Origin of the sequence: Adlercreutzia equolifaciens DSM 19450 (genome assembly GCF_000478885.1) — a bacterium.
In the GTDB taxonomy this organism is placed as follows: domain Bacteria; phylum Actinomycetota; class Coriobacteriia; order Coriobacteriales; family Eggerthellaceae; genus Adlercreutzia; species Adlercreutzia equolifaciens.
Map to the genome: position 1 here is coordinate 461,371 of NC_022567.1, position 115,343 is coordinate 576,713.

A 115,343-nucleotide genomic window follows, 5' to 3' on the forward strand; every position below is an offset into this window, starting at 1 on the left:
GCGCCACACGGTGACCCAGGCCATGCGCCGGGCCCTGGACGAGCGCGGTTTCCTGGAGATCGAGACCCCGATTCTGGCGAACTCCACGCCCGAGGGCGCCCGCGACTACATCGTGCCGTCGCGGCCGAACCCGGGCAAGTTCTACGCCCTGCCCCAGAGCCCCCAGCAGTTCAAGCAGATGCTCATGTGCGCCGGCGTAGAGCGCTACTACCAGATCGCCCGGTGCTTCCGCGACGAGGACCTGCGCGCCGATCGCCAGCCCGAGTTCACCCAGGTAGATATCGAGATGTCCTTCGTCGAGGGCGACGATGTGTGCGACATGATGGAAGGCGTCATGGCCGAGACCTTGAAGGCCGTGGGCGTGACCGACGTGACCTTCCCGCTGCAGAAGATGCAGTATGCCGACGCCATGCGCGACTACGGCTGCGACCGCCCCGACGTGCGCTTCGGCATGCTTCTGCACGACATCACCGACATCGTGAAGGACACTGGCTTCAAGGTGTTCGCCTCCGTCGCCCAATCCGGCGGCGTGGTGAAGGCCATCAACGTCAAGGGTGCCGGCGACTGGTCCCGCGGCGAGGTGGAGAAGCTCGCCAGCATCGCCGAGGCCAACGGCGCCAAGGGCATGGCCTGGGTGGCGTTCACCACCGATGGCCAGGAGAAGAGCCCCATCAAGAAGTTCTTCACCGACGAGGAGTGGGCGGCCCTGAAGGCCGAGATGGAAGTGGAGCCCGGCGACCTTCTGCTGTTCGCGGCCGATAAGCCCGAGATCGCCAACGCGGTGCTCTCCGCCCTGCGCCTGCACATGGCCGACGCCATGAACATCCCCCGCGAGGGCCACGCGCTGCTGTGGGTCGTGAACTTCCCCATGTTCCGCTACGACGAGGACGAGAAGAAGTACGCTGCCGAGCACCATCCCTTCACCCATGTGTTGAAGGAGGATCTGGACAAGATCGAGAGCGATCCGCTGGCCTGCGGCAGCTACTCCTACGACTTGGTCATGGACGGCTTCGAGGTGGGCGGCGGCACCATCCGCATCCACAACGCCGAGGAGCAGCGCCGCATCCTGCGCGTCGTGGGGCTGACCGATGATGAGATCGACGAGAAGTTCGGCCACCTCATCCGCGCGCTGGAGCTGGGCGCCCCGCCGCACGGCGGCATCGCGCTGGGCTTGGATCGCCTCGTGATGCTTCTGGCCCGCAAGGACTCCATCCGCGACGTCATCGCCTTCCCGAAGACGAGCAGCGCGAGCGACCCCATGACGGGCGCTCCGAGTGCCGTCACCGGCCGCCAGCTGAAGGACGTGAGCCTGCGCATCCTGTAAGTGCGCAGCGAGCTCGCGCAGATGCGACAACCTGTTTTGCACGGCGCCTGCCCTTCGGGGGGTGGGCGCCTTTTTGTGCGCGGTCGATTCTTCTCTGGCGGCGAGCGAAGGCCTATCGGGTGATGTTGGAGAGCTGTTTGTTGAAGGTCTCCACCGGATAGCCCGTCAGCACGTTTCTGGCGGCAATGAGGCAGGCGGTGAACGAGAGGCGGTTGCCGGCGTAAAGGCGCGCGGCCAATCTGACGGTCGCGCCGTCTTGGAAGGAGACGTCGTCGGCGAGAAGCTCCATCACGGTGCCGATGAGCGATCGGGGAACGCGGTAGTCCTCCTCGAGAAGCTGGACGGTAAGCGCCGCCGTTTCCGGATAAGCTTGGGCGCATCCGGAGGCGATCAGGCGCCGCGCTTTCGCCGATGGCCGCGGCTCGTCGTCGAGCAGGTAGTGCAAGAGGACGGTTTCATCCACGATGGTCGTGGCGGCATCGGCGACGGTTGTCGTGCGAAAGCGCGCGTCGCCCGTGTTCTCCCCCTGCTTTTTGAGCCATGCGGCGCGCTCGTCTCCCGTAAGGTGGGGGTTGGCGTAATGGCGCAGCTTGCCGAAAGCCGACATGCCACCCTCGCTTTTGCTGAGGTGCGGTGTGAAGGGGAGCCGCCGCTCGATAACCGATTGGGCCACGAAGAGGCGCACGGCCTCGGAGGGGGAGAGGCCAAGGGCCTCGAAGAGGCGGTCGGCTTGTTCTTTGAGATCCTCATCGATGCGAATTTGCATGGTTGCGTGCTTGGCCATGGGAGCCTCCTGGGTAGCGCCGTTGTAGCCTCTTCGGTAGTGAGAAGAGGCTTATTTCGAGGGTTCTGTGCCCAATCCACGAAGAAACCCCTGGAAAACGGAATATAGTGTAGTACAAACACATTACAAATAGAAGAAGGCCCGTCAGAGTTGCCTCCCATCTCCAATTTGAAAAAAGCCAAAATTCACTCTTGCGAAACGCTTTCGAGGGGCGTATAACGGCCGTGACATCTTCGAGGGGCACCAGCTGTCCGACTTTAACCTTTTTCCTTTGCTACGGCTTTACCGCAGGGGACACCTGCGTCCATTTTGAGGGGTGCGCAAAGGGCACTCCCGGCGATTCCGGAGCGCCGGGAAGCCGTTGCGCTGCGTCAGGTGGCGCGCGTCTTTGTTGGGTGAAGCGAGCCGCCGCTCCGTGCTTGGGCCGATCCGACGATAGGGGAGGCAACGGCAGGACGCGGAATCATGCCAGCGACGGCCTTGCGGCTGTCGCGCGAGAAGAGCGTAGGAGGATCTACATGGGTTCCAAATTCGTCATTGCCGACCCGGGCCTGTGCATCGGTTGCCAGACCTGCATGGCAGGCTGCCTTCTGAAGCACAGTGTGCCGGGTGACGTTCCCAAGCCGCGATTGAATCTCATCACTACCCTTACCATTTCGGCGCCCATCGTGTGCCACCATTGTGCCGACGCGCCCTGTGTGGCATCGTGCCCCGAAGGCGCGCTATACTTCGATGGCGCCCGCGTGGCCGTCAAGCAGGAGCGCTGCATCGGTTGCCGTAGCTGCGTGCTCGCCTGTCCCTATGGAGCCGTGGAGGTCGTCTCCCAGGAGGGCGCGGCCAAGCTCGGTGGCCTTACGGTGGAAAGCGCCCCCAAGGCGTCCCTCGTCAAGTGCGATTTGTGCTACGACCGCGAGGGCGGCCCGGCCTGCGTGGAGGCCTGTCCTACTGGGGGCCTTATGGTCGTCGACGAGGAGGAGCTGGCCGACCGCCAGCGTCAGCGCCGCATGAGGGCCGCCGTGGCCTCGGGCGCCTTCTCGAGCGTGCCCTTGAACACCGATCTCAACTAGCCCCAAGGAGGAATTGCACTATGGAAAAGCACATGGCCGTCTGCCCGTACTGCGGTGCCGGTTGCAAGCTCAATCTCATCGTGGACGACGGCATGGTCATCGGCGCCGAGGGCCTCGATGGCGTGACCAACGAGGGCGAGCTGTGCCTGAAGGGCCTGTCGGGCTTCGATTTCATCAACGACACCAAGATTCTCACGCCGCGCATCCTGCATCCGATGATCCGCCGCGAGAAGGGCGGCGAGCTGGAGCGCGTCACCTGGGACGAGGCGCTGGACTTCACGGCCAAAAAGCTCATGGCCATCAAGGAGAAGTACGGCCCCGACGCCATTATGCTCACGGGCTCCTCGCGCGGGCCGGGCAACGAGGCCAACTACGTCATGCAGAAGTTCACCCGCGCCTGCGTGGGCACCAACAACATCGACAACTGCGCCCGCACCTGTCACGGCCCCTCGGTCATCGGCCTTATGGATACCGTGGGCTCCGGCGCCATGTCCGTCTCCATTCCCAACATGGAGAACGCCGACCTCATCATGCTGTTCGGCTACAACCCCTCGGCCTCGCACCCGATCGTCGCCCGCCGCATCGTGAAGGCCAAGGAGAAGGGCGCCAAGATCATCGTCGTCGACCCGCGCTCCATTGAGACGGCGCGCATCGCCGATCTGTACATCCAGATCAAGAACGGCTGCAACCTCGCCTTCATGAATGCGTTCGCCAACGTCATCGTGAGCGAGAACCTGCACGACCGCGCCTTCATCGACGCCCACACCAACGGCTTCGACGAGTGGTGGGAGACCATCAAGAACTACACGCCGGAGTCGGTCGCCGACATCTGCGGCTGCAGCCCCGACGATATTCGCAAGGCCGCCCGCATGTACGCCACGGCCCCCAACTCCATTATCGGCTGGGGCATGGGCGTCACCCAGCAGCGCCAGGGCGTGAAGACGGTGCACACCATCGCCGCCATTGCCTGCGTCACGAACCAGATCGGCCGCGATAACGCCGGCCTGGCTCCGGTGCGCGGTCAGAACAACGTCCAGGGCTCCTGCGACATGGGCATGTGGCCGAGCCTGCTTCCCGGCTATCAGAAGGTGGAGAATCCCGAGGCTCGCGCCAAGTTCGAGAAGGCATGGGGCCTGCCGGAGGGGAAGCTTCCCGCCGAGCCCGGCTTCAAGCTGACCGATCTGCCCCACGGCGTGAAAGAGGGCAAGATCAAGGCCTTCTACAACTTCGGCGAGGATCCGCTGCAGACCGAGCCCGACTCCGCCGATATGAAGGAGACGCTGGAGAACCTCGAGCTGCTCATCAGCCAGGACATCTTCATGACCCAGACGACGGCTTTGGCCGACGTGGTGTTCCCGGGCACGTCCTGGGGCGAGCATGACGGCGTGTTCTCCGCTTCCGACCGCACCTTCCAGCGCTTTACGGCCGCCGTGCCGCCCAAGGGCGAGTGCAAGCACGACTGGCAGATCTTCAGCGAGCTGTCGACTCGCATGGGCTATCCCATGCACTACGAGGACACCCAGGAGATTTGGGACGAGATGCGCTCGCTGTGCCCGAACTTCTACGGCGCCACCTACGAGAAGATGGCCGGCGTGGGCCATGCCCAGTGGCCGATTCCGACGCTGGAATGCCCGGGTACCCCGACGCTTTACAAGAACGGCCAGTTCAACACCGCCGACAAGAAGGCCATTCTCATGGCTCACGATTTCGTGGAGCCCACCGAGATGCCCGATGATGCCTATCCGCTCGTGCTGTGCACGGTGCGCGAGGTGGGGCACTACTCCTGCCGTTCCATGACCGGCAACTGCAAGGTGCTCTCGATGCTGGCCGACGAGCCGGGCTACGTGCACATCAACCCCGCCGATGCCGCCGCCCGCACCGTCAAGGACGAGGATCTGGTCTGGGTGAGCTCGCGCCGCGGCAAGGTGATCACGCGCGCGAAGCTGGACGAGCGCATCAACAAGGGCGCCGTCTACATGACCTACCAATGGTGGATCGGCAAGTGCAACGACCTGACCATGCACGTGACCGACCCGTTGTCCGGCACGCCCGAGGACAAGTACTCCGCCTGCGAGGTGCACTGCATCGACGACCAGGTGTGGGCTGAGCGCCATATGCAGTCGCTCTACAGCGCGATGAAGGATCGCCTGGCCGCAGAAGCGGCGCCTCAGAACGTCGCGCCCGCCGCTCAGTAGGGCGCCTCGCTACCGCACTCATTCCGAAAGGACTCTGATGAACACTTTCATCGCCATAGAGCCGGATAGGTGCATTGGATGCGGCACGTGCCTTGCCGCCTGCAGCCACGGCCACCGGGTGGCCGGGCTGCAGGCGGAGCCCCGTCTCGCACTGACGTTTACCCCGCAGGTGACGGCGGCCGTCACCTGCCATCAGTGCGAGGGGGCGCCGTGCTTGGCGGTTTGCCCCGTGGATGCGATCAAGCGCACCGAAGAGGCCATCGTCGTGAACGAGCAGACCTGCATAGGCTGCAAGCTGTGCGCGGTGGTGTGCCCCTTCGGCGCCATCCATCCCTCGGGCACGTCCACGGCGGGCGTTGCCGGCATCTCCTATCCCACTCCCACTCAGCCACGGGGCACATCGCCTCTGCTGGCTTGGAGCATCGGCGTCTACACCTGCGCCGTCAAGTGCGACCTGTGCTCCACCTTGGGCCCCGACGAGGAGCCCCATTGCGTCGAAGCGTGTCCGACCAAGGCACTCTACGTGCGCGATGCCATGACGCTCGCGGGCGTTCGCAAGGACAAGATGCGCGCTGCCGTGGCGGCCAACCAGATCATGATGGGTCGAACGACGAACTTGAAGGAGGCCTAAATGTTGGAACTGATACTGCTTTCCCTCGGGCTCTCCTGCGCCACAGGCGTACTGTCGCTGGTGACGTCGAAGGCCCGCGCTGCTTCCAAGACCATCGCTTGCGTCGGCGGCATGGGCGCGGCGGCCTTGAGTTTCATCGGCGGTGTGGGTGCGCTGTTCCAGACGGCCACCTACGCCAGCTGGATCGGACCTATGCCCTTCACGAACTTCACGCTCTTGCTGAACCCGCTGGCCGGCCTTCTCATCGCGGTCATCGCCGCGCTGGCCTTCGTGGCGTGGCTCTACGGGCTTTCCTACTTCGATGAGTACTACGAGGCGGGCATTGGCGTCATCGGGTTCTTCATGAACCTGTTCATCGCCTCCATGAACCTCGTCATCCTTGCCGACAACGCCTTTTGGTTCCTCGTGTTCTTCGAGCTGATGTCGCTCACGTCCTACGTGCTCGTCATCATCGACCGGACGGAAGCGTCGCTCAAGGGCGGTTTTCTGTACCTCATCATGGCCCATATCGGCTTTCTGATGATCGCGTGCTCGTTCTTCGCTATGGCCTCGGCCACCGGCTCGCTCGAGTTCGAGGCGTTCCGTACTCATGCGTTCGCTCCCGGCATCGCCACGCTGGCCTTCGCGCTGGCCTTCTTCGGCTTCGGGGCGAAGGCGGGCATGGTGCCCTTCCATTCGTGGCTGCCCCAGGCCCATCCGGCGGCGCCCTCCAACGTGAGTGCGCTCATGTCCGGCGGCATGATCAAGATCGGCATCTTCGGTATTTGCAAGGTGTGCTTCGATCTGCTCGGCGCTGCGGGCGGTGAAGTCGGTTGGGGCGTGCTCGTCATCGTCATCGGCGCCGTCTCCTCGGTGCTCGGCGTGGTCTATGCCCTGGGAGAGCACGACCTCAAGAGCCTTCTGGCCTACCACTCCGTCGAGAACATCGGCATCATCCTGCTTGGTGTCGGCGTGGGCATCTACGGCTGGGCCGCAGGTCTGCCCTGGCTTGCCGCCATCGGGCTTCTGGCCGGTCTTTACCACTTGGTGAACCATGCCATGTTCAAGGGCCTGCTCTTCCTCGGTGCCGGTAGCGTGCTGCACGCCACGGGCACTCGCAACATGGAGGTGCTCGGCGGTCTGGCGAAGGCGATGCCCGTCACGGCGGTGTGCTTCCTCATCGGCTCCCTCGCTATTTCGGCCATCCCGCCGCTCAACGGCTTCGTGTCCGAGTGGTTCACCTACCAGGGACTCATTGGGGCGGCCATGGACGGTGGCATCTTCATGCGTATCGTCTTCGCCTTTGCCGTGGTGGCCCTCGCCGTCACCGGCGCTCTGGCGGTCACCTGCTTCGTGAAGGCCTTCGGCGTGACGTTCCTCGCCCGTCCCCGTTCGGAGGCGGCCGAGCATGCCCACGAGGTGCCGGCTCCCATGACCATCGCCATGGTCATCCTCACGGTGGCCTGCATTTCCCTGGGACTCGGCGCGGCCTGGGTGGCGCCTGTTGTCAGCTCCATCGCGAGCTCGATGCTCGCGGCACCGTCTCTGCCGGTGGTCGAGGGCGCGACACTGGTGTCCTTGGACACGGTCTCGGTGGTCTCGCCGCTCATCATGGCCGCTCTTATGGCCGTCGTCATCGCCCTGTGCGCCTTGTTGCGCAATGCCGCCAATCGGAAGGCTGGCATGAAGAGCGACCCGAGCACCTGGGCATGCGGCTATGAGGCGGATCTGTCCATGGAGACGCTCGCCTCTACGGTGGGCGCGAACGTCAAGACCTTCATGGGCCCGCTTTACGCTCTTCGCTACGGCGTGAACCGCGCCGGCCAGGCGGTTGCCCGCTTGATCGCCCGCGCGCTTGAGTCCGATGCCGAAGAGGCTCCCGCCACCCCCGTGGCGACCGGTGGTGCGGCCTCGCGCTACGATCGCGACCGGACGGTCGGCATTGCTCCGGCTGAGCGGCATGCTCCGGCGCTTTCCAATTCGGTGCTCTCCGTCGTGAGCGATGTGGGCGCTTGGTTCGGCCGCATGGAGAGCGGGGATTTCCGCACCTACATCGTTTACATCGTCGGCGCGCTGGTGTTCTTCCTCGCGCTCATCATCCTGGTACGTTAGGGGGATGCCATGACTATCATTATCGCGATACTTCAGGCCATCCTTCTGGTCGCCATCGCCCCGCTTCTTTCCGGCATCACCCGCAAGATTCGCGCGAAGATGCACTCCCGTACGGGCACGAGCGTGCTGCAGGACTATTACGACCTGGCGAAGCTGTGGCGTCGCTGCGAGGTGAAGGAGGGCGGAAGCAGCATTGTCTCCCGCCTTACGCCACCGATATTCTTGGGCTCGTTTATCCTGCTCGCCGCGGGTCTTCCGCTTATGACCCAGGCGTGCCCGGTGCCTATTCTCGGCGACATCATCACCATTCTGTATCTTATGGCCCTTCCGCGCTTCATGTTCGCCCTGGCCTCCATCGACTCGGCCGGTTCCTACACGGCCATCGGCGGTGTGCGCGAGCTGCTCGTGGGCGTGCTGGTTGAGCCCTCGCTCATCCTGGTGCTCTTCGTCATGGCCGTGGCCGCGGGCTCGACCAACGTGGGGCTTATGGCCTCATCGGTAGCCAATCTGACGGCATGCCCCTTGGTGGCCGTCGTCGTGGCCGGCGTGGCCTGCGCCATGGCCTGCTACATCGAGATGGGGAAGCTCCCGTTCGATCTGGCCGAGGCGGAGCAGGAGATTCAGGAAGGACCTCTGGCCGCCTACTCGGGCCCGTCGCTGGCCATGATGAAGCTGGGCGTTTCGCTCAAACAGCTCGTGGTGGCGAGCTTGTTCGTGGCGATCTTTCTGCCCTTCGGCGCGGCGGCCACGGCGTCCCCTCTCGATCTGCTCGGCGGCCTGGTTGCCTACGCATGCAAGGTGCTCGTGGTGTTCCTTATCGCCTCGGTGATCGAGAACGCGGTCATGCGCGTGCGCTACAAGTATCTCGGCCGTTACACCTGGTTCGTCGTGGGGATCGCCTCGCTGTCCCTCGTGTTCCTCGTCATTGGAATTTAGGTGGTGAATATGTTCGGTTACCCATTGGTCAATGTGCTTGGCGCCTGCCTCATCATCACCTCGATGATGGTGGTGCTCGCCCGCACCGGACGGGCGGCGGCCTTCTTGTACTCGCTGCAGTCCTTGGTGCTCGTTGGCGTGCTCGCTTCGCTCGGCGCCGTCACAGGCTCGGCAGAGCTGTTCACCTGGTCGGCCACGGCCTTTGCCACGAAGGTGGTGCTTGTGCCCGCCATCCTGCTGTTCACGCTGAAGAAGATCGGCGATGATGCCGAGGCGGATCTGCCGCCGAAGCTGAACCCCATGAAGTCGGTGGCGCTGGTGGCCGTAGAGGTGTTCGTCTGCTTCGTGGCCGTCTCCGGCATCGATTTGCCCACGGCGGCGGCAGTCAAGCCCACGCTGGCCGTGTCGCTCGCGCACTTCTTCATCGGGCTCACCTGCATCGTTATCCAGCGCTCCATCTTCAAGCAGATCTTCGGGTACTGTCTGATGGAGAACGGCTCCCATGTGACGCTCGCGCTTCTGGCGCCTCAGGCTCCGGAGCTGGTGGAGATCGGTGTCGCCACCGACGCCATCTTCGCGGTGATTATCTTGGCGGTGCTCGTATGGCGCATGGCGCGCTATGCGCACACCCTTGACGCCGACGACCTCTGCGAGCTGAAGGGATAAGCCATGGATTACTCAATGTTACTTCTGGTGCTTTTGGGCTGTCCTTTGGCGGCGGCGCTGCTCATTGCCGCGCTGCCGGCGAAATCGACTCTCCGCGGCGCCTACGAGGCTCTTCACGTACTCTCCCTGGCGGGCGTCGCGGTAGCGGGCCTAACGCTTGTGGTGGCCGCCTTTGCGGGCAGCGACATCTTCGCTTTGGGGGAGTGGTTCCATCTCGACGGTCTCAGCGCCCTGTTCTTGGGGCTCATCGCCGTCATCGCGCCCTGCACGGGCGTGTACTCGCTGCCCTATGTGGCCCACGATGTGGCCGAGGGTAAGCTCGGGCCCTCCCAGGTGAAGCAGTACTACGCCTTCTTCAGCCTGTTCGTATTCTCGATGATTCTCGCCGTCACCTCCAACAACATCATCATGATGTGGGTTTCGGTGGAGGCCACGACGCTCTCCACGGTGTTCCTCGTCGGTGTTTATCGCACGAAGCTCGCCCTGGAGGCGGCCTGGAAGTACGTCATCGTCTGCACGGCCGGCGTGGCCTTTGGCTTGTTCGGGACGCTGCTCGTCTATGCGAACGCCGCCGACATCATGGCCGATCCGCATCAGGCGGTGTTCTGGACGTCCATCCTGCCCAACGCGCCGCTTATGGATCATTCGCTCATGATGATCGCCTTTGTGTTCGCGGCCATCGGGTTCGGTACCAAGGCGGGCCTGTTCCCCATGCACACGTGGCTGCCCGACGCCCACTCCGAGGCGCCGAGCCCCGTGTCGGCCCTGCTCTCCGGCGTGCTTTTGAAGTGCGCCATCCTCATCGTGCTGCGCTTCTACATTCTGACGGCGGCCAATGTGGGCGCGACGTTCCCCCAGACGGTCATGATGATCCTGGGCGTGCTGTCGGTGTGCTATGCGGCCTTCGAGGTGTACAAGCAGAACGACCTCAAGCGCAAGATGGCCTACAGCTCGTGCGAGAACGTGGGGCTCATCGCCGTGTGCTTCGGCATCGGCGGTCCCCTCGGCATCATCGCCGGGCTCGTGCACTGCATTGCCCACGGCCTCACCAAGGCCCTCATGTTCTGCCTGTCCGGCAATGTGATGATGAAGTACCACACGCGCGACCTTGCGAAGATCTCGGGCATCATCTCGGTGGCGCCGGTGACCGGCGTGCTGTTCGCGGCTGGCTGTCTGGCCTTGGCGGGCTTCCCTCCCTTTGCCATGTTCGTCAGCGAGATGTTCATGGTTCTCGCCGGCGTGGCTGCGGAAGTTTGGTGGGCCGTGGCGCTGGTGCTCGTGGCGCTTGTGGTGGTGATTATGGCGCTCGTGCGCATGATCACCGGATCGGCGCTGGGTCGCGCGCCCGAAGGCGTGAAGCGCTGTGACGTGCCCGCTTTGGCGCTTGTGCCCGAGGTGGTGCTCCTCGCTTTGGTGGTGCTGCTCGGCGTGGCGCTGCCGGGGCCCTTGGCCGGCTCCATTGAAGAGGCCAGCGCCATTGTTATGTCCTACGAGGAAGAGGGCCTCTCTTCCGGCAGCTTGTTCGAAGATGCCCTGGCGGCCTTGGCCTTCGATGATACCCCCGAGGAGGTGTTCGAGTAATGACGACGAAGAAGCAGTCGCCTTTGCGCGTGGGCGAGACCCATGTTCAGGCCGTGAGGGACACCTTTCCCGGCGCGGTGCTCGATGCGACGTGGCAGGCCGCCGATCAGGTGACCATTACGGTGCCCACCGATATGCTGCCCGATGTGGTGGAGTTTCTGTACTACGGCCGCGGCGGCTGGCTGCCCAACATGGTGGCCAACGACGAGCGCCCGCTGCACGGTTGCTACGCCCTGTACTACCTGCTCTCCATGGAAGAGAGCGATCCGGGGTTCGTGGTGGTGCGTGCCGAGGTGGATCCGCATTCCATGGAATACCCGTCGGTGACCCCGCGGGTTCCCGCTTGCGTGTGGAGCGAGCGCGAGGCCTTCGACATGTTCGGCCTGCGCGCAGTGGGGCTCCCCGACGAGCGCCGGCTCGTGCTGCCGGACGATTGGCCCTGTGATCTGTACCCGCTGCGCAAGGACTCCATGGACTACCGCAAGCGCCCGGCTCCCGTGACCGATGTGGAGAACTACTCGTTTCTCTACGAGGGCCATGCCGAGGAGACGACCGAGGTGCCCATGGGCCCTCTGCACATCACCTCCGACGAGCCGGGGCACTTCCGCCTGTTCGTGGAAGGGGAGGACATCATTGATGCGGACTACCGCCTGTTCTACGTGCACCGCGGCATGGAGAAAGTGGCTGAGAGCCGCCTGAACTACGACGCTGTGACGTTTCTGGCGGATCGCATCTGCGGCATCTGCGGCAACGCCCACTCGGTGGCCTACGCCGAGGCGGTGGAACATGCCCAGGGCATCGAGGTGCCCGTGCGCGCCCAGTACATCCGCTCCATCTTGCTGGAGGTCGAGCGTTTGCACTCTCATTTGCTGAACTTGGGGCTGGTGTGCCATTACTGCGGGTTCGATACGGGATTTCAGCACTTCTTCCGGGTTCGCGAGAAGACCATGGACTTGGCCGTGCTGCTCACCGGCGCTCGCAAGACCTACGGCCTGAACCTCATCGGAGGCGTGCGGCGCGACATCTTGGACGAGCAGAAGCTCGCCACGATCAAGTACGTGCGGGAGCTGCGGCACGAGGTGGAGGCGCTGGTGGACATGCTCGTGTCCACGGCCAACTTCGAATCGCGCACGGCCGGCATCGGAAGGCTCGACCCGGCGGTGGCCCGCGACTTTAGCCCCGTGGGCCCCTGCGTTCGCGGCAGCGGCATCGCCCGCGACGTCCGCTTCGACCATCCCTTCGACGGCTACAAGTTCCTCGTGGGCATGTCGGCGCGCAGCCACGACGGCTGCGACGTGCAGAGCCGTACCCTGGTGCGCGTCGAGGAGTTTATGGACTCCCTCGATATGATCGAGCAGCTGCTCGACGGTGCGCCGGAAGGCCCCATCCAGGCGGAGAACTGGCAGTACACGCCGCACAAGTTCGCCTTGGGCTACACCGAGGCGCCCCGAGGCGAAGATATGCACTGGGCCCAGGTGGGGGACAACCAGAAGTGCTATCGCTGGCGCGCCAAGGCGGCCACGTACTCGAACTGGCCGATCCTGCGCTACATGTTCCGCGGCAACACCGTGGCCGACGCCGCTATAATCGTGGGCTCCATGGATCCGTGCTATTCCTGCACTGATCGCGTGACGGTGGTCGATGTCAAGAAGAAGACGTCCACCGTGCTCACCAAAGATCAGCTCGAGGGCTACTGCCGCCGCCGCACGCACTCGCCTCTTTCCGGGAAGGGGTGGTAGGCTATGTTGAAGCTGTTCAAAGAGATTCGCAAAACCGGCGACGCCACGGTGGGCTATCCTTTCGCTCCTCTGGAGATGCCCGCAGGGTTTCGCGGCAAGCCGGAGCACAACGAGAAGCTCTGCATCGCCTGTGCGGCCTGCGCCATCGCCTGTCCCGCCAACGCCATTACCATGGAGCTCGATGCTGAGCAGAACTATCTCACGTGGGATATCAGCTACGGTCGCTGCATCTTCTGCGGGCGATGCCAGGAGGTCTGCCCCCTGTTCGCCATCGAGCTGACGACCGACTTCGAGCTGGCCGTGACGAACAAGGAGGATCTGCGCGAGTCCTGCTCCTACGGCGTGGCCCGCTGCGCTCGCTGCGGCAAGCCCTATGCCCCGGCCAAGGAGGTCGATTATGCTCGCCGCGTGCTCGCGGGCGTGGGCGGCTCTGCCGCGGCTGATATCGAAAAGGTCGACCTGTGCCTGGATTGCCGCCGTATCGACGATGCCGAGGCCTTTGCGCACCAGGCGCCCGAGAGGGGGGAGGAGTAAATGCTGGAGAACGATTTTCCGCTCGATCTCCAATGGCGGCCCGATCCGGTCGTGCTGGACGCGAAGGTGGCCGAGGCGAAGCAGAAGCTCCTTGAGTCCATCAAGCGCTCTGTGTACGTCTATCGCGTCGATTGCGGCGGTTGCAATGGCTGCGAGATCGAGATTTTCGCCACCATCACCGCGGTCTTCGACGCGGAGCGCTTCGGCATAAAGGTCGTGCCCTCGCCGCGCCATGCGGATATGCTCATCTATACCGGGGCCATGACGCGCTCCATGCGGGAGCCGGCGCTTCGGGCCTACCATGCGGCCCCCGATCCGAAGATCGTGATGTCGTACGGGGCTTGCGGGTGCACGGGCGGCATCTTCCACGACAACTACTGCGTGTGGGGCGGCACCGATCCGATTCTGCCGGTCGACGTGTACGTGCCGGGATGCCCGCCCTCGCCGCCGGCCACGATCTTCGGGTTCGCCACGGCTTTGGGCCTTTTGGACCAGAAGTTGCACGCGAGCCACCATGTGGCCCCGGCCGGCGAGCAGGCGCCCGTGGCCTTCCCGGCCATTCCCTACAAGGTGCGCACGGCGTTCGAGCGCGAGGCGCGCCGCATGAGCGGGTACTACTACGGAAAGCAGATCGTGGACGAGTTCATGCTGGCGTTGTCCAAGGACACGGTGGATGCCCTGGGAGCGGCCGATGCGCTCATCGCCGCCGAGACCGATACGCGCAAGCGCGCCGTGTTCATGGATCTGAAGGCGCTGCTTTTGAGCAAGGTCGTCGACGAATGAGCGTGACCGTGCGACAGCGATGCGGGCGCGAGGCCGCCGGTTTCGAGGAGCCGGCGGCCTCGGGGGACGTCCTTTCGCCCACAAGGCCGCTCGCGGCCCATACCACCGATGGGCGCACGGCTCGCGAGGTGGTGTTCTACCGGCTGGGCGAGAAGTTCGTCGACCACGAGCGCTCTATCCCTGAGGATGTGCGGTCGGTGCTGTACTACACGCTGGCCATTGGGCACCATACCGGGGTCATCGACTGCCTCGCCCCGCGCTTGACGACTTCGCGCGAGGTGTTCGCCGACGTGCTGGCGCTTCTCGGCCCGGGTAAGGCCCACGACAAGCTGGCGGGTATTGAGAAGTTCGGCGAGATCGAGGTGAAAAAGGAGCACGTGCCCGTGCTGAAGCCCGCGGTTCTCGCGGCGCTCGATCGCGTGGGCGCTGCCCTGGAAGTGAGCGACGAGCCGCCCTTGCGCGCCGTGTCGGAGGCGGTTGTCGCCATCGACGCCCCGGCGTGGCTGGAGGAGTTCCTCCGTCTCTTGGAGGAGATACAGTGCGAGCCGTGCGTGTACGCCATGGGGAGGAGGGTCACATGCTGAATGCCGAGGAGATTCTCCTGGCCAGCGAGGCGTCCAAGCGCGGTGGCAACATCGTCTTCTGCGTGGGCAGCGTCCTGCGCGGCGACGATGCGGCCGGGCCTCTGCTGGCCAAGAAGCTGGAGGATTTTCCCGTGGAGGGTTGGATGGCCGTGGACGGCGGCCAGACCCCCGAGAACGATCTGGGCTATCTGCGGCGCCTTGCGCCGAGGCGGCTTCTGCTGGTGGATGCGGCGGCCATGGGCCTTGAGCCCGGCGCTATCCGCCGCCTTCAGGCCGCGGACGTGGCCACGCAGTCGCTCATAACGACCCACACGCTGCCCATCACGTACCTGCTCGGCGAGCTGGAGGCCGTGTGCGAGGAGGTCGTGTTCCTGGGCGTGCAGCCCGCGGGAACCGAGTTCTTCGATCCGGTGAGCCCCCGGGTGCTCGCGGCCGTGGAACACGTGTACCAGTGCCTCGCCGACGGCGCCGATTTTACGCAGTACCCCTTTGTGAATTGAGATGACGCACGTAGGTGCGCCTTTGATAACTTGGAAAGGATTGAAACGACTATGTCTATTGTGAAAGAAGATCTGGCCGCTGTGAGCCCCGATGCGCTCGCGCCGGCGGCCACCGAGGCCAAGGCCGAGAGCATCGGCGTGACGAAGGCGGCCATGCCCGGCGCCAAGTGCTTCGTCTCCGCCATGCTCGCCGGCGCCTTCATCGGCTTCGGCGGCATGTACTTCTGCACCTTCCTCGGCGACACCACCATGGCCTTCGGCGTGCAGCGCCTCGTCGGCGGCTTGTGCTTCTGCCTGGGCCTGTGCCTGGTGCTGTGCTGCGGCGCGGAGCTGTTCACGGGCAACGTGCTCATGGTGTGCGCGAAGGCGTCGAAGAAGATCACCTTCGGCGGCCTGTTCCGCAACTGGGGCATCGTATGGGTCGGCAACCTCGCCGGATCGCTTCTGGCCATGTTCATCATCTTCATGTCGAATTTGCAGGGCATGAACGGGGGCGCCGTGGGCGAGGCGTTCGTCTCGGTGGCCGCCGGCAAGGTGTCGCTCGCGCCCGAGGTGCTCTTCTTCAAGGCAATTCTCTGCAACATCCTCGTGTGCCTGGCCGTATGGATCGGCTTCTCCTCGAAGACGACGGCCGATAAGGTTCTGGGCATCCTGCTTCCCATTTCGGCCTTCGTGGCCTGCGGGTTCGAGCACTGCGTGGCGAACATGTTCTTCCTTCCCATGGGCCTGGTGCTCAACGGCCTCGGCTTCGGCGCGGCCGGCGCGGTGACGCTGGGGGGCGTTGCCTACAACCTCGTGCTCGCCACGCTCGGCAACATTGTCGGCGGTCTTTTGGTGGGTCTGGCCTACTGGTTCATCTACCACAAGAAGCAGGAGAAGTAGATCATGAACGTGATCGATCGGTATCGGGAGGGCGAGCCGGTGGAGCTCTGCGAGGGCGAGCTGCTGACGCCGGCGGGACTTGCCGGCGACGCCGCGAGAGGGGTGCTCGTCGAGCATGCCATGGAGGTGACCGTCAACACGGTGCCCACCATGCGCGTCGTCTGCACTCCCGATCACCTGGTCGATTTGGTGGTGGGCCGTCTCTACACCGAGGGCATCGTGGGAGGGCTCGACGATATCGAGGACATCTACGTATGCGACCAGGGGACACGGGCTTCGGTGCTGCTCTCCCGCCACCATGCCGATTTCTCGCGGAAGGGTGTCGAGACGATTCCCTCGTGCTGCACGGGCAACCGCGTCTATAACCGCTACTTCACCAGCGACGAGCGTCCGGCCAAGGTGAAGCCCATGCCGTGGGAGGCGGCATGGGTCTTCGCCGCGGCGCGAGCGTTTGCGGAGGATTCGCCTCTGCACAAGGCGACGACGGGCACTCACAGCTGCTATCTCGTGCTCGGGGGCACGGTGGTCGTCTGCCGCGAGGATCTAGGTCGCCACAACGCCTTCGACAAGGTGGTGGGGGCCGCTTTGCGCGAGGGCATCGATTTGCGGGACGCGCTGATCTTCTCGAGCGGTCGTTTGCCGGTGGACATGGTCATGAAGGCCATTCATGCTGGCGTTCCGATTTTGGCCACCAAGGCGGTTCCCACCGACGAGACTATTCGCCTCGCCCGCGAATTCGATCTGACGCTTATCTGCCAGGCGCGTCCCGATTCGGCCGTGGTCTATAACGACCCTTTGGGGGAGACGCGCTAGGGGGTTGAGAAGGGGAGGCCGATGAGCGCCGCGAAGCGACAATCTGCGAGGGCGGGCGTGATTTTCGCGCTCGCCTTGGTGGTGCTCGGGGCGCTGGTCGGCCTGCTCACCGTTGCGCTCAGCGTTGCCGTAGGCGGGGGCGCCTCCCTGTTTGCGGAGCGACCGCAGCTCGTTTGGCTGCTGCCGGTGACGGGGCTTTGCTCCTATGGGGCGTATCGGGCGGTCGGCCTTGATTTTTCCTGGAGCACCGCTCGGGTTATGGAGGCGGTTCGCGATGGGCGCTCGGTGCCTCCGCTGCTTGCGCCGGCGATCATCGTGGGCACGGCGCTCACGGTGCTGTGCGGAGGGTCGGTGGGCAAGGAGGCGGCGGCGCTCCAGATGGGCGCGGCGGCAAGCGGCCTTTTGCGCGGCCGTGTTTCCGCGCGTTTCCGCACGGTGCTGGCGCCGGCGGCCATGGGCGCCGCTCTCGGCGCCATGCTGGATGCTCCGTTGGCGGGCGTCGTGTTCTCCTTCGAGGCACTTCGCCGAAGACCCGACTCGTTTGCTTCGCTGGCTGCGCCGGCGGTGACGTCTTTAGTGTCCTGGGGCGTGGTGCGGGCGATGGGCGTGCGCTTTCTTCCGGGTTCCGTTGCGGCGCCGGCCGTATTGGACGTCGTCTTCGCGGGCGATTCCTTCATGGGGGATCGGGTTGCCGGGGCTCTGCTTTTGCTCGCTGCGGTGGGTGCGGCGGCGGGACTGCTGACCCTTGCTTTCTGCGGAGCGCTTGAGAAGCTTCGGGGCGGTCTCGCCCGGCTCGGGGCGCCCGTCTTCGCGCTGGCGGTCGGGGGAGTGGCCACGGCGCTCGTCGTCGGCTATGCGGATCTTTTCCACTACGAGGACGTGCGCTCGTACTGCGGTACGGGCCTTTCGCAGATTGAGGCGGCTCTGGCGGGCGAGGCTCTGCCTTGGTGGGCCTTCATCGTAAAGGCGGCGCTTACGCTGCTCACTCTTGCCGGCGGTTTCAAGGGCGGCGAGATCATGCCCGTTCTCGCCACTGGCGCCTGCCTCGGCGCGGCAGTCTTCTCCGCTGCGTCGCCGCTTCTCCCCGCATCTATCTTGGGCGCTGTGGGAGCGAGTAGGTCTCTCGGAGCCCTCGTCGGCATGGTCGCCTTTTTCGCCGCCTGCACCAACTGCCCTCTGACGGCTCTCGCGTTTGCGGGGGAGCTTTTCGGCTTCGCTTCCTTGCCCGCCACGATTGTTGCAATAGCTCCCGCCTGTCTGATCGCCCGCCGGGTCAGTCTTTATCCAACCTCCTTGCAGCGCGCGCGAGGCAAATGCCAGTTCGACCCCGCTTTGGCGTCTCGCGATGCCAGTTGAGGGGCGCTTTGGCAGGAAATGCCAGTTCAACCCCGCTTTGGCACGCGCCGGATTACCAAAGCGGGGTCGAACTGGCATTTGCGCGGGCAAAAGCGAAAATGCGCGCCTGGAGCTTTGGGCTGCCGGCTTCCAGGGCGCGGGCGTTTCCGATAGCGCGTCCTAGGCCACCAGGGCGCGGAGGCTCTCGATCGCCTCGTTGATGAGATGCAGGCCCTCGCGCAGGTAGGTGGCGAAGCTGCCGTAGAGGCGGTCGATCTCGTCGAAGTAGGCGCGCAGGTAGGCCGGGCGCGCTTCCAGAAACGACATCAGGATGGCGCGCTCGTGGTCGGTCATGCCGCCGTCGAGGTGCGCGGCCTCCTCCGCGATGAGGTCGGCGTGGTCGGTGTTCACGCGCAAGTAGTCCTCCATGATGGCGTCCTCGTCGGCGCCGGTGGCGCGAAGCAAGGTGGCGCATAGCACTCCGGTGCGGTCCTTGCCGTTTACGCAGTGGATGAGCGCGGGGCGCCTCTCGGCGGCCATGGAGCGCAGAGCCTGGCCTACCAGCGGATACTCGCGCACGTAGCGGCGGTAGTTCGCGCACATGCGCTCCTCGGGCTCACCGTAGCGCTCGATAACGCCGGCAATCAGGCGCTTGTCGGAATCCTTGCGGCGGTGCTCGGTGGAAGGTTCCAGGGCCACGGTGCGCATGCCCACGATATAGGGCTCCGGGCGCGCCGCCACTTCGGCGGCCGTACGTAGGTCGTAAATGGTGGCGATGCCGAGGGCTCCCGAGAGGAAGGCCGCCTCCTCACCCGTGAGGTTCGCGAGCTCCCGCGAGCGGAAGATGCGCGCGTCCTTGAACGAGCCGCCCACGGCCCGGATGCGCGCATCCCCGTAAGTGCCCCCGGCGGGCAGCGCCTCGAAGGCGAAGCCGGCTACCAGGGTGGAGGGCTCGCCGTCCTCGGTCACGGGCCGCACCTTCAAGAGGTAGCGCCCGGGTGTCTCCGGCGTATAGACGAACCGCCAGTTCACGCCGCGGCTCTTGTCCACGGCGGCAGTGGGGTAGGCCGTCCAGGAGGCGCCGTCGTCCAGCGAGAACTCCATGGCGCAGATGGTGCGGTCGAAGTCGTCCACATAGCCGGCGAACTCGATGGGCTGCCCGGCATAGTAGGGCGGCCGCGTGCGTGGGGCGAGAGGATTATCGGGAGCGTCGGCCACGGGCCCTCCTACACCAAGTCGCCGCGGATTTCCAGCAGGGTGCGGGCGAGGTGGGCGAAGGCCTGCTCGCCGGCGGCCGAGTCGGGCGCATTGGTCATGATGGTTATGAGGTAGTCGCGACCGTTGATAGTGACGATGCCCGAATCGCACACGGCGTCGTCGTCCTGGCCGTCGATCCAGCCGGCCTTGTTGCGCACGGTGATGTTCGTGCCGATGGACGCGACGGTCTTGTCTTCTTCAATGAGCGTCTGGCCGCCCTCCGCGTCTTCGGCGAGCTCGGAGCCGTCGCCTTCGGGGTCGTCGGCGGGTGTGCTCGCCTCGGAGCCCTCATCGTCGGCCCCGTCGTCTTCCACGCCTTCCTCGCCGCCGGAGCCCTCTTCCGGCAGATAGTCGGTGTGCCCTGCGCTTGTGGTGCCCAAGGCGCCGTTGCGCAGGAATGAGACTTCGGTTTTGCCGAAGGTGTCGGAGAGCCACTGGGCGGCAGAGGTGTCGGCGGTCGTCAGGTACTCGTAGATCTTCAGCCACATGAGGGCCGACTGGCGTGCCGTGTAGGTGGGGAAGTACGTGTCGTTCACCAGTGCTGTATCGACGCCGGCCTCGGCCAGCCATGCTTCCATGCCGTCGTTTCCGTAGGTGCGTCGCAGCTTGCCGTAGGAGGAATTGTCCGACCAGACAATGGTGTTCTCCACCTGAGTGAGGCGCGAAGATGAGGCGCGGTCGATGTCGTTGGGGAATTCCTTGTTCACCACATAGGCGCAATAGGGGCCCTTGAACGAGCTGGCGCCGTAGATGGGCACGTCCACGTTGCCGGCAATGCCGCGTCCCGTGCCCAGATCCATGATGAGGTAGCTGGCCTCATAGCCATTGTTGTCGTAGTAGGAGAGCGCGTTGTTCAAGCTCACGAGGGAGCGGTCGGAGAGCACGGGCGCGGCGGCCTGTTCGCCGGCGTCGTTGGTCGCGTTGCCGAGGGCGAAGGCGAAGGGGGCCTTCTGCCCGGCGAGGTTGGTAAGGTCGTCGCGGGTCGGCGTGTAGGCGGGCAGCTGGGCCAGCTCCGGCTCGACGGGGCGGGCGAGGCTCACCTGGGTAGCGACGTTCTGCGCGAAGTAGGAGGCGTTGCCGCCCACGGCGTTGGCGCTGGCGACGCCGACATGCTTGCTGCCGTCTTTGGCGGCGGCCGATGCGAAAGGACCGATGTGGAAAAGCGCCATGGCGAAGATGATGGCCAACGCGATGACGATAAGCGCCATGGCCGTCCGTGCGAGGCTGAAGCCGCCGGCCGGGGCGAGGGTGTGCATCTGGGGGGCGAATGCGGCGCCTGCGCGAGGGGCGTGGCTACCGCGGCCAGAGGGAGCGCCGTTGCGCGAGCGTCCTTGGGCGCCGCGATTGCCGGCGGGCGCTTGTTTGCCGCGGGACTGCTCGCCGCGCGGGGAGCGCTCGCCGCCTGAGTGCCGGCGTCCCGGCTCGGGCTCGCGACGGCGGTCGCGGCTCGAGGGATACTCGTCGCGCAGGGGGTTGTGTCGGGTGCCGCGTGGGCGGTTGCCGGAGGAGGACGAACGGGTGGGACCCGTGGAGCGGCCATCGAAGCGGCCCGTGGAAAGAGAGAGGCCGCCTTGGGAGCGTCTGGGTTCGTCGTCGTAGCGGCTGTAATCGGATCGGGCCATGACATCCTCGGGACTGATGTGTTTGAGTTACGTTTAAGGGTCGAAAGAATAGTAGCAATTCCCCCGGTTTTTGCGAAGACCTTACGAAGATCTTAACAAGGATCGCGTAGTGAAAATGCCCGCAGACGGTCTTTAGCGGGCGCCCTATGGACTTTTAGTTGCCGGAGGGGAGCGCCGTCGCCAGTCGTGCGCGCTTCCCCTATACTTAGGCCTTACGAGTTCGAGTGCCTCGAATGGGTATGGGCGGCGACATGTTCCGAACCTGGTCAGGTCCGGGAGGAAGCAGCCATAAGGGACCGCTGACGAGCGCCCATACCTATTCGGGGCACTTTTGCGCGAAGGGCGCACCGCGGTGCCAACGTAAAATTACCGTGGCGCTTTTGCGCAGGGTCTCGTTGCCGTGACCTCTGAAAATACAATGGGGCCGGCGGCGCGCCGCCTTCTACGTTATTCTGCAGATTGGAGACTCGGTGGGCATCATCGACTTTTTCATCAACCTTTTGAAAGACCCGCGCGGCTTCATCGCCGGCTGGATCATCGCTTTGGGCCCGGTGTGGGTGTACACGCCGCTGTTCCTCATCGTGTTCGTGGAGACGGGGCTCGTGTTCTTCCCGTTTCTGCCGGGCGACTCGCTCCTGTTCGCAGCGGGCGTGTTCTCCGCCGACGGCGGCGGCCTGAACGTGTGGGCCACGCTCATCGTGTTCTGGGCGGCAGCCATTTTGGGCAACACCTCGAACTACTGGATCGCGCGCCTGTTCGGCAGCCGCATCATCGATTCGGGGAAGGTGAAGGCGCTCACGCCCGAGCGCATGGCCAAGCTCGACCACTTCTTCGAGCGCTATGGCGGGCTCACGATCATCATCACGCGGTTCATGCCGTTTTTCCGCACCTTCGCGCCGTTCATCGCCGGTACCGGACATATGAACTTCGGGAAGTTCACGTTCTTCAACGCCGTCGGCGGCATCTCTTGGGTGAGCCTGTTCGTGCTGGTGGGATACTTCTTCGGCGGCATTCCGTTTGTGCAGGAGCACTTCGAGGTGATCGTGCTGGGCATTGTGGCCGTGTCGGTGGCGCCGGCGTTCATCGGTGTCATCAAGGCCGCGCTGAACAGTCGTCGCGCCAAGGAGGGCGATCCGGTTGCCCAGGCGGCCGAGCGCGTGAACGAGGCCGAGTACGAGCGCGAGCTGACCGAGGAGCGCGTGATGCGCGCCGAGGCCGAGGCGAAGGCGGAGGCGCGACGCCGGGTGGCGGCCGAGGACGCGCAGGCGGCTTCCGAGACTGAGGAGAAAGGCGGGGAGTAGGCCATGGCCGAGGCACTCTATCGCAAGTACCGACCGCAGATCTTCGAGGACGTGGTCGGTCAGGAGCACATCGAGCGCACCATCAAAAACGCCATCGCCCAGGACAAGGTGAGCCACGCCTACCTGTTCACGGGCCCGCGCGGCACCGGCAAGACCACCACGGCGCGCCTTCTGGCCAAGGCGCTTCTGTGCGAGAAGGGCCCTACGGCCGAGCCCGACGGCACCTGCGACGATTGCGAGATGATCGCTGCCGGCGAGCACCCCGATGTGTACGAGCTGGACGCCGCGAGCCGCACCGGCGTGGAGAACGTTCGCGAGGAGATCATCGGCCGCGTGCAGTTCGCGCCGACGCGCGGGCGCTACAAGGTATACATCATCGACGAGGTGCACATGCTCTCGACGGCCGCCTTCAACGCGTTGTTGAAGACGCTGGAGGAGCCGCCGAGTCACGTGGTGTTCATCCTGGCCACCACCGATCCCCAGAAGGTGCCCGAGACCATTCACTCGCGGTGCCAGCGCTTCGATTTCCGCCGCATCTCCACCGAGGCCATGGTGTCTCGCTTGGGGGCCATCTGCACCGCCGAGAACGTGGAGTTCGAAGGGGAGGCCCTGGAGCTCATCGCGCATCGGGCCGAGGGCGGCATGCGCAACGCGCTCACTTCGCTGGAGCAGCTCATCGCCTTCGGCGACGGTGCGGTGACCATGGAAGTGGCCGAGCGGATGCTGGGAGCCGTGGACTCCACGGATTTGGCCGACATCGTGCGGACGATAGGCGCCCGCGACGCGGCGGCGTGCTTCCGCTGGGTGGCCGAGTACGTGGAAACCGGCGCCGACATGGCCCAGTTCGTCGCGAATTTGGCCGAGCATATGCGCAACATGTACGTTATGGCTGTGGCGGGGCCCGAGGTGGTGCTCGACGTGTCCGAGACGACGCGCCGCGAGCTGATCCAGGAGCTGCCGCTGTTCGGCGTCGACCGCCTGGCGCGGCTTCTGGGTGTTTTGGGGGATGTAGCCGGCGAGCTGAAGACGTCCACGAACCCGCGGCTTACCTTCGAGATCGCGCTGACGCGCATGGTGCGCCCCGACGCCGATGTGACGTTGGAAGCTCTGGCCGAGCGCGTGGAAACCCTGGAGCGCCAGCTGGCCGGCGCCTCTGTCGTGGCTGCCGCGCCCGTTGCCCCTGCTGGAGCGAGCCCCGTAGGGGGCGACCTTGGTCGGCCCTCGGCTCCAGCTGGGTCAGCGCCGTGCGACAGCCCGTCCGCCTCGCTCGCGGAGGGCAGACCAAGGTCTGCCCCTACGGAAGAGGTTGTCCCGGCGGCAGCCCCTGCCGCGGCGACCTCTGCTGCCGTTGCCCCCGCGCCGTCTACGGCATCCGCCCCCGTTTCCGCACCGCCCGCTTCGGCCGCTGCGGGCGCCTTATCGCCGGAAATCACCGCCGCCCTCTCGAATATGGCCTCGCTTCAGCGTCTCTGGGCCGGTGTTCTCGCCTCGCTGAAGAAGTCCAAGGCGGCCTACGGCGTGCTGTTCATGAACACCAAGGCGGTCTTCGATGCGGCGGCGGGCGCGCTTCTCATCGAGTTCCCTGCCGAGAACGACTTCGCCTTCCGCGCCGTGCAGAAACCCGACGTGCAGGCCGAGCTCGCCCAGGCTCTGCGCCGTGAAGCCCACGGGGACATTCCCTTCGAGCTGCGCAAGGGCGGCGCCTCGGCTCCGATGGCCTCTGCTCCCGCCGCGGCTTCCGCATTTAACGTACCCGCACCGGCCTCTCAATCGGTACCTGCCCCGTCCGCTGCCTCTTCCGCTGCTTCGGCGAGCCCGATGTCCGGCGCGCCTTCTAGCGTGAGCGCGCCCGCGGTTCCCGCTTCCGCCGCTGCGCCGGCCCTCTCGCCGGCCCCCGCGCCCGATGACGATAGGCCGCCCTACGACGACTACGTCCCCTACGACGATGCGGATATCCCTTTCGAGGACCCCTTCGCCTCCCGGGGCGCCTCGCCCCAGGGCGCAGCGACCTCCCCGGCGCCGAGCGTCTCCGCAAATGCCTCTCCCGCAGCCTCTTCCGAAGTGCCCCCGTGGGAGGAGGCGCCCCAGGTGCCGGCGCCGTCTGGTGCGACACCTCAAGCGCCTGCGTCCGCTCCTGCCCCCTCGCCGGCCCCTTCGATGGCAGCACCGTCCGCCTCCGCGCTTCCCCCCGAGCCCGATGCCGTGTCCGGGCCTTCCCCGAATCCCGTAGAGGAGCCCGACCTCGCCGCCTCGCTTGCCTTCGGCTTCGGCGACGGCGTCAACTTCGAGGAAGTCGTCTAGGCGAGATTGGGCGAGATGCCCTAGAATACGTTAGCAGTCGGGCGCGACCCGCGAACCAGCAAAGGAGACCCTTTCATGGACATGAAGAAAATGATGAAGCAGGCTCAGAAGATGCAGCGCGATGCTGCCGCGGCCCAGCAGGAGATCGCCGCCATGACCTTCGAGGCCTCGGCCGGCGGCGGCATGGTGAAGGCCACGGCCACCGGCGAGATGGCCATCACCGACATCACCATCGACCCCGCTGCCGTGGATCCCGAGGACGTGGAGATGCTGCAGGACATGGTCGTCGCCGCCGTGAACGAGGCACTGCGCGCCGCCAGCGAGGCGGCCAACGCCCGCATGAACGCCGTCATGGGCGGCATGAAGATCCCCGGCCTGATGTAGCCGGGCCGTCTCCATCTCAAGGCGACATTCGTGCAAGCGGCACCTTCCATTCAAAAGCTCCTCGACGAGCTGGAGCGTCTGCCCGGCGTGGGGCCGAAGTCGGCCCAGCGCATGGCCTATTGGATCCTGAACACCGACGCCGCCGAGGCGCTGCGTCTGGCCGATGCTATCCGCGAGGTGAAGGCGGGCGTGCACTTCTGCGCTCGCTGCTTCAACTACGCCGAGGGCGATTTGTGCGAGATCTGCGCCAGCTCCAAGCGCGACGGCGCGGTCATCTGTGTGGTGAGCGAGCCTCGCGACATTCCGCCCATCGAGCGCACGGCCGTGTTCAACGGCGTCTACCATGTGCTTGGCGGCGTGCTGGCACCCATGGAGGGCGTCGGCCCCGGCGACTTGCGCATCGCCGAGCTGATGGCGCGCCTCGGTCGCGAGGACGTGACCGAGGTGGTGCTCGCCATGAACCCCAACATTGAAGGGGAGACCACGGCCGCCTACCTCGCGCGGCTCATCAAGCCCTTGGGCGTGAAGGTGACGCGCCCCGCCAGCGGGCTTCCTGTCGGCGGCGACTTGGAATTCGCCGACGAGGTCACCTTGGGCCGCGCCCTGGAAGGGCGATTGCCGCTGTAGGCTTTCAGGCTGCGAAAAAAGAAGGGCCGTTGCGAAAAGCATCTCGCAACGGCCCTTCTTTATGGGTTGAAAAAGCCAGGTTACTTGCAGCAGGCGGGAACCTCGTGTTTGACGCGGTCGTGCTCCTCGGCGCGCTTGGCGTCGTTGAAGCGGTCGAGCGTGCCCACCAGGTAGCCGGTGATGCGGCGGATGCGGTCGAACTTCACCGGCGCGAGGCCGTAGTGGATGCCGACGTCCTCGCCATCGACGTCAAGCGTCAGCGACTCCAGCTGACCATGGGGGTACTTGTCGTAGGCGCGCTTGATGTAGGCCTTGATCTCGTCGTCGGATACGGGGGCGTCGCTGGCCTGGGCGTAGTTCACGGCCACCTTCACGCCGTCGATCATCTTGTTCTCCATGATGGGCTCCTTGTCGTTTGCGGTTCGGTTAATGCCTCGCTGGTTCACTATATCTAGTTAGCAAAGCGGAATTCTAACACAATATGTAGCCCTTCAAGGTCATGTTCTCAAGATGTAGCAAAAACCTCGCGAAAGGGGGAGGAGCCACGAGGAGAGGGGTTCCCGCAGTTTAGCGCTCCCAGAAGTCGGCAGCCAGCTCGGCGCGGTTGGCGTGGCCGGTCTTCTTCAGGATGTTGTGCATGTGCACCTTCACGGTGCCGGCGGAAAGCGTCAGCGCGCTTGCGATGTTCTGGTTGTCCTTCCCCATGAGCGCGTGGCGCAATACCTCCTCCTCGCGTTTGGAGAGGTCGTAGGTGCGGCTATACAAAGGCAGCAGACGATCGATGGACTCCGCGAGCAAAGGATCGTCGCCTTCGGGCAGCTCGCGGGCTCGCAGCTGCAGGGACACCGACGCGCCCCGCAGAACCGCCAGGCCGTAGCAGATGAACAGGAGGTTCTCCATGGGGCTGCGCTCGGCGAGGACCCACATGCCGCGGGGAATGCTGCCGGGGTCGAAGATCAGCTGGACGTACACGTTCTCCAGAATGATGCCGCAGGTAAGGCCGATGGCCCAGAAGAACGCGGTGCGGTGGCTCTTCATGATGGAGCGCCGCTCGGGGTCGGGGGAGTGCGTGTACCACCAGGCGAGCAGGGCATAGCAGAGCAGCTGGAGCACAGCGCGCAGGTTGTAGTAGACGAACTCCCTCCATTGCGGGTTCTCGATGAGCTGATAGGCGGCCAGCGACAGCGCGGCCCACAGTGCCACGGGCGCAAAGCGAACGACGGGGCGTTCTTCCCGGCAGTAGCGGCAGGCGGCCAGCCACAGAAAGAGGAACGCGCCGCCGCCGGTGATGATGGAAGTGTAAGGGTGTCCCACATCGTAGAACGAGGCGGCTTCGAACACGGCATCGGGGGTGATGAAATTGTCTTTAAAGACGAGGGAGACATCGAAGAAGTAGAACGTGAACCCGAGCGTGGCGTACAAGAACGTGCGACGATGCGACACGTAGAAGGCCGACAGGCTCGTGGCCGCCACGATGGTGTAGAAGAACATGATGAGAAGCGTGTAGTAGAACAGCAGGGTCATTGGTGCTCCTCGAAAGCAGATGCGGCGGCAGGACTCGCCCGGCGTGGTTTGCCAGCTTGGCGGTAGTGTAGCGAATCGCGGCGGGGGCCGTCGAGCCGCTATGGCGCTTTGTTGACGGATCGGCAACGTCGATGTTCCCACCTGCGGTTTAGTCCGTGTATAGATGGAGGTCTTCGCAATATCTCCAAGTTATACCCGCTGCGCTCGAAGAACATCCCCGGCTTATGCCTTGGCTGCGCGCAGCCCGCGCGCCTACACTCGGATCATCGCATCCTCCCATGGCTCGCGGTCGAAAGCAGTGGCTCCGATGGCGATTCCGATGGCGGCCCATGGGAAGGCGTCACGGCGTTTCGCCCCGATTCAGACAGGAGATCATCATGGCCGAGACAACCATGGAAGCCGTTCCCATCCCGACCGAAGAGCCCAAGAGGGAGAAAAAGAAGCGCAAGTTCTCTTTTCCCTCGGCGTTCACGATTCTGTTTATCGTGACCATCGTTGCCGTCATTTGCACGTGGTTCGTGCCGGCCGGCCAGTACTCGAAGCTGCTCTACGATTCCGAGAGCGGCAAATTGGAGATGACGACGCCGACCGGCGAGGTGTCCGAGCTTGATGCGACCCAGCAAACGCTCGATGAGCTGGGCGTGAAAATCGACATCGATCAATTCACGAGCGGCGCCATCACCAAGGCGGTGTCTATTCCCGGCACCTATGAAGGGCTCGATCCGCATCCGGTGTCGCTTGCCGACATTCCCTACTCCATGGTCTGGGGCGTGATCGACGGCATCGACGTCATGGTGTTCATCCTGTGCCTGGGCGGTCTTATCGGCGTCGTGAAAGTGACGGGCGCCTTCGAAAGCGGCCTTTCCGCCCTCACGAAGAAGACCAAGGGCCGCGAGTTTCTGCTCGTGTTCGGCGTGTCGGTGTTCATGATCTTCGGCGGCACCATGTGCGGCCTGGAGGAGGAGGCCGTGGCCTTCTACCCGATTCTCGCGCCGATCTTCATCGCGCTCGGCTACGACTCCATTGTGGTCGTGGGCGCGATCTTCATGGCCGGATCCATCGGCACCACGTTCTCTACGGTGAACCCCTTCTCGGCCGTTATTGCCTCAAATGCTGCCGGCACGGTGTTCACCGAGGGCATCGCCGTGCGCGCCTTCGCTCTCGTCGTGGGCGCCATTGTGTTTCTGCTGTACCTGCATTGGTATGCCAAGAAGGTGAAGGCCGACCCGAAATTCAGCTACTCCTACGAGGATCGCGAGAAGTTCAATGCCCAGTGGGAGCTGGATGAAAGCGGTGCAGCGGCCCGGGAATTCGGACTGCGCAAGAAGATCGTGCTCGTCATCTTCGTGGCCGCCTTCATCATCATGATTGTGGGCGTCATGAACCTCGGTTGGTGGTTCCCGCAGATGGCCGCCGAATTCGTGACGCTGTCCATCCTGGTGATGTTCATCGGCGGCACGGGCAAAGACGGCGTGGGGGAGGCGAAGATGGTGGACGCTTTCGGTGCCGGCGCCTCCAGCCTGGTGCCCGTGGCCCTCATCATCGGCCTGGCCCGCGGCGTGAACCATGTGCTCACCGAGGGCATGATCAGCGACACCATGCTGAATGCGGCCTCCAACCTGGTGGCCGGCATGAGCGGCCCTCTGTTCGTGGTGTGCCTGCTGCTCATCTTCTTCGTGCTGGGCTTCGTGGTGCCCTCCTCCAGCGGCTTGGCGGTGCTGGCCATGCCCATCTTCGCGCCCTTGGCCGACACCGTGGGCATTCCCCGCTGGATCATTGTGGCGGCCTACCAGTTCGGCCAGTACGCCATGCTCTACATCGCGCCGACCGGCCTGGTGATGGCAACGCTGCAGATGCTTGACATGAAGATGTCCCACTGGTTCAAGTTCGTGTGGCCCATGATGGTGTTCACCCTCGTATTCGGCGCCATCCTTTTGAGCATCTGCTCCGTGGTGTTCGCGGTGTAGCGACTTTTCCGTCGGACCGGGCGGCCTTGCCGGCGCCGCCTCGGCCCAAGCAAGGGCAATCCTCGAAAAAGGGTCGCCCTTGCTCGCGTGAGGCAGCCGCGATAACTTGGAAGAATCGCATGAAAACCGGAAGGAAACTCGGAGGAGTCGGGAAAGAAAATGCATGAGACGCCCAACGACCATTCCGTCGGCGTGGTTCGTTGCGTCATGATGGGGGCGCGCTGAGAGGGTAGAAGCATTTCGCTAAAAGCTCTTTCGCCATTTGCTTTGTTACGCATGGAGCAACGCCGAGGGTGTTCTTCGATAAATTAGCATCATTCATTGAAAGCACGTGCTGCAGCCATTGCTTGTGATATCGCTTGCTTTTATTGTAGCAGCTGATTCTCATTCCCGAAGTGCGAACATTATCCCAGTTCATGTGTGATTTATCGCAGTGATCATAGTAGGCATATGAGACGAACCATGTCGCCCCCATATTCTTCAAGATATCGCCACCCTCAAATGGAAAGTCATGATTAGCCATGGCGATCCTTTCTCTATCATTCAATGCGAATAGACTCAATGTAGCTAGGATATCAGGCAGCCAGCAGTAAGTGAAGCATGGCTAAAAGCTGGATGCGGTTGCATGTGAAGGGCGATGCCCCCACAGAAAAACCGCGTAGCGGGGTTGGAGCGGCCTGGAGTGGCATCTAAAGTGGTACGGAGAGCGCGGTGCGACTCTGCGGGACGAGCAGTGCGAATCGCTTGAATGCGTGGCCAATGGTGAGCCCAAGGAAACTTGCGGAACTTTGGAGTGGATTGGTTACGCGCTCCCCTTCGACTCTATGGGGGTATCTATGGGTTGGTAGCGTTGCGAAGTGTTGCATGGCCTCGGCGAAGTATAATGCTTGTAAACGTATTGCAAACCAAGCTGATACTGAGAGGTGTGCGATGGGCTATGCCGAATTGGTTGAAAGCGATGCCTGCGCTACCGACATTCGAAAGTATCTGGTCGAAGGAGAGCAGGCGGCTATAATCGTGCGTATGCCCATCATCTATAACGAGAACCTGGCATTTACCGGCATTCCAGAAGTCGCCAACGATTACAAGGTGGACGGACGCAATCCGCTCGAATGGATGACAGACCATTACCAGCTGAGGACGGATAAGGCATCGGCCATCGTGAACGATCCCAACGACTGCAGTGACGACTCGACGTACATCAGCGCCCTCATACCGCGTTTGGTCGCGGTATCCATGGGTAACTTTGGACATCGTGAACGAGCTTCCTCTTCTGAACGAGAAACCACAACTAGCAAATTGGCCGTTTGCCTGGAAGGTTGGTGAGTAATGCTCGGGAAGTTTGCGAAAAAACTGATTAGCGCTATCGCCGAGCGCCCCAATGTTATAAAGGCGTTAATAGCCGGAGTCAGTGCATCGGCTGGAGCGCTCGCCACCTTCTTTTTAACGCGCAAAGCTGATTCCAAGAAGTATCAAAAAGAGATTGCCAAGCTGCAGCAGGTAATCGCAAACAACAATGCCGAAATCGAAGAGTTGGAGAAAAACAGCCGAGTAGCCAAACGACTTGCGAAGCAGAACGAAAAGCTTGTGATGCGCATCGCCGAACTGGAGAAAAGGATGCAGGATGTCTAGGGCGATTAACGAAGACGCTCAGTCAACAGTTGATGTTCTTGCTGCGCATAAAGCACGGTTAGAGGCTATCCGTGAAGATAGCATGCAACTGCAAAGCGCTATGGAAGAGATGGACGAATTCCTTGCCCTGCGGGGCATCTTGATTGATGAAGATGCGAGTAGCGAGGAGGAAACGTCGGAGATAAGTACTCAGCGCATTAAGAGCTGGAGTGAGATAGTCGCAGAATGCTCTGGCCTCCCGACAGCTGGAAGCGAATTAGGCGATTTGCTCACGGCCGCTGAATTGGAGCAATGTGATGAACGTATACATGAGCTAAACGCGAAGTACAAAGCCGTTCACAGGCTTGATAAAACCGACGTCGCCATAAGCGCCTTCGCTTCTGTCGTATCGGCCTCGGTTGATATTCTGCTTGTCGGTGTTCCCGAGAAGACAAAGGACGGGATTCGGGAGGCACCGCTCGGAAACTATATAAGGGATCAGTTCGAGAGGGCCTTTCCGCCAGATGAGGTGGAGCGGCTGGCGTCACAGGCCAGGTCGAAGGTTCCTTATGACGCGCAGGACAATAGAAGCACCACTCAATACGTTGATGGACTGAGCGCGTATTACCACAGGCTTTTATCGCTCGGGCACGATCCTCTCCTGGGGCTTTTCGTGGGGGTGCACGATATCCTTACTGGGAAGATGACGACAATCGACAAGGCGGGCAACTTTGTCTCCCAAGTGATGGAGGGATACGCCGATCGAACGGCGAAAGACGTATTCAGCGCCGTTTGCAAGCAGGTTCTCCATTTTATGAGCGATGTAAACACTTCGATGGGGTTGCCAGCTCCTTTGATGGGCCTGTTCAACGTCTTGCAGTTTGGCAAGTTCGGAACGGATGAACAGACTGTTGCGGAGATTGTGCAGGGAATGTACTTCGAAGGCTACGATTTTGTCCATTTCGTGAGCCAGACGATACCAGTAATGCTCACCGAGGTAATCGTAAGAACGTGCTGGGTGCTGAAGCGAATGCATGAAGGGTATGGCATCAAAGAGAGCATACCGGTATCAACGCGGCATGCGAAGCATCCGAAGCTCGGAACGATGTTGTTCGTCGCGCACGCTGCGACGACGGCTATCAATGCGGGAAATGTCTACTTCGCAAAGAACCCGCTCGCTATCAACTACCCACAGTGGATAGCCTTTTCCATATACCTATTCAAGCAAGCGAAGTGGATCCTGGTAGATAAACCCAACCAGCAGGACGACTACGTATTGGCTTCGTTGGGGGAAGAAACGGCACGTCTGCTTGCAGCCGGCCAGCAAAGAATAGGCAGCGCGCAAGGGCATTGCGCGATCATTTTGTAGCAAGGGCACTTATGAGCAAGGAGAGGGATAATGGCCGAGCCGCTTTTTACCCGCGTCGATAGGTCTGTTGGAAGCCTCGTGGGTGATGTGATCGAAGGGCGCGTGGGGCTGCCGGATCTACAGCGTCCGTTCGTCTGGAAGGACAGCGACGTCCGCGATTTGCTTGACTCCATGCTTAGAGGCTATCCTATAGGCTACTGCATCCTGTGGGAATCGCCGGACGACCAGGAGGAAAAGAAGACCTCCATCGGATTGAACCAAAAGAGCTACGAGCAGCCGAAGGAGCTGGTGATCGACGGTCAGCAGAGGCTGACCGCGCTGGTGTCGGCCATATACGGTGTTGAGGTCAAGGATCAGTCGTTCGGCAGCCGCAACATCCGTATCGCCTACGATCCCATAGAGCGCGAGTTCCACACCTGGGACGCCGCCGTTGCGAAAGACGCGCGGTACATTCCCGATGTGAGCGAGGTTTTCAAGGCCAAGCGCGAGAATAGGACGAGCGTCTTCAGGCGCGATTACATCAAGAGGCTCAGCGAGTCGAACGAGAAGCGCGGCAAAGCCCAGCTGACGGGTAGCGAAGAGGCTGCGATTGAGGACGGCATCAATGAGCTTTTGAACCTGGAGACGACCTACATCATCCCCATCCTGACGATCTCCAACAGGGCAGACGAAGAGCAGATGTCTCAGATATTCATCCGCGTGAACTCGGGTGGTACGAAGCTGACTGAGGACGATTTCATCATGACCCTGCTGTCGGTGTACGAGCCGGAGACGAGGCAGCGCATAGAGGACTGGTGCGAGGCGAGCCACACGCCGGGCATCGGAACCTCGTATAACGCTCTTCTGATCGTGAAACCGAGCCACATTATTAGGGCAACCGTGGGCTTTGGCTTCGGGCGCGGACGTCTCCGCTACGCGCGCTTGATCCTGAACGGGCGCAATCTGGAGACCAAGGAGACCAGCGTCGCGCAGCGCGAGAAGAACTTTGCCGCGTTCAACGACGCGCTGGACAAGGTCCTGAACCTGAACGACTGGCATGCGTTCATCAACGCCCTGGGGGAGGCGGGATACGTGAACCCGGGGATGGTGAGCTCCGAGAACGCGATCCCGCTCACCTACGCCATTATGCTGATCGCCAAGCACCGCTTCGGGATCACTGGGGAGGAGCTGCAGGGGGTGGCGAGGAGATGGTTCTTCATGGCCATCCTGACGCAGCTTTACACGGGCAACTTTGAGTCGGTCTTCGAGCAGGAGCTGAATGCCGTTAAGGGGCTGCCTGACGCCGATGCATTCCGATTGTGGCTCGACGCTGAGATCGGGGCGCGGCTGACTGACGACTTCTTCAATGTGACGCTGCCCAACGAGTACTCCAAGAACCGCGCAAGCGGCCCATCTTGGAACGGCTTCTTGGCGGCGCAGGTTGTACTGGGATCGCGGGTGATGTTCGGTACTGGCACCGTCGCGCAGCTGCTGGCCCCAGCAAGCAGCGGGGACAAGAAGTCCTATGACAAACACCATGTATTCCCAGACAACTACCTTAAGGGCGGTATCTACAGCAGCATCAGGGACTGCCGTGCGAACTTCGTTGCGCTTAAGTATCAGAAGAACATCGAGATAAGCGACGATCCGCCAATCACCTATGTGGCCAAGCTGCGCGAAGAGCATGGTGAAGAGGCGTATAGGGCGGCGTGCGTCGAGAATGCGTTGCCCGAAGGCTTTGAGAGCATGGAATACCCTGACTTCCTGAAAGTGCGGCAACGTCTGATGGCACAGTTGGTGAAGCGCGCATTTGGGAGACTGTGAGGGCGCCTGCTCATCAGCCAGGAAGACATCTATGGCGTCAGGTGGAGTGTAGCGCAGGGTTAGCGCAACTTCTAATGAGCAAGCCGACGTCCTTTTGCGCGAAGTCAGGGTCGTCGTAGCAGCTACTCGTCCGAGTCGTCTCTCGGTTTCTCTTCGTGCAGGTAATGTACTTCGACCTTGATTTCTACGGAGTCGTATCCGTTTTCTGCGAGTGATTTTGCGATGGTGTTGCAGTCGGCGATGGCCTGAAGGGCCTCGCCGCGATCGATGTCCGGCATCTGGGAATAGCGTGCTGCAACCGCATGCATGCTGATATTGATGGCGGCATCGATAACCTGGGGCTCGACACTCAACCAACCGGAATCGATGGCTTTCGACAGAAGCTCGTCGACGCTATGCGTCTTGCTGGGAACGATGCCATTCTGGATGAATACGTTCTTCACCATCTTTTCTGCTGCTTGCTGCGAATGGAAGGCGATGGCCTCGGTGTAGGGATCGATCTCTTTCGCCAGGTTTTCGACAACGAGCACATCGCGGTGGGCGGCGTACATGAAACCGGTGTATTCCGTATCAGCCATAGATCTTCACCCCTTCGCGGGCAACGATGTACTCAGGTGTCGAGAGGTCGTGCGAGCGTTGTGCGAACGCGTCGGAGCTTGAGCAGAGCACGTCCTTGGGTCTTTTCATCCAAAGGAGCGCTTTGCGAACTAGGGCGCCGTAGGCTAGTGGGCGTTTGGCGGCGTCTTTCGTGACGACGTAGAGGTCGATGTCGCTATCGGGCGTTTGCTCGCCCCGGGCGTAGGAGCCGAACACGTAAATGGCATCGGTGGGCACCGTGTTTACGATGCTGCCCACGATGTCGTCGAGATGATCGATGGGAAGTTGTTTCGCATTGGGTTTCACGGTGCCTCCTTCCGATGGCTAGGTATGCGCCGCCGCCCGATGGGCGTAGTTTGTTTGGCTCCGTCTGATTATACCTTCAACGAAAAGTCCCCAGACATGACAAAGGGCCCTGTCCCCTCCAAAAACAGAGCCCTCATCGTTCGAAGCTTGTGGGCTTCGGCGTAAATCGGTGATTATTATAGCAACCCTCACAGAAAATGCAAAACGTCACCGAAAACTGTTACTTTTGCTCGCGCTTCTTGGCCTTCATGTACTTGGCGCCGAAGGCGCAGATGTCGGTGGCGCCGAAGCCGATGAGCAGCATCGAGAAGCCGGCCTTCAGCACTTGGGCCGAGGTGGCGCCGGCGCTTGCGAAGCCAGCGGAGCCGTTCATCTGGTAGGTGTCGAACAGGGAGCCGACGTCGTCGGGCGTGTAGTAGGCGAGCATGCACAGGCCGAAGACGATAATGACGGCGCCGACGATCATGCCGCAAATGCGGAAGGCCTGCTCGGGATCGATGGTCTTGTGCGTCTTCTGGACGGCGGCCGCGGTGGCGGCTGCCGCTGCGTGAGGCGAGGCGGTGGGGGCGGTGCCGGGTGCCGCGGCCGCAGTGGGAGCCTGGGGTGCCGCTGCTACCTGCTGGGGCGCGCCGTAGGTCGCTTGGTAGGCGGCTTGATGGGTCGCGACCGGATTCTGCGGCATAACGGGAGGCTCGTTGGTGACGGCGGGTTCGTCGGGGTTCAGCTCCTGGGATTGCAGTACCTCGCCGAGCATCTCGCTCGCATCGCCCGCAGCGGCGGTCTCAGCGTCGCCAGGCGTGCGAGCGGGTTCGCCATAGGCAAGGGATTCCCGCTCGAGCTCGCGGCCTTCGGGGCCGTAGCCGGCGGTGGTGCCAGGGGTTTGGTTGGTGTTCTCGGTCATGGGAAAGCTCCTCTCAGAGAAAGGGTTCTTGATTGAACGCAAACCAGCATAGAAGCGGCCCGCCCCGAAATCGGAGCGGGCCGCTAAGCGTATGGCGACCGTAAAGTTGCCGCCACCGTTTCGGAAACGGTGCCCGGTGAGCTATCCCTCTACCAGCTGAGCAGTTCGTAGCCGTCCTCGGTGATGACGAGCTGGACTTCCCATTGGGCCGTGAGCGAGCGATCGGCGGTGCGAACCGTCCAGCCGTTGGGATCGGTCATGTCGATCTCCTGGGCGCCGGCGTTGATCATGGGCTCGATGGTGAAGCAGAGCCCCGGCACGAGAATGGGCCCGGTGCCCGCCTCCGTGACGAAGCTCACGAAGGGATCCTCGTGGAACTCCAGGCCGATGCCGTGGCCGCCGAACTCGCGCACGACCGTGTAGCCGTGCTCCCGGACGTAAGCGTTCACGGCGGCGCCGATATCTCCCAGATGCCCCCACGGCTTGATGGCGTCCAGCCCCACCTGCACGGCCTCTTTTGTGACGCGCACGAGATCGGCCGCCTCCGGCGACACCTCGCCGATGCAGAACATACGAGAGGAGTCCGAGAAGAAATCGTCCTTGATGGTGGAGCAGTCGATGTTGACGATATCGCCCTCGGCGAGCACCTCGTCCGAAGAGGGGATGCCGTGGCAGACCACCTCGTTGACCGAGGTGCACACTGACTTCGGGAAGCCCTCGTAATCGAGCGGCGCGGGAATGGCGCCGTGCTCCACGGTGTAGTCGTGCACCCACTGGTTGATTTGCTCAGTGGTAATGCCCGGCGCGATGCGCTCGGCCACGTAATCCAGCACGCCGATGTTCACCTCGGCGCTGCGCTTGATGCCCTCGATCTCGGCCGGGGTCTTCAGCAAATCGCGCGGCGGCACTTCCTCGCCGGCCTCGGCGAGCTCTTCTAGGCGCTCGTCGAAATCGAGGTGGCATTTCTTGTACTTCTTGCCACTGCCGCACCAGCACTCGTCGTTGCGTCCAGGACTTTGAAGGCCGTCATACATGGGGGCTCGCTCCTTTATCGTGTGCGCCCGCGGGCGCCTTGACGTTCGCGTTCCCATGGTACTACAAGTTCGCCGAAGCGAACCTGCTGGTTTGCTTCGGCGGGTTCATTGCGAGACGGGATGAAGGGCTTGTGCCACTCTACCGATCGGTTGCGGGTATCTCCAGGGCGCGGTAGAGGCGGTCGGGCACGAGGCTGACCAAATCGTCGGTCCAGCGCGCAAGGTCGGTGGGCTCGTCGGAGCGGAACCAGTCGTTCATGACCTCGCATTCCAGCTTCGAGAATATCTCTACGATGAAGCGCAGGTTGTCGTTCACTTCGACGTGGCGGTAGTTCTCTAAGGTGTCGAACAAGACGCTCTTGCGGTTCTCGGGCATGATGGTCTGCCCGAAGGGCGTGTTGATCGAGTACTGGATGGACTCGCGGAAGAAATCGCGCTCTTGGGCGATGAGGCGCAGATGGTGGTAGTACCCCGTCTTCCAGTCGATGGTGCGGCCGATTTCGTTTAAGTAGAACTGGCGGCAGAAGATGGAGTACCACCAGGGAATGTCGTACTTGCTCTCGAAGTGCCGGTAGAAGGTTTGCCGCGATATGCCGGCATTGCGGCAGATCTCGCCTACGGTAATCTGATCGAGAGATTTGCTCACTGCATGGAGAATTCTCATCTTGGTGCTCAAATTGGGAGAAGTGAAAATGCTCTCGCCCGCCATCAGATCAGTAATCATGGCTTTCGCCCCTTTGTTCTAGCCCTTGAAAAACGCCCCCGAAAGCTTGTATTGACCCCTATTATAACACCTGATGAAAGCCGCATTATTGACGCTGCGTCCATAAGAGGGAGCCCCTGTGGGCGACAGTGTCTCGCCTTTGCTCGGATTATGGTACATTCTCTCGCTTTTGTCTCCTATTTCAAACAAAATATCCCTGACATTCTGTTGCGAGGAACAGGGTGGGGTAAACGACCTTTGCGGTCATCGTTGTGCGTCCGCATAATCTTAGTCACGGGAGATAGCGCTCACTCCAGCACTTCAATGCTTTGGGAACGAAGAAAGAGGACTCCTATGAACGAACGAGCAAAATACAAGCTCATCGGATTCATCATGATGTTCGCCTCCTCCTCGCTGATGGGCGGCATCGGGGCATTCACGCGCTTTATCGACGCTCCGGGCGACTTTGTGTCGTTTTGGCGTAATTTCGCAGGGCTTATCGCACTATCGATCATCTTTCTGTTTATCGGGGGATTCAAGAAGGTGAAAACCACGCGCTTCTCGGGCACGATGCTTCTCTCCGGCATCTTCCTCGGGTTGCTGTCGGGCCTGTACTGCCTGTCTACCCAGTACACGACGCTGGCCAACGCGTCGTTCCTCATCTACACCGGTCCCATCTATTCCACGGTTCTCGCGGCGATCTTCCTCAAAGAGAAGATCGACTGGAAAGGCATCTTGTGCATCGTGGCTGTGGTGGTGGGCATGCTGTTCATCGTGGGCATCGTGACCCCGGAGGGCCTGACCCTCGATCTTGACCCCGCCTACACCTTCGGCAACGCCATCGCCCTGGCCTCCGGCGTGGCCTACGGCCTGTACCTGTTCTTCTCCCGCTATCGGGAGGATTGCGACTCCAACGTGCGCTCCTGGTGGAACTTCCTGTTCGCATCGCTGGCCATTCTCGTGCTCCTGCTGTGGCACAACTTCTTCCTGCAGCCGCTTTCCTACACCGAGAAGGTGGGCGGCGTCACTCAGTTCGATGCGGCCGGCCAGATCATCACGCACCCCTGGAGCCTGTTCACCATGCCGCTCGATTCGTGGCTCTGGCTCATCGCGGCGGCGCTCATCACCGGTTTCGGCGCGTTCTATCTGCTCACCCATGCCACTAAGCGCCTGAAGGCCGGCGAGCTGGCCGCCATCTCCTACCAGGAGACCATCATGGCGTCGCTTCTGGGCCTGTGCCTGTTCGGGGAGACCATGACCGCCTTTCAGCTTATCGGCGGCGCGCTCATCGTCATCGGCGGCGTGAGCCAGATCGTCTTCACCACCAAGGCCGCCAACGAGGTAGAGGGGGACGCGGCCGTGAACGGCGAAGTGTCCCTGGCCGCCCAGGTGGGCGCTGGCGGAGCCGGCCTCATCGACGCCACGCCCGACGGCATGGATCCGCGCATGGCGACCAAGGCCGACGGTGCCGACGCGGCGGCGCACCGGTACGACTGCGAGCACGCGAAGCTGGCGTGCGACTAGCGCGACGGCAGGTCGCGCGGCGCTGGCGACTCTTTTGATCCGGCGCCTACAGCATCCCATCCCATCCAGTGGTTTTTGCGGGCCCCGTCCCCGGGGCGGGGCCCCTTACGGTTTCGCTTAGGAGGATCTCATGAAGAACACGGTGTACATGGAAGAAATGGATGCGTTCACCTATCGGGACAAGCTCGCCCAGGAAGCGGTTATGTTCATCCCCGTCGGCGCCCTGGAGCAGCATGGCAGCCACATGGCCATGTGCGTGGACGCCGCGCTCACCAAGGCCATGGCCGGCGCCACGGCCGAGGCGCTGGTGGCCGACACCGAGGGGGCGGTGGAAGGCGTGGTGTGCGCCCCGATCAACTTCGGCTATCGCTCCCAGCAGCGCAGCGGCGGCGGCTTCCACCTGTCGGGCACCACATCGCTGGCCGGCTCGACGCTCATCTCGCTGGCGCGGGATATCTGCTACAACCTCATCGAGGACGGCGCCCGCAAGATCGTGTTCATGAACGGCCACTACGAGAACTACCAGTTCATCTTCGAAGGGGCCCAGCTGGCTTTGGAGAAAGCCCGCACCGATGGCATCTCCGATGTGAAGATACAGCTTCTGTCCTACTGGGATTTCGTGGACGATGCCACCATCGACGCGCTGTACCCCGATGGGTTCACCGGCTGGGATTTGGAGCATGCCGGCGTGATGGAGACCTCGCTCATGCTGCTGTTCCACCCCGATCTCGTGGACATGGATCGCATCGATGCGGGGGTCTACTGCGACCTGCCCGCCGTCCTGCCGAACTACGATGTGCTGCCGGTGGTGCCCGGCTACACGCCTCCTTCCGGCTGCCTGTCGCATCCCGGGGAGTCCACCCGCGAGAAGGGGGTCATCCTGCGCGATGTGGCCGTGCGCAACATGGTCACTGCCATCGAGAACGAGTTCTACCGTCCGGGTGATTTCCATGAGAACTAGCGACATCGCCCCTTCGGGCTCTGCGGCCGCCCCGGCGCTGGATGCCGATGTTCCGATCGCCCCTGCGGCCGGCGCCGCCTCGAAGGGTGCCCTGGGACGCGTGGCTCTCTCCTCGTTCCTCGGCAATTTTATCGAGTGGTTCGATTACGCCACCTACACCTACTTCGCCATCACTATCGGCGCCGTGTTCTTCCCGGAATCGGGGGTGAATTCGACGCTCATGGCGTTCGCCGTCTTCGCGCTGTCCTTCATCTTCCGGCCTTTGGGCGCGGTGTTCTGGGGGAACATGGGCGACAAGAAGGGCCGCAAGTGGTCGCTTTCCATTTCCATCTTCCTCATGTCCGGTGCGGCATTCCTCATCGGGTGCCTGCCCTCCTTCGCCGCCATCGGCATCGCTTCGCCCGTTCTGCTGCTCGTGCTTCGTAGCGTGCAGGGGTTCTCGGCAGCGGGGGAGTACTCGGGCGCGGCGGTGTTTCTCGCCGAGTACGCGCCGGCCGATAAGCGGGGCCGTTACTGCTCGCTCGTGCCGGCCTCCACGGCTACAGGCCTGTTCGTCGGTTCGACGGTGGCCCTCGTGCTGAAGAGCGTCCTGCCCGAGGCTGCGCTCATCGAATGGGGCTGGCGCATTCCGTTCCTCATGGCCGGTCCTTTGGGGTACATCGCCCATTTCATCCGCACGCGTTTGGAGGACTCGCCGGCGTTCCATGAGATGGAGCACGAGAAAAAGGAGGTCGATCGTCCCAGTCGCCTCGTGTTCAAGAAGTACCGGCGGCGCCTTCTGTCTTCCATCGCCGCCACCATGGTCAACTCTGTCGGCTTCTACCTGGTGCTCACCTACCTGCCCACGTATCTGACGAGCTATACGACCATGGGTGCCTCCGAGGCCCAGCTGGCCACCGACATCGCGCTGGTTACGTACATCTTCATCATCTTCGGCGCCGGGCGCCTGTCGGATAGGGTGGGGCGGCGACGCATGCTGCTGGGCGCCTGCGCGACGTTTATCGTGCTTTCCATTCCCTGTTTCCTCATGTTGGGGACGGCGTCGCTGCCCATCGTTATTGTCGCCGAGCTGATCATGTGCGTGACGCTGTCACTCAACGATGCGAACATCGCCTGCTATCAGGCGGAGATGTTCCCCACGGAAGTGCGCTACACCGGTGCGGCTTTGGGTTCGAACATTGCCTACGTGGTGTTCGGCGGCACGGCGTCGTTTGTGGCCACGGCGCTCATCGACGCCACAGGCAACGGGCTCATGCCAGCTTTTTACATGATGGCCATCAGCGCGGTGGCCGGCGCTATCCTGTTCTTCACAGCTCACGATTATAATGGCATACCCCTGGACGAGATCAGGTAGCTGGTTGGTTGACGCTGGCTCGTGCCCCTTCTTTCGGGCCAGCTCCCTCTGAGGTGCCAGCTACCGCCTCGTTCCGGCGGATCGGCCGCTTGCCCGGCGGCCGCCTTTCGAAGGCCCCGCAGCCTGCCCTGGCTGCGGGGTCTTCCGTCATCTGCGGCGACGTGCTACCCTACAGGGCGGCAGCCGTTAAGCCGGGTGCGACCCGGCATCATGAGCAGGAGCGGAGGTGGAAGCGTGGCGAAGGTGAGCCCGGGAGTCTACAAAAAAGTGCTGCGCGTGCGCGAAGCCTACCCCTTCGATATCGCCTGTTTGCTCATGCGCTTCTTCGGCAGCATGCTGAACATCGGCGTAGTCACGATGATCACGCTGTCGGGCTACTCCTTTCTCACGGCAGGGCTGTCCTCGTCGCTCATCGCGCTGTCCATCTTCGTGGTGACGCCCCGGGTGTCGAAGCGCATCGACGAGCGCGGCCAGTCGGCCGTGGTGCCCAAGGCCGCGGCCGTATCGCTTTTGGGCCTCGTTGTCCTTATTGCGAACGTGGCGCTGCACGGGCCGGTATGGCCCCTGTTCGTAGGAGCGCTGCTGGTGGGGTTTTTCCCGAGTCCCCAGGCCATGGCCCGCGCCCGGTGGACCTACCTCATCCGCTCCGGTCGTTTGGGGGAGGCGGCTCCCGACTTGCGCACCATGTTCTCCTACGAGAGCGTGCTCGACGACATGGCGTTCATCTTCAGCCCGTCCATCTCCATCGCGCTCGCCGCTGCCATCGCCCCGGTGGCGGGTATGGTGTGCGGCGGCGTCGCCTTTGCCGTCGGGGCCGTGCTTCTGTGCGCGGCCAAGAGCACCGAGCCGCATCCCGGTTGGTCGCAGGCTGGGGCTGCGGGGAACGATGCCGATATCGTCGATGTCGCTGATGCCGCCGATGCCGTCGCCGATGTGGCGGGAGACGGTGCGGCCGCTTCGAAGGGCGCGCTCGCCGAGGGGGCGGCTGCCGTCGCTTCGGCAGCGTCCGTGCCTTCGAAGAGCCTGCTTGCCACCTCCGCAGCGGTGCGCGTGCTGTTCGTGATCTACGCCTTCGCCGGGTCGTTCCTCGGCCTGTTCGATACTGCCACAGTGTCGCTTTCCGAGGACTTGAACAGCCCCGATTTCGCCGGCGCGGTTCTTATGGCCTCGGGCGCGGTGTCCATGACGGCGGGCTTTCTGTTCGGCATGGTGCGTCTGCGGGCGCCCCTGCCCAAGCAGCTCGTGGTGGCCGCCTGTGCCGTCGGCCTGTCCTTCGGCACCATGTTCCTCATCGACTCGGCGCCCACGCTGATGGCGGTGGCGCTTTTGGGGGCGTGCACCTACGCGCCGCTGCTCATTGTGGCCAACGGCGTCTGCGAGCGCGCCGTGCCCGACGCGCGCCTCACCGAGGCCATCACGTGGCTCAATGCCGGCTATACCTGTGGGGCCGCCTTCGGGCCCACCGTGGCCGGCGCTCTCATCGACACCTTCGGTACCATGGCCTCCTTCAAGGTGGGCACGCTTCTGTGCCTGGGCATGCCGCTTACGGCCATACTCTGCTATCGCGTGGTGAAAGCGAGCATCCTTCCCGCCTACACGGTGGTGGAAGAGCGCGAGGTGTAGGCGGTCGCTCTCTTGGGGCCCTTCAAGCTTACTTAACCCTTGCGGAATTAGATGACAATTTTCCCACTGATCCGGTGTCAAAAGGGGAATGATGGCACAATAGCCCCAACGTCATTCGAGTCGGAGCGCCTCTGGTTTGCGCGGCGTCTCGCGTACCGCAAGGTGCAGGCATTTCGACTCCGGAAAGAGGAGGTTCCCATGGATCCGATGAACTACACGCCCCCGGTGCAACCTGCGCCCGCGCCTTCGCCCGCCTACACCACCAGCTGCCTGAAGGCCGCCTGGGAAGACGTGAAGGCGACGCCGAACTACATAAGCCGGCTGTTGGTGCTCGGCCTCATCATGTGCGTGCCGATTCTGAACTTCGTCGTGGCCGGCTACCTTCTGTTCTGGTCCCGCGAGGTGCCCTTCGGCGGCCGCAGCCTCTTGCCCCAGAAAATCGTGACGGGCAAGAACTTCGAGTATGGCTTTTACGCTTTCGTGCTGACGCTGGTGGTGGGCCTGGTTGGCGGCATCATCGGCGGTATCTTCGGCTGGATTCCCTTCATCGGCTGGGTCGTCTCCATCGCCGTTTCCCTGGCCACCTATGTGGCCGGCATCATCATGCAGATGCGCATGATCATGGGGCAGAGCCTGGGCGATGGCTTCAATGTGAAGGACATCTGGGAGAAGGCGCGCCGCAACTGGGGCCAGCTGTTCGCGGTGACGCTCATCCCCATGGCCATCGTCATCGGCATCTCGCTCGTGCTGAGCATCGTGGTGTTCTCGATCATGTTCCTCTGCATCATGGGCGCGGCTCCGACCATCGCCGCCATAGGCGGTGCGGCCGACCCCTCCTTCGCCCAGATCATGTCGCTCATCGTCGCCCTGGCTGGCCCGATGATTTTCTGCACGCTCATCCTGTACGTGGTGCTGTCGGTGGCGGAAACCTTCGCCGAGGCCGTGGCCATCCGCGGCGTGGCCCACTGGGTCGCCCGCTACGCCCCCGAATGGACGACGCTTTCCGCTCCGCGCTACTAATAAACTACAGGCAGAACAAAAACGGCTGGCAGAGGGCCGGGCCGCACATGAGGCAGCAGCACAGCGAGCTCGGATCCGCGCAGCCGCCGAAGCCGCGGCTCTCGCTCTCCTGCTGGTAGGTGCGGGCGCGGGCGCCGATGACGGCCTCGGCCTGGCGGTAGTCGCCGTTGGTGGGGTCGGCCTTGCGGGCGGTGCGGATCTGGTCCACGGCGGCCACGGTGTTGCCGGCGCCGTAGTTGGCCAGCGCCGCTAAATAGTGCCAGCGGGCCGTGCGCTCCTTGATGGGCAGGGCCGCGAGCACGGTGAGGGCCGCCTTGTAGTTGCCGCCGTCGATGAACAGCACCGCCTGGCGCAGCTCGGCCGAATCGGTGGCCGACACCTCCGGCCGCGGCACCGAGGAGGCCTGGTTCCAGGTGTTGAACAAGTCCTCCCAGTTGATTTCCACCCACTGGTACTGGTACCCGCCGCCCGGCGCACCGCCGCCGTAAGGGCTGCCGGGGCCCGCGCCGCCGAAGGGGTTGCCGCCCGGCGTGCCGTAGCCGGTGTAGGTGGGGTTGTAGGGCGACCGATAGCGTCGGGCGTCCTCGCGGGCGTACTTCTCCGGGTTCGTGATGCGGTCGTAGGCCTCGTTGATCTTCTTCAGGCGCTCTTCGGCCTCGGGGTCGTCCGGGTTCAAATCCGGGTGGTTCTCCCGCGCCTTCCTGCGATAGGCCTTCTTTATCTCGTCGGACGTGGCCGTGCGGGGAACGCCGAGGATGTCGTACGGGTCTTCAGTCACGAAAATCTCCTAGGATGAGCGATGGGCGGCATCGGGGTGGATGCTCATCGATTCGAAGCGGTTTTCCATCCACTGGTTGTCGAACTGCTCGGCGCAGAACTGCTCGAGCGCGTTGTCGGGCGCCGCACCTGCCAAGCGCGAGTACCAGCAGTCGAGGGCCACGAGCGTCATGGCGCCGTCGAAGATCATGAGCGCCGCGCACAGTGCCGTAATCGAGTAGCGCCAGCGCCACGGGATGAGGTTCACCGTGTGCAAAAGTGCCGGGAGGGCCAGCTTCACCCACACCACGCCAAGGGCCCCCCACATGCACATGAACATGAAGTTGGTGCGACCGTTGATGTTGAGGAAGGTGCCGGTATAGTCCCAGGCGATGGCGCCGAAGGCGTATTCCATGAACCAGCTGACGAAGTACTCGAAGGCGCCTCCGATGACGGCGCTGACGAGGAACACCACGGGGATGGGCGCGTTGTGGAAGCGGTTGAGCGCCAGCGTCATGAGCACGGCGCCGAAGCCGTAAATGGGGGAGAAGGGCCCCCACAGAAGGCCGGCGCGATCCTCGTAGTGGCCGAAGTCGACCACGAGCACGTGGTAGATGGACTCGATGACCACCCCGGCCACCGAGGCGATGACGAAGATCCAGAACAGGTTGAAGAAGTCCAGTTCGATATAGCCGCGGCCGGTCTTGTCCAGGCCGAGGGTGCCGTCCTCGGCCTCCTCGCGCGTTTGCATGAGTCGCAGCCGCCGCTGCAGCTCGCGCTCGTCGGACAGCGACGGATCCACCCAGACGTGGGCCGCGATGAGGATGAGGGCGCAGGCGCCGAGGAACCACAGGCCCGGGTTCACGCCGAACAGCAGCAGATCGGCGGAGAAGGCGACGACGAGCCCTATAGCCACGGCCTCGGCGATGAGGCGGGCGCGCCGGCGGTTGCCGCGCAGGAGGCGGAAGCCGAGAACACCGGAGGCCAGGGCGCAGAAGCAGGCGGACAGCGCGAGCGTGACGTACAGGATGATGGTGAGCAGCGAGTCGTCGGTGTAGGTCTTCTCGACGAAGACGGTTCCCATTTGGGCGAGCGTGTGGATCACTTCGGGCACGACGGCCACGCCCCCGGCCATGAGCAGGGCGCCGAACACGCGAAGCGCCAGGGGAGTGCGCTCGCTTTTGCTGCCGTCTCCGATGCCGGGCGAGGGCTGCAAGGGGGTTTGTTGAAGAACCGTCGGATCCATGGGCCTATGGTATCATGACCCCCATCTTCAGGCGGCAAGCCCACAACAAGCCCGCAAGCTTGAGGGGCGTCCGTCACATTGCCCGCAGGGCAGCAGGCTGAAAGGAGCGCTGGTGGCAGTCGAACAGACAAGCACCATTTCATGGTATCTGCGCATGTTCTCGTACCTGCTGATGATTTGCGGCCTGTTCGGACTCGCCGTGGGCGGCGTGGTGATCTACGGGGCTCTCGCCGACGGGGCGGCCGCCGCGACGGGGCTTCCGCTTTCTGCCCTTGTGCTCGGCGTTGCCGCGGCGGTGGCCAACGGCATTACCATTGCGGCGGGGGTTCTCGGGCGCGCGGCCTCGCGCAACCCGGGGCGCGCGGCGGCCCTGCGCAGCCTCGCTTTGGCCGGCGTGGTCGCCTCGGTGTTCGGGTTGGGGCTGTGCTATGCCACGGGCGGCCAGCTTCCCACGTCGCTCATCTTCAACCTGTTGCTCATGGCGATTTGCGTCGTCATCGCCGACAACCTGGGGAAATCGGCCCAATAGTTCGCCCGCTGCCCTAGCCGACAGAGGGTCAAATACAGTATACTGCGACCCTAGGGCCGCACGGTGTTGGCCCTGCTGTCTCAGGAGGAATTATGACTGAACTCGATCCGCGCAACAGCGCTTCTCCGGCCGATTCCGCCCCCGACGAGGGTCTTTCCCCCCGCGCGGCCGCCGAGGCCAAGAAGGCTGCCGCCGCGAAAGCCGCCGCTGCGGCGTTCATCCAGAGTGCCGGGGACGATTACGGCAACGTCGAGGCCGCTCAGCCCCGCGACGTGAAGAAGGGCCAGCGCACGGCCGTCATCGTTGGTCTTATCATCTGCGTGCTCGTAGCCGCCGGCGTGCTCACCTATCTGTTCACCTCCGGCTTCTTCAACGAGCAGCCGGTCGCCGAGGAGACCCAGCGGGTGCCGCTGTCCGACGCCCGCGTCATCGCCGCCTTCGACGAGGTGGCCATGGACGCGCCGGACATCTCGCAGTACGCCTACGTCTCCCAAGACGCGCTCATCGGCCCGAAGTTCAGCGACATCGTGCTGAACGAGCCCACGAACTTGGGCGCGCCGGCCAACCAGATCGTCACCTGCGAGGCCACTGCCACGGCCACCTTCAAGAACAAGGGCGTCGAGATCAACGTGCCCGTGACCCTGCCCTTCGAGTACTCCGATGCCGGCGAGACGTGGGTTCCCGGCGATTTGGTGGTGGGAGAGGCGACGGCGGTGCCCTTGGCCAGTGCCAGCGCCAACGACATCCTGGCCAACCTGAACGACATCCTCGCGACCAACGACCCCACCTACGGGGAGGCCATGGCCGACGCCTCCATCGTGAAGACCGCCTCCGACCTCACCATCGACGGCGGCCCTATCACCGTCGATCTTTCGAAGACCGTGGAAAGCGAGGCCGACGGCGTGAAGACGAGCGAGCTGCGCACGTCGACGGTGACGCTGAACGTGGCCTGGTCCAACACCGAGGGCTGGCTTGTCACGGTGGCCGACGCGGGGCAGATCGACACGCAGACGAACCAGATTCCCGTCGCTCCGGCCGAGGGCACGGATTCTCCGGCATCGGTCGATCCCGCCAACACCGAGCCCGAGAACATCGGCAACGTCAAGTTCGGAGACTCGGTGTCGCTGTCGGGCACGCTTCAGGCGGTGGAAGACGCCGCAGGTCTTTCCTCCGGCAACAACTACACCAATAAGGGCACGACGGATAACGCCAATGGCAGCGTGCAGCTGGTGCTGAAGCTCACCCGCCCGCTGGACATGAATCTGAACGGCACCCAGTATCGGCTGACCACCATCGCCGTGGCCACCTCGGGCCTCGACGACAACGGCAAGAGCCTCATTGGCCGCAAGGCCGATGTGAAGGGCCCCCTGGAGGAGTCGTTCGCCACGTCCTGGTCGCCGGCGGGCGTGAAGGCCCTCGAGATCCACGTGGAATAGCGGACAGCATTTCGAAATGTGCAGACAGCGCCCCTTGGACGAAGGTTCAAGGGGCGCTGTGCTATGATTGCCGGTACTGCTTATTCGCGCCGGGCCGCTCGGCCGGCGCCTCGATACCTGAGGAGGTTGCCCGTGCCCCAAACGACAGATTGGGCCGATGTTCAGGTGGTGGGCATTCCCCGCGCGCTTCTGTTCTATCGCTTCGGCGTGCTGTGGACCACGTTCTTCGAATCCATCGGGCGCACCGTGGTGGTGAGCGACCCGACGGACAAGGCCATCGCCGATGGGGGCGATCGTCTTTCCGTGGACGAGTGCTGCCTGGCCTCGAAGGTGTTCATCGGGCACGTGGAAAGCCTTGCGGGCCGCTGCGACGCCGTCTTCGTGCCCTGCTATCCGACGAGCGACCACCGCAGCGGGTTCTGCACGAAGTTCCAGTCGGCCACCGATATGGTGCGCAACACCTTCCGCGACGACAAGCTGCGCGTCATCTCCTGCGAGGTGCAAAATGCCCGGAAGGCGAAGGACGTGCGCCGCGCCTTCTGCGACATGGCCGCCCGCATGGGCGTCGCGCCCAAGGACGCCCGCGCTGCCTTCAAGGCCGCCTGGGACGCCCAGCGCGCCCACGACGAGGCGCTGGCCACCGCCCAGGAGCGCACGCTGCGCCGCCTGGTCGACGAGCGCCGGGCCGCCGATGCCGCCGCCGCGGCCGGCGACGATTCGGTCACGCGCCCGCTTGGCATCCTGGTGGTGGCCCATCCCTACATTTCCCACGATCCGTACCTCTCCGGCGCGGTCATCGATTCGCTCGAGGATATGGGCGCCACGGTCGTCTACGCCGACGCCATGGATCACGAGCGCGCCTACAAGAAGAGCTTCGAGTTCTCCGGCACCATGCCGTGGCTCATCAACCGCGAGCTCATCGGCTCTATCCTCCTGGCTCAGGATGACATCGACGGCATCGTGCTCATCAGCGCCTTCCCCTGCGGCCCCGACTCCATGACCGACGACGCCATCATGCGCTGCATCCAGGGCACGCCGATTCTGAACCTGATGATCGATGCGCAGTCCGGCACCGCCGGCGTGGAGACCCGTGTGGAAAGCTTCGTCGACATCCTGCGCTTCCAGCAGAAGGGAGGCTATGTCCATGAGTAAGCCCCAGGCCCTCATCGAGCAGGTGCGCTCCTCGGTGGCCGTGGAGCTGGAGCGGCGCCACGCCCCGACGCTTCTGGCCGACCGCAAGGCCGCCAAAGCCGCCAAGCACAAGGCGAAGCACCACAAGTACACCAAGGCGGCGTTCTTCCGCTACTGCTACTACGATCCGGCGTTCAAGTTCTTCTGCGAGCAGGTGCTCGACGTGGACTACCTGCCCCTGCCCGAGGCCACCCGCGCTGCCAGCGAGGTGGGCGTCCAGAACTCGAGCGATTACGTGTGCACGCCCTTCAAGCACATCTTGGGAGACTTTGCCGAGGCGCTCGATTTGGGCGCCGACATCCTCATCCAGTTCGGCGGCCCGTGCCGGCTGGGCTATTACGGCGAGCTGCAGGAGTCCATCTTGCGGGACATGGGCTACGAGTTCATCATGATGAACTTTGCCCGGGGCATCGAACTGGGGTACATCGGCTGGGCCAAGGAAGTGCTGAAGACGGTGAACCCGAACATCGACGTTCCCCACGGCGTGGTGAAGCTGAAGGCCGTGGCGAAGATGATCGAGCATTTGGATTCCCTGCGCGACTTCTACCTGGCCAACGCCGGCTTCGAGGTAGAGCGCGGGGCCTTCGACGCCGCCTGGGTCTCGGCGATGGACGCCATGCGCACCTGCCTGGACGAGCGCGACATCAATGAGGCGTACCGCGAGGCCATGGCCGCCTTCCGCGCCATTCCGCTGGACAAGCCCGCCGATCCCATCCGCATCGGCATCGTCGGCGAGATGTTCACGGCCATCGACGAGCGCAGCAATTTGGGGCTCGACCACAAGCTCGTCGCCATGGGCGTGGAAGTGCACCGCATGTTGAACTTCACGAACCGCTACCTTCGCTACAACGAGCCGAACCTGCGCGTGGGGGCGAAAGACTACCTGACCTATGACATGGGGCCCACCTCCACGCTCACCGTGGCGGCGGCGAAGAAGTACGCTGCGGGGGGTTTCGACGGCCTCATCCACGCGAAGAGCGCCGGGTGCACGCCGGAGATCGACTGCATCCCCGTGCTGCAGAAGGTGAGTGAGGACTACTCGGTGCCCGTGCTGTACCTTACCTACGACTCCCAGACCTCCGACACGGGCCTGGACACGCGCCTCGAGGCGTTCTACGACATGCTTTCCATGAAGAAGGAGAAGAGCAAATGACAAAGGGTTATCTCGGCATCGACATCGGCTCCATTTCCACGAAGGGCGTGATCATCGACGAGAACCGCGCCATCATCGCGCGTTCGTATTTGTGGACCGAGGGCAACCCGACCGAGGCGTCGAAGAACGTCGTGCGCGAGCTGGAGCGCCAGGTGGAAGGCGCGGGGGTGGATATCGTCGGCGCTGGCACGACGGGCAGCGCGCGGCGTCTCGTGGGGGCCATGCTGGGGGCTTCCGTGATCAAGAACGAGATCACCGCCCATGCCGTGGGCACCACCCATCTGCACCCGGACGTGCGCACCATTCTGGAGATCGGCGGCCAGGATTCCAAGATCATCTGCGTGTCCGACGGCATCGCGGTGGACTACGCCATGAACACCTTGTGCGCCGCGGGCACCGGCTCGTTTCTGTCGTCGCAGGCGCACCGCTTGGGCGTGGAGGTAGAGGAGTTCGGCGACATCGCGCTCACTTCCACCAAGCCGGCCAACATCGCCGCCCGCTGCACCGTGTTCGCCGAGAGCGATCTCGTGCACAAGATCCAGGTGGGCTACGCGCGCGAGGACATCATCGCGGGGCTCTGCAACGCTGTGGCCAGCAACTACCTGAACAACGTGGGCAAGGGCAAGAAGATCGCCGCGCCCGTGGTGTTCCAGGGCGGCGTTTCCAAGAACGCTGGGGTGGTGCACGCCTTCGAGGAGCAGCTGGGGATGCCCGTGGCGGTGGATCCGGACGGGCACCTCATGGGCGCTTTCGGCGTGGCGCTTTTGGCTGCCGACGCGGGGCCGATTCGGGGCGCCGAGTCCGGCCCGTTCGCGGGAGGCACCTTCGACTTCGAGGCGATGCTCGACTTCGACTTCAAGACCCGCGAGATCGAATGCCAGAAGTGCGCCAACCACTGCGAGGTCATCTGCGTCTACCGCGACAAGGACATCATCGACTCCTGGGGCAACCGCTGCGACAAGGGCGCGGTGAAGACCACAGCGTAGGGACTCTTTCGCCGTGGTACAGGAGATTTTGTTGATGGCATGGGGCTGCTTTGGCGGCCCCTTTTTCGTACGGCAACATTGCCCGTCGACGCTTAGCGATAAAAGCGAGGTTCGATCACGACAAGCGACAGCTCGTCCTGCGCTCCCTTCAGCGTGGCTTTGGTGAGAAGGGCGAGCCCTTTATAGAAAGGATGCTCGGCGCAGACTTCCAGAAGGCCCAGATAATGGGGGGCCCAAGGGAGAAGATGCTCAGACAAGTACTCTTCTACCAGCTCGGGGCGTTCTTCAGTCAAAGTGGCGAGCAGCGAGAGCATAAGGCCGATATGGTCGTCAGGCATGCGGTCGTCTGCGAGGCGAGCGATGCCGTGTTGGCGCATCCAGCTCCGCAGACGCAGTGTGCTTTCCCCGAAGATGACTTGCTCCCGGTCGGTATAGACGGAGCCCCAAGGCGGCGCCGGTTTTTGCGCAGGGCCGATGAACAGTCTTCGGTACTCGTCCACAAGCTTGTCTTCGGCGCAGAAAGCCCCGTCAGCTTCGGTGGCGCGGCTCGCTTTCAGCCCCGCAACGATAAGATCGAGGCCTTCTTGCGCCTCGGTTTTGTCGGCCAAAGGCCATTCTGCCGTAGCCTCGTCGGCGTTAAGCAAGCTCAATGCTTCGAAAAGCGCTCCTGCGCTACCAGTGCGTGGATCCTGCAGAAACAGGGGAGATAGTGTGGCGCCTGCAAATGACAGGCTGTTCAGGACATCTACGGATGGGGTCAAGGAAAGCCTCCTGAGCAAGTCAGTGATTTCGGCGGGCTAGAATCCGACGGTCATATGCAGATTGTAGAACACAATGCGTGTTGCAAAGACGGCGGCGAAGGCGAGGATGGCGGCGGCGATACGCAGGATGAGGCGCGCACACTCGGTTGCTCGGGGTCGCAGGGCCCAGCCGTCGAGGAGGAGCGCGCCAGCCCCGACGAGGGCGAAGATGCCGATGACAAGAGGGTAGCCCGGCGCAAGCGAGGCTGCGGATATCTCATTGTTGGCGATTGAGGCCAGATAGGCGTTCTGGGCGAGCATGGAGACGACGCCGGCAGCAAGGCTCGCCGCCCCCAGGCCCACAAGGAGAAAGCTCCATCGTGATAGGGGTACTTTCGCAGCGGCAAGAAACAGCTGGCTTAGCACGGTCCCCTCGAATAAGCCCGTGAGCAAAAGGTTCGCCGGTGAATAAGGTGTGTTCCAGGTGGGCACGGTGCGCACGGCGTAGGCTTGGGAGGTGCACGCTAGCAGGGCGATTCCTGCAAGGCAAGCGACGAGCAGCCATGGCTTCGCAGCAGCATCGGGAAAGTTCACCTTGAAGGCGACCATCCAATAGGATCCAGCCAGGAACAAGAACATCACGGCGGCCAGCACCTCGTTGGAAAGCGGAGAGGTTCCCACGCCTGAGAACACGTGAAGCGCGTTGGCCGGCGTACCCAGATGCGTTGCCGAGGCGATGAAGCCAACGAGCGCAACGGCGAAAGGCAGCGCGATCATGCGGTCGATGCGAACCGCGCGCTCGTGGTCGATAGCAAATAGGCGCGCCAGAGCCATGATGATGAAAGCTACGACGCCTGCAGGGGCCAAGGCGGTGAACAGCGCAAGGGAAAGATTGTCGAGGCCGCTTGTCATAAGCCGATTTCCTTGCGGTTGACCAGCGCGCCCTTGCGACCTTGGGCAGCAGCGGGGCAGGGCCGGATGAATAAATTGGGCCCGGTCTCCGTTTCCGAAGGCAAAGGAAGGATGTCGCCGCGCACCTCGTCCCACCATTCGGCATGGCGCTCGAAGATGTCGCCCTTCTCCCCGAAATCCAAAGCGCGCAAGGGGCAGGCCTCCACGCAGATAGGGGCCTGCCCCGCGGCCAGACGCTCGCGGCAGCCATCGCACTTGCTCGAGCGCTTGAGCTCTTTATCGATGACGGGCGCATGGTAGGGGCAGGCCATGGTACAGTAGCCGCAACCGATGCATTTGGTGATGTCGGGCCAGATAAGCCCCGTCTCATCGCGATGCATGGCCCCTGTGGGGCATACCTGGGTGCAGGCGGGGCTGGCGCAATGGTTGCAGGCCAGAGAAATGTGATAGGCGAAGGCGTCTTGGGAAACGGTTCCGTCCTCTGCTACGTTCCAGTCGCCGCCCTCGTAGTCGAGCACGCGGCGAAATCCTTCGTCGGGCCCATGGTCGTGGTAGTCCTTGCAGGCCATGACGCAGGTCCTGCATCCAGTGCAGCGCGCGTTATCGAAGAAAAATCCCTTCGGCATGGTCTCCAAGTCCCTTCAAACGGCGTAGCTCGGGCGAATCCGTGCTACGCCTCAATCATATCGGAAGCGGGCCGCCGCCTATGAGGGAGGGGTCGCGGCGGCCCTGAATGCTCCTTAGGCGTTTTCCACTTCCTTCGGATTCGCGATGGCGCCGGTGGTGTCACCGCAGTCTTTGGCGGCCGGGCAGGCCAGAATGGCCACAGAGGGCTTCGTCGCATCCGGAGGAGCCATGGGGGCAATGCCGTCCACGGTGCCGGGGTGCGCCGCTCGCAGCTTTTCGATGTCCCCGAACTCGAGGGCCCGAAGCGGACAGGCGTCCACGCAGATCGGCATCTTGCCCTCGGCCACGCGGGAGGCGCAGCCGTCGCATTTCGCGGATTTCATGGTCTCGGTGTCCACTACGGGCACCTCGTAGGGACAGCTTTTCACGCAAGTGCCGCAGCCAATGCACTTCTCCTCGTCGCGGGACACGAGCCCGGTATCGGCATCCTTTTCCAAGGCGCCTTGGGGGCAATTGGCCACGCAGGCCGGCATTGCACAGTGGTTGCAGGCCATGGACACGTGGTAGGCCCAGCTCGTCGGCTCAAAGGTACCGTCACCGTTGTCTTTCCAATCGCCACCCTCGTAGTCGAACACGCGGCGGAAAGCGTAGTTGGCGGGCAGGTCGTTGTAGTCTTTGCAGGCCATCTCGCAGGTGCGGCAGCCGGTGCAGCGGGTGCTGTCGAAATAGAATCCGTACTGAGTCATCTTCGTACCTCCCTTAGGCCTTCGCAATCTGGACGATCATGGAGTGAGTGCCGTTGCCCTTGGCCATCGGCGTTGGTTTGTACTGCGTGAGCGTGTTCACGCAGCCGCCCTCGTCCACCTTGTCGCCATTCATGTTGGCCTTGTGCCAGGCGCCCTGCGGAATCATTACAGTTCCGGGGATGACGCGGGGCGTCACCTTCGCCTCGATGCGAATCTCGCCAACCGGACTTGTCACGGCAATCAGGTCGCCGTCTTCAATTGAGCGGCTCTCGGCATCAGCGGGGTTTACCCACAGCTGCTGACGGGCCACGGCTTCAAGCTCGGGGATGAAGCCGAACGATGAATGGGTGCGGCTCTTGTGATGGAAACCGCAGCAGTAGAGGGGGAATTCCTCGGTGACGGAACCGTATCCGTGAAATCCTGCTTGGAAGACGGGGATGGGGTAAATTACCTCGCCCTCTTCAAGATCCCAGGTACGTGACATCTCGTCCAGCGCTTCGGAGAAGATCTCGATTTTTCCGGAGGGGGTGCCCAGTGGGTTGGCGGAGGGATCGTTGCGGAACGCCTCGAAGGCGATGTAGGGTTCAACGGGTCGCTTATATACGCCCTGCTCGAGCATTTCCTCCCAGGTCGGCATGGAGCCATCTTCTTCGGCCCCCTGCTCATAGAGGAACTTTACCCATTCGTCATGAGTGCGGCCTTCGGTGAACGCATCACGCACGCCGAACTTATCGGCAATGTCGGCCATGACGTCATAGCTCGAGCGACACTCGCCGGGTGCTTCTTGAGCGGGAGTACCCAGAACTACGCCCGAGTACCATTCGGTGTATCCCTGGGTCTGCAGGTTCATTTGTTCTGAGCGCATGGCATCGGGCAGCAGAATGTCAGCGTATTTCGCCGAGTCGGTCATGACCGTGTCCCAGACGAGGATGAACTCGCATTTCGATTCGTCGACGAGAATCTCATGGGTCATGTTGATATCGCCATGCTGGTTGGTCAGACAGTTGCCGGCGTAGTTCCAGATGAACTTGATATCGGTACCAAGTTCATCGCCTCCGACAAGACCGGAATTTGTGGCGGTCATGGTATGGCCGTGATCCACGGCGTTAACCCACTGATAAGCGGGAATGGAAAGCGTGATGGGGTTTTCGCCTGCTGGCAAGCCGGGAACGAGACTTGTGAGCGCCATGGATTCACGCTCCCCGTTGTTGGTGCCCGGAAGTCCCCACTTGCCTAGGAGGAGCGGCAGCATGTAAATAGAGCGGCAGGCGTCCTCGCCATTTGTGTGGCGCTGGGGGCCCCATCCCTGGGTGATGAAGGGTGCCTTAGCAGCAGCGATGGTGTTGGCTAGTTCGCGGATGCTGGAGGCAGGAATCTGAGTGATGGGGGCGGCCCACTCGGGCGTCTTCTCCACCATGTCCCAGCCAGTGCCCATAATGTAATCCTTGTAGGATTTGTTCTGACCTTTGGCGGATTCGGGCATGGTGTCCTCGTCGTAGCCGAGGCAGTAAGTATCGAGGGATTCCTTGTCCACTTTGCCTTCGACGATCCATTCATGAGCGATGGCCGCGCAGAGGGCCGCGTCGGTACCAGGGCGAATGGGAAGCCATTCGTCAGGGTGGCCGGAGACCGTCTCGTTCATGCGCGGGTCGATAGAGATAATTTTGCCGCCGCGGTTCTGAATGGCTTCGCGAAGGCGGGCGAAATCCCATGAGGCATTGGCACCGCCCATGCGAGTTTCGGCGGGGCTGTTGCCGAACATGACGATGAGATCAGAATGCTCGGTTGCCTCAGTCAGAGAAGAGCCGTCGAGCGACGTACCGTACATGTAGGGCGCGACGGCCTCGATCATGTGGGCCGAATAGTCATAGGAACGGTTTAGGTAGCCGCCGAGCAGGTTGAGCAATCGGGCGGTGGGGTTGCCTGTTTTCGAGTACATGCCTGTGGCATAGTTGACGTAGATGGCCTCATTGCCATAGGTGTCGATGACGCGTTTCAGCTCGCTGGCGATGGTGTCGATAGCCTCGTCCCAGGTAATCTGCTCGAACTTTCCTTCGCCGCGTTTGCCCGCACGCTTCATGGGGTACAGCAGACGGTCGGGGCTGTTGAGCCAGCGTCGCATGGAGCGGCCGCGTAGACAGGCGCGGGCCTGCAAGTCGGTATCTCCTGTGTTATCGGTCTCCATGTAGAGCACTTTGCCATCGCGGGAGTGCCACTGGAAGACGCAGTTGCCGCCGCAGTTGACGTTGCACTGACTCCAGTGGATCTCGTCGGGCGCAGTCTCCTCTCCGGTGGCGGCCATGGGCTCCTCCCCGGCTCCGGTGCCAGATTGGGGTGCGCATCCGAAGAGTGCGGTACCCGCGGCTCCCGTGGCAGCCAGGCCCGCGAGCGAGCCTTTGACGAAGGTGCGGCGCGACAGGGTGGATTGGGTTTCAGTCATAGTCCCTCCTCTAGTTGAATTGCCTTCTCGCCGCTTTCAAAAGTACCGGAAAAGGGGAAGTGCCGAATCACACGACAAGTGTGATTTAAGGACAAAACCCCAGTTCGCGCGTTTTCGGGTGATACCGAAGTGCGGTCATTTGCCTAACAGGCGCATCCTCCTATGCTACCATGCGTGCCACCGAGATAAGAGAGGAGGTCAAGCTATGGCGACCGAGAGTGCCAGCGCAATCGGCCATGCGTCAAGTTGGGGCTATGCTTGTTTCCTCACGGTGAATGCCACCTCGGTATGGGGCGGCATCTTCCCGTTTCTTCCCCTTGAGTTTCAGACGGTGGAAGTGACTCTCACGTTCTTTTTGACTCAGGCTGTGGCTTTTGGCGGCGCCTTCCTGGCGAGTATGCTGGGATCGTATTTCTTTCCCTACGGTGCTCGGCGCATGCTCGTCTCGCTTTCCGCTGTCCTGCTATTCCTTGGGTCGGCCTGTCTGATTACAGCCATGTACGTGGCATCGGCTGCCATTGCATTTGTGGGAGCTGGCGGGGTGCTTCTCGGAATCGGGTGCGCCGGCATGTTCATGCTCTGGCAGCGGTATTTTGCTTCCCTCGATGCGAGAACCGGCAATTTCCGCCTTATTGTGGGCACGGCTATCGCTCCCTTCATCTACCTTGCCCTGTATTTAGTGCCCATTGCGCTAACGGCTTTTCTCGTCCCCCTGATCTTCGTGCCTCTGTGCGGTCTGTGCGTGGCACTTTCGGTGCGCGAGATGAACTTCGAGCAGCCCATGTTCGAGGACGTCCCGCGTCAGCACCCGCGCGTCTACCGTCAAGTGGTGGCCGACTATTGGCGCAGTGCTTTATGCGTGGGATCGCTTGCTCTGGTAGCCGGCGTCATTCGCGGAATCGCTCTGCTACATGAGGAAATTAGCTCGCTTGTCAACAGCGCGTCCATGCTTGGTTCGTTTATTGCGGCTGCGGTGCTTTTAGTCCTGTGGCACCGCATGAGCTTTCGCTTCGGCCTCATCTCTGTGTTCCGCGTGGTATATCCGCTGCTCACGCTGGGATTTCTTCTCATGCCGTTTTGTGGCTTGGTGTATCTGAACGCCTTCGCGGCGGTCGCCTACATGGTCTTTTCCCTTGTGCAGATGCTCATGATGATGCAGTGCGCCCAGGTCTCCCGCGATCGTGGTATCAATCCTGTGTTCATCTACGGGTTCTTTGGGGCTATCGTCTATATTTTGCAAAGCGTCGGCTTCCTTTTTGGCTGGGCGAGCGAATTGACGGTGCCCGCGGGCTCCCAGTGGTTGTATTTCGTGGCGCTTATCTCTAGCTGCGGACTGGGGATCACGCTCCTGGTCTCTACGGGAACCCTTTTCAGGCCGATGGTGTCGAAAGGCACCGTAACCGCCGACCCCATCGAGTTCTATTCTCTTGCCGCCGTGCCCGCCGTGTCAGTGGGGAGAGGAAGCGGCTCGGTCTTTGGCGAGGATACTCGAAAGGCGAACTGCGGCTTAGGAGCGGAACTGGGCAGAGCGTCAGCGGAGTCTTTGGAGGATGGCGATTCCCGCGTAAGATCTACCGCCGACGATAAACCGGCCACGCCAGCCAAACGTCGTCGACGTCGGCCTTCGGCTTCGGAGGACGCCGGTGCCATTCGCGACCGGCTTTCCAAGCAGTGCCTGGTACTGCAGGAACGCCACGGTCTTTCCATGCGCGAGACAGAGGTGATGGAGCTCATCGCCCGCGGCAACTCCATGGCGGCCATCGCCGAGCGGCTTGTTATCAGCGAGAATACTGTGCGTACTCACGCTAAGCATATTTACACCAAATTGGACATTCATCGCCGCCAAGAGCTTCTCGATATGCTGCGCGAATTGGGGGATTAGCCATCTTTGCAGTATTGCAAAGATGGCAGGAGCCTCCTCGCCGCTTACCGAGTGGCCTCTTTTCTTTTTTCGCTGAACCCATAGCATCAGAACATTCACTTTTTCACGGACGAGATGCGAGAGCGAGGTAGATGCGGCATGGCATTGGGTGTTGGAAGAAAAGAACTGGTGATGGTGGGCGTGCTTCTGGTGGGCGTGCTTTTGGCCGTGCTGAACCAGACGTTGTTGTCGCCGGCACTGCCGGCCATCATGGGCGACTTGCAAGTGGACGCCACCACGGTGCAGTGGCTGACGAGCGGCTATTCGCTGGTGGAAGCGGTCGTCATTCCGCTTTCGGCTTATCTTATCGGGCGCTTCTCCACGCGCCAGCTGTTCATCTCGGCTTTCGCGCTGTTCACGGCGGGCAGCTTGGCGGCAGCTGTGGCGCCGAACTTCTGGGTGCTGCTGCTCGGTCGCGTGCTGCAGGCCGCCTGCACCGGCATGTCCATGCCCATGGTGTTCACGGTGATCCTGCTCGTGTTCCCCCGCGAGAAGCGCGGCACGGCCATGGGCGTCATCGGGCTCATCATTGGCTTTGCTCCGGCCGTGGGCCCTTCGGTGGCGGGCCTTTTGGTGGATTCGGTGGGCTGGCGGGCGCTGTTCGCTATCGTGACCGTGCTGTCGGTAGTGGTGATCGTGCTGGCTGTGGTGGTGCTGAGAAACTACGGCAACTTCGCGCGCGCCCCCTTTGACAAGCTTTCGGTGGTTCTGTCCACGGTAGGGCTCGTCTGCGTGCTGTATGGGCTGTCTACCTTCGCCTCCTCCGATAACATGGCGGTCACTGCGGGGCTCATCGCGGCGGGGTTGGTGCTGTGCGCCCTGTACGTGCGGCGCCAGCTGACATTGCCCGAGCCTATGCTGCAGGTGGGCATTCTGCGTACGCGCAAGTACGCCACAGCGGTCGTCATTATCGTCATCGTGCAGGCGGCGCTTATGGGCACGGGCGTCATCACGCCGCTCTACATTCAGGGCGTGCTTGGATTCTCCGCAACTATGTCGGGCGTGGCCATGCTGCCGGGCGCGCTTATCGGCGCGTTCATGGGTCTTGTGTCAGGGCGTCTGTTCGACCGTTTCGGCGTGCGCCGCGTGGTGATTCCTGGCGTTATCGTGGCGGTGCTGGGGGCGTCGGGCTTGGCGCGGCTGGGCATCGACAGCAGCTTCATCAACCTGACGATCACCTATACGGTGCTCGTGGTGGGCCTGCAGTTCACTATGACGCCGCTGAACACCTGGGGCGTGAACTCGCTCGACAACAGCGTCATCCAGCACGCTCAGGGTGTGTCAAATACGTTGAACCAGGTGGCGGCCTCCCTTGGCACGGCGGTGCTGGTGTCCATCTCGGCGCTGGCGCCTTCCGTGGCTCCCGACGCCGCCCCGCTCGAGCAGGCCTATCTCGGCGATCACATGGCCTTCATGACCACCTTCATTTTGATGGGCGTAGCGGCGCTCGTCATTCTGTTCTTTGTGCGCGACAAGGCGAAGATGCCCGGCGCTGCGGCCGTGACGGCGGCCGAGCGCGGTGCGGAGCCCGTGGACTACGCGGCCGGTTTCGACGGCGTGACCGTGGACGGCACCCTGGGTGAGTCATGGGATGCTGAGCACACCTACACGGCAGCCGACGTGATGAACCGCGAGCCGGTGTGCGCGGCCGACACCGCCACCATGGCCGAGGTCATCCGCCTTATGAACGCCAACCAGACGAGCGGGCTTCCCGTGGTGAACGGCACTGGCGACTTGGTGGGCTTCGTGTCCGACGGCGACGTGGCGAGCTACCTCGGCAAGACCGAGATCGCGCTCGTCGATTCCACGCTGCTGAACGGCTACCGCTACATCGACGACGAGGACGCCGCCACGCGCCTGCGCGAGCTCATGGACCTCAATGTCATGGCCGTGGCTACCAAGCGCGTGATCTCCGTGGAGGCCACGACGCCGGTGGACGAGGTGTGCGCCCTGTTCGCCGCCAAGCGCATCAAGAAGGTGCCCGTGGTGCAAAACGGCAAGCTCGTCGGCTCCTTGTCCCGCCGCAACATCATGCGCTCCCTGGTAGAGGCCATCGATCTGCTGGAGAAGTAGGGGAGCGCGGCAATCTCACCCGCAATTTTCAGTCTGAACGGGTGCTTCATCGGGCCATCACCAACCATGGGTGATGGCCCTTTTTACGGCTTTTTCACCAACGATTGTCGGGTTTTTCATCAATTGCGGGCGTTTCGGCCCCGCTCTCCTTCTCGGTAGAGTGCTCTTATCGCCGAAGAGAGCGAGGAGAGATACATGGAGAACTACGAAGCGGTGCGCAAGGCCCTCTTGGCCAATCGTGCGAATACCCTGGCGCTGCTCGGCTGCTTGCGCGAAACGCTGGAGGAAAGACCTTTTCGCGAGGCGGAGGAGGCACTTGCGGGATCTCGAGCTATGGCGCTCACTACGCAGACGCCCCATGCGCTTTATGCCATGCTGCTGAAGTGCGGGGCGGTGGAGGCCATTGAGGTGCCCGAAGAGTCGGACGTCGATGCCAATGGCTCGCTCTCGGACGGCGCCAAGGCTCCCGAGGTGGTGGACGCTGCAGACGGGGGCGAGGATGTCGGTGCTCGCGATCCTCTTGACGACCCCTGCTCCGATCTTCCCGACCAGCCCGTGGACTACCTGCTGCGCACCACCGAGATCGGTCGCGCGGTATTGGATGAGCTCGAGCCCGCGAAGCGTTTCAGCGAGCTTCTGGCCGCCGAGCCCGACGGCTACGGCGATGCCTACGACCGCGTGCTGGCTCTCTGCGAGACGGGAGCTTCCAAAGCCGACATAGAGGAGGCCCTGGCCGGACATGCGGCTCTCAGCTTCCCCAAGCAGATCTACCCCGGCTATTTCATCTCCAAGCTGGAGACCGTAGACGGTATCTCGTGGGACGGCACATGGCGAACCACGGAAGCGGGCCGGCGCATGCGCGCACTGCTGGCCTAGCGTTCAGGTCGCCATCTGTTCCAGAGACATACAAACCAACCAAGAGGAAGAAGGAGAAGGCTTATGAGTCGAGCCACTATGACGCGTCGCGGATTCCTGAAATCCACGGCGGCCATGGGAGCGGCGGGAGCGCTGGGCATCAGCGCGGCCGACAGCCTCACGGCGGTTGATCCGGCCCATGCTGACGAGGCGTCCGATGTGAAGATCATCAAGACGTCCTGCCGCGCCTGCATTGCCAACTGTGCCGTGCTGGCCCATGTGCGGGACGGTCGCGTCGTGAAGATCGAGGGCAATCCGGAAAGCCCCATGTCCCAAGGCGGCGTGTGCGCCAAGGGCCTCGCCGGTATTCAGGCGCTCTATCATCCGAACCGCAACAAGTACCCCATGCGTCGCGTGGGCGAGCGCGGAACCAACCAGTGGGAGCGCATCTCGTGGGAAGAGGCGCTCACCGAGGTCGCGACCAAGATCAACGAGATATCCGACAAGTATGGCTCCGAGGCCATCTCCGTCTCCACGGGTGGCGGCGGAAACCCGCATTTCTCGAATGTGAAGCGCTTTGGCGAGGCCATCAACACTCCCAACGTGTGGGAGCCGGGCTGCTCGCAGTGCTACCTGCCCCGCATGGGCGCCTCGCTTCTGGCCTACGGTGCCGGCAAGCCCAACAACCTGTCGTTCTCCGACTCTAACGGCTGGGACTACTATTACACTGACAGTCCGGTGACCTCGCTCGTGCTCTGGGGTACCGATCCGTCCAACTCCTCGGTGGCTACCGGCGGCCGCGCTCTGGCCGAGCTGCGCAACCGCCCGGAGGGCCTGCGCACCGTGGTTATCGACCCCCGCTACACCCTGGACGCCGCCAAGGCCGAGGTGTGGCTGCCCATTCGCCCCGGGACCGATGCGGCCCTGCTTCTCACCTGGACCCGCTGGATCCTCGAGAATGAGAAGTACGACGCGGACTTCTGTCGCACCTGGACGAACATGCCCTACCTCATCAACCCCGAGACGCGCCTCACGTTGAAGGCGACCGAGGCGGGCCTGCCCGGCACCGATGCCGACTACGTGGTGTGGGATCCCGAGAAGAACGCCCCGGTGGTCGTGGAGTTCCCCATGAACGAGGGGCTCTCCCCGGCGCTGTTCGGCACCTACGAGGTCAACGGCATGCAGTGCGCCACAGGTGGCCAGCTCCTGAAGGAGTCCTGCGAGGAGTGGACGCTTGAGAAGGGCGCCGAAGTCTGCTGGCTCGATCCCGAGCAAATCGAGCGGGCGCTCGAGATCTACACCGACCCGAACGGCCAGTCCGGCATCATGCAGGGCGTGTGCATCGACCAGTACGTGCAGTCCCAGCAGTGCGCCCTGGGCGCGCTGAACCTCGAGTTCCTCATGGGCAATGTGGAGAAGCCCGGCACCATGCTGCAGAAGTTCGCGCCGGCCCCCTGCAAGGACCAGCTGGGCAACACGCCCCGCCTGCTCTCCAAGGAGAAGGTCATGAAGCGCTGCGGCACCATCGAGCACAAGGGCATCTTGTGCTGGGACATGGCGCACATCCCCTCGGTGTTCAAGGCCATGAAGGACGGCGACCCCTACCAGATCCACATGTGGATCGAGCGCTCCGGCAACAAGCACGTGGTGCTCGGCAACTCCTCCTGCCTCGATGAGATCGTGCCGAACCTCGACTACATCGTGCAGTGCTTCATGTACCCGACGGCGTTCTCGGTGCTCTGCGCCGACCTGCTTCTGCCCACCACCGAGTGGCTGGAGACGAACCTCACCATTCCGCAGCTGAACACCATCGTCATGCGCCAGGCGGTCACGCACTTGTTCGAGACCGTGGAAGAGGGCATCATCTGGACCCAGATCGTGCAGAAGTGCGCGGAGCTCGGCAACACCCACTGCCCCAAGGCCTTCGACGAGGTGGCCTGCATGACCACGCCGTTCTACAAGAACGAGTACGAAAAGCAGCTGCAGCATCTGAACAAGCTGGATATGACCTGGGACGAGGCCTGCGAGAAGGGCGTCATCGAGTGGGCCACGCCCGAGGAGTACCGCACCTACCAGACCTACCTCGCCGACGACGAGGAGAATCCCGGCAAGCCCAAGGGCTTCGGCACGCCGTCGAAGAAGCTGGAAGTGTACTGCGAGTCCAACATCATCTTGGGCCGCACCGGTGCCCCGTGGTCCCAGTGCGCCGAGGAGGCGCCGCTCGTGCTGCCGCCGGCCAGCGCCGACTACGAGCCTCTGTGCTACTACGTGGAGCCGGCCGAGTCGCCCCTGACCGACACCGAGTACCCGCTCGTGCTCACCGAGGGCCGACTGCCCATGTACCACCACGGCACCCTGCGCAACATTCCCTATCTGCGCGAGATCTACCCGGTGCCGGAGATGTGGATCCACCCCGAGGACGCCGAGAAGTACGGCATCGCCGACGGCCAGTGGGTGAACATCGAGAGCCGCCGCGGCAAGACCCACGGCAAGGCCCGCGTCACCACCGCCATCGCCAAGGGCGTCGTGTACCAGGAGCGCTTCTGGGCTCCCGAGCTGCTGGATTCCGACGACCCGGCCCAGGCCTACAAGGTGATGAACATCAACGTGCTCACCAAGAACGACCCGCCCTACAACCCCGAGTACGGCACCTACACCCTGCGCGGCTTCCAGGTGAAGGTAAGTCCGAGCGACGACGAGATCCTGAAGAGCGTGTGGATCGAACCCGAGCAGTTCCAGCCCTGGATGCCCGCTCCCAGCGACAAGACCGAGGATGTGTTTGACTATGGCGCGTAATTGCATTGTTGTGAACCTGGACCGCTGCACCGGATGCTTCGGGTGCGAGGTGGCATGCAAGATGGAGAATGGCGTCGCCTTGGGCGAGCGCTGGTCGAAGGTGTTCACCGTGGGCCCGGTGGGGGAGTATCCCGACATGACCCGCTACGCGCTGCCGACCATGTGCCAGCAGTGCGAGAACGCCCCGTGCGTGTCGGTGTGCCCCACGGGCGCCAGCTACCGCGACGGGAACAACGTCGTGTTGGTGGACAAGGAGAAGTGCATCGGCTGCAAGTACTGCATGATGGCCTGCCCCTACGGCGTGCGCTCGTGGAACGCGGCTGAGAAGTGCGCCGAGAAGTGCACGCTGTGCGGGCATCTCACCTCCCAGGACAAGCTGCCTGCCTGCGTGAAGAGCTGCGCGGCCGGCGCCCGCTTCTATGGCGATTTGGACGACCCTGACTCCGACGCCTCCAAGGAGCTGGCCAAGTATTCCGAAGGCGACATCCACACCCTGCAGGACGTGGGCAACCACCCTGCGACCCGTTACATCATGACGAGCATGATCGGCCAATGGCAGGATCGCATCGCGCCGGCCGATCATCCGCATACGGCTGCCTACCCGGTGGCCGAGTAAGGAGCACCCATGGAAATTCAATGGTCCCTCGTTCTGTTCACCGCCCTGTCGGGGGCGGGGGCGTGGCTTGTCGCCTGCGCCGGCCTCGACGCCTTTAAGGGCCTGGCCAAGAAAACGGTTGTGCCGGCGGTCGTCACGGGCATCGTCCTCATCATCGTGGGCGGCATCGCCTCGGCGACCCATCTGTCCCACGTCGATCGCATCATGGCCGTGCTGGCGCACCCGGCTCCGGGCATTTTCCTGGAGGCCGTGCTCCTCGGCATCGACGTCGTGGTTGCCGTCGCGTTCCTCGTGCTGTATCGGCGCGGCGCCTCCGAAGGGGTGCTCAAGGGCCTCGGTGTCGTCGCCGTGGCCATGGCCGCCGTCTTCAGTTATGCGTGCGGTTCCTCCTACATGATGTCCTCGCAGCTGGCCTGGAACACTGTTGCGCTGCCCTTGGGCTACCTGGGCACGGCGCTCGCTGCGGGCACGGCCCTGTGGTACCTCCTGTGCGCCGCCCGTAGGGAAGAGGGCGCTGCCCTGTCCTTCGCGGCCACCGAGACGCTCGTCGGCGCGGCCGCGGCGTTGGTGACCTCCCTGGCCTACGGCCTTCTGGCCGGCATCGTGGGCGGGGACTCCGCGATCTTGTTCTGGGTCGGCGTCGTTGTCTGCGGCGGCGTTGTGCCCGCGGCCTGCGGCGTGGCCGGCATGAAGAAGACCGAGGGCGCGCTGTCTTTGGCCATCGTGGCCGTCGTCGGCGCGTTCATCGGGGCGGTCGCCTACCGCGTGCTCATGTGGACCGCGTCCATCGCGCTGATGTCGCTGTTCGGTGTGAGCATCTAGCCTCACTGTTCCCGCCGCCCGGTCTTCCCCTCCCGGCCGGGCGGCCCTTCCCAAGGAGTTGCCCTATGGACCAGACCAACCGCATCGCCCTCGACGAGGCTGCCATCCAGGAAATGCGCGAGGCCAATGAGACGCGCGCCGCCTTCTGCCGATTCCTTGCCAGCTTGTACCTGTACGAGCTCACCGACGAGCAGATCGAGGCATTCGCCCATATCGAGATTGCCGGCGATGGCACGGCCATCGACGAGGGGCTGCGCGCCATCAAGGAGTATCTTCGCCATCGCCACGGCGGCACCCGCCAGGAGCTGGCCGTCGACTACGCGCGCGTGTTCCTCGGCGCCGGCAGCTACGACCGCATTCTGGCGCCGCCCTACGAGTCGGTGTTCACGAGCGAGGAGCGCATCCTCATGCAGGATGCCCGCGACGGCGCGGTGACCTACTACCGGCGGGGCGGCCTCGATCTGCCTGCCGACAACACGACCCCCGAAGACCATCTCGGCTTCGAGCTGCAGTTCGCCGCAGTCCTCGCGGACCGCGCGAACGAGGCCCTTGACGGGGATGACGCGGTGTCGCTGGCGGACGCGGTGTCGCTGGCCCGCAGCTTCTTCGTGCACCATCAGCAGAACTGGCTGCCGGCTCTGTGCGAGGCCGTGGACGAGTTCGCCGAGACCGATTTCTACCGCGGCGTCGCCCAGATGACGCGCGGGTACGTGGAGTCGGAGGCGGCCTTCTTCGACGAGGTCGCCGCGGCGCTCTCCCTCGGTGCCGCAGTGGATGAGATTCGCCCGGCCTGGGATGGCGCCTGCGAGGGCACTCCATCCGCCGCGGAAGGCGCGGTGGCGTCATGACCGCCATGACGCGCCGCAGCTTCGTCGGCCTGGCAGCGGTCTGCGCCGTGGGCGCGGGCGTGGGCGGGGCCGGCGTGGCCTTTGCGGGGGAGGGCGAGCTGTTGCGTCCGCCGGGCGGCCAGGACGAGCGCGCCCTTGCGGCCGCCTGCCTCAAGTGCGATCGCTGCCGCAGCGCTTGCCCCACGGGAGCAGTGGCCGTGGCCTCGGTGGGCGACGGCTTTCTGCGGGCGCGCACGCCGGTGCTCGACTTCCACAAGGGCTACTGCGATTTTTGCGGCAAGTGCATCGAGGTGTGCCCCACCGGCGCGCTGAGATCCTTCGACGAGACGGCCGAGAAGCTGGGCGTGGCGGTGGTGCAGAAGGACCGCTGCCTGTCCTATTTCCAGGGCTGCACGGTCTGCGAGGACTCCTGCGCCTTCGACGCGCTGGCCTTCGTCGACGGCCATCCGGTGGTGGACGGCGACGCGTGCAACGGCTGCGGCCAGTGCGAGTTCGAGTGCACGGCGCTCGTGTACGGGACCTTTGCCGGCGGTACGCGGCGGGGCATCGTGGTGGTGCCTCCCGAGGCAGCCGGCCAGCTCGGGCGCACGGTGGTGGAAGACGGCAGCGAGATGGGGGTGTAGGCCCATGAAGTTGAAGACGAAGCGCACTATAGCCGCCGTCGGCCTTTTGGGCCTGGTCGGCGTGGGACTCGCCGTGCATACGGGCACGGGAACGCCGTCGGCCTGGGGCATTGGCGACATCGCCGCCATCTGCCCGTTGGGGGCCGTTGAGGCTGCCATCGCCTCGCGCACCATCGTGCCGCCGCTGCTGATCGGCCTGGTCATCGTTGCGGTTCTCGTGGCCCTGGCGGGTCGTGCCTTCTGCGCTTGGGGCTGTCCCGTGCCCTTGCTGCGCCGGGTCTTCGGCATCAAGGAGCGGAAGGCCGACAAGCCGACGCCGGCCGAGCGCGACGGGGCCAACGACTCGCGCAACTGGGTGCTCGGGGCCACGGTGCTCACCACGGCCGCCTTCGGGTTCCCGGTGTTCTGCCTCATCTGCCCCGTGGGCCTTTCCGTGGCCACCTTCATCGCCCTTTGGCGCCTGCTCCAGTTCAGCGAGGCGACGCTGTCGCTCGTGGTGTTCCCCGTCATCCTCGTGGCGGAGATCGTGCTCTTGCGAAAATGGTGCCACCGCTTCTGCCCCCTGGGCGCCCTGCTGGGCCTCATGGCGCGGTTGAACCGCACGTTCCGTCCGACGGTGGCCGCCGAGTCCTGCCTGCATTGCTCGGGCGCCAGCTGCTCGCGGTGCGCCGACGTGTGCCCCGAGGGGATTGACCTGCATCATCCCGAAGCGTCGGTTTCCCTGGCGGAGTGCACCAAGTGCGGCGAGTGCAGGGACGCCTGCCCGGCCCATGCCATCAGCTTCCCGCTCTTGGCACGCACGGAGAAGGCCGGGCTGCCCGTCGCCTCGGCGGCGCAAGAGGCCGATGAGGATGCCGTGGGCGCTGAGGGCTAGGAGAGGGGCGGAGGGAGCCGATTCAGCCGCCGTGAGAATTCGAACAGGGGGAATGTTGTGCCAATAGCCGAGGGTATACAATATGAGCCGTGGAACGAATGGGACGGCGACGCCCGTTCTTCAGTTGACAGTGCGGCCTTGGGGACGGCGGGCCGCCGATTATGGGGGAAGCGCATGCTCAAGCGGTTCGGTGATAATCAGGAGGCGTTCGCGTCCAACAGCGAGTTGGCGCCGACCCGCCTCGGCATGACCATAGAGGAGCAGTGGCCCGCCCTTAAGCTGGTGGGCTTCGGCTTTTACTACGCGTGGATCTGGGTGTCGTACAACAGCAACGTGCTCGTGTTCCCCTCCGCCGCCTCCGACTTGCCCCCTGACACCATTTCCCTCACCTATCTGGTCTCGACGCTTGCCCTGGGCGTCGCCCTCGTCCTGCTCTCGCTCGTGCGCCCTCTCACGCGGCGGCTCGTGGGCAGCAACCTGCTCCTCATTGCGGTGGCGGTGGTGGTGGGCGCGGCCACGGTGGGCACCTACGCATCGTCTAGCCTGGGCGCCGATGCGAACCTCTACCTTATCGTGAGCGCCGCGCTGACCGGGGCGGGCACGTCGGTCATCGTGCTGAGGTTCGGCGTCGTCTACTCGAAGGCGCCGGCGCGCGAGGCCGCTATGTACACGGCGGCGTCCTTCGTGTTCGCCGCCATGATCTACTTCATGGCCGTGGGGCTGCCCGATCCGGTGGGCATGGTGTTCACGGCCCTTCTTCCCGTTCTGGCCGTGGTCTCTACGCTGACCAATCCCGAATGGTCGGATGAGGGCGAGGGCGGACGCCCCGAGGGTCCGGTTCCCCTGCGGAGGTTCTTCGTGAGGCTGCTCGTGGCCGTGGCGGTCTTCTCCGTCGTGGTGGGCGTCTCGCGCGGGTTTTCCGTGCCCCATTCCTCCATCAGCTCGCTGAACGCCGACGGCGCGCTCATCATCTTCAGCACTGCGGTAGTGGCCGGGGTGCTGTTCGTGGTGGTGGGGCTGCTGCGCCGCCAGTTCGATGTGAGCCGCCTGTACTATCCCATCATCATTGCCGTGGCGGCCGGCATTCTCGTGACACCCCTCCTGGGCGGAACGGGTTTCGGCAGCCAGTTCATTACGGTGGCCTACAACTGCTTCGTGCTGGTGATCTGGTGTCTGCTGGCCTATGTGGCCTACTCGTCGCGGCTTTCCCCGATACTCGTGTTCGGCTTGGGCCGCGGGGCCTCGGCTTTGGGGACGACCTTCGGGTGGCTGGCGGGCTTGGAAATCGTGCGCAGCCAGGGCGATGGCAGCTTGTCCTTGGAGGTTATCTCGGTGGCCATGGTCTTTGCGCTTTTGGTGGTCTCCATGTTGGTGCTGAATGATCGCCTGATCGGCGACGCGCTGCGTCCGGAGGAGCGAATCCGCGGCGATGCCGCGGAGGTACCGGCGCAAGGCGCAGGATCGGCAGGGGAGGCGGCGTTCGCCGACCGGCGAGGTGCCGAGGATCGCAGGAGCGCGGCTGACGGCGAGGGTGCCTGGGATGGCGGAACCGGCCGTAGCGGGGCCAGCGAGATGGGCGAAGTCGGCGAGATGGGCGGAGCTGGTGCCTCCCTTGCCGACGGCAGTCCGGGAGGTGCTGCGGCGGGGGAGCGGCGTTCCGGCCCTTATCGCATGCGCTGCGATGCGGTGGCCGAGCACTACGGGCTCTCGCCCCGGGAGCGCGACGTGTTCGATCTTCTCGTGCGCGGCCGCTCCATCGACTACATCGCCCAGAACCTCACTATCTCCTTCAACACGGCGAAGTCCCATATTCGCCACATTTACGTGAAGACCGACGTCCACTCCCGCCAGGAGCTCATCGACCTCATCGACCGCGAGCGCTAGATGCTGGGCCTTAGGGAGCTTGCGATTAGATCCCCTCTGCCCTTGACCGTCTCCCATCGAATATGTTATACGTATAACATATTCGATGGGAGGTTGTTATGGCAGAAAGTGTTCTTGTGAGTGCGCGGGTTCCGCAGGCGAAGAAAGATGCCTCGAAGGGCGTGCTGGCTTCTCTGGGGGCGAACACGTCCGATCTTATCAACAGTGCTTTCGACTATCTTCTTGAGAGACGGGAGCTGCCGACGACTGCTCCTTCTTCTCGGCCGAGCCGGGAGGAGTTAGATGCCTTTCTGGCCGCTTCGACACTCGATGTCGATTGGAGGGGAGAGGCGCCCGATGGCGATTATCGCGCTCTTGTGAGGGATGGAAAGCGAGGGCGCTATGAATCTCTTGCTTGATACCAATGTGCTCATCGACTACCTGGGCCGCAAGGAGCCGTTTTTCCTCTCAGCTCAGAAAGTAGTCATCGCCGGGTTCTTTGGTGATGCTCGGCTGTGGGTTCCTTCCCAGTCTGTCGTCGATGCCTTCTACGTCCTGAGCCGCTATGTTGATTCGGCGCGGCTGCAGGCGGCGATTCTGAAAGCTCTCACGGTGATTGAGCCGGTAGATCTTACGGGCGCCTCCCTTGAGAGAGCGGCGCGTCTCGGCTGGGACGACCTCGAGGATTGCCTGATTGCCCTTGCCGCCGAGAGGGTGGGGGCCGACTATCTCATCACTCGCGACGCCAAGGGATTCGCGCGATCAACGGTTCCGGCGGTGTCCCCGGATGCGTGGCTTAACGTCATGCGCGAAGAGCACAGCCTCGACTACGGTGAGGTTCAGCTTTAGGGCGTAGCACTGCGCTGGAGCCGATCATGATGGCGTATAATGGCGCGAAAGACGATGCGGGAAAGGAGGCGCGGCGATGGCTGAGGCGGCGGGCGTGTTCGAAGACGGCGTGTTCCGGAAAGGCGACGTGCGCCTGTCCGACCGGGCGGGCAACAAGATACTGCCCATCGGCAACGATCGCTTCGCCAGCGTGGCCGAGACCTCGGTGTTCATCGACAAGACGATGCTCATCGCCGACGTGCTCGACAAGGGTCCGGCGGTTACGCTGTTCTGCCGGCCGCGTCGGTTCGGCAAGTCGCTCAATCTCTCCATGCTGCAGCGCTTCTTCGAGATCCCCGTCGGGGTCGATGAGGGAAAGAGCTATGCCGATCTGTTCGAGGGGCTGGCCATATGGGACGCCCGCGATGGGCACTACCGGGCCCATCAGGGCGCTTATCCGGTTGTGCGGTTCACGCTCAACAACTTGAAGAGCGTGAGTTATCCTGATTTCATCAGCTGGTTCTCCGATGCGGTGGCTGAGGAGTGTAACCGACACGACTATCTCCTAGAGAGCGATCGACTGAGCGAGTTCGACAAGGACGCATTCGGCCAACTTGCCTCAGGTCGTGCCGAGATAGGTCAGCTGGGACGCTCGCTACTAAGGCTGACGATACTTTTGCAGCAACACTATGGGCAGTCGGTGGTCGTGCTCATCGACGAGTACGATGCGCCCGTAATGGCTGCCCATGAGAGCGGCTGCTACGATGAGGTGGTGTCGTTCCTCAAGCGCTGGCTTACGGGTGCCCTCAAGAGCAACGATGCGCTGGCCTTCGCCGTACTGACGGGCGTGCAGCGCATATCCAAGGAGTCGATCTTCTCCGACCTGAACAACTTGCAAGTCGATACGCCTCTGAACGTCGCCTCCGATGAGCGCTTCGGGTTCACACAAGCAGAAGTAGAGGCGCTTGCCGAGTATGTGGGAAGCGCGAGCAGTGTGTCTCAGGCGCGCGAGTGGTACGACGGTTACCGCTTCGGCGACGTCGACGTATATAATCCGTGGAGCGTTCTCAATTACTTCGGTAACGGTTGCGCGCCCGATGTCTATTGGGGCAACACGTCATCGAACTCGGTGCTGGGCGGTCTTGTTTCGGGCGCCGATGATAAGATGCTGAAGCGTCTCTACGCGCTTGCGGAGCCCGACGGCGCCGTGCGAGCGCCCCTGGATACCCGCGTCGTGTTCTCCGACTTGGCGGTGGCACCGCAGGCGGTATGGTCGATGCTGTACCTTGCCGGGTATCTCACGACTGACGATACGGCCCTGCCGGGCGATGTCGACCGCCTGCGTCCTCTGCGCATACCCAATCGCGAGGTCGCCAAGCTCTATGCCTCTGAGATCACCGGTCGCTTCGCCCAGGTTGCCGGCGGCCGCGACGCGCTCGACGACCTGCACAGAGCGCTCGTGTCGGGCGATGCCGTTGCTTTCGCCGAGGAATTGGAAAGCGTGCTTTTGAATTGCGCGAGCTTCCACGACCTTGTTTCCGAGAACAGCTATCACATGCTCATGATGGGCCTTCTGTTCAACGTGCCCGGCTATAGCGCCCCCGTCTCGAATCGCGAAGCGGGGCGCGGACGCTTCGACGTGCAGCTGACTCCGGCGGATCCCGCTCGCAACCCGCTGATCACTTTTGAGCTGAAGCATGCCGAGCAGCCGACCGATTTGGAACTGGCGGCACGCCAAGCGCTGGCGCAAATTGACGAGCGCGCCTACGACGCCGCCGCGGAAGCGGCCGGCTCGATCCGCTACGGCATCGCCTTCGCCGGCAAATCAGCGGCCGTAGCCTGTGAAGTCGTTTGAAGAGCTGCCTGCTGATTAGGGAGGAGCTGCGGCAATGCAGAAAATGGCGCAAAGTTCCCTTTTCGAACTCGGCGATGTGATTGTGACGGAGCCGGCTGAGGGCGTTTACGGTGTCGCAGTGGTGTTGCGGCTTCATGAGCCCGAGGAAGGGTTTCTCCCCATGTGCGATATTGGGGTGACGCCGTTTGCTTTCGATCACTGTCCCCATATGGATGAAATAGACTTCAGGCGGCCGGATCTATTTCGACGTTTCAGGAAACTTGATTATTGCGAGAAAGACGATTCGTACGAAGGCACCGTTGAGCGGATAACGGTGGGTACTTATACCCGTCGAAACAAGGCGGGATTCAAGGTTATTGGGCGCATCGATCCGAAGTACGATCTAGAAAAACCGCTGCCGAAGGCCATAGGTCTTTGCGGAGACGTGTCTCGGATGTTGGGGATGGAGATCGCTTTTTCTGATAGGTCTAAAGTGTTTCCAGAAGGTCTATGGGACGATGCTCGGGCGCAGGCTTTTTCGGCCTCCTATCGCTCGCGCATGGATGACTTGATGGTAGACTGGAACGGGGGCGTCGACGAAAGAAACGTCAAACGTATTGCGGCGCGCGAGGGATGCTCCCTCGCCGATGCCCGACGAATTGATATTGCTCAGTACAGCAGGGCTCGATCTTCGCGATTTGCGCAAATGGCCCAATGTGTTTTCGATAATGTCATTCGCTTGAGCGACCCCTTCAAGTTCTGTTCCTATCGTATTATCTTCTGCTGCGAGCAAAGTGTCGAAGAGTGCAGAGCCCCGCTTCTTTGCGATAAAATCCTTGAGGTTTGGGTGCCGTTCAATCCATTCAGCGTATTTCCTCTTCCTAACCACGAGCGTAAAGTGGCGATATTGGACATGGTGCTGTCGGGGTTGGAAATACTGGAGAGCGTCGGATACCCTGTGCGATTTGTTCAAGAGGGATGCCGCAGGTTCGCGGAGGCGGGATTGCCTGATGATGTGATTTGGCTACAAAAAATGTCGCGGAAGAGAAAGCGCGCTCAGGTGAAGGTGCATTATACGACCGATGATCTGGTCGTTAATTTGTCGGTGTTTAGCAAAGATGGGGCGCTTTTGAAGAGCGAGGATGTTGTAACTGGCTTGCCACGTGCCTCCTGGGGGCTTCCGTACGAATACGTGGGATCCCTAAAATGGAAAGACGAGTCGGCGGTAGTTCTGAGCGCAAGATCGGGCTTCTCGTATGAGATGGCTCTGGATGAGGCCGAGATCAAGGTTCGCTAGTTGAAATGATTCTTGCGGGCTTCGCGCTGGGCATCGATGGCGAACTTGATGAAGTGATATTGCACACACTGTGTGCAATATTGTCCAATGAGACGAAGAGGGTTGGCAAAGTTTCAGCTTTAAATATTGCAACAGGCTGTTGCAAATGTCTTGTGAGTGCGTGAAACGAGCTACTCTATCAAAATGAGGTTTTAATTTTGATAGAGTATGTCTATACTTTTCCTATCAAAATGAAAACCTAATTTTGATAGGAACAGCTATGGAGCTCATCGACTTCTCGATATATCCTGCGAGCGACGTGCAATACGGCGGCTCGGAGCGCAAGGAAGCGATTCTGGTGCCGAACGGCGGTGGTCGCCCCTGCGAATATATGCTGAAGTTCCGCAAGCGCACCCCCTTCGGCATGCGGAACAACCATCTTTCGGAATATCTGGGCTCGCGCATCTTCGAGGTCTTGGGGTATCCAACCCAGAAGGTGTTTCTCGGATTGCGCCACGGTGAGGAAGTAGTTGCCTGCAAGAGCTTCGTGGCCGATGGGAAGCAGTTCGTCCCCTTCAACGATGTGGGGGAGAGCACCCTGGACGAGGACAAGGAATCCTACCAGTACGACTACGAGGACATCATGCGCATGCTGCGCGACAACTCAAAGCTCACCGACGTTGCCGAAACGATCTCGATGTTCTGGGAGATGTTCATCGTGGACGCCCTGCTGGGCAATTTCGATCGCCACGGCATGAACTGGGGCTTCATCAAGCGGGACAATGCGTATGCGCTGGCGCCCGTTTTCGACAACGGATCCTGCCTCTTCCCCAATATGACCGACGAGGACGAGATGGCTTCCATTGTGACATCTCCCGAGGAGACGGCCAAGCGCGTGTACGGATTCCCTCTGTCGCAGATTAAGCTGCGGGGAAGGAAGAGCTCCTATTACGAGGTGATAAACAGCCTCGCTTTCCCCGAGTGCAACCGCGCCCTCGAGGAGGTCATGGGCCGTATTCAGCTGGAACGTATCGAGGCGCTTGTGGGCGAAATGCCAATCAGCGAGTGTCATCGTGCGTTCTATCGTCACATGATTCAAGCTCGCTACCATGGCATCCTGGAATCGTCCTGGGCTTCGCTCGGAAGGAGGTTTCTGTGAGAGAGTCGGTTACTGCCGCCCAGCTCTGCCTTGACGGTCGCGGCGGCTTTACCTACGTGGTGGCGCTGATGCGCTACATCATGAGGGAGGACGAAACCTTCCGCTACGAGCTGGAACCGAACTACGAGGTGATCGACCTGCTGGATTCCTCGGATTTCCAGGGTATTCCCGGGTTCGATTTGTCGGTGCGCAAGACGTGCTACGAGCGCGATAACCGCACGCCCACCCTTATTGCCGACCGCGCGCCCATGGCCAATCGTGAGGACCTTTGGTCGTTGCTGGATGAATGCGGGATGGACTATTGGGATCCCCTCGAATGGCTCGTCCGCTCCCCCCGGCGCTATATCGGCGACAAGCTGTACTTCCGCGCAGTGCCCGAAGGTGCCCCTGGTGTCCTGGGGATGGAGGAGGCTGTTGCGTCTGCGGCGAACTCGCCCCAGGCCGTTGGCTCGGTACTTGCTGCCCTGTGCGCCGGCGATGCCGTGGAATGCGAGGGCGAGCCCTTGGGCGGCGCCGAGCGGAAGGTTCTCTACGAGAGCTTCATGCTGCTGCATGAGAAGGCGTCACGGGGGAGGCGGGCCGAGACGAGAGGCGGAGGGCCTGCGGCTCGCCCGGGGCGCCGACGGAAGCCCGTCGACGAGCTGATGCTCCGCGAGGCCATTGCCCGTTACCGCGCCCACGAGTGGACCGCTGCGAAGGCGGCCGAGAGCATCGGGGTAGGCGAGGCCACCTTCTACCGTCGCATAGCCGAGTGGGAACAGCAGGAAGGCTGATGCTTTCAGGGTCTCGTCCGATCAAACTTAAAGAAAACTTGATAGGTATTGACTTAGGTTTCCTTCTGCGTAGAATGTGGTGTTAGCACTCAGTAAGGGAGACTGCTAACGCTTTTGTCGCCGCCGGTCAACGACTGACGTACAGACCGAACGCACCGCGAGACACCGCCGGCGCGCGACCTACACTGGGGCAGTTATGTGTCTTCCGCCTCTAGGAAAGAAGGACAAAACCTATGCGCAAGTTCAAGACAGAGAGCAAAAAGCTGCTCGACCTCATGATCAACTCCATTTACACCAATCGCGAGATCTTCCTGCGCGAGCTTATCTCCAACGCGTCGGACGCGGTGGACAAGCTGTACTTTCGCAGCCTCACCGACCCGTCTGTGGCCGTGGGCCGCGACGACTTGGCCATCACGGTGGGCTACAACAGCGACGAGCGCACGGTCACAGTGTCCGACAACGGCATCGGCATGACCAAGGACGAGCTGGACAAGAACCTCGGCACCATCGCCCATTCCGACTCTTTCGAATTCAAGGCCGCCCAGGCCGAGGCTGCTGCCGAAAGCGAGCCCGGCGAGGCGAAGGGACTCGACGACCTCACCGATGTGGACATCATCGGCCAGTTCGGCGTCGGCTTCTACTCCGCCTTCATGGTGGGCAAGAAGGTGCGCGTCGTCTCCCGCGCCATCGGAAGCGGCGAGGCCTGGGCCTGGGAGTCCGACGGCATCGACGGCTACGACATCAAGCCGGCCGAGCGCGCCGAGCATGGCACCGACGTCATCGTGTACCTGAAGGACGACACCGCCGACGAGTCCTTCGGCACCTTCGCCAGCGAGCACGGGCTCACGCAGCTCATCAAGCGCTACAGCAACTACGTGCGCTATCCTATCAAGATGGAAGTGACAAAGAGCCGCAAGGTGGAGGCCCCCGAGCCGGCCGAGGGCGACCAGCCGGCCGCGCCGCAGTGGGAGAGCTACACCGAGGTGGAGACCATCAACTCCATGATCCCAATTTGGAAGCGCAAGAAGTCCGAGGTCTCCCAGGAGGAGTACGACGAGTTCTACAAGACCGACTTCCACGACTTCGAAAACCCGGCCCGCACCATCTCCGTGCATGCTGAGGGGTCGCTGAACTACGATGCGCTTATGTTCGTGCCGAGCCGCGCGCCGTGGGACATGTACTCGAAGGACTACAAGCGCGGGCTCGCCCTGTACTCCTCCAACGTGCTCATCATGGACAAGTGCGAGGAGCTTCTGCCCGACTACTTCGGCTTCGTGCGCGGCGTGGTTGATTCCTCCGACCTCACGCTGAACATCTCCCGCGAGACGCTGCAGCACAACGGCCAACTGCGCGCCATTGCCCGGCGTCTCGAGAAGAAGATCAAGGCCGACCTGGCGAATATGCGCGACGACGATCGTGAGGCCTACGAGGAGTTCTTCAAGCAGTTCGGCCGTACGCTGAAGTTCGGTATCTACCAGAGCTACGGCATGGCGAAGGACACGCTTGCCGACCTGCTTCTGTTCTACTCCGCTAAGCAGCAGAAGATGATCACCCTGGACGAGTATCTGGCCGATGCGCCGGCCGGAGCCGACTCCATCTTCTTCGCGGCAGGCGACTCGCTGGAGCGCCTGGCCGCCATGCCGCTCGTGACCACGGTTTTGGCCAAGGGCTACGACGTGCTGCTGTGCGACCAGGACGTGGACGAGTTCTGCATGATGGCCATGGGCACCTACGGCGAGCACGCGGTGGACGGCGACGAGGAGAACAAGCAGCCCTACTTCATCAAGAACGTGGGCTCCGAGGACCTGGGCCTTACCACCGATGAGGAGAAGAAGGAGGCCGAGGAGGCCACCGAGTCCAATGCCGAGCTGTTCGGCATTATGCAGGAGGCGCTTGACGGCAAGGTGGAGCGCGTCGTCGTTTCCACCCGCCTCACCGATGCGCCGGCCGTGGTCACGAGCGAGGGCGGCATGTCGCTGGCCATGGTGCAGGTGCTGAAGAGCCAGCCGGGCACTGACGAGTTGCCCGAGATGCACCTGGTGCTGGAAGTGAACGCCAAGCACCCGGTGTTCGCCACGCTGCAAGCGGCTCATGAGGCCGGCGACGACGAAAAGGTGCGCACCTATGCGGGCCTTCTGTTCGATCAGGCACTCCTCGTGGAGGGCATTCTGCCCGACAACCCGCTCGCCTTCGCCCAGGCTGTCGCTGAGCTGATGAAGTAGGCCCAGCCTGCCAACCAGTGGTGCACGCCGGCGCGGAAGTGCCCTCGAGCCGCCGAATTAAGCAAACCCGAGAACCCCTTCTCTCTCCTGGAAAGGATCGCCAAGCGCGATCCTTTCCCGTGTTTTTCGGCAAATATTGCGATTGTTAGCAGAAAGGGCAGTGCCCGAGAGGTTCGCTCAGCAGGGTAAAGGGATAAAATGACAATAAAATAATGAGTATTGTATAATTCACTTACCTTACGAGTAAGAAGAGTGGGAGCAGCGCAGGGATTTAGTTCCTCGAGGTGCTAACAATCGAAATATTTGGCAAAAAACAGGAAGGCAAATCGCCTAGGCGTGGATCCTAGCGCATGTGCGCTTTTCAAGCAGAAAAAAGATGCCCCATGAGGCGGCCATGAGAACGAGGCCGATGGCGTCGAAGGCGATGAACAGGTCGATGCTGCTGGCCAGCAGGTCGTGGCCGGCGGGCAGGGTGGCACGGATGAGCGACTCTCCGACGAGCCCTACGACTTGCTGAGCCAGTACGACGCTGGCGAGGGTGCGGTGGCGCTCGGGGCGCCAAATGACGAGTGGGTAGGTGCAGTTCCACATGAGGAAGGCGATACCGATGCCCTGAGTGGCCACGCGACCTGGCACGCCACCGAGCTCGTAGGCGCCCATGTAGGCCTCGGGCGCGAGTGCGAACCCCAGGGCGCACTGCACGTTCACGACGAACACGAAGGCGAAGCAGAGGCGCACGACCCAGGTAGCCGCGGTGACCCTTCGTGGCACTTTCTGCGGACTTGCGCTGTCCTTGCCGATCTTCCTGTTTGTCGCGCTCTGGTCGGTGGAGTCGCTGTTCAGCTGCGAATCGTTTTGGACGATGGGGGCGCTTGCTTTCCCTGTGTTATCTTGAGCAGAGGACGTGGAACGGGGATCGAGAGATATCATTGTTTCCTACCTCTCCAGCTGGCTCAGCTGCCGGAAGGCGTAGAAGGCCACGGCGCTGGAGGCGGCGACGTTCAAGGAATCGACGCCGTGGGCCATGGGGATGCGTACGGTATAGTCGCAGCGGGCGATGGTGGCGGGGGAGAGCCCCTCGCCTTCGGTGCCGAACAGCAGCGCCAGCTTCGCGGGTTCGCCGGTGGACGCCTCACGTTCGGCCAAAAGCGCATTCAGCTCGTCGGGAGTCACTGAGTCGTCGGAGAGTGCCATGGCGGCGCAGGTGAAGCCGTGCGCGCGCAGCTCGGCGATGCCCTCGTCGCTCCAGGTCCCGCAGCCGGGGCGATTCGGTACGTCTGCGTCTCCAATACGGGTCCACGGCACTTGGAAAACGGTGCCCATAGACACGCGCACGGCGCGGCGGTACAGCGGGTCGTAGCAGGCGGGGCTGACGAGCACGGCATCCACCCCGAGGGCCGCTGCGCTGCGGAAGATGGCCCCCACATTGGTGTGGTTCGTGATGTCTTCAAGCGCCGCCACCAGCCGCGCCTCGTGCAGCACGTCGGCCACGGTGGGCAGGGCGGGGCGACGGAAGGCCCCGAGGGCGCCGCGCGTCAGCTCGAAGCCGGTGAGTCGCTCAAGTTCGTCATGAGGCGCGACGAACACCGGCATCTCGGGCGCGCCCGCCCGCTCTTCCATGCGCTCGATGAGCGGTGCCATGGAAGGCAGCCACTTCTCTTCCATAAGAAGCGAGATCGGCTCCATGCCGCCCTCGAAGGCCCGTTCGATCACCTTCTGCGACTCGGCGATGAACAGCGCACGCTCCGGCTCCAGCTTACTGCGCAGCTGAGCCTCGGTCAGCCGCGCGAACGCATCGAGCCGTGGGTCTTCCAATGTGTCTACATAGATAAGGGGCATGCCGGTTCCTTCCAAAACAAAAGCGCCCGTCTATTATAGGCGGGCGCTTGCAAGATTGCCTCGGTTGAGACTTAGGAAAGGGCGGCCTTTAGGGCGGCCATCTGGTTGGAGCCGAGGCCCTGCAGACGACGCTCGGCCGGAATGCCCAGTTCCTCCATGAGCTTCTCGGTCTTCACCTTGCCGAAGCCGGGCAGGGCGTTCACGAAAGCCTTGACCTTCATGCGGCCGATGATCGGGTCGTCGATCTGATCGAGAACCTCGGCCGGGGTGGTGAGACCCATGGCGAGCTTGTTGGTGATCTCGGAGCGCTTGGCGCGAACGACGCGAGCCTTCTCGAGGGCGGCGGCGCGCTGCTCAGGGGTCATGGTAGGTGCGGGCATATCACTTCTCTTTCTCTAGTCGGTGCCCTTCTAACAGGGCCTTCACTCGAAGAACGCTGGTACCAGAAGGCTTCGGTACCAGCGTTTCTCCGTTTTTAGCTACACGATCATAATAGAAAACCGCAGGTTGTACACCCCTTTTCCCGCTAATGTCGCGTTTTTGCAGAAAAATGTGCGCTTTTAAGGCTCCGAAATGGGGATTTGGTGACGAAATAGCTCGAATGCGGCTGCTCAAGCTTCTTGAGAAACTGCGAAAAAGGGGAGGGAAGGCGCTGCTCGAAGACGTTGGACGGGCACGCGAAAGCAGGAGCGCTATAATGCTGCGGAAACCTGCAATCGAAGGGAGCAATACTGTGACTGAGAAGCTGGTAGCCGAGGTGCAGCCGACCGAGCACCCCGCCTTCAACGAGTTCGTGGCCACCATCGAGGCGCTGCGCTCGCCGGACGGGTGCCCCTGGGACAAGGCGCAGACCCACAAGAGCATTTCCGGCAACATGGTGGAGGAGGCTTACGAGGCCGTGGATGCCATCGAGGCCGACGACGTGCCGCACATGCGCGAAGAGCTCGGCGACGTGCTGCTTCAGGTGGTGCTGCAGTCGCAGATTGCCGCGGACGCTGGTGAGTTCACCATCGACGACGTGTGCCGCGACGTGAACGCGAAGATCGTGCGCCGGCATCCCCATGTGTTCGGTGACGTGGTGGCAGGCGACGCCAACGAGGTGCTGGACGTATGGGATCAGATAAAGATGGCCGAGAAGGAGTCCGCCGACGCTGCGGCCGATGCGCCCCAGGGGCTGCTCGACGGCGTGCCGAAGAGCTTCCCGGCGCTGAAACAGGCGCAGAAGATCTCGCGGAAGGCGGCCTCGGCCGGTTTCGAGTGGGAAACGGTGGACGACGTGCGGGCCAAGGTGGACGAGGAGGTCGCCGAGCTTAAGGCCGCCTACGCCGCCGCGCCGAAGTCCGCGAACGGCAAGGTGGATGCCGCCGCCGATCCCGCGGCTGCCGCGGCGGTGGAACTGGAGATGGGCGACGTGCTGTTCTCGCTCGTGAACGTAGCCCGCAAGATGGGCGTCCAGGCCGAGGAGGCCCTGCGCGCCACCTGCGGCAAGTTCCGTACCCGCTGGGCCTTCATGGAAGGCGCCGCTGCCGGCCAGGGCCGTCGCGTGGAAGACCTCTCCATGGAGGAGATGGAAGAACTCTGGCAGCTTTCGAAGGTCCTGGAGAGCTAAACTAGGCTCCGGGCTCTCCTTGGGCCACAGCGGCCTTCATCTCGTCGAAAAGGACGCGGCCATGGGGGCTTTCGACGAATTCGTCTCGGAACACGGCGATGAAGTCCGTCGAGAAATCCATATCGTCGAGGTCGAACAGGCGCAGCCCGGGGCGCCGGTCGAGCCCGAAGCGCGGCACAAGGGTGCCGGGCGCAACGCCGATGGCGCACCCGAAATCGTGGGCGAAATACTCGGCATGGTCGCGGAAGGGCATCGTCTTGAGCGTGACGCGAGCGCCGTTCGCGGCAAAGCGGTCGGCGACTCCGTCGCGCTCGTAGCTCTGGTGGACGTCGGGCGGCAGGAGCAGGACGGCGCCGTCGAGGTCGGTGGCGTGAATGGTATCGCGTCCGAACAACGGGTTATCCTCGGCCATAAACAAGTGAGTGGTCTCGGCGTTCAGCACGAATCCTGGATGCTCTTTCGTGAGAAGCCGATGTCCTGCCTCGCTGAAGTTCTTGCAGCCTACGACGACGATGTCGTTCTTCCGCTCGCCCAGCGCGTCTACGGTGGCCAAGGGGCCGTTGTCGGTGACGATGTCGATTTTGCCCTCGGGCCACTTTTCGGCGATGCGGTGCCGTGCGCGCAGAAGAGGCGCTTCGAGCCAGGGAAGGTTTGTGGCCGACACGGTAACGGTGAGCAGGTTGTCGGAGAGATCCCGGTATTCGTCGACAACTTCGTCCCATTGCCCCAGCAAGTCGGAAGCTGTGCCGAGGAACCGCCTCCCAAGCGGCGTCAGCGCGGGCTTTCCCCGACCGCGCTCGACGAGCTTGCAGCCCAGTTCATCCTCCAGCTCCGCCAGGTGCTCGCTGAGGGTGGGGCGCGTGGTATAGAGCCGCTTGGCCGCTGCAGAAAAGTTCAATTCATCGGCAATGACGAGGAATTCCTCCAGATAGCGTGTGTTCACGGCGCGTTCCTTCCAAACATGACGGCGAGACGTCCAGTGTCCCACTCATACGGCATGCTGTAAAGATTACTTTACACGTGCGTTGCCAACCTGAACAGAGATGCAAAGGAAACCGACGGCGCTCGCAATTAACCTCCCTCGTTCTCGGCAGGGGCGCCCCTATGATGGAGGAGCGACGAAACCTGAAGGAAAGGGGAGACCTATGAACATCGATCGCAGAACGTTTTTCAAGGGGGCGCTGCTCGGAGGAACGGCTGCTGCAGCGGGACTTGCCGGCTGCGCTCCGAAGGCCGAGATGGCCGATACTGGCGGCAGCGATGCTCGCGACAAGGAACGAGAGGCCTTTGAGGCTGCCGCTGCCCCCATCGAGCCGGCTAGTGTTCCCGAGAACTGGGATGAGGAGGCCGAGGTCATCGTGGTCGGCTCCGGCGCCGCGGGCATCAACGCCGCCATCCGGCTCGGCCAGGCGGGTTACCAGGTGCTTGTGTTAGAGCGCAACATGGAGTTGAACGGCAACTCGAAGCACTCATCGGTGTTCTCGAACATGGGCGGCCACAAGGCCGCTGAAGAGCGCAAGTTCGCCTATCCGGAATATCCCTACGATGTGGATCGCATCCTAGAGTACGTCATGAGCTGCCAGCAGCAGACCGGTGATCCGGAGCTTGTGCGCGCCATGCTGGTGGAAGGCCCGAAGTGCATCGACTGGATGAACGAGAAGGCCGGGGCCAAATGGGTGCCTATGAACCCGAGCCCTGCCGGTGCGGGCATGCTGGAATGGGAGGGGATGTCCACGCCCACCAACGGCATCAACGTGAACCTGATCCCCCTGCAGCTGCTGACCGAGCAGGCGCAGAAAGACGGGGCCGAGGTGCGCGCCAACAGCAACGTGGACACGCTCGTCTTCGACGGTGGGGCCGTCGTGGGCGTGAAGGTCACCGACGAGGAGGGCGAGAAGTTCATCCACGCTACCAACTGCGTCATCCTGTGCGCCGGTGGTATGGAGGTGAACCGCGCCATGATGGCCAAGTACTCCGCCACGACTCTTCAGGGTATTGCGAATATCGCCACGCCGCCCAACGGCACTGGCGAGTGCATCCGCATGGGCCAGGGTGTAGGGGCCGATCTGGCCGGATACGATTCCACCGGCGCCTTCGACGGCGGCGTGTGGTGGCGCGACTATGACGAGTTCGATACCGAGATGGACTGCCACATCAACAAGGACGGCAACCAGGTAGTGCGCCAGCCCTGGCTGCGCATCAACCGCGACGGCAACCGCGTTCCCTATATCGGCACGAGCGCTCGCGTTTATCCCTATGTGAACGATGCGTCGCCCTCCTCTGAGGGGCTTTGCGAGACTGCCGCCATCGAGATGAGCCAGCCCGGCGGCAAGACCTACTGCATCTTCGATTCGAAGTACGAGCAGCTCATGCTGGACAACTACTTTGGCCAGGTGATTTGCCGCAAGGGCAAGATCCTCGCTGACGACGACCCCTTCTACGATCGCGTGCCGGAGTATCTGCGCGACTGGCACACCGGGTTCAACGACATGGTGGAGGCTGGCGTCATTCGCAAGTGCGACACCATTGAGGAGCTTGAGGCGGCGCTTGGCCTGCGCGAGGGCGTCCTCGTGGACAACGTGGAGAAATGGAACGCTGCCTGCGCAGCGGGCGAGGACTACGCTGCCACCTACAAATATCCGAAGGAGTGGCTGCTTGCTTTAGATGAGCCGCCCTACTATGGAGCCATCGTTGGTGGCCATGTGTTCGGCTCGAAGTGCGGTTTGAAGGTGAACCCTGACATGCAGGTCATCAGCACCGAGGGCGCGCCCATTCCGGGTCTGTACGCCGCCTGGCATACTGCCGGCGGGTCGGCGGGCGAGGGCAACCCCGCGGGCAAGCCTCTCACTGGCGTGTTCGCTGATCTGGGCTTGGCCTTCGTGGGCGGCTACATGGCCGCGGGCGGCGTCATGAAGAAGGACGGCCGCACCGACGCCTAATCGCTGAAGGGAAACTGGCGGCGGGACGTTCTCCTTCCTCCCCCTCGTTCCGCCGCCTTTCCATAGATCGAATTGGAGCGAGCCTGCTTGCGCGGGCTCGCTTCTCAGTTGGCGCAGCCGGCGGAAGGAAGGATGCTAGCCTAGGCTAAAATACGGAATCGGCGCATTTTAGCCTAAAGAGGCCCAATCTCATTGTTCGTACACCTTCTTGCCGGCGACGTAGGTGGCTTGTACCTTTGCCTGCTGCAGGTCGTCGGGAGCCAGCTCGAAGGGGTTCGGGTCCAGCACGACGATATCGGCGAACATGCCCGGGGCTAGCTGCCCCAGCTCGTCGGCGCGCTGGGCGGCGGCGGCGCTGCCGGCGGTGTAGGCGCGCAGGGCCTCGGCCAGGGTGATGCGCTCCTCGGGTAGCCAGCCCCCGCACGGCTCGTGGGTGTCGGCGTCGCGGCGGGTGACGGCGGTGTAGACGGCGTCGATGGGGTCGATGTCGGTAACGGGGGAGTCGGTGCCGAAGGCCAGCGTGGCACCGGAATCGAGCAGGGTGCGGAAAGGCCACATATAAGGGACGCGCTCGGGTCCCAAATCACGCTCCGGGCCGCCGGGATCCAGGGTGATGTGGCGTGGCTGCACGCTGGCGATGACGTCCGCCCGCGCGATGCGCGCGATGTCGTCGGGCTGGAAGTTCTCCAAATGCTCGATGGTGTGATGGGCGGGGGAGGCCACCGGGTGGGCTTCGAAGATATCGAGGCAGCGGTGGATGGCCTCGTCGCCGATGGCGTGGATGCGCACGGGCGAGCCCTCGGCCGCCGCCGGGGCCACCAGCGCCTCCATCACTTCGGCAGCCACGGTGGGGCGCCCGCAGTCGCCCTCGAAGCGAGCGTTGGTGTAGGGGTCGTGAACCCAGGCGGTGTGCTGGCTGGAAACGCCGTCGAAGAACTGCTTGAAGCCCTGAGCCGAAAGGAGCGGGCCCGTGTGGGCGGCCTGCAGGGCGGCCAGACGGCTGCGGTCTTCCAAAAGCGTGGGGAACATGGACACGCGCACGGTGAGCTCGCCGGCCTCTTCCAAGGCGCCGAACAGGTCGTCGCGCACGAAATCGAGGCCCGGCATCGCCATGAGCGACACGTCGCACACGCCCGTGATGCCGTGCTCGTTCAGATAACGCTCGAAGGAGCGGTAGGCGTCCAGCAGCTCCTCGCGCGAGAATTCCGCCACGATGCGCGGCATGAGCCCCATGGCTGCCGCCTCGCGCACAATGCCTGTAAGGTGCCCGTCGGCGTCTTTGTCGTAGCTCCCGCCTGCGGGCGGCTCGCTTTCCTCCGTGATGCCCAAGCGTTCCAGCGCGCAGCTATTCAGCCACAGGGTGTGGGCGTCGCCGGAGTACATGGCCACGGGTCGGTCGGGGTAGACAGCGTCAAGTGACGCGCGGCTCGGCATGCCGGCCGGGTTCCACAAGTAGTCGCGCCAGCCCTGGGTGAGCAGCCACGAGCCGGCCGGTCGCCGTGCGGCCAAGGGCGCCAGGCGCGCTACCGCGTCGGCCTCGTTCTCGCCCACGAAGCGCTCAGCCAGAGGGGAGAGGTACAGCGCGGAGTGGAAGTAATGAAGATGGGCGTCGTGGAAGCCCGGCATCACGAGAGCGTTTCCGTAGTCGACGACTTCGGTATCGGTGCCGCGCAAATGCTCGGGCAGGACTTCAAGAGGGCCGACCCACAAAACGCGGTCGCCCCCGATGGCCACGGCTCCGGGCGCGGGCTCGTCGTCGGCACCGGTAAACAAGGCAGAGGTAACGAGGATTCGATCAGCGGGGCGGGGAGTTGCCATGGTGCGTCTCCTTCCGAAGGCGAGCGTGTGGGGTGGCCGAGCGACTCGCAAGGGCGACTCGGTTTCTCAGGTGCAGTATACGCCTTGAAGTAAAATTGTTCATCTGCACTACGAAAAATGAGGGTTTGAACTGAAAAAAGATGAGGGCAGAAGAGGCCGAATGATGCACGCTCTACTAATTGACAAAGTAGATTATGGAGCCAATAAGAGTGCATTAAACATGGCCAAATGAGAAAAACATGACTTTTAGCTGGTAAAATACCTCAGATAAGCCGCCTTCCAGGCTCAAGCGCGACCAAGGGAGAGGCTGTGCTATCTTATGCATTCGTGAAATTTGATTGAATCCCTAAACGATTGGAACTTTTTTATTGCATGTGAACAAAAATGATGATACTTTAGGTTCATCGACGAATTGCGACCTCGGCTGTAATTGTTAGGGGGCCGAAAAGCAAAGCACCGTCGATGCGCAAGGAAGGCATCCGATGCAAAAGCTTCGGGTCGCACGCTTGACCTGGGGCGAAGGAGACGTAGCAAGGGGCGTTTACTAAGGGTGTAAGGCTGGCAGAGGGTTGGTAATGACAAGTTAAACCCTCATCTAATACCACTTTACCTCTTCCCCCTGGCCCGGATTCTGAGACATTAGATGCATCCATCGCGCCGACCGCGATGGGCTGAGGGTGGCATTCGCCCGCAGCTTCTCAACTATGATGGCGGACTTCAAGCCGCCGGATTGGAGAGTCACATGCAAGGAGTAAACGTCAAGAGCGAAATCGGCAACCTCAAGAAGGTCATCCTTCACCGCCCCGGCGACGAGCTGCTGAACCTCACCCCCAATACGCTTGAGGAGCTCTTGTTCGACGACATCCCGTTCCTCCCGGTGGCCCAGGAGGAGCATGACGCCTTCGCGAACATCCTTCGCGGCGAGGGTGTGGAAGTGGTTTACCTGGAGGACCTCATGGCCGAGGTTCTGGACGCCAAGCCCGAGCTGCGCCAGCAGTTCCTCGATCAGTGGATCTACGAGGCCGGCATCCGCACCGACATGTACCACGACATCATCACCGACTACATCAACTCCAATTACGCGGGCACCAAGGAGATGGTCATGAAGACCATGGCCGGCATCAACCTGCAGGAGCTGCCCCAGAAGGACACCCACCTTTTGGTGGACATGGTGTCCGACCGCTGCAAGCTCGTGTGCGCTCCGATGCCGAACCTGTACTTCACCCGCGACCCGTTCGCGATGATCGGCAACGGCGTGTCCATCAACCGCATGTACTCGGTGACGCGCAACCGCGAGACCATCTACGGCGACTACATCTTCAAGTACCATCCGGATTTCGCCGGCACGCCGACCTACTACGATCGCAACGACACCTTCCACATCGAGGGCGGCGACATCCTGAACATCAACGAGCACGTGCTGGCCATCGGCATCTCCCAGCGCACCGAGCCCGATGCCATCGACGCCATCGCCCACAACGTGTTCAACGATGAGACCTCGACCATCGACACGATTCTGGCCTTCAACATCCCGTCCTCCCGCGCCTTCATGCACCTGGACACGGTGTTCACCCAGATCGACTACGACAAGTTCACCATCCATCCCGGCATCATGGGCCCGCTCACGGTGTTCGAGATCACCCCGGACGGCAAGGGCGGCACGAAGATCCGCGAGCGCAACGAGGATCTCGAGAAGGTGCTCTCCGAGTACGTCGGCCAGCCGGTGAAGCTCATCCCCTGCGGCGGCGGCGACCGCATCGCGGCCGAGCGCGAGCAGTGGAACGACGGCTCCAACACGCTCTGCGTCCGCCCCGGCACCGTGGTGGTCTATCAGCGCAACAACGTCACCAACGACGTGCTGTACAAGCAGGGCATCAACTGCCTGGAGATGCCCTCGGCCGAGCTCTCCCGCGGCCGTGGCGGCCCGCGCTGCATGTCCATGCCGGCCTGGCGCGAGGCTCTGTAAGCCGCAAGGCGCCCGCTCCGTCAAGGAGCACTCTTACGTCCGTCTTTTCCGGCCCAGTCTAGCCAGCCAGCGCTGGGCCGTAAAAGAGGCGCGGGTTCCCCGGTTCTCGGGGGCCCCGCGCGATACAAATGTCTCTTTCAAGGGAAAGGAAACAGAACATGCCTATCAATCTCAGCGGTCGTCCGTTCCTCCGCCTGCTCGACTTCTCCACCGAGGAGATCGAGTACCTGCTGAAGCTCTCCAAGAACTTCAAGGATCTCAAGCGCACCGGCACCCCGCACCGCTACCTCGAGGGCAAGAACATCGTGCTGCTGTTCCAGAAGACCTCCACGCGCACCCGCTGCGCCTTCGAGGTCGGCGCCATGGACCTCGGCATGGGCGTGACCTACCTTGATCCGGGCAGCTCCCAGATGGGCAAGAAGGAGTCCATCGAGGACACCGCCCGCGTGCTCGGCCGCTTCTACGACGGCATCGAGTTCCGCGGCTTCGCCCAGACCGACGTGGAGGATCTGGCCGAGAACGCCGGCGTGCCCGTGTGGAACGGTCTGACCACCGAGTGGCATCCCACCCAGATGCTCGCCGACATCCTCACCGTGCAGGAGAACTTCAACTACGACATCAAGGGCAAGACCCTCGTGTTCATGGGCGACGCCGCCAACAATGTGGCCCGCTCGCTGATGGTCGTGTGCTCCAAGCTCGGCATGAACTTCGTGGCTTGCGGCCCGAAGGAGAACATGCCCGACGCCGAGCTCGTGAAGACCTGCGAGGCCATCGCTGCCGAGAACGGCTGCACCGTGAAGTGCACCGACGACGTGAAGGACGCCTGCACCGGCGCCGACGTCATCTACACCGACGTGTGGGTGTCCATGGGCGAGCCCGACGAGGTGTGGGCCGAGCGCATCAAGCATCTCGAGAAGTTCCGCGTGACCAAGGAAGTCATGGCCATGGCCAACCCCGACGCCATCTTCCTGCACTGCCTGCCGGCCTTCCACGACACCAACACCACCATCGGTGCTGACATCGCCGAGCGCTTCGGCGTCACCGAGATGGAAGTGGAGGACGAGGTGTTCGAGTCCAAGGCCTCCAAGGTCTTCGACGAGGCCGAGAACCGCATGCACACCATCAAGGCCGTCATGTACGCCACCCTCTGCGGCTAATCTGCCCAGAACATGCTTTATCGGGGCGAGTGAGAGCGCTCGCCCCTGCTGGAAGTAGTGGGCGGGGACAAGCGCTCCGCCCCTACGATTTGACAACGGAATGCTTCTGCGCGGCGTCGTCATCGCCCTGAAACCTAGAATCACATCCGTTGCATGTTATGTTCCGTTTGGAACCGCAGTCTCGTCTCTCTTACATGCAACCTAGAAGCGAGATTGGCTGGTTCACCGAAAGATTGAGGTGAAATCTATGGCTTACGAAAAGGGCAACGGCAAGACCGCTGTCATCGCCCTGGGCGGCAACGCCCTCGGCAACACCCCGCAGGAGCAGCTCGAGCTCGTGCAGAACACCGCCAAGCACATCGTTGACATGATCCAGGACGGCACCAACGTCGTCGTCTCCCACGGCAACGGCCCGCAGGTCGGCATGATCAACAACGCCTTCGCCTACGCGGCGGCCAACGACGACAAGACCCCGGACATGCCCTTCCCCGAGGCCGGCGCCATGTCCCAGGGCTACATCGGCTACCAGCTGTCCCAGGCCATCCTGAACGACCTGAAGTCCCGCGACATCATGCGCTCGACCGCCTGCATCGTGACCCAGACCGTCGTCGACGAGGACGACCCCGCGTTCCAGAACCCCACCAAGCCCGTGGGCGCGTTCATGGACGAGGAGACCGCCAAGGCCAAGGCCGAGGCCATGGGCATCACCGTCAAGGAGGACGCCGGCCGCGGCTGGCGCCAGGTGGTCGCCTCCCCGATCCCCAAGCGCATCGTGGAGTTCGACGCCGTGCGCGACCTGGTGGAGGACGGCTACGTGGTCGTGTCCACCGGCGGCGGCGGGGTGCCGGTCTTCGAGACCGAGAACGGCTACGTCGGGACCCCCGCGGTCATCGACAAGGACCGCTCCAGCGCCCTCATGGCCGCCGAGCTCGGTGCCGACATGCTGATCATCCTGACCGCCGTGGAGAAGGTGTGCATCAACTTCAACACGCCCGAGCAGGAGCAGATCTCCGAGATGACCGTGTCCCAGGCCCGCGAGTACATCGCCCAGGGCCAGTTCGCCCCGGGCTCGATGCTCCCGAAGGTCGAGGCCTGCATCGAGTACGTCGAGGCCTACCCCGAGGGCAAGGCGCTCATCACGTCGCTCGAGTGCGCGGCCGCCGGCCTGCGCGGCGAGACGGGCACCGTCATCGTCGCCGACTAGGCACCGATGCGCAACCTGTCAGGGGGAGTGCGATAGGCGCCCCTTGACATTAACTTAATGCATTAAAAGAGCGCGTTCTCCGCGAAGGTGGAGAACGCGCTCTTCCTATTCTGCTCGTATGCACAACAGGTCAACAAAAAAATAGTTGCTCAACTGGGAAATTTTTTCTTGCAGGTGAACAAAAATGGTGCTATATTGAACCCATCGATAAAGCCGACCGATCAGCTCATCGGTTTTGTCGATAGTAATTATTCCTCATCGTCGCGAGCACGGTTAAGGCGTGCTCAAGAAAGGAATGAACCATGGCTAAAATCGTCAGCTCTTGGAACGACTGGGATCCGCTGAAGCGCGTCATCGTCGGCCGTTGCGACAACTCCGTCATCCCGCCGGAGGAGCCCGCCACCTCTGAGAAGGTGCCCGTCGATTCCGAGATGCGCGGCATGTGGGGCCTCCGTCCGCTGGAGACCGTCGAGCGCGGCAACGAGTGCCTCGAGAACCTCGTGAAGATCCTCGAGGACCGCGGCGTCGTCGTCGACCGCCCGACCCCGCTGCAGTGGAACCAGGCCATCGGCACGCCGGACTTCCGCAACGACTCCATGATGACCTGCATGCCTCCGCGCGACATCCTGCTGACCATCGGCAACGAGATCATGGCCGCCGCCAACTCCTTCCGCTGCCGCTACTTCGAGTACCTGGCCTACTGGCCCCTCATGGAGGAGTACTTCGAGCAGGATCCCGACTTCAAGTGGACCCAGGCCCCCCGTCCCCGCCTGACCGATCGCTCCTACAAGCACAACTACTACGACGAGAAGATCACCCTTGAGGAGCGCCTGGTGCGCACCGCCAACAAGGACTTCGTGACCACCGAGGTCGAGCCGATGTGGGACGCCGCCGACGTGATGCGCATGGGCAAGGACCTGTTCATCCAGCACGGCCTGACCACCAACCGCGCCGCCATGGACTGGTTCCAGCGCTACTACCCCGAGTACCGCGTGCACGCCGTGAACTTCCCCGGCGACCCCTACCCGATCCACATCGACGCGACCTTCGTGCCGCTGCGCCCGGGCCTGATCATCAACAACCCGCACCGCCCGCTGCCCGAGCCGCAGCGCGCCATCTTCGAGGCCAACGACTGGCAGATCGTCGAGGCCGCCCAGCCCGCGCACACCGAGCCGCCGGCGCTGTGCTACTCCTCCGTGTGGCTGTCCATGAACTGCCTGGTCCTCGACCCGAAGACCGTCATCGTGGAGGCCTCCGAGGTGCATCAGCAGGAGCAGATGGACAAGCTGGGCATGAACGTCATCCCCTGCGACCTGCGCGACGCCTACCCGTTCGGCGGCGGCCTGCACTGCTCCACCGCCGACGTCTACCGCGAGGGCGAGTGCCTCGACTACTTCCCGAACCGCGTCGAGGATCCCACCCTCGTGCGCCCCGAGATGTGGAAGTAAGCACGACGTTTATCGTGGGCTCCCAGGTTCGAAAAGCAGCCTGAGAGTTAGAATCGCCGATCAGCAGCTAAGGGCAGCTGCCTGAGAGGCACAAGTTAGAAAAGAAAGGGGAACAGGTTTCAACGCAAAGGCGCGGCCTGTTCCCCTTCTTTATTTCACGGAACTAGGGCAAGTTCCGTGTCCGGGGCGCCTCTCTTAAGGGCGAGGGGACGTTCCATTCAACCTATCTCACCTCAGAGGAAAGAAAAAGGAGGGATTATGGCACAGGAAAACACCAACGCAACCGAGGGCTATCAGATGAAGACCGGGTGGGGTACCATTGCCATGCTCATCTCTGCAACCGGCATGGGCCTCGTGCCCCTGTTCAGCCGCTGGGCCACGCGAACGGATATGTTCGATGGCACCCTGGGCCTGAACGCCGGTGACTCCATCGGCGCTCTCATGGCCTGCGGCCGCATGGGCATGGGCGTGCTGTTCTTCGTTATCCTGATGGTCGCCACTCACAAGGTGAAGACCTTCAAGGAACTCAAGCTCACTCCCGCCATCGCTCTCGGCGGTTTGATGATTGGTATGTCCTTGGCATGCTACGTGACGTCCACGCTGCTCACGACCGTTGCCAATGCCGTATTGTTCATCTACACCGGCCCGGTGATCTGCGTGTTGGCGGCCCGCATCTTCCGCAAGGAGCCCATGAGCGGCCTGCAGTGGATCTGCCTGCTCGTCGTGTTCATCGGCATGCTGTTCGGCGAGGGCCTGCTCGGCTTCGGCGTGGGCGGCCAGTTCTTCGGCCTCGACTTCAGCCTCGAGACCTCGACGCCCGAGTTCCCGCAGAAGGGCGTGGGCGACGCCTTCGGTCTGCTGTCCGGCCTGTTCTACGGCCTGTCGATGTTCTTCAATGGCTATCGCAAGGATGCTGATACCACGGCTCGCGGCGTGTGGAACTTCATCTTCGCCGTGCTGGGCGCTGGCCTCATCACCATCATCCTGAACTCCCTGGGCTCTCAGCCCGGCATGGAGAACTGGGCGCTGTCCGTGCACTTCACCACCTTCAACTGGATCGGTGCTGTGCTCCTGTGGATCATCTGCGGTCCTATCGCTCTGGGCTTCCTCTTGGTGGCCGGCCGCAACCTGCCGGCTGCTGACTACGGCACCATCGCCTACTGGGAGGTGCCCGTGGCCATCTTCGTGGGTCTGGTCGTCTTCGGCGAGGCGCTGACCGTGAACACCATCATCGGTGGTCTCATGATCATCGCCGGTGGCGCCATCCCGTCCGTCAAGGGCATGGTTGCCGAGCGCAAAGCGAAGCAGCAGCAGGAGATTGCCGAGAACCTCACCGCCCGCATTGCCGAGCAAGAGGACATCGAGGGTCTGTAAGCAGCGCGTCAGAAATGACTGCCGTATAGGAAGAGGCTTCTTATGAAGATGACTAAGAACCTGACGCACATCGCCTCGTCGGTGGAGTTCGAGCCCGCGATGACCGAGGAGCAGCTGGAGGCTGTGTTCGCTCAGAACGGCGTGGCCGGCTTCCCCGCAGAGCTCGACATCGCCGAGCGCACCGAGGAGCATGTGCAGATGGTGTCGCTGGAGAAGTTCATCGCCTTCGCCAAGGCGTCCGGGCTCTCCGCCGTCACCTACGACGTGACCTATTTCCCCCATGCCGATGACGCCGAGGTGGAGTATCAGCTCAAGCAGCTGGCCCGCGACCTCGAGATCAGCGTGGAGGTGATCCGCGACGTGTGCGCCGACGAGATCGCCGAGTACATCAAGCTCGATGCCGAGCGCGATGCCTCGCTTCCCGTGCACAGCATCGTGGAGTGCTACACCGGCGGCACTGCGTTCGCTTGGTACGGCATGAATCCGTATCCGCGTCTGAAGCGCGTGGTGCTCGGCAAGCTGGCTGCCGGCGGCAAGAAGGCCGAGAAGGCGTTCGTGCTGCGTGCCAGCAAGGCCCAAGTTGACTACATGGGCGACTACTAGGATGTAACCGAGGCCGCGCGAAGCGTTCGTGCGGCCTCGGCGCATTAAGGGCGCGCACGGCCCGAACCGTGCGGTACGTGTGCTGGCTGGCACGAGGTACAACCTCCCGACCCCGGGACGTGCCGGCTTGCACGAAGAAAGGGAGGTTCGCGTATCTGTGAGTCACGGATGCCGGGCCTCCCTCGTTTCTAAAGGGGGTGTTTCCCGATGAGGAAAACACAAAGTAAAAAGGGGTTCGGAAAGGATCTGGGTGATTTCCATGGCGTCTAGCGAAACAGCGGCTGCGGTTCAGCGGGACAGCGAGGAGCACGCGACACTGAGGCGCGTGGCAGTCTCCTCCTTCCTCGGGAACTTCATCGAGTGGTTCGACTACGCGTCTTATTCCTACTTTGCGACGGTCATCGTGCTCGTGCTCATGCCTCCGGGCGACCCGACCGTGGCGCTGCTGGAGACCTTCGGCGTGTTCGCGCTGTCCTTCCTCATGCGTCCCGTGGGCGCCTTCTTCTGGGGGCACATGGGCGACAAGAAGGGCCGCAAGTGGGCGTTGGCCACCTCCATCCTCATGATGTCGGCGGCCACCTTCGTGATCGGGCTTTTGCCCACCTTCGAAGCCGTGGGCATTCTGGCGCCGATCCTGCTTCTGTGCCTGCGCATGGTGCAGTCGTTCTCCGCTTCCGGCGAGTACGCCGGTGCGGCCACCTTCCTGGCCGAGTACGCCCCGTCCAACCACCGCGGCCTGTACTGCTCGCTCGTGCCCGCCTCGACGGCTACGGGCCTGCTCATCGGCTCGGCGCTCGCCACGTTCATGTTCATGACGTGGGGCCACGACTCGTCCTTCGTGACCGAGTGGGGCTGGCGCATTCCGTTCCTTCTGGCGGGTCCTCTCGGACTCATCACGCACTACATCCGTACCCGCGTGTCCGACTCGCCGGTGTACCAGGAGATGCAGGAGAAGCTGGAGGCCAAGGGCGAGTCCGACGACAAGCCCATCAAGCTTCTGCTCACCAAGCACCTGCGGCCTTTGCTGGTGTCCTTCGGCGCCTGCATGCTGAACGCCGTGGGCTTCTACGCCGTGCTCACCTACCTGCCTAACTACCTGCAGGACACCGTGGGCTACGACGCCGGTTCCTCGTCGCTCATCACAACGATCTGCCTGGTGGCCTACATCGCGTTCATCTTCCTGTCCGGCCGCATCTCCGACAAGGTGGGCCGCAAGAAGATGCTCATCATCGCCTGCGTGGGCTTCATCATCTTCACGGTGCCCGCGTTCTACCTGCTGAACTCGCAGAACTTCGCGATCATCCTGATCGTGGAGCTCGTCATGTGCCTTCTGCTCACCATCAACGACGGCACGCTCTCGAGCTACCTGTCCGAGACGTTCCCCACTGAGGTGCGCTACTCCGGCTTCGCGCTGTCCTTCAACTTCGCCAACGCCATCTTCGGCGGCTCGGCGTCGTTCATCTCCATCGCCCTCATCGAGGCGACGGGCAACGCCATCGCGCCGGCCTGGTACATGGTGGCCATCTCCGTGGTCGCGTTCATCGCCATGTGCATGACTCACGACAACTCGAAGAAGAAGCTGACCGAGATCCAATAGTCGGGAAGTGACATTTTCTGCGGCAGCCGAGCGATCGGGGAGGGTCGCTCGGCTGTCGCTTGCTTGTGCACTTGCACCATGAAGCGAAACTTTGACAGCGCTTCAAGTATTTCCAGAAAATAACTCTCATCTGGGGTTTCATTGTTGGGCGTTTTCTGGTAGAGTCACGCAAAAGTAATCAAAAAGGAAGCGAGTCTCCCATGGCTAAGCCGTTGTCCAAGCCCAAATCCCTGAAAGCTCAGATCACGCGAACCTCGCTGGTGCTGGCTGCGGCCGCTCTGCTTCGCGAGCGCGGCCCGGAGGCCGTCACCTATCGCAAGGTGGCAGAATGGGCCGGTGCGGCCTCGTCCTCAGTGGGCTACTATTTCGACTCCGTCACCGAGCTTCTCTACGAAGCGGGCTGCTACAACATTGAACTGTGGATCGCCCGTGCCGAGAAGGTGGCTCAGGCCGCCGATGCCTTCAACCCCGAGGAATGTCGCGAGCGCGTGGTCGACCTTCTGCTGGAGGCGTGCCTTCCAGACGACACGGTGTCCATGCCCGCCCATTATGCTCAGCTCATCGCCTCAGCCGAAGCGCCGGTGGTTACCGAGGCCTACCGCAAGGGACGCGAGGCTCTCGATGCGGCCGTGAACCGCATTCTCGTTCGCGCCGGCGTGAACCTTACTCCTTCGGTCGTCGTCGCCCTCGTCGACGGGGGAGCGGTGAAGGCGATCTCGGAAGGCTACGATGTGCGCGAGATTGCCCGTATGCTCTTGGAGACTGCTCTCGACCGGTAGCTCTGGTGCTTTCGCCTATCGTTTCAAAGGGAAGACGCCCGCTCTTTCGAATAAGGAGTGGGCGTCTTTTTTGCTGCTTCAATCGGTTACGGGGTGTACTACAAATATTGTGCGATTGCAAAAGATGATAGATATCCATAGTTGACAAGATGACGATGATTTTTCAGGAAATCGAAAACTTTCTTCGGTAAAAGGCTTTTGTGCAACTGCAAGAAATGCTATAGTGCAGCTAGTCTCAAAAGAGACGGAAGAGTGCCTATGAGATAGGAGCACATGTTATGGCAAAGATCGTCAGCTCTTGGAACGACTGGGATCCGCTGAAGCGCGTCATCGTCGGCCGCTGCGACAACTCCGTCATCCCGCCGGAGGAGCCCGCCACCTCTGAGAAGGTGCCGGTTGACTCCGAGATGCGCGGCATGTGGGGCCTGCGTCCCTCCGACACCGTGGCTCGCGGCAACGAGTGCCTCGAGAACCTCGTGAAGATCCTCGAGGACCGCGGCGTCGTCGTCGACCGCCCGACCCCGCTGCAGTGGAACCAGGCCATCGGCACGCCGGACTTCCGCAACGACTCCATGATGACCTGCATGCCTCCGCGCGACATCCTGCTGACCATCGGCAACGAGATCATGGCCGCCGCCAACTCCTTCCGCTGCCGCTACTATGAGTATCTCGCCTACTGGCCCCTCATGGAGGAGTACTTCGAGCAGGATCCCGACTTCAAGTGGACCCAGGCCCCCCGTCCCCGCCTGACCGATCGCTCCTACAAGCACAACTACTACGACGAGAAGATCACCCTTGAGGAGCGCCTGGTGCGCACCGCCAACAAGGACTTCGTGACCACCGAGGTCGAGCCGATGTGGGACGCCGCCGACGTGATGCGCATGGGCAAGGACCTGTTCATCCAGCACGGCCTGACCACCAACCGCGCCGCCATGGACTGGTTCCAGCGCTACTACCCCGAGTACCGCGTGCACGCCGTGAACTTCCCCGGCGACCCCTACCCGATCCACATCGACGCGACCTTCGTGCCGCTGCGCCCGGGCCTGATCATCAACAACCCGCACCGCCCGCTGCCCGAGCCGCAGCGCGCCATCTTCGAGGCCAACGACTGGCAGATCGTCGAGGCCGCCCAGCCCGCGCACACCGAGCCGCCGGCGCTGTGCTACTCCTCCGTGTGGCTGTCCATGAACTGCCTGGTCCTCGACCCGAAGACCGTCATCGTGGAGGCCTCCGAGGTGCATCAGCAGGAGCAGATGGACAAGCTGGGCATGAACGTCATCCCCTGCGACCTGCGCGACGCCTACCCGTTCGGCGGCGGCCTGCACTGCTCCACCGCCGACGTCTACCGCGAGGGCGAGTGCCTCGACTACTTCCCGAACCGCGTCGAGGATCCCACCCTCGTGCGCCCCGAGATGTGGAAGTAAATCCCACTCACAGCTCACGCGATGCGTTTGCGAAAGGAGCCCGCTTCGGCGGGCTCCTTTTTTTGCGCGCTTGTCGCTGGAAGTTGAATCAAGCTCCCTGCTCTATTGGCCATGATTCCAGGTCACGACTGAAAAAGGGGATTTGTGCGACTAACTATTTCGCCATTCCCGTCTGCATAAAATGATTCCTATGGTAAGGTAAACACTTAAGTCAGGGCCTTATTGAAAGGAGAAGCCATGACCGGAACTTTCACAACAGAGGGCTTGGGGTTGGGTGATTGCTATGGCATCTAGCACCAACGAAGCGGTACAGCCGGCAACGACGTACGCTGAAGCGACCGAAGCAGAGAAGCACGCCGTTCTGCGCAAGGTGACGGGGTCTTCCTTCCTCGGTAACTTCATCGAATGGTTCGACTACGCGAGCTACTCCTATTTGGCGACCGTTATCGCCATGGTGTTCTTCCCTGCGGAAGATCGTGCCGTGGCCGTGATGAGCACCTTCGGCGTGTTCGCGCTCTCGTTCCTCGTGCGTCCCATCGGCGCGATTTTCTGGGGCAACATGGGCGACAAGAAGGGTCGCAAATGGGCGCTTTCGGTGTCCATCTTGCTGATGAGCGGTGCGACCTTCCTGATCGGCTGCTTGCCCGGCTATGCTGTCATCGGCGTTGGGGCTCCGCTTCTGCTTCTGCTGCTGCGCATGGTGCAGTCGTTCTCGGCGGCGGGCGAGTATGCTGGCGCTGCCACCTTTATCGCGGAGTACGCGCCGCATAACCATCGCGGGTTTTACTGCTCGATGGTGCCGGCCTCCACGGCAACAGGTCTGCTCGTGGGCTCGCTTCTGGCCACATTCATGTTTACGGTTTGGGGCGCCGATTCGTCCTTCGTCGTCGATTGGGGCTGGCGCATCCCGTTCTGGCTGGCGCTTCCCTTGGGCTACATCACCCACTACATCCGTACCCATCTGGAGGATTCCCCGGTGTACGCCCAGATGCAGGAGCGTATGAAGGAAATGGGCGAGAAGGTGGAGCATCCCATTCGCACGCTGTTCACCAAGCACCTCAGGGTGCTGCTCATCTCGTTCGGCGCCTGCGTGCTGAACGCCGTGGGCTTCTACGCGGTGCTCACGTATCTTCCGAACTACTTGGAGACGACGTTGAACTACCCGCCGAGCGACGCGTCGACGATCACCACCATCGTGCTCGTCGTCTACATCGCCTTCATCTTCCTGTCTGGCCGCATCTCCGACAAGGTGGGCCGCAAGAAGATGCTCATCGGAGCCTGTGTGGGCTTCATCTTGTTCACGGTGCCGGCATTCATGCTGCTCGGCACGATGAACTTCTGGGTCATTCTGATCGTCGAGCTGTTCATGTGCCTGTTGCTCACCATCAACGATGGCACCCTGGCCAGCTACCTCACCGAGACGTTCCCGACCGACGTGCGCTACTCCGGCTTCGCCCTTTCGTTTAACCTGGCGAACGCCATCTTCGGCGGCTCGGCCTCGTTCATCTCGTTCTGGTTGATCGACCTTACGGGCAACGCCATCGCGCCGGCCTGGTACATGGTGGCCATCGCGGTCGTCGCGTTCATCGCCATGTGCATGACCCACGATCATTCCGGCAAGAAGCTGGACGACGTGAAGTAAGCTTTGCCGCCCATTTGCCTGCATTAAGTGAAGGGCCTCCTGCGTGAGGCCCTTTTTTTGCGACGGGGAGCGCTCTCCAGACGCAAGAAACCCCGCTGCGTTTCAAGGGCTTTCGCAGCGGGGTTCTCACCTCAGAGAGTCCTGCGGAGGGCGGCCGCAGGGGATTTGGGCGGTTAGCGCCCTGGAATTAGCGGATGATGACGGGCCAGTCTCCCATAATGGGCCTCCTCTGGTCGTTTGCGTATTCGCTGATTTCACTATAAAGTCCCGTTCTTCAATTATCAATATCTAAATTCCTGATAATAACTTTGGTACAAAATAATAATAACATTCTCAGTTATAACTATCTTTAAGATCAACTTTTGATAATAGGAGACTCCGAAGCTGATAGAATGAAAGAGGGAGAACTCAAGGAAAGGCGGCGCGATGGCGGGGAAGTCTGCGATGCGGGGAAAGACGGAGGCGGTGCCTCGGTCGACGAAGGCGACAAAGCGGCTCTCTGTGGACGAACTGGTGGCCTTTATGAGCCTGCCCATATTCTACGAGCTGCGCACGGCGGTGGACGTGGGCATCCTGCTCTTTGACGACTTGGACGAATACGATCTTCCCGAGGGCTACTCGAAGGAGGATATCTGGCGCATCCTGCTCGCTGTGCGCAAGCAGGCCGCCGTGTTCGTCCCCGAGGATCCGGAGCGCACGGCCGACATGTGGATGGTGACCACGAGCTCGCTGTCCTTCAATACCGAGATGCTGGAGGTGCGCTCGAAGGAGGACTCCTCGCTGGCGCGATCGCTTAGGGATATGCAAGGCTCTCCTTTCGTGACGCGCTTTATCGAGTGCACGCTGATGCGCGGCCTGGCGGACGAGGGCATCGCGATGGACGAGGAGCGGGTGCACGAGCTGTTCGCGGGCGCGCCGCCACTGACGTCCCTCGATCAGCTGGTGGCCAACTACTTCCGCCTGTCGAGCGATTGCGACAGCTTGGCGCGGCGCGCGGTGACCCACGGGCTCATCGAGACGCTGTACTACGAGCTTTCCGAAGGGGTTGATTTGTCCGAGCTGCCCGAGCGGGTGCTCGCGCCGTTGGATCCGCGCTTGGCGCCTCCGGAATCCCAGGTGCTGATGGATCTGGTGTGCCAGCGGGCCTGCGCGGCGGGGGACGATATGCGTTTCGGCCCCGTGTTGCGGCTGCTTAATATTAGCTGGTTCTTCCGTTATTTCAACGTGCTGCCGCGCCTGAACGTGCTCGTGGGGCTGCTTCTGCGAAACATTCTGGCCCTGAAGTGGGGCTTTCCCGTGCTCAGCTGGATACCGGAGGGCTTCGATGCGACCTTGGCGGAGGCACCGGTGGATGCGGCCCGCTACGAGGCAGTGTTCGAATCGTGGTCGACCGACTATGGCTTCGGCTTCGACTTCACGCCCTATTTCGAGCTGAACGTGTGCCTGTATCTGCGCGAGCTGGAGGGCTTGGCGGCATCCATCACCTATCTCGAGCAGCTGAACGAGCAGATCGAGCGCATCTTCGAATCCCATATCAACGCACGGCAGAAGTCTATTTTGGTGGCGCTGTGCCGCGAGCCGGGAGCTCTTTTGCGCATCGCGCCGCATCAGCGCGCATTCCGCATCGCCTACGGCACGGCCCGGGCCGATTTCCTGGGGCTCGAACGCGAGGGGTATCTGGTGCGGGAGCAGGAGGGGCGCGCCTTCGCCTTCCGTGCTCATCCCGACTTGCAGGAGAAGATCGTCCAGCTGGGGGCCGCCGTGGTCGGCTCGGCGGAAGCGAGCCTGGATGCGACGCCCCTTGTAGTATCCTGAGAGGGAACTGAGAGGGCGGTGGCGTTGAGGGCCGCCTTGAGGCCAGCCCGCGCGCTGCGGCTGGCGAGAGCGTGCGAAAGGGATTGCCATGATCAACGAGAAGATGTACGGATTGGGCGATGAGCCGAGTGCCATCCGCGAGCTGTTTGCCTACGGGATGGCGCGCAAGGCCGAGATCGGTGCCGAGAACGTGTTCGATTTCTCGATCGGCAATCCCTCGGTGCCGGCGCCCGAGCTGGTGCGCGAAACCATGCTGGAGCTTCTGGATATGGATCCGGTGGCTCTTCACGCCTATTCGCCGGCGGCGGGGCTGCCCGAGGTGAAGGAGGCCATTGCGGCGTATCTGTCTGAGCGCTACGACACGACGGCGACGTCGGGTCACTTGTACCTGACGGCCGGTGCGGCGGCGGCTTTGGCTTCATCCATTGCCGCTGTGACCCATCCGGGTGATGAGGTGGTCGTGGTGTCACCGTACTTCCCCGAGTACCGCACGTGGATCGAGGCGGCCGGCTGCACCATCGTGGAGGTGCCGGCGGCGGTTCCGAGCTTCCAGCCCGATATCGAGGCGTTGCGCGCGGCCATCGGGCCGAAGACGAGCGCGGTCATCATCAACACGCCGAACAACCCGGTGGGCGCCGTGTACACCCGCGAGAGCCTTCAGGCCCTGGCGGCCATGCTGCGCGAGCGCGAGGAGGCGCTGGGACGGCCCTTGTACCTGATCAGCGACGAGCCCTACCGCGAGATCACCTACGGCATTGAAGTGCCCTGGGTGCCGTCGCTCTACGCGCGCACCATCGTGTGCTACTCCTATTCCAAGGCGCTCTCGCTTCCCGGCGAGCGCATTGGGTGGGTGTACGTGTCCGATGCCGCTGACGACGGCGATGCGGTGGCGGTGGCCGTGGCGGGCGCGGGACGGGCGCTCGGCTACGTGTGCGCGCCGGTGCTGCTGCAGCGCGTGGCGGCTCGCTGCGTGGGGGAGCCGTCGGACGTGGCCGCCTACGCGGAGAACCGCCGTCTGCTGACTGAGGGGCTTTCCGCGCTGGGCTACGAGTACGTGGAGCCGGACGGCGCCTTCTACCTGTGGGCGCGCGCCCTGGAAGAGGACGCCCAGGCGTTTTCCGATCGTGCCAAGGAATACGAGCTGCTCATCGTTCCCTCGGACAGCTTCGGCGTCGGCGGCTGGGTGCGGCTGTCCTACTGCATCGCCCGCGACACCATCGAACGCTCGATGCCCGCATTCAAAGCCCTGAAGGAGAGCTACGAAGCCAAATTGAGTTCGTAGCCATAGCGCGCCCTCGTTTTCTCAGATTTATCCAAGCCGACCGCTTTAGGAATTTGGTTGGTGCGCTTCTCGTCATTTTCCAAAGAAAGTGGCTCTACTTACGCTTGCGGCGGGCGAGCCAGAAGAAGCCGGCGCTGGCGACGATGAGGCCGACGAGGGTCGCCACGCGGCCTACGCTGGGGTCTTTGTAGCCGATGGCGAAGACGCCGAGGCAGAAGGCGGCCATGATGACGCAGAGAATGCCGAGCCAGCGCAGGTAACGTTGCTTCTCTTCCATGGGGGCGTCCTAGCTTCCGTAAGAATTGAGGTACTCGAGGATTTCCTGGCGCGAGTGCATGCCGCACTTGCTGTAGATGCGCTTGATGTGGCTGTGCGCGGTGGCGGGGGTGATGAACAGCTCTTCGGCCACTTTCTTCTGTGTGTGACCCAGCGCGTAAAGGGTGAGCACGTCCATCTCGCGGCTGGTGAGCAGGAAGTGCTCGCCCATGCGCTCAACGTTGCGGCGCATGGAATCGGACAGCTCGCCCATGGAGAGCGGGGAAGGGATAGGGGATGGCTCCAAGGCGGCCGAGGCTGAAGAGGCGAGAGGCGATGGCATCGTCGCCGAGGGGGAAGACGAAGGGGCGGAGGCGAGAGAGATCGAGGCGGGGTCGATCTGGAGAAGCTGCTCCCGGATAGCGGCGCATTCCTCGTTGCAACGGATGCACTGGCGTGCTTCGGCGGCTTTCAGAGCCTCGGAGGCCGTCTGCTGGGCAGAAGCTTCGCGTTTTGCCGCGTTGAACACGACGTCTTGCAATGTCTGCGCCGCTTCGGCCAGCGCTGCCGCCGATTCGGCCGCATCGGCTTCGGCTTGGCGCTTGACCCGCTCGTTCTCGGCTTCCAGACGATCGTTCTCTGCGGACGACTCGCCGCGCTCGGCGTGCATGAACTGCACGAGAACCACTTGGGTGGAAATGAGGACAAGAGCCCCGAGAAGCGAGTTGATGAGCAGATCGTTGCCGGCCAACGGGTAAGTGAAGTACAGCAGCATGCGGGCGAGGGAGCGTGAGCCGAAGCAGATTACCCAGCCGCCCATGGCGTAAACATAGGGGTCGCGGGTTCCGAAGCTGGTGAAGGCGATGATGACGTACCAGCAGTAGGCGCAGATGACGATGTTCAGCGTGTTGACGGCCACGGCCCCGATCTCCCAGTGGTAGGGGAAGGCGCCGAACAGGACGAGGCTGAGAGAGGCCAGAAGTGCCATGGTGATAAACGCGTCCACGGTCATGACGCGCTCGCGGCGGCGCACAACGAGAAGCATGAGCAGGGCGCATATCAGCATGGAGCACAAGGCGTAGGCCAGCCGCGAGCTCCAGGTGAAGGGGATGGGCAGGCCGTCGGGGTAGCCGCGGAGAAAGCCGTCGACGAATCCCAGAAGCGCCATGCCGACCGCGCAGGCGGCGAGGAATCGGGAGTCCTGGATGTTGCTGCGGGCGAAGGTGAAGAAGGTGCGCGCCCGACGGTGCGGCCGCTCCGTGGGATGCTCGGCGCGCAGGCCGGCCGGGCCGAGGAAGGCGAACTGGGCCACGATGAGCGCCATACCGATGATGTTCTGCGCTCGGGTGGGCAGAAACGAAAGTAGGTAAACGATGCCGACGCTGATGAAGAAGGCCGAGAACACGAACAGGGCGGCCGTCACTTCGTCGGTGCCGCGCAGGCAGCGCAGCCAGTAGAACATGCACAGCGACAGGGCCAGGGTGCTTGCAATGCTGAGGGCAAAAGCCGTGGCCACAAGGGTTTGATCGGCGCTGTCGAGCAGGGAGAGGGCCATGGAGGCTCCGGCGGCGACGGTGATGCTCCCCACCATGATCCACTGCACGGCGGTAGCACCGAGCTCGCGGCGAGATCGCGAGAAGATGAGCAGCGCCACGATGAAGAGCGCGCAGGTGACGAACATGGAGCCGTCGGTGAAGATGCCGTCGTCGGTGGAGGCGTAGCTGCCGTAGCACGCCACGATGAGGGCTGTGCGTGCGCAGATGATGCCTGCGAGCATGGGCCAGAATGCCTTTGCGCGACTCAAAAGTCCGCTCACGACAACGCTCATGAATCCCCCTTTCGCCCGATGCGTGTTCCATCATGGCTTTCCCGCGATTCCCCATCATAGCTCTTTTTCGGGCTTGTGCGCGGGGAATCTTGGCTGCGGCGTATCTGCCGAGAGGGCCGTTACGTTTCCGCAATCTGACATCGCCTGAAAGAGGGGAGGGGCAACGAGGGGGTTCTGGTAATCTTGCAAGTGAACAATCGAAGAAGAGGAGGAGCCCATGAGCGAGGGTCGCGACATATACCACGAGCCGAAGCAGAAAGTGCTGCTGCGCACGGCCGATGTGTACCAAACCGAAGTGGACGACGAAGTGGCCGGATACTCGGATAAGCTTCTGGCCATTGTGGCCGACTACCACAACGGCGGCCGTCCCGAGGGGATGAACGCTCAGGCAATGGTCGGCAAATCGAAGCGCGGCGAGGTGGCGTTCCGCTTGTTCGGACGCATCAATCCCGAGACGCGCGTCATCGAGGCCGCCGGCTTCAAGACGCGCGGGTGTCTGGCGATGACGGGGTGCGCGAGTGCCACCTGCTCGATGATCGAGGGGCGCACCTTCGATGAGGCGCTGGCGCTCACCATTGAGGATGTGCGGGAGGCCGTGGGTGGCGTTCCCGCCGGGAAGGCGAACACGCTGACGTTCTCCGTGGAAGCGGTGCGGGCGCTCATCGGCGACTTCCTTGCGCGGGAGGGGGCCGGTCTGGCCGAGCTGGACGCGGCGGTGCCCTGCGACTCCTACAGCGTCGCTTGTCTGATGTGCGAGCATTGCTCGCTGCGCGACACGCGCACCGACCTGCTCGTGGCGGCCATGGACGGTGAGTAGCCGTGCGCGAGGAAGACGAGATCCGCGCGGCGGTGATCGCGCTGGCGGAAGCCCAGGCGGCGGGCGAGGACATTGCCGACGCGCTGCCCCATGGCGAGGCCTTGGCCGCTGCGGGCGCGGCGGCCGATGGTGAGGCCGTAGATGACGCCCTCGATCCCGAGCAGGCGCGTGAGGAGGCCATCGCGGCGGTGCTTGATGCGGCGCGCGCGGCCTCGCGAGCAAGCCGCCTGTCGTGCCCCTGTGAATGGGAGGCTGCGGGCCTTGTGCCCCCGTCGATGACGCCCGAAGACTTGGAGATGGCCGTCTACGATGCGCTTATGGAATTCGGCGATCCCAACGGCTCGCGCGATGCGGGCGATGTGGAGGGTCCCGATGCTGGAGCCGCTCCTCGCCGCGCCGCCAACAAGCACGTGAAGTCCGCCTTCTCCTCTTCCAACGGCCGCCCCGTGGGCGCATCCCCCTTCAAACGCAAAGCCGTCTCAGCGGATGCGGCAGAGGTTGGGACGGAGCGATCGGCGAAGGCGAAGCCGAGCGGAGAGGCTGAGTGCGTCGATCGGGCGAGCTCCGCGACAGAAGAAGACGTCCAAGGGGCTGGCGGGTGCCCTGACCGAGCGAGTTCCGCAGCGAACGAAACAGCCCAGTGGGCTGTTTCGCAGAGCGAGGACTGTTTGAGCGAATCAGGGTACCCGCCAGCCCCGCCCCAGGAGACTTCCAACCAGATTCCCGAGGAAGACCCGCATCCCGAGTTCGCGCACATCCGCCTGCTCATGGGTGCCGAGAGCTACTACCTCTACGACGATTCGGCCATGACCGACGCCTACGCTCGCTGGGCGTTCCTCGCCGCTGAGGATGACCCCGTGGCCACCTTCATCGAATGCGTGCGCGAGGAGTCGTCGGTCTACCCCCGCCCCATGGCGCGGGAGAACTTGGCCAACGACCCGTTTCGCATGAATGCCGAAGCGGTGGAGGCGGCCTTTGCTGAGGCCCGCGCCCAAGGTCGCGCCGACGACATCGAGCGCGTGGAAGCTTCCAACGGCGACGTCTACTTCTATTCCACGACGTATTTAACCCCTCGCCGCGCCCAGGCCCTCGCTGAGTGGGACGCCGTCGAGCGCATTCGCAACGTGTAAGACTTGCCTGCCCAAGTCTCGGCGGTTCAGTCTGTGAGCTGCGCTGTCGAAACCGTAGCTCGACCCGTATTTTTGTCGCGCTTTTCAGATGAGTTGGACATTTTTGTGGGTCGGGCTGCGGTGTTTTAGGCGACTAACTTTCCAAAAGAACAAGAAATACCTGTTCAGGGCATCGGGCTTGTTGTTCGGGCGAAGACGACCCGCAGCCCGAGAGGCAAAAATGTCGTAGGCGCTCTTCTCTGATGGCAAAAACACGCCTCGTGCTACGGGTGCGTGCAAAAAGGAGCCCCCGCAACCGGTTTGCGGGGGCTCCTTTCACGAAGGGGGAGCTCCTTCGGAGCTCGCGTTAGAAGGGGTAGGCTATCAGGTGAGGTGATGCCGCTTGGGAGGGGCGACCGAGGTCGCCCCCTACGGATCAGCCTTCAGCGCAGATCGGTTTCGCTCTGCGCATCTCCCTAGGCGTCGGGAAGCAGGCCGAGGGCGGCGAGGTCTTCCTTCACGTCGGGCATGTCGTAGTAGTCCAGGCACTCGGCCGTCGGGCAACCCAGCTCGGGATCCCAGCCAAAGCATTCGTACATCATGGTGAGGGCCGTTTGGAAATCCTCTTTGTCCATCTTGTTGGTGCCCTCGGTGAACACCTCGATGTCCGGATCCATGGTGAAGGGCCACTCGGTAACGACGTCGTGCACGTTGCGGAAGTCATTGGTACCCATTTGCCCGTTGGCACCCACCATGCCGCGCGCGGTGTTGGCTCGCTGTAGCGTGGTGATTTTCGCACCCATCTTGTACAGGTCTTCCGTCGTCACGTCTTCGCCGGTGACGGCCTTCATGAATTTGGCCTCCAGATCCAGATCGCCGCGATAGTCGCGAGCCTTCGTGGGGCTCATCGTCATGGGCCATACCCAGTTGCACAGCGTGAGCGAGTCGTGCAGCACGTCGGTGACGATGGACCACCAGGCGAAGTTCGCTTTATACTCATTCATGGGGGTGTAGTTCTTGTCCGGATCGATGGCGCTCGCATCGCCCCACACTTCGGCCGCGATCTGCTGCTTAAGCTCGAAGGGCAAGCCGCAGCCCTGGAAGTTCACGGCAGAGTGGATCATGTCGTCGCGGTTGAAGACCATGTTATAGAGCAGGCCCACCTGTCCGAAGCACTCATGGGCATGGTGCACCGGCCAGCCGCGCACGTTGATGAGCGTGGAAGCGGGGGTGTTCCACCAGTCCGGATCGTTCCAACGCTCGGTCCAGACGATGGGGCCGTGGCCGATGTAGGCGATCTCCGAGTCGTTGGCGGCGATCTTCGCCAGAAGGGGCGGCACCATGGAGGGGTCGTTATTCTTGAAGCCCTCCCAATTGATTTCCGCGTACTCCTCGGGGGGCAGCACCTTCTGGAGCAGGCCCGTAGCATAGCAGTGGGCGATGTCGCGGTATATCTGCCCGTAGTTGCACCACAGGCCCAAATCGTCCATGGTGGAGCCGAATACCTGATCCCAGATGAGGGCGTCTTCACTGCCGGCTTCAACGGAAGTGTTGTCGCCTAAAATCTTGATCATGTAGTTGGTGAACGGGAAGTTCGGCACGCAGGTGTTGCCCGTGATCTCGTAGCCGCCGTTGGCCGCCGAGGCCGGCACGCGCAAGTCGGAGTAGCAATGGATGGGGCAACTGTGGCAGCCGTCCATCTTGATGGTGTACTTCTCGGCCTCCGGGCCTTCGTCTTTGAAGGCCTTCATGCAGCGGTAGCCCACGGTGTTGATCTCGCCGGGCTTCGGCTCGCCGGTGTCGATGGGGCCGCCTTCGGCCAGCGCCCAGGTCAGTCCCTTCTGGGCCGTCCAGCGGCTGCCCTTGTCGAAGTACTCGGCCCACTCCTGCTGGGTGGAAGGTACGACGTGGTTGTTGTTGGAGCCGACGATCTCGCGCAGCATGTAGTCGGACAGGTCGGCCACCTCTTGCGGGTCGGCCACGTAGATGGGCTGGCTACCGCGCACGACGAGCGCCTTCAATTTCTTCGAGCCCATGACGGCGGCGGCTCCAGCGCCGGCGGAATGGTTGCGGGAATTGATGATGCAGGCGTAGGGCAGCAGGTTCTCGCCGGCAGGGCCGATGGTGGCCACGCAGAAGTCGGTGCCCTCCTTGCGCGAGAGCGCCTCGGTGGTGGCGCGGGTGCCCTGGCCCCACACTTGATCGGCGGGCTTGATCTCAATGTCGTCATCGTCGATCTTCAGGTAAACCGGTTCGTCGGAAGCGCCCTCGATGACGATGGCATCCCAGCCGGCCTTCTTGATGGCCGCACCGATCATGCCGCCGGTGTGGGCGTCAACAACTTGATGATCGGTGGTATAGGTGGAAAGAGAGGCGATGGTGGTGCGGCCCGCCAGGGGGACACCGGTGGCGGTCAGAGGGCCGACGGCGAACACGATCTTGTTCTCTGGGGAGAGCGGATCGGTGCCGGCGGGCACTTCGTCGTACATGATCTTGTTGGCTATTCCCATGCCGCCCAAATACTCTTTATAAGGGTCGGTGGGCGAGACGGAAACGGTTTTGTCGGTCAGGTTGACGCGGAGGATCTTACCGGTCCAGCCATAGGACTTGTTGGGATCCAATTTTGAATCAGCCATGATGAAGCTCCAAATCTCTTCGTGTACTCATGTTGCGTGGTACCAGTCGTCGATCTGGAGTAATCGTCGCGTAGAAGTATAAGGGAGGGCAATTTTACCCCCCTCCCCTCAATGAGGGGATCTTTTTCAACGGAAACATGACGGCTCCTCTACGGCCGGGTGAGGAGAAATCAAACGTTCGGTAATCCCCCTCAAAGAGGGTACACAGCTTCTTCATTCATGACTATGATGCCCTCTGTTGCGTGGCGTCGCGATCTTGAGTTCTCTCTGAGACAAGCATGAAGTTACAAGGGGGAGTTCAAATGTCTGACACCCAGAAAAATGAAACCGTGGCCACCGAGCAGCCGCCCGCGGCTCCGGTGTCCGCTACCGAGCCCGGCTCTGCGCCGGCCTCCGAGAAGAAGCAGCCCTTCTTTACCCGCCGCACCGTGCTCGCCATGACCGGTTGTGGTGTTGCCGGCCTGGTGGTCGGCGGCGTGCTCGCCTCCTGGGGCGTGACCACCGCTTCCATCGCCTCGGGCCGCATTGAGCTGCGTACCACTCCTACGAAAATGATCGTCACCGACCGCGCTCGCTGCTCCGGCTGCCAGCGCTGCGAGATGATGTGCACCCTGAAGAACGACGGCGCGACCCAGCAGTCCATCGCCCGCGTGCGCGTGTGGGACAACTACAATTTCGGTTCCGGCGTCGATACCAACGACGGCATCTTCGGCAACTGCCAGTTCACGGTCGCCTCCTGCAAGCAGTGCGCCGATCCGCAGTGCGCCAAGTACTGCCCCGTCCACGCCATCCACTCCGATGAGGAGACCGGCGCTCGCGTTGTCGACGAGGACGTGTGCATCGGCTGCGGCATGTGCTCTGCCGCCTGCCCGTGGAACATGCCCCACATCAACGCCCAGACCGGCACGTCGACCAAGTGCATTTCCTGCGGCCGCTGTGCCGAGCAGTGCCCCAACGGCGCCATCAAGTTCATCGATTGGGAGGATATTGCCCAGAAGGCCATCGACGAGGGCGTGGTTTCCACGGCCACCATCGTCGAGGCTTAAACGATAGAGAGAAGGACCATTATGTCAGGACACGCTTTAACACGGCGCAGCTTTTTAGTTGGAAGCGCCGGGGTGGCTGCCGTGGCCGCCGGCGCGGGCCTTGTGAGCTTGTCGGTTCGCGGCGAAGCCGATGCTGATGCCGAGACGGATAAGCGAACCGAAGTGGTGCACTCGCTGTGCAATTCCTGCTCGAGCAAGTGCGGTTATTACGCCTACGTCGTAGACGGCGAGCTCACGAAGCTCATCGGAGATGAGGCCCATCCGAACGCTCAGGGCAAGTTGTGCGCGCGCGGGTACGGCTATTCCCAGATCGCCTATTCGCCCGATCGACTCACCGACCCGATGAAGAAGAACGAAAACGGCGAATTCGAAGTAATAGGATGGGATCAGGCGCTCAGCGAGATCGGCCAGAAGGTGAACGATATCATCGCGCAGTACGGCCCCGAGGCGCTTGCCATGGTGCAGGATCCGCGCCCGTCGGGCAAGTACTACACGAAGCGCTTCATGAACGCGCTCGGCAGCCCCAACGTGTACACGCACGGCGCCGCCTGCAACCTCTCCAAGGAGTCCGGGTTCACGCAGGCCATCGGGGCGGCCAACTTCGAATCGGATGTGGCCAACTCGAAGATGACGATGTTCATCGGCCGCAGCTATGCCGACGCCATCCGGCCCAGCTCGGTGGCCGCGCTGCAGCAGGCGCACGAGAACGGCGCGCACATCGTGCTGGTGGATCCGCGCCTGAACAACAGCATCGCCTTCGCCGACGAGTGGGTGCCCATCAACCCCGGCACCGACCTGGCGCTCATCTTGGCCATGTCCAACGTGCTTATTAATCGCGATCTCTACGATGCCGAGTACGTGGCGGCCAACAGTGTCGGATTCGACGAGTGGGCGAGCGCCATCGCGGGCTACACGCCGGAATGGGCCGAGGGCGTCACGGGCATTCCCGCTGCCGACATCGAGCGGCTGGCGCTCGAGTTCGCCGAGGCGGCCCCCGCGGCCTCCATCGAGCCGAGCTGGCGCGGTGCCTTCGGGTGCTCGTACGCGAACTCGGGCGAGACGGCGCGCGCTCTCTGCTTGTTCAACACACTTCTGGGCTGCTGGAACCAGCCCGGCGGGGCGCTGTTCCTCCCCAGCGTGAAGACAGGCGATCTCGATCCGGCGAAGTTCCCCGAGGTGCCGAAGGTCGAGGCGAAGATGTGGGGCGCCGAGGAGTACCCGCTGGCGCTCTCTTCCATGGGCACCAACCTCTACGTCGCCGAGATGGCGAAGGAGGGCAAGGTCAAGGGCCTGTTCTTCTACAACTCGAACATGGCGGCCGGCTATTCCAACCCCGCCCAGCTGGCAGAGGACTTCGCGAACCTCGATCTGATGGTCGTCGTCGACGTGCAGATGTCGGAAACCGCGATGCTGGCCGACTACGTGCTGCCCGAGTGCAGCTACCTGGAGCGTCGCGAGCTGCCCGAGTTCGTGGGCGGACGCGTGCCGGTCGTTTCCCTGCGCGATCAGGTGCTCGAGGTGATTCACCCCAACACGCGTCCGGCCGATGTGATCTTCACCCAGCTGGCCGAGGCGTGCGGCGTGGGGCAGTACTTCCCGTTCACCGTTGACGAGCTGGCCGACGCGCAGCTGCGCAGCGTGGGCACGAGCCTCGATGAGCTGCGCCAGGTCGGCACGATCTCGTTCCCCGAGAAGGCCTATGCCTACGGCAAGGTTCCCGAGTGGAAGACCCCGACGGGCAAGATCCAGTTTACGAGCGAGGCGTGCGCGGCGGCTGGGCTGTCCGCATGCCCGGTGTGGGTCGAGCCCCAGGTGATGCCGAACGAGACCGTCGGCGAGTTCCGCCTCATCGGCGGCAAGCAGGCCATCCACACGCATACGCAGACCGCCAACTGCGAGCCTTTGATGGACATCACGAAGTCCTACGGCCTCGACCGCATCTGGATCAACGCCGAGGTGGCCGAACGCTTGGGCATCGCGGACGGCGACGAGGTCATTCTGTCGAACACGATAGCCGAGGGCCCCATCAAGGTGAAGGTGACCGAGCGCATCAACCCGACGGCCATCTACATGCCCTCCCATTATGGCTGCAAATCCCCCGATCAGCACACGGCTTACGGCGTGGGCTTGAACTTCATGGACTTCGTTCCCTTCCACATGGAACCGGCCTATGGCTCGGCCATGACCCAGGAAACGTTGGTTTCCGTGCAGAAAGTAGGTGAATGATGGCACGCTACGGAATGCTCATCAATACCAAGAAGTGCATTGGCTGCTATGCCTGCCGCACGGCCTGCCAGCGCCAAAACGACCTGCTCCCCGACGAGTCGTTCATTCGCTTCGAGGAGCGCGAAGTGGGCAAGTACCCCAACGTGACCGTGGAGCACATCCCGCTGCAGTGCATGCACTGCGAGGACGCGCCGTGCGCGAGCGTGTGCCCCACCGGAGCCGCGCACATGGGCTCCGACGGCATCGTCGAAGTGGATCACGGCCGGTGCATCGGTTGTCTGTACTGCATGGCCGCCTGCCCCTATCAGGTGCGTACGCGCAATTCGAAGACGGGCGAGGTGGACAAGTGCCGCTTCTGCACGCTTTCTTCCTATGAGAACGGCACGAAGATGTGCTCGTGCGTCGATGCCTGCCTGACCGGTGCTCGCATCTTCGGGGATCTGGACGATTCCGATAGCGAGATTTCCAAGGAAATCGCGCGTACGGGTGCGGCCCCCATCGCCGGTGATCTGACCCGCGCCAAGATCTATTACGTGAGGTGATTGACATGATCTACGAACCCATTTGGGGCGCCATCATCGCGTGGTACCTCTTCCTGGCCGGCTTGGGCGGCGGTGCGTTCGCAACGGCAGTGTTCGTTCGCTATCGCCACCCGGAGTGTAAGCGCCTCATGCGCGTCGGCCGCCTCATCGCGCCGATCGTGGTCATCATCGGTCTGTGCTTGTTGATGTTCGACGCTGCCGCGGGCTTCGCCCATCCGCTGCGCTTCGCGCTTCTGCTTACGAACTTCGGATCGGTAATGACCTGGGGCGTGGTGTTTCTGGCGGTGTTCGTGGTCGTCGCGCTCATCGTGCTGGTGCTTGATTTGATGAAGCGCGAGGTGCCGATGTGGCTCGATTGCGTGGGGCTCGTCATGGGCCTGTGCGTCGCCATTTACACCGGCTGCCTGCTCGGCGTGTGCCAGGGATTCCCCCTGTGGAACAGCGCGCTTCTGCCGATTCTGTTCCTCGTGTCCGCCGTGTCCACCGGCATGGCCGCGGTGCTGCTCGTCGGCGTGTTCTACGCGCCTGACGAGTTCAACGAGGTCGTCGTCATGAAGAAGTTCCACTTCTGGCTGCCCGTCATCGAGTTCGTGCTGGTTGCCGCGCTGCTGTTCATCACGGCGTTCAACCCCAGCCCCGCCGGCTGGGAGAGCGTGATGTCGCTGGTGGCGGGCAATTGGGCCGTCGCGTTCTGGCTCTTGTTCGTCATCGTGGGCCTGGTGCTCCCGACGATTCTGGAGTGCTGGATGCTGTGGCTGGCCAAGCACGAGTTCGAGACCTCGCGCACGGGCCAGATGATCAGCGCGCTATCGGACGCGGGCGTGCTCGTCGGCGGCTTCATGCTGCGTCTGCTCATCGTGAGCGCGGCGGTGCCGATCACGATCATTCAGCCTTGGATGCTGTAAGTTCTTGCGATACCCACTCCTTGCAAAAGGCGGCCTTAGGGCCGCCTTTCTTGTGGGACGGCTCGGCAATTTTGTTTCGCGGCCTTGAAGGGAGCAGGTTTCGGAGAGGGCGGCTGCGGAAGGGTGCAGCTGCGGGAGGGTGCAGCTGCGGAAAGGGGGAGGGGTGGTTTTAGACCTGGATGTGGTACGTTTCGACGAGCCATTCTTCGAGGCAGAGGCCGCTTTGCGTTATGGCGGAGGCGGCCTCCTTGCCGACGTAGCGGTAGTGCCAGGGCTCGTAACCGATGCCGGTTGTGGCGCTTTTGTCCGTGGGGTAGCGCAGGATGAAGCCGTATTCGGCGCAATGGATCATGAGCCATTGCTGGGTGGCCGTCTCTTCCTGGCCTTCGTCCAGTTCCAGATAGTCAGCGTCCACGATGTCGACGGCGAGACCGGTCTGGTGCTCGCTGGCACCTGGAGGTGCCACCCAGAACGCGGCAGCCTCCTCGGCTTCGGTGCCTTCCAGATGCTCCTCGCGCTCGGCTCGCTCGATGCGGTTTTCGAAGAGATTCTCCTGGTAGTCGTAGGTGCGGAAAGAGGAGCAGATGATGGGATGTGTGCCGGCGGCCTCGGCAGCCGTGAGCATGGCCGCGAGGTCTTCAACGATGCGGGCGTCCACTCGGTGGTTGACGTGGGGCTCCACCCAGCTTGCGTCGGGCAGCTCGGCCAAGTTGTTGGGCTCGAAGTCGGCGTCGAGGGGGTGCTCTCGGTTCACGAGGCGCAGGTTCCAGGGGAGATCTTCGAGCGCCGTCGGAGGCGTTTCGCTATTGGTTGCGGCCGCTGACTCGGTTTCGGGAGAGGCCGCGGCAGCTGAGGTCGCCTCTGCGTTGGATGAGGCGATTGCGCCATTAAGCGGCGTCGCTGGCTGGGTGAGGGTGCCGGATTCGGAAGGTACGGGCTGGGCGTGGGCGGCCGGCCTGCGGGAGGCGAAATAGGCGCCGTCGCCGATGACGAGCACGGCGGCCAGTCCGCCGGCGAGCGCGATGAACTCTCGACGGTCGAGCGCGAATGGCGCATTCGACATGGAGCCTCCTCCTTCCTGGGTCTGGTGCTTCGTTTGGCTTG

The 115,343-nt window shown here is 62.8% G+C and carries 98 protein-coding genes, 1 other RNA gene and 1 pseudogene (2 of these 100 only partly in view); 73 read left to right on the plus strand and 27 right to left on the minus strand.

Annotated features, from left to right (window positions below):
* Nucleotides 1–1,324, plus strand: the 3' portion of a protein-coding gene (aspS, locus tag AEQU_RS01520) for an aspartate--tRNA ligase (RefSeq protein ID WP_041714318.1). Its footprint begins 458 nt before the window's first position; the window shows 1,324 of its 1,782 coding nt (coding positions 459–1,782); the start codon falls outside the window, past its left edge; it ends in the stop codon at nucleotides 1,322–1,324.
* A 112-nt stretch (nucleotides 1,325–1,436) separates the two neighbouring features.
* On the opposite strand, the gene AEQU_RS01525 is transcribed toward aspS, so the two are convergent.
* On the minus strand, nucleotides 1,437–2,108 hold the full coding sequence (locus tag AEQU_RS01525) for a type II toxin-antitoxin system RelB/DinJ family antitoxin (RefSeq protein ID WP_022738996.1): 672 nt from the start codon (nucleotides 2,106–2,108) through the stop codon (nucleotides 1,437–1,439).
* Nucleotides 2,109–2,626: 518 nt separating this feature from the next.
* Between AEQU_RS01525 and AEQU_RS13010 the strand changes: the two genes are divergently transcribed.
* Genes AEQU_RS13010 through AEQU_RS01600 form a run of 15 tightly spaced genes read left to right on the plus strand, consistent with a single transcriptional unit; the run spans nucleotide 2,627 to nucleotide 18,466 of the window.
* On the plus strand, nucleotides 2,627–3,175 hold the full coding sequence (locus AEQU_RS13010) for a 4Fe-4S dicluster domain-containing protein (RefSeq protein WP_022739000.1): 549 nt from the start codon (nucleotides 2,627–2,629) through the stop codon (nucleotides 3,173–3,175).
* Nucleotides 3,176–3,195: 20 nt separating this feature from the next.
* Nucleotides 3,196–5,370, plus strand: a complete 2,175-nt coding sequence (gene fdhF / locus AEQU_RS01535) for a formate dehydrogenase subunit alpha (RefSeq protein ID WP_022739002.1) — start codon at nucleotides 3,196–3,198, stop codon at nucleotides 5,368–5,370.
* Between the two features lie 37 nt (nucleotides 5,371–5,407).
* Nucleotides 5,408–6,001 carry a 4Fe-4S dicluster domain-containing protein gene (locus AEQU_RS01540; protein WP_022739005.1) on the plus strand — a complete coding sequence of 198 codons (594 nt, stop codon included), beginning with the start codon at nucleotides 5,408–5,410 and terminating at the stop codon, nucleotides 5,999–6,001.
* Nucleotides 6,002–8,092: a hydrogenase 4 subunit B gene (gene hyfB, locus AEQU_RS01545; RefSeq protein ID WP_022739008.1), complete on the plus strand. Its 2,091-nt coding sequence runs from the start codon at nucleotides 6,002–6,004 to the stop codon at nucleotides 8,090–8,092.
* Between the two features lie 9 nt (nucleotides 8,093–8,101).
* On the plus strand, nucleotides 8,102–9,028 hold the full coding sequence (locus tag AEQU_RS01550; protein WP_022739012.1) for a respiratory chain complex I subunit 1 family protein: 927 nt from the start codon (nucleotides 8,102–8,104) through the stop codon (nucleotides 9,026–9,028).
* A 9-nt stretch (nucleotides 9,029–9,037) separates the two neighbouring features.
* Nucleotides 9,038–9,694, plus strand: coding sequence for a hydrogenase 4 membrane subunit (gene hyfE / locus AEQU_RS01555; protein ID WP_041714797.1), 657 nt, complete (start codon nucleotides 9,038–9,040; stop codon nucleotides 9,692–9,694).
* Between the two features lie 3 nt (nucleotides 9,695–9,697).
* Nucleotides 9,698–11,275, plus strand: a complete 1,578-nt coding sequence (locus AEQU_RS01560) for a hydrogenase 4 subunit F (RefSeq protein ID WP_022739018.1) — start codon at nucleotides 9,698–9,700, stop codon at nucleotides 11,273–11,275.
* The gene (locus tag AEQU_RS01565; RefSeq protein WP_022739022.1) at nucleotides 11,275–13,014 is read left to right on the plus strand and encodes a hydrogenase large subunit; all 1,740 of its coding nucleotides are present in this window, start codon (nucleotides 11,275–11,277) and stop codon (nucleotides 13,012–13,014) included. Before AEQU_RS01560 ends, AEQU_RS01565 begins: the two co-directional genes overlap by 1 nt.
* 3 nt (nucleotides 13,015–13,017) lie before the next feature.
* Nucleotides 13,018–13,548, plus strand: a complete 531-nt coding sequence (locus AEQU_RS01570) for a formate hydrogenlyase complex iron-sulfur subunit (protein WP_022739026.1) — start codon at nucleotides 13,018–13,020, stop codon at nucleotides 13,546–13,548.
* On the plus strand, nucleotides 13,549–14,331 hold the full coding sequence (locus AEQU_RS01575; RefSeq protein ID WP_022739030.1) for an NADH-quinone oxidoreductase subunit B family protein: 783 nt from the start codon (nucleotides 13,549–13,551) through the stop codon (nucleotides 14,329–14,331).
* Entirely contained in the window at nucleotides 14,328–14,915 is a 588-nt protein-coding gene (locus AEQU_RS01580; RefSeq protein WP_022739033.1) for a formate hydrogenlyase maturation HycH family protein, read from the plus strand. Before AEQU_RS01575 ends, AEQU_RS01580 begins: the two co-directional genes overlap by 4 nt.
* A complete protein-coding gene (gene hycI / locus AEQU_RS01585; protein ID WP_051353361.1) occupies nucleotides 14,909–15,415 on the plus strand; it encodes a hydrogenase maturation peptidase HycI in 507 nt (168 codons plus the stop codon). The genes AEQU_RS01580 and hycI overlap by 7 nt, the downstream gene beginning before the upstream one ends.
* Before the next feature lie 51 nt (nucleotides 15,416–15,466).
* Complete coding sequence (locus AEQU_RS01590) at nucleotides 15,467–16,297, plus strand: formate/nitrite transporter family protein (protein ID WP_022739041.1); 831 nt, start codon at nucleotides 15,467–15,469, stop codon at nucleotides 16,295–16,297.
* 3 nt (nucleotides 16,298–16,300) lie between these two features.
* Nucleotides 16,301–17,110, plus strand: a complete 810-nt coding sequence (fdhD, locus tag AEQU_RS01595) for a formate dehydrogenase accessory sulfurtransferase FdhD (protein WP_022739045.1) — start codon at nucleotides 16,301–16,303, stop codon at nucleotides 17,108–17,110.
* Between the two features lie 21 nt (nucleotides 17,111–17,131).
* Nucleotides 17,132–18,466 carry a chloride channel protein gene (locus tag AEQU_RS01600; protein ID WP_041714321.1) on the plus strand — a complete coding sequence of 445 codons (1,335 nt, stop codon included), beginning with the start codon at nucleotides 17,132–17,134 and terminating at the stop codon, nucleotides 18,464–18,466.
* Between the two features lie 159 nt (nucleotides 18,467–18,625).
* Here the strand turns inward: AEQU_RS01600 and AEQU_RS01605 are convergent, their stop codons facing one another.
* Together AEQU_RS01605 and AEQU_RS01615 are read right to left on the minus strand one after the other, a co-directional pair.
* Nucleotides 18,626–19,663 carry a tyrosine-protein phosphatase gene (locus AEQU_RS01605; protein ID WP_022739053.1) on the minus strand — a complete coding sequence of 346 codons (1,038 nt, stop codon included), beginning with the start codon at nucleotides 19,661–19,663 and terminating at the stop codon, nucleotides 18,626–18,628.
* 8 nt (nucleotides 19,664–19,671) lie between these two features.
* Nucleotides 19,672–21,324 carry a hypothetical protein gene (locus AEQU_RS01615; protein ID WP_041714323.1) on the minus strand — a complete coding sequence of 551 codons (1,653 nt, stop codon included), beginning with the start codon at nucleotides 21,322–21,324 and terminating at the stop codon, nucleotides 19,672–19,674.
* Between the two features lie 231 nt (nucleotides 21,325–21,555).
* Here AEQU_RS01615 and ffs point away from each other — a divergent pair.
* The 5 genes from ffs to recR all read left to right on the plus strand — a co-directional run bounded on the left by ffs (nucleotide 21,556) and on the right by recR (nucleotide 25,937).
* Nucleotides 21,556–21,649: signal recognition particle sRNA small type (gene ffs, locus AEQU_RS12090), an RNA gene on the plus strand.
* A gap of 145 nt (nucleotides 21,650–21,794) precedes the next feature.
* Nucleotides 21,795–22,625 (plus strand): VTT domain-containing protein, encoded by an 831-nt coding sequence (locus AEQU_RS01620; RefSeq protein ID WP_022739063.1) that lies wholly within the window; start codon nucleotides 21,795–21,797, stop codon nucleotides 22,623–22,625.
* 3 nt (nucleotides 22,626–22,628) lie between these two features.
* Nucleotides 22,629–24,926: a DNA polymerase III subunit gamma/tau gene (gene dnaX, locus AEQU_RS01625; protein WP_022739067.1), complete on the plus strand. Its 2,298-nt coding sequence runs from the start codon at nucleotides 22,629–22,631 to the stop codon at nucleotides 24,924–24,926.
* Between the two features lie 75 nt (nucleotides 24,927–25,001).
* Nucleotides 25,002–25,310, plus strand: a complete 309-nt coding sequence (locus AEQU_RS01630) for a YbaB/EbfC family nucleoid-associated protein (protein ID WP_022739071.1) — start codon at nucleotides 25,002–25,004, stop codon at nucleotides 25,308–25,310.
* A 30-nt stretch (nucleotides 25,311–25,340) separates the two neighbouring features.
* Nucleotides 25,341–25,937: a recombination mediator RecR gene (gene recR, locus AEQU_RS01635; protein ID WP_022739074.1), complete on the plus strand. Its 597-nt coding sequence runs from the start codon at nucleotides 25,341–25,343 to the stop codon at nucleotides 25,935–25,937.
* Between the two features lie 80 nt (nucleotides 25,938–26,017).
* Here recR and nrdD read toward each other — a convergent pair whose 3' ends face one another.
* Together nrdD and AEQU_RS01645 are read right to left on the minus strand one after the other, a co-directional pair.
* Nucleotides 26,018–26,335: an anaerobic ribonucleoside-triphosphate reductase gene (gene nrdD / locus AEQU_RS01640; RefSeq protein WP_022739078.1), complete on the minus strand. Its 318-nt coding sequence runs from the start codon at nucleotides 26,333–26,335 to the stop codon at nucleotides 26,018–26,020.
* 169 nt (nucleotides 26,336–26,504) lie between these two features.
* A complete protein-coding gene (locus AEQU_RS01645) occupies nucleotides 26,505–27,461 on the minus strand; it encodes a helix-turn-helix transcriptional regulator (RefSeq protein ID WP_022739082.1) in 957 nt (318 codons plus the stop codon).
* 377 nt (nucleotides 27,462–27,838) lie between these two features.
* Here AEQU_RS01645 and AEQU_RS01650 point away from each other — a divergent pair, with 377 nt between their 5' ends.
* Nucleotides 27,839–29,428: a YfcC family protein gene (locus AEQU_RS01650; protein ID WP_022739086.1), complete on the plus strand. Its 1,590-nt coding sequence runs from the start codon at nucleotides 27,839–27,841 to the stop codon at nucleotides 29,426–29,428.
* Between the two features lie 205 nt (nucleotides 29,429–29,633).
* On the opposite strand, the gene AEQU_RS01655 is transcribed toward AEQU_RS01650, so the two are convergent.
* Nucleotides 29,634–29,951: a hypothetical protein gene (locus AEQU_RS01655; protein ID WP_041714327.1), complete on the minus strand. Its 318-nt coding sequence runs from the start codon at nucleotides 29,949–29,951 to the stop codon at nucleotides 29,634–29,636.
* Between the two features lie 407 nt (nucleotides 29,952–30,358).
* Between AEQU_RS01655 and AEQU_RS01660 the strand changes: the two genes are divergently transcribed.
* Genes AEQU_RS01660 through AEQU_RS01675 form a run of 4 tightly spaced genes read left to right on the plus strand, consistent with a single transcriptional unit; the run spans nucleotide 30,359 to nucleotide 34,211 of the window.
* Nucleotides 30,359–30,754, plus strand: a complete 396-nt coding sequence (locus tag AEQU_RS01660; protein ID WP_022739090.1) for a type ISP restriction/modification enzyme — start codon at nucleotides 30,359–30,361, stop codon at nucleotides 30,752–30,754.
* A 3-nt stretch (nucleotides 30,755–30,757) separates the two neighbouring features.
* Entirely contained in the window at nucleotides 30,758–31,060 is a 303-nt protein-coding gene (locus tag AEQU_RS01665) for a hypothetical protein (protein ID WP_022739094.1), read from the plus strand.
* Entirely contained in the window at nucleotides 31,053–32,408 is a 1,356-nt protein-coding gene (locus AEQU_RS01670; RefSeq protein WP_022739097.1) for a hypothetical protein, read from the plus strand. The genes AEQU_RS01665 and AEQU_RS01670 overlap by 8 nt, the downstream gene beginning before the upstream one ends.
* A 30-nt stretch (nucleotides 32,409–32,438) precedes the next feature.
* Nucleotides 32,439–34,211 carry a GmrSD restriction endonuclease domain-containing protein gene (locus tag AEQU_RS01675; protein WP_022739101.1) on the plus strand — a complete coding sequence of 591 codons (1,773 nt, stop codon included), beginning with the start codon at nucleotides 32,439–32,441 and terminating at the stop codon, nucleotides 34,209–34,211.
* Nucleotides 34,212–34,333: 122 nt separating this feature from the next.
* Here AEQU_RS01675 and AEQU_RS01680 read toward each other — a convergent pair whose 3' ends face one another.
* The 5 genes from AEQU_RS01680 to AEQU_RS01700 form a co-directional block, all read right to left on the minus strand.
* Nucleotides 34,334–34,789 carry a HEPN domain-containing protein gene (locus AEQU_RS01680; RefSeq protein ID WP_022739103.1) on the minus strand — a complete coding sequence of 152 codons (456 nt, stop codon included), beginning with the start codon at nucleotides 34,787–34,789 and terminating at the stop codon, nucleotides 34,334–34,336.
* Nucleotides 34,782–35,114, minus strand: a complete 333-nt coding sequence (locus tag AEQU_RS01685; protein ID WP_022739105.1) for a nucleotidyltransferase domain-containing protein — start codon at nucleotides 35,112–35,114, stop codon at nucleotides 34,782–34,784. The genes AEQU_RS01680 and AEQU_RS01685 overlap by 8 nt, the downstream gene beginning before the upstream one ends.
* 220 nt (nucleotides 35,115–35,334) lie before the next feature.
* Nucleotides 35,335–36,015 (minus strand): hypothetical protein, encoded by a 681-nt coding sequence (locus AEQU_RS01690; RefSeq protein ID WP_022739107.1) that lies wholly within the window; start codon nucleotides 36,013–36,015, stop codon nucleotides 35,335–35,337.
* 149 nt (nucleotides 36,016–36,164) lie between these two features.
* Complete coding sequence (gene map, locus AEQU_RS01695) at nucleotides 36,165–37,049, minus strand: type I methionyl aminopeptidase (protein WP_022739111.1); 885 nt, start codon at nucleotides 37,047–37,049, stop codon at nucleotides 36,165–36,167.
* Between the two features lie 139 nt (nucleotides 37,050–37,188).
* Nucleotides 37,189–37,773: a TetR/AcrR family transcriptional regulator gene (locus AEQU_RS01700; RefSeq protein WP_022739115.1), complete on the minus strand. Its 585-nt coding sequence runs from the start codon at nucleotides 37,771–37,773 to the stop codon at nucleotides 37,189–37,191.
* A gap of 333 nt (nucleotides 37,774–38,106) precedes the next feature.
* On the opposite strand from AEQU_RS01700, the gene AEQU_RS01705 reads away from it, so the two are divergent.
* The 5 genes from AEQU_RS01705 (at nucleotide 38,107) to AEQU_RS01725 (ending at nucleotide 44,234) form a co-directional block, all read left to right on the plus strand.
* Complete coding sequence (locus AEQU_RS01705) at nucleotides 38,107–39,276, plus strand: DMT family transporter (RefSeq protein ID WP_022739117.1); 1,170 nt, start codon at nucleotides 38,107–38,109, stop codon at nucleotides 39,274–39,276.
* Nucleotides 39,277–39,406: 130 nt separating this feature from the next.
* Complete coding sequence (locus AEQU_RS01710; RefSeq protein ID WP_022739121.1) at nucleotides 39,407–40,237, plus strand: creatininase; 831 nt, start codon at nucleotides 39,407–39,409, stop codon at nucleotides 40,235–40,237.
* Nucleotides 40,227–41,591, plus strand: coding sequence for an MFS transporter (locus AEQU_RS01715; protein ID WP_084280309.1), 1,365 nt, complete (start codon nucleotides 40,227–40,229; stop codon nucleotides 41,589–41,591). Before AEQU_RS01710 ends, AEQU_RS01715 begins: the two co-directional genes overlap by 11 nt.
* 234 nt (nucleotides 41,592–41,825) lie before the next feature.
* A complete protein-coding gene (locus AEQU_RS01720; RefSeq protein WP_022739129.1) occupies nucleotides 41,826–43,214 on the plus strand; it encodes an MFS transporter in 1,389 nt (462 codons plus the stop codon).
* Nucleotides 43,215–43,412: 198 nt separating this feature from the next.
* The gene (locus AEQU_RS01725) at nucleotides 43,413–44,234 is read left to right on the plus strand and encodes a DUF4013 domain-containing protein (RefSeq protein ID WP_022739133.1); all 822 of its coding nucleotides are present in this window, start codon (nucleotides 43,413–43,415) and stop codon (nucleotides 44,232–44,234) included.
* Nucleotides 44,235–44,238: 4 nt separating this feature from the next.
* Here the strand turns inward: AEQU_RS01725 and AEQU_RS01730 are convergent, their stop codons facing one another.
* Nucleotides 44,239–45,012, minus strand: a complete 774-nt coding sequence (locus AEQU_RS01730) for a DnaJ domain-containing protein (RefSeq protein WP_022739138.1) — start codon at nucleotides 45,010–45,012, stop codon at nucleotides 44,239–44,241.
* Between the two features lie 9 nt (nucleotides 45,013–45,021).
* Nucleotides 45,022–46,236, minus strand: a complete 1,215-nt coding sequence (locus AEQU_RS01735) for a putative ABC transporter permease (RefSeq protein ID WP_022739142.1) — start codon at nucleotides 46,234–46,236, stop codon at nucleotides 45,022–45,024.
* Between the two features lie 112 nt (nucleotides 46,237–46,348).
* On the opposite strand from AEQU_RS01735, the gene AEQU_RS01740 reads away from it, so the two are divergent.
* The 5 genes from AEQU_RS01740 (at nucleotide 46,349) to AEQU_RS01760 (ending at nucleotide 51,531) form a co-directional block, all read left to right on the plus strand.
* Nucleotides 46,349–46,765, plus strand: coding sequence for a hypothetical protein (locus tag AEQU_RS01740; RefSeq protein WP_022739145.1), 417 nt, complete (start codon nucleotides 46,349–46,351; stop codon nucleotides 46,763–46,765).
* A gap of 92 nt (nucleotides 46,766–46,857) precedes the next feature.
* Nucleotides 46,858–48,201 carry a hypothetical protein gene (locus tag AEQU_RS01745; protein WP_022739147.1) on the plus strand — a complete coding sequence of 448 codons (1,344 nt, stop codon included), beginning with the start codon at nucleotides 46,858–46,860 and terminating at the stop codon, nucleotides 48,199–48,201.
* A gap of 132 nt (nucleotides 48,202–48,333) precedes the next feature.
* Nucleotides 48,334–49,353, plus strand: coding sequence for an acyl-CoA dehydratase activase-related protein (locus tag AEQU_RS01750; RefSeq protein ID WP_022739151.1), 1,020 nt, complete (start codon nucleotides 48,334–48,336; stop codon nucleotides 49,351–49,353).
* Nucleotides 49,346–50,545 carry a hypothetical protein gene (locus tag AEQU_RS01755; RefSeq protein ID WP_244874830.1) on the plus strand — a complete coding sequence of 400 codons (1,200 nt, stop codon included), beginning with the start codon at nucleotides 49,346–49,348 and terminating at the stop codon, nucleotides 50,543–50,545. Before AEQU_RS01750 ends, AEQU_RS01755 begins: the two co-directional genes overlap by 8 nt.
* A complete protein-coding gene (locus AEQU_RS01760; protein WP_022739160.1) occupies nucleotides 50,542–51,531 on the plus strand; it encodes an acyl-CoA dehydratase activase in 990 nt (329 codons plus the stop codon). Before AEQU_RS01755 ends, AEQU_RS01760 begins: the two co-directional genes overlap by 4 nt.
* Before the next feature lie 92 nt (nucleotides 51,532–51,623).
* Here AEQU_RS01760 and dmsD read toward each other — a convergent pair whose 3' ends face one another.
* The 5 genes from dmsD to AEQU_RS01785 all read right to left on the minus strand — a co-directional run bounded on the left by dmsD (nucleotide 51,624) and on the right by AEQU_RS01785 (nucleotide 56,996).
* Nucleotides 51,624–52,292, minus strand: a complete 669-nt coding sequence (gene dmsD / locus AEQU_RS01765) for a Tat proofreading chaperone DmsD (protein ID WP_231699571.1) — start codon at nucleotides 52,290–52,292, stop codon at nucleotides 51,624–51,626.
* Between the two features lie 36 nt (nucleotides 52,293–52,328).
* A complete protein-coding gene (locus AEQU_RS01770; protein ID WP_022739165.1) occupies nucleotides 52,329–53,183 on the minus strand; it encodes a dimethyl sulfoxide reductase anchor subunit family protein in 855 nt (284 codons plus the stop codon).
* Nucleotides 53,180–53,809, minus strand: coding sequence for a 4Fe-4S dicluster domain-containing protein (locus AEQU_RS01775; protein WP_022739168.1), 630 nt, complete (start codon nucleotides 53,807–53,809; stop codon nucleotides 53,180–53,182). The genes AEQU_RS01770 and AEQU_RS01775 overlap by 4 nt, the downstream gene beginning before the upstream one ends.
* 114 nt (nucleotides 53,810–53,923) lie before the next feature.
* Nucleotides 53,924–54,556, minus strand: coding sequence for a DMSO/selenate family reductase complex B subunit (locus tag AEQU_RS01780; protein WP_022739171.1), 633 nt, complete (start codon nucleotides 54,554–54,556; stop codon nucleotides 53,924–53,926).
* Between the two features lie 13 nt (nucleotides 54,557–54,569).
* On the minus strand, nucleotides 54,570–56,996 hold the full coding sequence (locus AEQU_RS01785) for a DMSO/selenate family reductase complex A subunit (RefSeq protein ID WP_022739174.1): 2,427 nt from the start codon (nucleotides 56,994–56,996) through the stop codon (nucleotides 54,570–54,572).
* A 205-nt stretch (nucleotides 56,997–57,201) separates the two neighbouring features.
* Between AEQU_RS01785 and AEQU_RS01790 the strand changes: the two genes are divergently transcribed.
* From AEQU_RS01790 to htpG, 17 genes are all read left to right on the plus strand, one after another.
* Nucleotides 57,202–58,878, plus strand: a complete 1,677-nt coding sequence (locus AEQU_RS01790; RefSeq protein WP_022739179.1) for a LuxR family transcriptional regulator — start codon at nucleotides 57,202–57,204, stop codon at nucleotides 58,876–58,878.
* A 138-nt stretch (nucleotides 58,879–59,016) separates the two neighbouring features.
* Nucleotides 59,017–60,990, plus strand: coding sequence for an MDR family MFS transporter (locus tag AEQU_RS01795; RefSeq protein ID WP_022739184.1), 1,974 nt, complete (start codon nucleotides 59,017–59,019; stop codon nucleotides 60,988–60,990).
* A 195-nt stretch (nucleotides 60,991–61,185) separates the two neighbouring features.
* A complete protein-coding gene (locus AEQU_RS01800) occupies nucleotides 61,186–61,866 on the plus strand; it encodes a hypothetical protein (RefSeq protein WP_022739191.1) in 681 nt (226 codons plus the stop codon).
* A 63-nt stretch (nucleotides 61,867–61,929) separates the two neighbouring features.
* The gene (locus tag AEQU_RS01805; RefSeq protein ID WP_022739198.1) at nucleotides 61,930–64,641 is read left to right on the plus strand and encodes a molybdopterin-containing oxidoreductase family protein; all 2,712 of its coding nucleotides are present in this window, start codon (nucleotides 61,930–61,932) and stop codon (nucleotides 64,639–64,641) included.
* On the plus strand, nucleotides 64,631–65,257 hold the full coding sequence (locus tag AEQU_RS01810; protein ID WP_022739203.1) for a 4Fe-4S dicluster domain-containing protein: 627 nt from the start codon (nucleotides 64,631–64,633) through the stop codon (nucleotides 65,255–65,257). Before AEQU_RS01805 ends, AEQU_RS01810 begins: the two co-directional genes overlap by 11 nt.
* A gap of 9 nt (nucleotides 65,258–65,266) precedes the next feature.
* Nucleotides 65,267–66,079 carry a DmsC/YnfH family molybdoenzyme membrane anchor subunit gene (locus tag AEQU_RS01815; RefSeq protein WP_022739206.1) on the plus strand — a complete coding sequence of 271 codons (813 nt, stop codon included), beginning with the start codon at nucleotides 65,267–65,269 and terminating at the stop codon, nucleotides 66,077–66,079.
* Between the two features lie 65 nt (nucleotides 66,080–66,144).
* Entirely contained in the window at nucleotides 66,145–66,927 is a 783-nt protein-coding gene (locus tag AEQU_RS01820; protein ID WP_022739209.1) for a TorD/DmsD family molecular chaperone, read from the plus strand.
* Nucleotides 66,924–67,550 (plus strand): 4Fe-4S dicluster domain-containing protein, encoded by a 627-nt coding sequence (locus tag AEQU_RS01825; RefSeq protein WP_022739212.1) that lies wholly within the window; start codon nucleotides 66,924–66,926, stop codon nucleotides 67,548–67,550. The genes AEQU_RS01820 and AEQU_RS01825 overlap by 4 nt, the downstream gene beginning before the upstream one ends.
* A gap of 4 nt (nucleotides 67,551–67,554) precedes the next feature.
* A complete protein-coding gene (locus AEQU_RS01830; RefSeq protein ID WP_022739216.1) occupies nucleotides 67,555–68,424 on the plus strand; it encodes a 4Fe-4S binding protein in 870 nt (289 codons plus the stop codon).
* Nucleotides 68,425–68,598: 174 nt separating this feature from the next.
* Nucleotides 68,599–70,308, plus strand: coding sequence for a helix-turn-helix transcriptional regulator (locus tag AEQU_RS01835; protein WP_022739220.1), 1,710 nt, complete (start codon nucleotides 68,599–68,601; stop codon nucleotides 70,306–70,308).
* Nucleotides 70,309–70,406: 98 nt separating this feature from the next.
* Nucleotides 70,407–70,706, plus strand: coding sequence for a hypothetical protein (locus AEQU_RS12435; RefSeq protein ID WP_144079455.1), 300 nt, complete (start codon nucleotides 70,407–70,409; stop codon nucleotides 70,704–70,706).
* Nucleotides 70,690–71,136 carry a type II toxin-antitoxin system VapC family toxin gene (locus AEQU_RS01840; protein ID WP_022739221.1) on the plus strand — a complete coding sequence of 149 codons (447 nt, stop codon included), beginning with the start codon at nucleotides 70,690–70,692 and terminating at the stop codon, nucleotides 71,134–71,136. Before AEQU_RS12435 ends, AEQU_RS01840 begins: the two co-directional genes overlap by 17 nt.
* 76 nt (nucleotides 71,137–71,212) lie before the next feature.
* Complete coding sequence (locus tag AEQU_RS01845) at nucleotides 71,213–72,970, plus strand: AAA family ATPase (protein ID WP_022739222.1); 1,758 nt, start codon at nucleotides 71,213–71,215, stop codon at nucleotides 72,968–72,970.
* 34 nt (nucleotides 72,971–73,004) lie between these two features.
* On the plus strand, nucleotides 73,005–74,246 hold the full coding sequence (locus AEQU_RS01850; RefSeq protein ID WP_022739223.1) for a hypothetical protein: 1,242 nt from the start codon (nucleotides 73,005–73,007) through the stop codon (nucleotides 74,244–74,246).
* A gap of 259 nt (nucleotides 74,247–74,505) precedes the next feature.
* A complete protein-coding gene (locus AEQU_RS01855; RefSeq protein WP_022739224.1) occupies nucleotides 74,506–75,384 on the plus strand; it encodes a HipA domain-containing protein in 879 nt (292 codons plus the stop codon).
* The gene (locus tag AEQU_RS01860; RefSeq protein WP_022739225.1) at nucleotides 75,381–76,157 is read left to right on the plus strand and encodes a hypothetical protein; all 777 of its coding nucleotides are present in this window, start codon (nucleotides 75,381–75,383) and stop codon (nucleotides 76,155–76,157) included. The genes AEQU_RS01855 and AEQU_RS01860 overlap by 4 nt, the downstream gene beginning before the upstream one ends.
* A gap of 233 nt (nucleotides 76,158–76,390) precedes the next feature.
* Nucleotides 76,391–78,379, plus strand: coding sequence for a molecular chaperone HtpG (gene htpG, locus AEQU_RS01865; protein ID WP_022739226.1), 1,989 nt, complete (start codon nucleotides 76,391–76,393; stop codon nucleotides 78,377–78,379).
* Between the two features lie 330 nt (nucleotides 78,380–78,709).
* Here the strand turns inward: htpG and AEQU_RS01870 are convergent, their stop codons facing one another.
* The 3 genes from AEQU_RS01870 to mihF form a co-directional block, all read right to left on the minus strand.
* Entirely contained in the window at nucleotides 78,710–79,309 is a 600-nt protein-coding gene (locus AEQU_RS01870) for a hypothetical protein (RefSeq protein ID WP_022739227.1), read from the minus strand.
* A 6-nt stretch (nucleotides 79,310–79,315) separates the two neighbouring features.
* Complete coding sequence (locus AEQU_RS01875) at nucleotides 79,316–80,218, minus strand: TrmH family RNA methyltransferase (RefSeq protein ID WP_022739228.1); 903 nt, start codon at nucleotides 80,216–80,218, stop codon at nucleotides 79,316–79,318.
* A 71-nt stretch (nucleotides 80,219–80,289) separates the two neighbouring features.
* On the minus strand, nucleotides 80,290–80,598 hold the full coding sequence (mihF, locus tag AEQU_RS01880) for an integration host factor, actinobacterial type (protein ID WP_022739229.1): 309 nt from the start codon (nucleotides 80,596–80,598) through the stop codon (nucleotides 80,290–80,292).
* Between the two features lie 353 nt (nucleotides 80,599–80,951).
* Here mihF and mazG point away from each other — a divergent pair, with 353 nt between their 5' ends.
* Nucleotides 80,952–81,827, plus strand: coding sequence for a nucleoside triphosphate pyrophosphohydrolase (gene mazG / locus AEQU_RS01885; protein ID WP_022739230.1), 876 nt, complete (start codon nucleotides 80,952–80,954; stop codon nucleotides 81,825–81,827).
* 1 nt (nucleotide 81,828) lies between these two features.
* Here the strand turns inward: mazG and AEQU_RS01890 are convergent, their stop codons facing one another.
* Nucleotides 81,829–82,770, minus strand: coding sequence for a LysR family transcriptional regulator (locus AEQU_RS01890; RefSeq protein ID WP_022739231.1), 942 nt, complete (start codon nucleotides 82,768–82,770; stop codon nucleotides 81,829–81,831).
* 202 nt (nucleotides 82,771–82,972) lie between these two features.
* Here AEQU_RS01890 and AEQU_RS01895 point away from each other — a divergent pair, with 202 nt between their 5' ends.
* A complete protein-coding gene (locus tag AEQU_RS01895; protein WP_022739232.1) occupies nucleotides 82,973–84,766 on the plus strand; it encodes an FAD-dependent oxidoreductase in 1,794 nt (597 codons plus the stop codon).
* A gap of 189 nt (nucleotides 84,767–84,955) precedes the next feature.
* Here the strand turns inward: AEQU_RS01895 and AEQU_RS01900 are convergent, their stop codons facing one another.
* Nucleotides 84,956–86,584: an amidohydrolase gene (locus tag AEQU_RS01900; protein ID WP_022739233.1), complete on the minus strand. Its 1,629-nt coding sequence runs from the start codon at nucleotides 86,582–86,584 to the stop codon at nucleotides 84,956–84,958.
* 742 nt (nucleotides 86,585–87,326) lie between these two features.
* Here AEQU_RS01900 and arcA point away from each other — a divergent pair.
* From arcA to AEQU_RS01960, 12 genes are all read left to right on the plus strand, one after another.
* On the plus strand, nucleotides 87,327–88,550 hold the full coding sequence (arcA, locus tag AEQU_RS01905) for an arginine deiminase (protein ID WP_022739234.1): 1,224 nt from the start codon (nucleotides 87,327–87,329) through the stop codon (nucleotides 88,548–88,550).
* Nucleotides 88,551–88,708: 158 nt separating this feature from the next.
* The gene (argF, locus tag AEQU_RS01910) at nucleotides 88,709–89,707 is read left to right on the plus strand and encodes an ornithine carbamoyltransferase (RefSeq protein WP_022739235.1); all 999 of its coding nucleotides are present in this window, start codon (nucleotides 88,709–88,711) and stop codon (nucleotides 89,705–89,707) included.
* A gap of 247 nt (nucleotides 89,708–89,954) precedes the next feature.
* Nucleotides 89,955–90,911, plus strand: coding sequence for a carbamate kinase (gene arcC / locus AEQU_RS01915; protein ID WP_022739236.1), 957 nt, complete (start codon nucleotides 89,955–89,957; stop codon nucleotides 90,909–90,911).
* A 302-nt stretch (nucleotides 90,912–91,213) separates the two neighbouring features.
* Complete coding sequence (locus tag AEQU_RS01920; protein WP_022739237.1) at nucleotides 91,214–92,359, plus strand: amidinotransferase; 1,146 nt, start codon at nucleotides 91,214–91,216, stop codon at nucleotides 92,357–92,359.
* Nucleotides 92,360–92,617: 258 nt separating this feature from the next.
* On the plus strand, nucleotides 92,618–93,733 hold the full coding sequence (locus tag AEQU_RS01925; RefSeq protein WP_022739238.1) for a DMT family transporter: 1,116 nt from the start codon (nucleotides 92,618–92,620) through the stop codon (nucleotides 93,731–93,733).
* A 42-nt stretch (nucleotides 93,734–93,775) separates the two neighbouring features.
* Complete coding sequence (locus AEQU_RS01930) at nucleotides 93,776–94,336, plus strand: hypothetical protein (RefSeq protein WP_022739239.1); 561 nt, start codon at nucleotides 93,776–93,778, stop codon at nucleotides 94,334–94,336.
* Between the two features lie 259 nt (nucleotides 94,337–94,595).
* Nucleotides 94,596–95,933, plus strand: a complete 1,338-nt coding sequence (locus AEQU_RS01935) for an MFS transporter (RefSeq protein WP_051353469.1) — start codon at nucleotides 94,596–94,598, stop codon at nucleotides 95,931–95,933.
* Between the two features lie 200 nt (nucleotides 95,934–96,133).
* The gene (locus AEQU_RS01940; RefSeq protein ID WP_022739241.1) at nucleotides 96,134–96,712 is read left to right on the plus strand and encodes a TetR/AcrR family transcriptional regulator; all 579 of its coding nucleotides are present in this window, start codon (nucleotides 96,134–96,136) and stop codon (nucleotides 96,710–96,712) included.
* A 278-nt stretch (nucleotides 96,713–96,990) separates the two neighbouring features.
* The gene (locus AEQU_RS01945; RefSeq protein ID WP_022739242.1) at nucleotides 96,991–98,136 is read left to right on the plus strand and encodes an amidinotransferase; all 1,146 of its coding nucleotides are present in this window, start codon (nucleotides 96,991–96,993) and stop codon (nucleotides 98,134–98,136) included.
* A gap of 283 nt (nucleotides 98,137–98,419) precedes the next feature.
* Nucleotides 98,420–99,778 (plus strand): MFS transporter, encoded by a 1,359-nt coding sequence (locus AEQU_RS01950; protein WP_041714334.1) that lies wholly within the window; start codon nucleotides 98,420–98,422, stop codon nucleotides 99,776–99,778.
* A gap of 501 nt (nucleotides 99,779–100,279) precedes the next feature.
* Nucleotides 100,280–101,593: a hypothetical protein gene (locus AEQU_RS01955; protein WP_144079456.1), complete on the plus strand. Its 1,314-nt coding sequence runs from the start codon at nucleotides 100,280–100,282 to the stop codon at nucleotides 101,591–101,593.
* An 88-nt stretch (nucleotides 101,594–101,681) separates the two neighbouring features.
* On the plus strand, nucleotides 101,682–102,875 hold the full coding sequence (locus AEQU_RS01960; protein ID WP_022739245.1) for a pyridoxal phosphate-dependent aminotransferase: 1,194 nt from the start codon (nucleotides 101,682–101,684) through the stop codon (nucleotides 102,873–102,875).
* 94 nt (nucleotides 102,876–102,969) lie between these two features.
* Here the strand turns inward: AEQU_RS01960 and AEQU_RS01965 are convergent, their stop codons facing one another.
* Together AEQU_RS01965 and AEQU_RS01970 are read right to left on the minus strand one after the other, a co-directional pair.
* Nucleotides 102,970–103,152 carry an LPXTG cell wall anchor domain-containing protein gene (locus AEQU_RS01965; protein WP_022739246.1) on the minus strand — a complete coding sequence of 61 codons (183 nt, stop codon included), beginning with the start codon at nucleotides 103,150–103,152 and terminating at the stop codon, nucleotides 102,970–102,972.
* Nucleotides 103,153–103,161: 9 nt separating this feature from the next.
* Nucleotides 103,162–104,958 (minus strand): response regulator transcription factor, encoded by a 1,797-nt coding sequence (locus AEQU_RS01970; RefSeq protein ID WP_022739247.1) that lies wholly within the window; start codon nucleotides 104,956–104,958, stop codon nucleotides 103,162–103,164.
* Between the two features lie 217 nt (nucleotides 104,959–105,175).
* Here AEQU_RS01970 and AEQU_RS01980 point away from each other — a divergent pair, with 217 nt between their 5' ends.
* Together AEQU_RS01980 and AEQU_RS11665 are read left to right on the plus strand one after the other, a co-directional pair.
* A complete protein-coding gene (locus tag AEQU_RS01980; RefSeq protein WP_022739248.1) occupies nucleotides 105,176–105,775 on the plus strand; it encodes an iron-sulfur cluster assembly scaffold protein in 600 nt (199 codons plus the stop codon).
* 2 nt (nucleotides 105,776–105,777) lie between these two features.
* Nucleotides 105,778–106,905, plus strand: coding sequence for a hypothetical protein (locus tag AEQU_RS11665; protein ID WP_022739249.1), 1,128 nt, complete (start codon nucleotides 105,778–105,780; stop codon nucleotides 106,903–106,905).
* A gap of 455 nt (nucleotides 106,906–107,360) precedes the next feature.
* On the opposite strand, the gene AEQU_RS01990 is transcribed toward AEQU_RS11665, so the two are convergent.
* The gene (locus AEQU_RS01990) at nucleotides 107,361–109,520 is read right to left on the minus strand and encodes an aldehyde ferredoxin oxidoreductase (protein ID WP_022739251.1); all 2,160 of its coding nucleotides are present in this window, start codon (nucleotides 109,518–109,520) and stop codon (nucleotides 107,361–107,363) included.
* A gap of 302 nt (nucleotides 109,521–109,822) precedes the next feature.
* On the opposite strand from AEQU_RS01990, the gene AEQU_RS01995 reads away from it, so the two are divergent.
* The 4 genes from AEQU_RS01995 to nrfD are packed head-to-tail and all read left to right on the plus strand — an operon-like array spanning nucleotide 109,823 to nucleotide 114,239.
* A complete protein-coding gene (locus AEQU_RS01995; RefSeq protein WP_022739252.1) occupies nucleotides 109,823–110,566 on the plus strand; it encodes a 4Fe-4S dicluster domain-containing protein in 744 nt (247 codons plus the stop codon).
* Nucleotides 110,567–110,587: 21 nt separating this feature from the next.
* A complete protein-coding gene (locus tag AEQU_RS02000; protein WP_041714341.1) occupies nucleotides 110,588–112,792 on the plus strand; it encodes a molybdopterin-containing oxidoreductase family protein in 2,205 nt (734 codons plus the stop codon).
* Nucleotides 112,792–113,334, plus strand: a complete 543-nt coding sequence (locus AEQU_RS02005; protein WP_041714836.1) for a 4Fe-4S dicluster domain-containing protein — start codon at nucleotides 112,792–112,794, stop codon at nucleotides 113,332–113,334. The genes AEQU_RS02000 and AEQU_RS02005 overlap by 1 nt, the downstream gene beginning before the upstream one ends.
* Nucleotides 113,335–113,339: 5 nt before the next feature.
* Nucleotides 113,340–114,239, plus strand: coding sequence for an NrfD/PsrC family molybdoenzyme membrane anchor subunit (nrfD, locus tag AEQU_RS02010; protein WP_022739255.1), 900 nt, complete (start codon nucleotides 113,340–113,342; stop codon nucleotides 114,237–114,239).
* Between the two features lie 246 nt (nucleotides 114,240–114,485).
* Here nrfD and AEQU_RS11670 read toward each other — a convergent pair.
* Nucleotides 114,486–115,343: pseudogene (locus AEQU_RS11670) on the minus strand (M15 family metallopeptidase) (its annotated part continues 154 nt past the right edge of the window); the annotation flags it as partial.

Coding starts and splice junctions, on each gene's coding strand:
- AEQU_RS01935 (WP_051353469.1), top strand. CDS start 94,596: ATGGCGTCTAGCGAAACAGCGGCTGCGGTTCAGCGGGACAGCGAGGAG.
- AEQU_RS01675 (WP_022739101.1), top strand. CDS start 32,439: ATGGCCGAGCCGCTTTTTACCCGCGTCGATAGGTCTGTTGGAAGCCTC.
- dnaX (WP_022739067.1), top strand. CDS start 22,629: ATGGCCGAGGCACTCTATCGCAAGTACCGACCGCAGATCTTCGAGGAC.
- AEQU_RS01965 (WP_022739246.1), bottom strand. CDS start 103,152: ATGGAAGAGAAGCAACGTTACCTGCGCTGGCTCGGCATTCTCTGCGTC.
- AEQU_RS01895 (WP_022739232.1), top strand. CDS start 82,973: ATGAACATCGATCGCAGAACGTTTTTCAAGGGGGCGCTGCTCGGAGGA.
- AEQU_RS01940 (WP_022739241.1), top strand. CDS start 96,134: ATGGCTAAGCCGTTGTCCAAGCCCAAATCCCTGAAAGCTCAGATCACG.
- AEQU_RS01670 (WP_022739097.1), top strand. CDS start 31,053: ATGTCTAGGGCGATTAACGAAGACGCTCAGTCAACAGTTGATGTTCTT.
- AEQU_RS01970 (WP_022739247.1), bottom strand. CDS start 104,958: ATGAGCGTTGTCGTGAGCGGACTTTTGAGTCGCGCAAAGGCATTCTGG.
- AEQU_RS01735 (WP_022739142.1), bottom strand. CDS start 46,236: ATGGATCCGACGGTTCTTCAACAAACCCCCTTGCAGCCCTCGCCCGGC.
- AEQU_RS01550 (WP_022739012.1), top strand. CDS start 8,102: ATGACTATCATTATCGCGATACTTCAGGCCATCCTTCTGGTCGCCATC.
- AEQU_RS01930 (WP_022739239.1), top strand. CDS start 93,776: ATGAAGATGACTAAGAACCTGACGCACATCGCCTCGTCGGTGGAGTTC.
- AEQU_RS01570 (WP_022739026.1), top strand. CDS start 13,018: ATGTTGAAGCTGTTCAAAGAGATTCGCAAAACCGGCGACGCCACGGTG.
- hyfE (WP_041714797.1), top strand. CDS start 9,038: ATGTTCGGTTACCCATTGGTCAATGTGCTTGGCGCCTGCCTCATCATC.
- AEQU_RS01920 (WP_022739237.1), top strand. CDS start 91,214: ATGGCTAAAATCGTCAGCTCTTGGAACGACTGGGATCCGCTGAAGCGC.
- AEQU_RS01560 (WP_022739018.1), top strand. CDS start 9,698: ATGGATTACTCAATGTTACTTCTGGTGCTTTTGGGCTGTCCTTTGGCG.
- arcA (WP_022739234.1), top strand. CDS start 87,327: ATGCAAGGAGTAAACGTCAAGAGCGAAATCGGCAACCTCAAGAAGGTC.
- AEQU_RS01565 (WP_022739022.1), top strand. CDS start 11,275: ATGACGACGAAGAAGCAGTCGCCTTTGCGCGTGGGCGAGACCCATGTT.
- AEQU_RS02000 (WP_041714341.1), top strand. CDS start 110,588: ATGTCAGGACACGCTTTAACACGGCGCAGCTTTTTAGTTGGAAGCGCC.
- AEQU_RS01660 (WP_022739090.1), top strand. CDS start 30,359: ATGGGCTATGCCGAATTGGTTGAAAGCGATGCCTGCGCTACCGACATT.
- AEQU_RS01760 (WP_022739160.1), top strand. CDS start 50,542: ATGACAAAGGGTTATCTCGGCATCGACATCGGCTCCATTTCCACGAAG.
- arcC (WP_022739236.1), top strand. CDS start 89,955: ATGGCTTACGAAAAGGGCAACGGCAAGACCGCTGTCATCGCCCTGGGC.
- AEQU_RS01630 (WP_022739071.1), top strand. CDS start 25,002: ATGGACATGAAGAAAATGATGAAGCAGGCTCAGAAGATGCAGCGCGAT.
- fdhF (WP_022739002.1), top strand. CDS start 3,196: ATGGAAAAGCACATGGCCGTCTGCCCGTACTGCGGTGCCGGTTGCAAG.
- AEQU_RS01770 (WP_022739165.1), bottom strand. CDS start 53,183: ATGACAAGCGGCCTCGACAATCTTTCCCTTGCGCTGTTCACCGCCTTG.
- AEQU_RS01780 (WP_022739171.1), bottom strand. CDS start 54,556: ATGACTCAGTACGGATTCTATTTCGACAGCACCCGCTGCACCGGCTGC.
- AEQU_RS02005 (WP_041714836.1), top strand. CDS start 112,792: ATGGCACGCTACGGAATGCTCATCAATACCAAGAAGTGCATTGGCTGC.
- AEQU_RS01875 (WP_022739228.1), bottom strand. CDS start 80,218: ATGCCCCTTATCTATGTAGACACATTGGAAGACCCACGGCTCGATGCG.
- AEQU_RS01650 (WP_022739086.1), top strand. CDS start 27,839: ATGGCCGAGACAACCATGGAAGCCGTTCCCATCCCGACCGAAGAGCCC.
- AEQU_RS01855 (WP_022739224.1), top strand. CDS start 74,506: ATGGAGCTCATCGACTTCTCGATATATCCTGCGAGCGACGTGCAATAC.
- AEQU_RS01705 (WP_022739117.1), top strand. CDS start 38,107: ATGAACGAACGAGCAAAATACAAGCTCATCGGATTCATCATGATGTTC.
- AEQU_RS01700 (WP_022739115.1), bottom strand. CDS start 37,773: ATGATTACTGATCTGATGGCGGGCGAGAGCATTTTCACTTCTCCCAAT.
- AEQU_RS01950 (WP_041714334.1), top strand. CDS start 98,420: ATGGCATCTAGCACCAACGAAGCGGTACAGCCGGCAACGACGTACGCT.
- AEQU_RS01755 (WP_244874830.1), top strand. CDS start 49,346: ATGAGTAAGCCCCAGGCCCTCATCGAGCAGGTGCGCTCCTCGGTGGCC.
- hycI (WP_051353361.1), top strand. CDS start 14,909: ATGCTGAATGCCGAGGAGATTCTCCTGGCCAGCGAGGCGTCCAAGCGC.
- AEQU_RS01995 (WP_022739252.1), top strand. CDS start 109,823: ATGTCTGACACCCAGAAAAATGAAACCGTGGCCACCGAGCAGCCGCCC.
- nrfD (WP_022739255.1), top strand. CDS start 113,340: ATGATCTACGAACCCATTTGGGGCGCCATCATCGCGTGGTACCTCTTC.
- AEQU_RS01745 (WP_022739147.1), top strand. CDS start 46,858: ATGACTGAACTCGATCCGCGCAACAGCGCTTCTCCGGCCGATTCCGCC.
- AEQU_RS01680 (WP_022739103.1), bottom strand. CDS start 34,789: ATGGCTGATACGGAATACACCGGTTTCATGTACGCCGCCCACCGCGAT.
- nrdD (WP_022739078.1), bottom strand. CDS start 26,335: ATGGAGAACAAGATGATCGACGGCGTGAAGGTGGCCGTGAACTACGCC.
- hyfB (WP_022739008.1), top strand. CDS start 6,002: ATGTTGGAACTGATACTGCTTTCCCTCGGGCTCTCCTGCGCCACAGGC.
- AEQU_RS01980 (WP_022739248.1), top strand. CDS start 105,176: ATGAGCGAGGGTCGCGACATATACCACGAGCCGAAGCAGAAAGTGCTG.
- AEQU_RS01805 (WP_022739198.1), top strand. CDS start 61,930: ATGAGTCGAGCCACTATGACGCGTCGCGGATTCCTGAAATCCACGGCG.
- htpG (WP_022739226.1), top strand. CDS start 76,391: ATGCGCAAGTTCAAGACAGAGAGCAAAAAGCTGCTCGACCTCATGATC.
- AEQU_RS01655 (WP_041714327.1), bottom strand. CDS start 29,951: ATGGCTAATCATGACTTTCCATTTGAGGGTGGCGATATCTTGAAGAAT.
- AEQU_RS01785 (WP_022739174.1), bottom strand. CDS start 56,996: ATGACTGAAACCCAATCCACCCTGTCGCGCCGCACCTTCGTCAAAGGC.
- AEQU_RS01990 (WP_022739251.1), bottom strand. CDS start 109,520: ATGGCTGATTCAAAATTGGATCCCAACAAGTCCTATGGCTGGACCGGT.
- AEQU_RS01790 (WP_022739179.1), top strand. CDS start 57,202: ATGGCGACCGAGAGTGCCAGCGCAATCGGCCATGCGTCAAGTTGGGGC.
- map (WP_022739111.1), bottom strand. CDS start 37,049: ATGTATGACGGCCTTCAAAGTCCTGGACGCAACGACGAGTGCTGGTGC.
- AEQU_RS01800 (WP_022739191.1), top strand. CDS start 61,186: ATGGAGAACTACGAAGCGGTGCGCAAGGCCCTCTTGGCCAATCGTGCG.
- AEQU_RS01795 (WP_022739184.1), top strand. CDS start 59,017: ATGGCATTGGGTGTTGGAAGAAAAGAACTGGTGATGGTGGGCGTGCTT.
- AEQU_RS01900 (WP_022739233.1), bottom strand. CDS start 86,584: ATGGCAACTCCCCGCCCCGCTGATCGAATCCTCGTTACCTCTGCCTTG.
- AEQU_RS01845 (WP_022739222.1), top strand. CDS start 71,213: ATGGCTGAGGCGGCGGGCGTGTTCGAAGACGGCGTGTTCCGGAAAGGC.
- AEQU_RS01575 (WP_022739030.1), top strand. CDS start 13,549: ATGCTGGAGAACGATTTTCCGCTCGATCTCCAATGGCGGCCCGATCCG.
- AEQU_RS13010 (WP_022739000.1), top strand. CDS start 2,627: ATGGGTTCCAAATTCGTCATTGCCGACCCGGGCCTGTGCATCGGTTGC.
- AEQU_RS01830 (WP_022739216.1), top strand. CDS start 67,555: ATGAAGTTGAAGACGAAGCGCACTATAGCCGCCGTCGGCCTTTTGGGC.
- AEQU_RS01710 (WP_022739121.1), top strand. CDS start 39,407: ATGAAGAACACGGTGTACATGGAAGAAATGGATGCGTTCACCTATCGG.
- AEQU_RS01835 (WP_022739220.1), top strand. CDS start 68,599: ATGCTCAAGCGGTTCGGTGATAATCAGGAGGCGTTCGCGTCCAACAGC.
- AEQU_RS01815 (WP_022739206.1), top strand. CDS start 65,267: ATGGAAATTCAATGGTCCCTCGTTCTGTTCACCGCCCTGTCGGGGGCG.
- AEQU_RS01665 (WP_022739094.1), top strand. CDS start 30,758: ATGCTCGGGAAGTTTGCGAAAAAACTGATTAGCGCTATCGCCGAGCGC.
- AEQU_RS01525 (WP_022738996.1), bottom strand. CDS start 2,108: ATGGCCAAGCACGCAACCATGCAAATTCGCATCGATGAGGATCTCAAA.
- AEQU_RS01960 (WP_022739245.1), top strand. CDS start 101,682: ATGATCAACGAGAAGATGTACGGATTGGGCGATGAGCCGAGTGCCATC.
- AEQU_RS01945 (WP_022739242.1), top strand. CDS start 96,991: ATGGCAAAGATCGTCAGCTCTTGGAACGACTGGGATCCGCTGAAGCGC.
- AEQU_RS01645 (WP_022739082.1), bottom strand. CDS start 27,461: ATGACCCTGCTGTTCTACTACACGCTTCTCATCATGTTCTTCTACACC.
- fdhD (WP_022739045.1), top strand. CDS start 16,301: ATGAACGTGATCGATCGGTATCGGGAGGGCGAGCCGGTGGAGCTCTGC.
- AEQU_RS01810 (WP_022739203.1), top strand. CDS start 64,631: ATGGCGCGTAATTGCATTGTTGTGAACCTGGACCGCTGCACCGGATGC.
- AEQU_RS01690 (WP_022739107.1), bottom strand. CDS start 36,015: ATGACCGAGAACACCAACCAAACCCCTGGCACCACCGCCGGCTACGGC.
- AEQU_RS01540 (WP_022739005.1), top strand. CDS start 5,408: ATGAACACTTTCATCGCCATAGAGCCGGATAGGTGCATTGGATGCGGC.
- AEQU_RS01725 (WP_022739133.1), top strand. CDS start 43,413: ATGGATCCGATGAACTACACGCCCCCGGTGCAACCTGCGCCCGCGCCT.
- AEQU_RS12435 (WP_144079455.1), top strand. CDS start 70,407: ATGGCAGAAAGTGTTCTTGTGAGTGCGCGGGTTCCGCAGGCGAAGAAA.
- AEQU_RS01775 (WP_022739168.1), bottom strand. CDS start 53,809: ATGCCGAAGGGATTTTTCTTCGATAACGCGCGCTGCACTGGATGCAGG.
- AEQU_RS01840 (WP_022739221.1), top strand. CDS start 70,690: ATGAATCTCTTGCTTGATACCAATGTGCTCATCGACTACCTGGGCCGC.
- AEQU_RS01825 (WP_022739212.1), top strand. CDS start 66,924: ATGACCGCCATGACGCGCCGCAGCTTCGTCGGCCTGGCAGCGGTCTGC.
- AEQU_RS01820 (WP_022739209.1), top strand. CDS start 66,145: ATGGACCAGACCAACCGCATCGCCCTCGACGAGGCTGCCATCCAGGAA.
- AEQU_RS01870 (WP_022739227.1), bottom strand. CDS start 79,309: ATGATATCTCTCGATCCCCGTTCCACGTCCTCTGCTCAAGATAACACA.
- AEQU_RS01615 (WP_041714323.1), bottom strand. CDS start 21,324: ATGGCCCGATCCGATTACAGCCGCTACGACGACGAACCCAGACGCTCC.
- AEQU_RS01580 (WP_022739033.1), top strand. CDS start 14,328: ATGAGCGTGACCGTGCGACAGCGATGCGGGCGCGAGGCCGCCGGTTTC.
- AEQU_RS01850 (WP_022739223.1), top strand. CDS start 73,005: ATGCAGAAAATGGCGCAAAGTTCCCTTTTCGAACTCGGCGATGTGATT.
- mihF (WP_022739229.1), bottom strand. CDS start 80,598: ATGCCCGCACCTACCATGACCCCTGAGCAGCGCGCCGCCGCCCTCGAG.
- AEQU_RS01715 (WP_084280309.1), top strand. CDS start 40,227: ATGAGAACTAGCGACATCGCCCCTTCGGGCTCTGCGGCCGCCCCGGCG.
- AEQU_RS01925 (WP_022739238.1), top strand. CDS start 92,618: ATGGCACAGGAAAACACCAACGCAACCGAGGGCTATCAGATGAAGACC.
- AEQU_RS01590 (WP_022739041.1), top strand. CDS start 15,467: ATGTCTATTGTGAAAGAAGATCTGGCCGCTGTGAGCCCCGATGCGCTC.
- argF (WP_022739235.1), top strand. CDS start 88,709: ATGCCTATCAATCTCAGCGGTCGTCCGTTCCTCCGCCTGCTCGACTTC.
- AEQU_RS01600 (WP_041714321.1), top strand. CDS start 17,132: ATGAGCGCCGCGAAGCGACAATCTGCGAGGGCGGGCGTGATTTTCGCG.